General features: G+C 52.3%; 61 protein-coding genes. 33 read left to right on the plus strand and 28 right to left on the minus strand.

Going from position 1 to position 81950, the window contains the following annotated elements:
- Positions 1 to 432: 432 nt before the first annotated feature.
- A complete protein-coding gene (gene hmpA, locus B1748_RS27670; RefSeq protein ID WP_087571194.1) occupies positions 433 to 1683 on the plus strand; it encodes an NO-inducible flavohemoprotein in 1251 nt (416 codons plus the stop codon).
- On the opposite strand, the gene B1748_RS27675 is transcribed toward hmpA, so the two are convergent.
- Entirely contained in the window at positions 1657 to 2160 is a 504-nt protein-coding gene (locus B1748_RS27675) for a Crp/Fnr family transcriptional regulator (protein WP_087571195.1), read from the minus strand. The two genes, hmpA and B1748_RS27675, sit on opposite strands and share 27 nt — an antisense overlap.
- 174 nt (positions 2161 to 2334) lie before the next feature.
- Here B1748_RS27675 and B1748_RS27680 point away from each other — a divergent pair, with 174 nt between their 5' ends.
- The 12 genes from B1748_RS27680 to B1748_RS27730 all read left to right on the plus strand — a co-directional run bounded on the left by B1748_RS27680 (position 2335) and on the right by B1748_RS27730 (position 14116).
- Positions 2335 to 3207, plus strand: a complete 873-nt coding sequence (locus B1748_RS27680) for an SPFH domain-containing protein (protein WP_087571196.1) — start codon at positions 2335 to 2337, stop codon at positions 3205 to 3207.
- Between the two features lie 11 nt (positions 3208 to 3218).
- Positions 3219 to 3395: a type II toxin-antitoxin system antitoxin gene (locus B1748_RS36580; RefSeq protein ID WP_143810390.1), complete on the plus strand. Its 177-nt coding sequence runs from the start codon at positions 3219 to 3221 to the stop codon at positions 3393 to 3395.
- Between the two features lie 426 nt (positions 3396 to 3821).
- Entirely contained in the window at positions 3822 to 5030 is a 1209-nt protein-coding gene (urtA, locus tag B1748_RS27685) for an urea ABC transporter substrate-binding protein (protein WP_087571243.1), read from the plus strand.
- A 143-nt stretch (positions 5031 to 5173) separates the two neighbouring features.
- Positions 5174 to 6079 (plus strand): urea ABC transporter permease subunit UrtB, encoded by a 906-nt coding sequence (urtB, locus tag B1748_RS27690; protein WP_087571197.1) that lies wholly within the window; start codon positions 5174 to 5176, stop codon positions 6077 to 6079.
- A 104-nt stretch (positions 6080 to 6183) separates the two neighbouring features.
- Positions 6184 to 7302 (plus strand): urea ABC transporter permease subunit UrtC, encoded by a 1119-nt coding sequence (urtC, locus tag B1748_RS27695; protein WP_087571198.1) that lies wholly within the window; start codon positions 6184 to 6186, stop codon positions 7300 to 7302.
- 20 nt (positions 7303 to 7322) lie between these two features.
- Entirely contained in the window at positions 7323 to 8105 is a 783-nt protein-coding gene (gene urtD / locus B1748_RS27700) for an urea ABC transporter ATP-binding protein UrtD (protein ID WP_087571199.1), read from the plus strand.
- The gene (gene urtE, locus B1748_RS27705) at positions 8083 to 8778 is read left to right on the plus strand and encodes an urea ABC transporter ATP-binding subunit UrtE (protein WP_087571200.1); all 696 of its coding nucleotides are present in this window, start codon (positions 8083 to 8085) and stop codon (positions 8776 to 8778) included. Before urtD ends, urtE begins: the two co-directional genes overlap by 23 nt.
- 315 nt (positions 8779 to 9093) lie before the next feature.
- On the plus strand, positions 9094 to 9636 hold the full coding sequence (gene spoVT, locus B1748_RS27710; protein WP_087571201.1) for a stage V sporulation protein T: 543 nt from the start codon (positions 9094 to 9096) through the stop codon (positions 9634 to 9636).
- Positions 9637 to 9823: 187 nt separating this feature from the next.
- Complete coding sequence (locus B1748_RS27715; RefSeq protein ID WP_179215863.1) at positions 9824 to 11755, plus strand: oligosaccharide flippase family protein; 1932 nt, start codon at positions 9824 to 9826, stop codon at positions 11753 to 11755.
- A 21-nt stretch (positions 11756 to 11776) separates the two neighbouring features.
- The gene (gene yabN, locus B1748_RS27720) at positions 11777 to 13357 is read left to right on the plus strand and encodes a bifunctional methyltransferase/pyrophosphohydrolase YabN (RefSeq protein ID WP_087571203.1); all 1581 of its coding nucleotides are present in this window, start codon (positions 11777 to 11779) and stop codon (positions 13355 to 13357) included.
- 195 nt (positions 13358 to 13552) lie between these two features.
- Positions 13553 to 13825, plus strand: a complete 273-nt coding sequence (locus tag B1748_RS27725; protein WP_087571204.1) for an HU family DNA-binding protein — start codon at positions 13553 to 13555, stop codon at positions 13823 to 13825.
- A 3-nt stretch (positions 13826 to 13828) separates the two neighbouring features.
- Entirely contained in the window at positions 13829 to 14116 is a 288-nt protein-coding gene (locus B1748_RS27730; RefSeq protein ID WP_087571205.1) for an RNA-binding S4 domain-containing protein, read from the plus strand.
- A gap of 321 nt (positions 14117 to 14437) precedes the next feature.
- On the opposite strand, the gene B1748_RS36585 is transcribed toward B1748_RS27730, so the two are convergent.
- Positions 14438 to 14695 carry a hypothetical protein gene (locus B1748_RS36585; RefSeq protein ID WP_143810391.1) on the minus strand — a complete coding sequence of 86 codons (258 nt, stop codon included), beginning with the start codon at positions 14693 to 14695 and terminating at the stop codon, positions 14438 to 14440.
- A 165-nt stretch (positions 14696 to 14860) separates the two neighbouring features.
- Between B1748_RS36585 and yabP the strand changes: the two genes are divergently transcribed.
- From yabP to B1748_RS27750, 4 genes are all read left to right on the plus strand, one after another.
- On the plus strand, positions 14861 to 15145 hold the full coding sequence (gene yabP / locus B1748_RS27735; protein ID WP_087571206.1) for a sporulation protein YabP: 285 nt from the start codon (positions 14861 to 14863) through the stop codon (positions 15143 to 15145).
- On the plus strand, positions 15142 to 15759 hold the full coding sequence (gene yabQ / locus B1748_RS27740; protein ID WP_256975966.1) for a spore cortex biosynthesis protein YabQ: 618 nt from the start codon (positions 15142 to 15144) through the stop codon (positions 15757 to 15759). Before yabP ends, yabQ begins: the two co-directional genes overlap by 4 nt.
- Positions 15759 to 16073, plus strand: a complete 315-nt coding sequence (locus B1748_RS27745; RefSeq protein ID WP_179215864.1) for an FtsB family cell division protein — start codon at positions 15759 to 15761, stop codon at positions 16071 to 16073. The genes yabQ and B1748_RS27745 overlap by 1 nt, the downstream gene beginning before the upstream one ends.
- Before the next feature lie 145 nt (positions 16074 to 16218).
- A complete protein-coding gene (locus tag B1748_RS27750; protein WP_087571208.1) occupies positions 16219 to 16722 on the plus strand; it encodes a S1 domain-containing RNA-binding protein in 504 nt (167 codons plus the stop codon).
- A gap of 214 nt (positions 16723 to 16936) precedes the next feature.
- On the opposite strand, the gene B1748_RS27755 is transcribed toward B1748_RS27750, so the two are convergent.
- Both B1748_RS27755 and B1748_RS27760 read right to left on the minus strand, forming a co-directional pair.
- Positions 16937 to 18034 carry a sialate O-acetylesterase gene (locus B1748_RS27755; protein ID WP_087571209.1) on the minus strand — a complete coding sequence of 366 codons (1098 nt, stop codon included), beginning with the start codon at positions 18032 to 18034 and terminating at the stop codon, positions 16937 to 16939.
- A gap of 50 nt (positions 18035 to 18084) precedes the next feature.
- A complete protein-coding gene (locus B1748_RS27760; protein WP_087571210.1) occupies positions 18085 to 19578 on the minus strand; it encodes an FGGY-family carbohydrate kinase in 1494 nt (497 codons plus the stop codon).
- 157 nt (positions 19579 to 19735) lie between these two features.
- On the opposite strand from B1748_RS27760, the gene B1748_RS27765 reads away from it, so the two are divergent.
- Genes B1748_RS27765 through B1748_RS27775 form a run of 3 tightly spaced genes read left to right on the plus strand, consistent with a single transcriptional unit; the run spans position 19736 to position 22206 of the window.
- Positions 19736 to 20266 carry a D-lyxose/D-mannose family sugar isomerase gene (locus B1748_RS27765; protein WP_256975975.1) on the plus strand — a complete coding sequence of 177 codons (531 nt, stop codon included), beginning with the start codon at positions 19736 to 19738 and terminating at the stop codon, positions 20264 to 20266.
- A 35-nt stretch (positions 20267 to 20301) separates the two neighbouring features.
- Positions 20302 to 21162 carry a class II fructose-bisphosphate aldolase gene (locus tag B1748_RS27770; RefSeq protein ID WP_179215865.1) on the plus strand — a complete coding sequence of 287 codons (861 nt, stop codon included), beginning with the start codon at positions 20302 to 20304 and terminating at the stop codon, positions 21160 to 21162.
- 21 nt (positions 21163 to 21183) lie between these two features.
- Positions 21184 to 22206, plus strand: a complete 1023-nt coding sequence (locus tag B1748_RS27775; RefSeq protein ID WP_087571213.1) for a LacI family DNA-binding transcriptional regulator — start codon at positions 21184 to 21186, stop codon at positions 22204 to 22206.
- 88 nt (positions 22207 to 22294) lie between these two features.
- Here B1748_RS27775 and B1748_RS27780 read toward each other — a convergent pair whose 3' ends face one another.
- The 19 genes from B1748_RS27780 to B1748_RS27870 all read right to left on the minus strand — a co-directional run bounded on the left by B1748_RS27780 (position 22295) and on the right by B1748_RS27870 (position 51105).
- On the minus strand, positions 22295 to 24223 hold the full coding sequence (locus B1748_RS27780) for a DUF8034 domain-containing protein (protein ID WP_087571214.1): 1929 nt from the start codon (positions 24221 to 24223) through the stop codon (positions 22295 to 22297).
- A gap of 16 nt (positions 24224 to 24239) precedes the next feature.
- Positions 24240 to 25142 (minus strand): aldo/keto reductase, encoded by a 903-nt coding sequence (locus tag B1748_RS27785; protein WP_087571215.1) that lies wholly within the window; start codon positions 25140 to 25142, stop codon positions 24240 to 24242.
- Between the two features lie 81 nt (positions 25143 to 25223).
- The gene (locus tag B1748_RS27790; RefSeq protein ID WP_218781663.1) at positions 25224 to 26261 is read right to left on the minus strand and encodes a glycoside hydrolase family protein; all 1038 of its coding nucleotides are present in this window, start codon (positions 26259 to 26261) and stop codon (positions 25224 to 25226) included.
- A gap of 21 nt (positions 26262 to 26282) precedes the next feature.
- Positions 26283 to 26579, minus strand: a complete 297-nt coding sequence (locus B1748_RS27795; protein WP_087571216.1) for a cohesin domain-containing protein — start codon at positions 26577 to 26579, stop codon at positions 26283 to 26285.
- A 33-nt stretch (positions 26580 to 26612) separates the two neighbouring features.
- Positions 26613 to 31358: a right-handed parallel beta-helix repeat-containing protein gene (locus B1748_RS27800; RefSeq protein WP_087571217.1), complete on the minus strand. Its 4746-nt coding sequence runs from the start codon at positions 31356 to 31358 to the stop codon at positions 26613 to 26615.
- A gap of 72 nt (positions 31359 to 31430) precedes the next feature.
- Positions 31431 to 34871 carry a heparinase II/III domain-containing protein gene (locus B1748_RS27805; protein WP_087571218.1) on the minus strand — a complete coding sequence of 1147 codons (3441 nt, stop codon included), beginning with the start codon at positions 34869 to 34871 and terminating at the stop codon, positions 31431 to 31433.
- A 46-nt stretch (positions 34872 to 34917) separates the two neighbouring features.
- Positions 34918 to 35808 (minus strand): carbohydrate ABC transporter permease, encoded by an 891-nt coding sequence (locus tag B1748_RS27810; protein ID WP_087571219.1) that lies wholly within the window; start codon positions 35806 to 35808, stop codon positions 34918 to 34920.
- A gap of 15 nt (positions 35809 to 35823) precedes the next feature.
- Complete coding sequence (locus tag B1748_RS27815) at positions 35824 to 36732, minus strand: ABC transporter permease (RefSeq protein WP_087571220.1); 909 nt, start codon at positions 36730 to 36732, stop codon at positions 35824 to 35826.
- Positions 36733 to 36819: 87 nt separating this feature from the next.
- The gene (locus B1748_RS27820) at positions 36820 to 38310 is read right to left on the minus strand and encodes an ABC transporter substrate-binding protein (RefSeq protein WP_143810393.1); all 1491 of its coding nucleotides are present in this window, start codon (positions 38308 to 38310) and stop codon (positions 36820 to 36822) included.
- Positions 38311 to 38432: 122 nt separating this feature from the next.
- A complete protein-coding gene (locus tag B1748_RS27825; protein WP_179215866.1) occupies positions 38433 to 40583 on the minus strand; it encodes a helix-turn-helix transcriptional regulator in 2151 nt (716 codons plus the stop codon).
- 426 nt (positions 40584 to 41009) lie between these two features.
- Positions 41010 to 42062 (minus strand): FAD-dependent oxidoreductase, encoded by a 1053-nt coding sequence (locus tag B1748_RS27830; RefSeq protein WP_087571223.1) that lies wholly within the window; start codon positions 42060 to 42062, stop codon positions 41010 to 41012.
- Positions 42059 to 43978, minus strand: coding sequence for an FAD-dependent oxidoreductase (locus tag B1748_RS27835; RefSeq protein ID WP_179215867.1), 1920 nt, complete (start codon positions 43976 to 43978; stop codon positions 42059 to 42061). Before B1748_RS27835 ends, B1748_RS27830 begins: the two co-directional genes overlap by 4 nt.
- Before the next feature lie 241 nt (positions 43979 to 44219).
- A complete protein-coding gene (locus B1748_RS27840) occupies positions 44220 to 45272 on the minus strand; it encodes a LacI family DNA-binding transcriptional regulator (RefSeq protein WP_087571225.1) in 1053 nt (350 codons plus the stop codon).
- A gap of 126 nt (positions 45273 to 45398) precedes the next feature.
- Positions 45399 to 46388 carry a Gfo/Idh/MocA family protein gene (locus tag B1748_RS27845; protein WP_087571226.1) on the minus strand — a complete coding sequence of 330 codons (990 nt, stop codon included), beginning with the start codon at positions 46386 to 46388 and terminating at the stop codon, positions 45399 to 45401.
- Positions 46385 to 47395, minus strand: a complete 1011-nt coding sequence (locus B1748_RS27850; RefSeq protein ID WP_256975967.1) for a Gfo/Idh/MocA family protein — start codon at positions 47393 to 47395, stop codon at positions 46385 to 46387. The genes B1748_RS27845 and B1748_RS27850 overlap by 4 nt, the downstream gene beginning before the upstream one ends.
- Before the next feature lie 334 nt (positions 47396 to 47729).
- On the minus strand, positions 47730 to 48383 hold the full coding sequence (locus tag B1748_RS27855) for an SGNH/GDSL hydrolase family protein (protein ID WP_087571227.1): 654 nt from the start codon (positions 48381 to 48383) through the stop codon (positions 47730 to 47732).
- 88 nt (positions 48384 to 48471) lie between these two features.
- Positions 48472 to 49107, minus strand: a complete 636-nt coding sequence (locus B1748_RS27860; protein ID WP_143810394.1) for a hypothetical protein — start codon at positions 49105 to 49107, stop codon at positions 48472 to 48474.
- On the minus strand, positions 49100 to 49951 hold the full coding sequence (locus tag B1748_RS27865; RefSeq protein WP_179215868.1) for an amidohydrolase family protein: 852 nt from the start codon (positions 49949 to 49951) through the stop codon (positions 49100 to 49102). The genes B1748_RS27860 and B1748_RS27865 overlap by 8 nt, the downstream gene beginning before the upstream one ends.
- A 23-nt stretch (positions 49952 to 49974) precedes the next feature.
- On the minus strand, positions 49975 to 51105 hold the full coding sequence (locus B1748_RS27870; protein ID WP_256975968.1) for a glycoside hydrolase family 88 protein: 1131 nt from the start codon (positions 51103 to 51105) through the stop codon (positions 49975 to 49977).
- 120 nt (positions 51106 to 51225) lie between these two features.
- Here B1748_RS27870 and B1748_RS27875 point away from each other — a divergent pair, with 120 nt between their 5' ends.
- Both B1748_RS27875 and spoIIE read left to right on the plus strand, forming a co-directional pair.
- A complete protein-coding gene (locus B1748_RS27875) occupies positions 51226 to 52110 on the plus strand; it encodes an AraC family transcriptional regulator (RefSeq protein ID WP_087571230.1) in 885 nt (294 codons plus the stop codon).
- Positions 52111 to 52628: 518 nt separating this feature from the next.
- Positions 52629 to 55121 carry a stage II sporulation protein E gene (gene spoIIE, locus B1748_RS27880; protein ID WP_087571231.1) on the plus strand — a complete coding sequence of 831 codons (2493 nt, stop codon included), beginning with the start codon at positions 52629 to 52631 and terminating at the stop codon, positions 55119 to 55121.
- Positions 55122 to 55839: 718 nt separating this feature from the next.
- On the opposite strand, the gene B1748_RS27885 is transcribed toward spoIIE, so the two are convergent.
- A complete protein-coding gene (locus B1748_RS27885; protein WP_087571232.1) occupies positions 55840 to 57357 on the minus strand; it encodes a malate:quinone oxidoreductase in 1518 nt (505 codons plus the stop codon).
- A 361-nt stretch (positions 57358 to 57718) separates the two neighbouring features.
- On the opposite strand from B1748_RS27885, the gene B1748_RS27890 reads away from it, so the two are divergent.
- The 4 genes from B1748_RS27890 to B1748_RS27905 all read left to right on the plus strand — a co-directional run bounded on the left by B1748_RS27890 (position 57719) and on the right by B1748_RS27905 (position 61205).
- Positions 57719 to 58396: a GDSL-type esterase/lipase family protein gene (locus B1748_RS27890; protein ID WP_256975969.1), complete on the plus strand. Its 678-nt coding sequence runs from the start codon at positions 57719 to 57721 to the stop codon at positions 58394 to 58396.
- Positions 58397 to 58526: 130 nt separating this feature from the next.
- Positions 58527 to 59057, plus strand: coding sequence for an RNA polymerase sigma factor (locus B1748_RS27895; RefSeq protein ID WP_256975970.1), 531 nt, complete (start codon positions 58527 to 58529; stop codon positions 59055 to 59057).
- Positions 59041 to 59889, plus strand: a complete 849-nt coding sequence (locus B1748_RS27900) for a hypothetical protein (RefSeq protein WP_087571234.1) — start codon at positions 59041 to 59043, stop codon at positions 59887 to 59889. Before B1748_RS27895 ends, B1748_RS27900 begins: the two co-directional genes overlap by 17 nt.
- A 104-nt stretch (positions 59890 to 59993) precedes the next feature.
- On the plus strand, positions 59994 to 61205 hold the full coding sequence (locus B1748_RS27905; protein ID WP_087571235.1) for a glycoside hydrolase family 88 protein: 1212 nt from the start codon (positions 59994 to 59996) through the stop codon (positions 61203 to 61205).
- Positions 61206 to 61280: 75 nt separating this feature from the next.
- Here the strand turns inward: B1748_RS27905 and B1748_RS27910 are convergent, their stop codons facing one another.
- Together B1748_RS27910 and B1748_RS27915 are read right to left on the minus strand one after the other, a co-directional pair.
- Positions 61281 to 61961 carry a response regulator transcription factor gene (locus B1748_RS27910; RefSeq protein WP_087571236.1) on the minus strand — a complete coding sequence of 227 codons (681 nt, stop codon included), beginning with the start codon at positions 61959 to 61961 and terminating at the stop codon, positions 61281 to 61283.
- 27 nt (positions 61962 to 61988) lie between these two features.
- Positions 61989 to 63491 (minus strand): sensor histidine kinase, encoded by a 1503-nt coding sequence (locus tag B1748_RS27915; protein ID WP_087571237.1) that lies wholly within the window; start codon positions 63489 to 63491, stop codon positions 61989 to 61991.
- 114 nt (positions 63492 to 63605) lie between these two features.
- On the opposite strand from B1748_RS27915, the gene B1748_RS27920 reads away from it, so the two are divergent.
- The 5 genes from B1748_RS27920 to B1748_RS37660 all read left to right on the plus strand — a co-directional run bounded on the left by B1748_RS27920 (position 63606) and on the right by B1748_RS37660 (position 68441).
- On the plus strand, positions 63606 to 64964 hold the full coding sequence (locus B1748_RS27920) for an ABC transporter substrate-binding protein (RefSeq protein WP_087571238.1): 1359 nt from the start codon (positions 63606 to 63608) through the stop codon (positions 64962 to 64964).
- Between the two features lie 97 nt (positions 64965 to 65061).
- Complete coding sequence (locus B1748_RS27925) at positions 65062 to 65955, plus strand: carbohydrate ABC transporter permease (protein ID WP_256975971.1); 894 nt, start codon at positions 65062 to 65064, stop codon at positions 65953 to 65955.
- Positions 65955 to 66848, plus strand: coding sequence for a carbohydrate ABC transporter permease (locus tag B1748_RS27930; RefSeq protein WP_256975972.1), 894 nt, complete (start codon positions 65955 to 65957; stop codon positions 66846 to 66848). The genes B1748_RS27925 and B1748_RS27930 overlap by 1 nt, the downstream gene beginning before the upstream one ends.
- A gap of 17 nt (positions 66849 to 66865) precedes the next feature.
- Complete coding sequence (locus tag B1748_RS27935; protein ID WP_087571239.1) at positions 66866 to 68311, plus strand: sulfatase family protein; 1446 nt, start codon at positions 66866 to 66868, stop codon at positions 68309 to 68311.
- A gap of 7 nt (positions 68312 to 68318) precedes the next feature.
- On the plus strand, positions 68319 to 68441 hold the full coding sequence (locus B1748_RS37660) for a hypothetical protein (protein WP_256975973.1): 123 nt from the start codon (positions 68319 to 68321) through the stop codon (positions 68439 to 68441).
- Between the two features lie 840 nt (positions 68442 to 69281).
- Here B1748_RS37660 and B1748_RS27945 read toward each other — a convergent pair.
- Entirely contained in the window at positions 69282 to 71564 is a 2283-nt protein-coding gene (locus B1748_RS27945) for a helix-turn-helix domain-containing protein (RefSeq protein ID WP_087571241.1), read from the minus strand.
- A gap of 239 nt (positions 71565 to 71803) precedes the next feature.
- Between B1748_RS27945 and B1748_RS27950 the strand changes: the two genes are divergently transcribed.
- Together B1748_RS27950 and B1748_RS27955 are read left to right on the plus strand one after the other, a co-directional pair.
- The gene (locus tag B1748_RS27950) at positions 71804 to 73141 is read left to right on the plus strand and encodes a type 2 periplasmic-binding domain-containing protein (protein WP_256975974.1); all 1338 of its coding nucleotides are present in this window, start codon (positions 71804 to 71806) and stop codon (positions 73139 to 73141) included.
- Between the two features lie 30 nt (positions 73142 to 73171).
- The gene (locus B1748_RS27955) at positions 73172 to 79759 is read left to right on the plus strand and encodes an S-layer homology domain-containing protein (protein ID WP_256975976.1); all 6588 of its coding nucleotides are present in this window, start codon (positions 73172 to 73174) and stop codon (positions 79757 to 79759) included.
- A 131-nt stretch (positions 79760 to 79890) separates the two neighbouring features.
- Here B1748_RS27955 and B1748_RS27960 read toward each other — a convergent pair whose 3' ends face one another.
- The gene (locus B1748_RS27960) at positions 79891 to 80598 is read right to left on the minus strand and encodes a nucleotidyltransferase domain-containing protein (protein WP_306299346.1); all 708 of its coding nucleotides are present in this window, start codon (positions 80596 to 80598) and stop codon (positions 79891 to 79893) included.
- Positions 80599 to 81950 lie beyond the last annotated feature (1352 nt).

The raw sequence follows: 81950 nt of genomic DNA on the forward strand, positions 1-81950 counted from the left end.
AGACCTGCGACGTTATTCGTGAGAAATCCAGGCAAACCGCGGGCTTTTGCCCATCATAAGGGCTGTCAGTTCCATTAGATTTGCGAAGTGCTGCTTTTTGCCGAAATAACGCCTTCCATTTCCATTACAGTTGCTCCCGTTCATTTCTTGCCGGACACTTGCTTTGTTATCGTTTGAGGTAAGCGGCAGGTCGAGGCAGGCGTTGTCACAGATCGTTTCGATTCGCTGTGATTGTGATCACAGGTTGGGGGAGGCATGGCATCTATACTTGAAATACAGGAAACATCCTTGCGCTACGCATTCTCTGTATTTCCCGAAATGAAACGCGTCGCCAGTGTAGCGACAACCGTTTCACCTTGGAAAAGGCAATACGAACCGACCAGACCATACAGAATGAGATTCAATCCTATATCCATAATGGAGGAGATTATGATGCTGAATCAACAAACCATTGCGGTCATTCAATCGACGGTGCCCGTCCTGAAGGAATACGGAACGGCGATTACGGGGCGATTCTACGAGCGAATGTTCGAAGCACATCCCGAGCTGTTGAACCTGTTCAATCACGCTAATCAGAAGCAGGGACGTCAGCGGGAAGCGCTGGCCAATGCCGTATACGCGGCGGCGCTGCATATCGATAAGCTGGAACAGATCCTGCCTGCCGTTCGGCACATCGCGCAGAAGCATCGCAGTCTGGGTGTCAAACCGGAGCAATATCCCATTGTAGGCCGGCATCTGCTGGCAGCCATCAAGGAGGTATTGGGAGATGCGGCGACGGATGAAATTCTCGAGGCCTGGGCTGATGCTTATGGCGTCATAGCCGATGTCTTCATCAGCGTGGAGCAGTCGATGTACGAACAGGCTGAGAGCCAGCCGGGCGGCTGGGAAGGATTCCGGCCCTTCGTTGTCGACAAGAAGATCGTCGAAAGCGATGTAATCACTTCGTTCTACCTGCTGCCTCGGGATGGAGGCGACATCGCTTTATTCGAGCCGGGACAATACGTCAGCGTAAAGATCGACCTGGAGGGCGACGAACATACCCATCTGCGTCAGTACAGCTTGTCTGATGCTCCTGGCAAGCCGTATTACAGGATTTCCGTAAAGCGGGAAGGAAGCCTTGCGGGCAAGCCGTCGGGCAAGGTGTCGGGCAATCTGCATGATCGTGTTGCGGAGGGAGACGTATTGTGGTTGTCGGCGCCGGCGGGCGAGTTCAAGCTGGAGATCGAAGGAGAAACGCCCGTTATGCTGCTGAGCGGCGGCGTAGGGCTGACTCCGATGGTTAGCATGGCGAATACGCTGGCTGAGCGCCAGCCGAATCGCAGGGCGGCATTCGTGCATGCCGCGCTGAACGGCAACACGCATGCGATGCGGGATGCCATGCTTCAACTGCAGGAGAAAAGCCCGGGGCTGTCCGTGCATTACTGCTACGCGGAGCCGACGCCTGAGGATCGGGAGCTGGAGCGTTACGACAAAGAAGGAGTCATTGACGCCAGCTGGCTGAAGACGCTGTTGCCTGATCCCGATGCCGTCGTCTATCTGTGCGGTCCCGTGCCGTTTATGAAGGCTATGTTCGCGGCGTTGCAGTCGATCGGCGTAGCAGAGTCGCGGATCCACTACGAATTTTTTGGACCGGCGGGAAGTTTGGCGCAAGAAGAATTACTTGCTCCCGCCGGATCGAAGTAGCCGATTGACGGTCTCTCGGCGAAGTCCGATCAATTGCCCGATTTCGTCCTGCGTTAATAGCTCGGAGATCGGAATGGGGCCTGCGAAGCTCGCGAGCCACTCCTGCAGCTTGCGCAGCTTCTCAGCCGGCGAAGTTCTCGTCAACTGGTCGATGCGCTGCTGCATGAGGCGGAGCCGGCTCTGAAGCAGCAACGCAATCTCAAGCGCCTTCTCGGGATGCGCGGCCAGATCGTCGTACCACTCCCTGGATGGAATCGTCTCGAGCTCGCTCGTCATCAGTGCGATAGCCGTACCATGGTAGGGCTGCTCGGATACGAGCGAGTGATGAGGAATCACTTCTCCTGCCACAATTAAATTAACGACAATCATATGGCCGTCCTCGTGAACGCGGACGATCTTAAGCAGCCCGCTCTTGAGTCTAAAGAGCGGGCCGTTGTCGCCTTGTCGGAACACGGTCTCTCCCTTATGAACAATCATGCCCTCTCCCCCTTCTTCTGAATGTTTGCCTTCCCTGAGTTACCACATTCCAGTCTTAGCTTATTGTAGATGTCGACTCGGGACTAATCAACCACTAATTCCGATCAGCAGTGTTGACTGTATTTGTAAAAAGTGATATCATAAAAATATCAAAAAGATATAGAGGTGAAGGCGATGAGGGAGAAAAAGGGATTTTGCGTAAGCGGGTATTTGGCACTCTTGTTGGCTTTGGTCGCGGCAGCGGGCGGTGGGTGGCTATTTGTAACGGAGTTGATGAAGGACACATCATCGTACGGGCTTGTCGCAGTCGGAGCAATTCTGATTGTGCTTGCACTCGTGGGACTATCCTCGCTGGTCATCGTTCAGCCGAATGAGGCCAAAGTCATTACCTTCTTCGGCACCTATGTCGGAACTGTCGTGGAGAGCGGGCTGTGGATGGTGCTGCCGCTGTCGACGAAATCGACCATATCGTTGAAAGTACGGAATTTCAACAGCCAGAAGCTCAAGGTTAACGATGCGGAAGGCAATCCGGTCGAGATCGGCGCCGTCATTGTTTTCCGAGTAGTGGATACGGCCAAAGCGTCGTTCGATGTCGACCAATACGAAAGATTCGTGGAAATTCAGAGCGAGACGGCCATTAGACATATTGCTGCGCAATATCCTTACGATACGTTCGAGGATGCAAGTACGGTGTCGCTTCGCGGCAATGCGGACGAGGTGGCAGCCGAGCTTTTACGGGAGCTGCAAGAAAGACTGGATGTAGCAGGTGTACAGCTTCGCGAGACCCGCATCACTCATCTGGCCTACGCGCCGGAGATCGCCAGCGCGATGCTGCAGAGGCAGCAAGCCATCGCCATCGTGGCAGCGCGCCAGAAGATCGTCGAAGGCGCTGTCGGCATGGTCGACGCGGCTCTTCGGCAGCTTGAGGATAACGGCATCGTGCTGGATGACGAGCGGCGCGCGGCGATGATCAATAATTTGATGGTGTCCATCGTATCCGACCGGGCGGCCCAGCCGGTTATTAATACGGGATCGCTGTATAGCTGAGGATCGCAAGGATGGCTAAGGAGAAGAAGGCGTTTCCCCTGCGATTGGATCCGGAGATTCATCGCGCGCTGGAGCAATGGGCCGCGGACGAGTTTCGCAGCGTAAACGGGCATATTGAATTTCTGCTCAGGGAAGCGTTGGCTAAGGCGGGTAGGTTAAAGTTGCCGGGCCGTGATACGAATAAGTAGGAAGTTCGACACAGGCGGATAGGACGACTCGCAGCTCAAGCGGCTGCGAATCGATCTATCTGCTTTTTTGTGTGATGTTCGTGTTATATATTCTCTTGGGATCAGATGGGGCTTGGAAGACGATATCATCTTGAATCCTCCGAACGATTATCGAATTCAATTATGTGAGTTAATCTTACATAATATTGATCGACACGTGTCTATAATTAGCAATTTGAACGCAATTATAATATTTATGGAAAATTTAATGTAAACTATGTTGACACAACTTAAACCACCCCACTATAATTGAGCACAGGAGCGAACATTGGGAAGCTATTCCAGTCAATCGTTCGGAAAAGAGAGACAAATACTTAGGAAATGGGGAGTGGAGAGATGAGAAAAGGCTTGTTTTACCAATTTGCTTTCCTGATTGTGGCGGTTAGTATGGTGCTGGCGGGATGCGGGGCGAATAATGAACCAGCTTCATCGGGCACGAACGCACCTCAGGAGTCAAGCGCATCAGGGGGTTCTGACAACGGTGAAATCAAGGTAGGCATTCTTCATTCTCAGAGCGGCACTATGGCGATAAGCGAGACCTCGGTCATCGACGCTGAGATGATGGCCATCGAAGAAATTAATGCAGCAGGCGGGGTACTGGGCAAAAAAATCGTTCCGGTGCTTGAGGACGGCGCTTCCGATTGGCCGACCTTCGCAGAGAAGGCACGCAAGCTAATCTCCGAAGATAAAGTCGCGACGGTATTCGGCGGTTGGACATCCGCGAGCCGCAAAGCGATGCTTCCGGTATTCGAAGAGTTGAACGGCTTGCTCTGGTACCCTGTTCAGTATGAGGGACTGGAAGCTTCTCCGAACATCTTCTATACGGGAGCGACAACGAACCAGCAGATCGTTCCGTCGGTGACGTGGCTTCTGGAAAACCGGGGCAAGAAGGTGTACCTGCTGGGCTCCGACTACGTATTCCCGCGTACGGCGAACCTGATTATCAAGGAACAGCTCAAAGCAGAAGGCGGCGAGTTGGCGGGCGAAGAGTACACGCCGCTTGGCCATACAGACTACAGTACCATTATCAGCAAAATCAAGGCGGCCGATCCGGACATCGTATACAACACATTGAACGGGGACAGCAATGTAGCATTCTTCAAGCAGCTTAAGGACGCCGGCATTACCGCCGAGGATATGACGACATTGTCGGTATCGGTGGCGGAGGAAGAAATCCGCGGGATCGGGGTAGACGTGCTCGCAGGTCACTTGGCGGCATGGAACTACTACCAGACGACAGATACGCCGACCAACGCGAAGTTCGTGGAGAGCTACAAGGCGAAGTATGGCGCGGATCGCGTAACGGCGGACCCGATCGAAGCGGGTTACACGGCGGTATACCTCTGGGCCGCGGCGGTCGAGAAAGCGGGTTCGACGGATGTTGCAGCCGTTAAGGAAGCAGCCAAGGAGCTGGAGTGGGACGCTCCGAGCGGTAAAGTGAAGATCGACGGGGAGACGCAGCATATCTACAAAACGGTCCGAATCGGAGAGGTGCAAGCAGACGGGCAATTCAAGGAATTGTGGAATTCGGGAGAGGCCGTCAAGCCGGATCCATTTTTGAAGGGCTACGAATGGGCCGCAAGCATTCAGCAGTAAGGCGTTGCTGCAAGGGCCGAATAACATGACGCCGGGATAAAGAAGCGGCTTGGGGGGCAGGAGAGGAAGTGTTCGAGCGAAGCAATATCGAATGCTTCCTCTTCCTGCATCATGCCAGCTAAGGCCGCCGGGGGAGCGATGGGATGGAACTCTTCATATTGCAATTGTTCAACGGACTTAGCATAAGCTCGATTCTGCTGCTCGTGGCGCTTGGTCTCGCGATTACCTTCGGATTGATGAAGGTCATCAACATGGCGCACGGCGAGCTGATTATGATCGGGGCGTATGCCACGTATTTGACGCAAAATCTGTTTCTCGACTATATGCCGGCATCCATGTTCAATTGGTACTTCGTACTCGCGATTCCAGTAAGCTTTGCCATCGCATTCGCGATCGGGCTGGTGCTCGAGATGGGATTGATCAGGTTCCTGTACGGCCGTCCGCTCGACAGCTTGCTGGCGACATGGGGCGTGGGCCTCGTGCTGCAGCAGCTGGCGCGAACGATCTTCGGCGCTCCTAACGTCGCGGTCAAGAGCCCTGCTTGGCTGGACGGGGGGATGCAGATCCTTGGAGGAACGCTGCTGCCGTACAAACGGTTGTTCATCATCGCGCTTGTCATCGCTTGTCTCGTCGCGATGTATGTGTACATTTACCGCAGTCTTGAAGGCCGGCGCATGCGCGCCGTCATGCAGAACCGCGAGATGGCGGCTTGCCTTGGCGTGTCGACCAGAAGGGTGGACGCCATGACATTCGCGATCGGCTCCGGCATTGCGGGTATTGCGGGATGTGCCCTGACGCTTCTCGGACCTATCGGCCCGTCGCTCGGCACTTATTACATCGTGGACGCATTCATGGTTGTCGTACTGGGAGGCGTCGGCAAGCTGGTGGGTACGGTACTTGGGGCGACCGGCATCGGCATGTTTAACACCCTATTCGAATATTGGACGAATGCGTCGCTCGGCAAGGTGCTTGTATTCGTATGTATCGTCGCGTTCCTGCAATGGAAGCCGTCAGGGCTTGTGGCCATGCGGACTCGCTCGCTGGATTGATGACCGGTATACGAGCGTAACAAGGTGAACCGGCTTCGCCGTCCTTTGGCGGTGAAGTTTTCAAAAAGTTCGGGTTTCATGACCGGGAATAGGTGGAATGCGATATGCAGCTTACGCGTATAACGGGAAATCGATTATGGATATTGGGGGCTTACCTGGTTGCGGCCGCAGCTCTGTTTAGCGCTCCGCTCGTATTCAGCGACTTCAGGCTGAATCTGCTTGCGAAATTTTTGGCCTTCGCGATTGTTGCGCTGGGGCTTGATCTCATATGGGGTTATACCGGCATTCTCAGTTTAGGCCACGGCATCTTTTTCGGTCTCGGCGCCTATGCGATGGCTATGTACCTGAAGCTGGAGGCCAGCGGCGGCAAGCTGCCGGACTTCATGGGGTGGAGCGGGCTCAAGGAGCTGCCGCTTTTCTGGATGCCATTCGAGAATTTCGGCGCGGCGGTGGCGCTCGGCATTCTCGTACCCGCGCTTCTGGCGCTGGGACTCGGATACTTCACGTTCCGTAACCGGATTCGGGGCGTATACTTCACGATCCTGACGCAGGCGCTTGTCATTATTACGACGACGCTGCTCGTGGGTCAGCAGGCGTTCACTGGCGGAACGAACGGGGTGACGGGCTATTCGACGCTTCTCGGTTATTCGCTGGCGTCGCCGGAGACGAAACGGGTGCTCTACTGGGTAACGGTAGCAGTATTGATCGGCATTTTTATTTTATGCCGTTATTTGACGGGAAGCCGGTTCGGCAAGGTGCTTCGCGCCATCCGCGACGGCGAGAACCGAGTTCGGTTTATCGGATACAATCCGGCGGTGTATCAGATGGTTATTTTCACTGTATCGGCGGCTATCGCGGGGATCGCAGGCATGTTATTCGTGTTGCATGTCGGCATTATCTCCCCGTCCATGCTGGGCATTGTGCCCTCCATCGAGATGGTGCTGTGGGTCGCGATCGGCGGCAGAGGTACTTTGATCGGGGCGGCGCTCGGGGCCATTCTTATGAACTGGGCCAAGAGCGAATTCAGCACCGCATATCCCGAAGGCTGGTTGTTCTTTATGGGCGCCATGTTCGTTATCGCCGTTGTGTTTTTGCCGAAAGGCGTGGCGGGATTGTTCCAATGGAGGGGCAAGGATAGGAAGAAGTGGCTGCCGGCGCGGGCTCGCGGCTCCGGCGGGAAGCTGAGGACCGGAGAGAAGGAAGGCAGCGTGCCGCAAGGATAACAATCTGGGAGGGACCGGGAATGGCGAACAAGGGAGCGGCAATTCTGGAATGCGAGGGCGTGACGGTCGAATTCGACGGCTTCAAAGCCGTGCAAGGGATGAATTTACAGCTTCAGAAGGGCGAACTGAGGTTCCTTATCGGTCCGAATGGGGCGGGCAAAACGACGATGCTGGATGTCATCTGCGGCAAGGTAAGGCCGTCGGCAGGGAGCGTTACATTCGGCGGCAAGGTTGATATTACGCGAAAGCACGAGCATCAGATCGCGGAGCTTGGCATAGGCCGGAAGTTTCAGGCGCCATCCATCTTCAAAGACATGACGGTTATGGAAAATTTGGAGATTGCCATGAGGCAGAAGCGAAGCGTCATGGCGACGTTGTTCGCGCGAATGAACAGCGAGGATGAGGAGCGGCTGAATGGACAGCTGTCGATGATCGGACTCTCATCGAAGGGGTCATGGCGCGCGGGCGGTCTGTCGCACGGCGAGAAGCAATGGCTGGAGATCGGCATGATGCTGATGCAGGAGCCGGAGGTGCTGCTGCTCGACGAGCCGGTGGCCGGCATGACCGACAAGGAGACCGATAAGACGGGGGAGCTGCTGCACGAGATTGCGCGAGCGCGCTCCGTCGTCGTAGTCGAACACGATATGGAGTTTGTCCGCAATTTTGCCAGCAAGGTGACGGTCATGCACGAGGGCAAACTCCTGAAGGAAGGTTCCATGGAGGAAGTGCAAGGCGATGACCGCGTGGCGGAAGTATACCTGGGCAGGAGGCGCGAAGAGCATGCTAGCCGTTCAACAGCTTGAGTCGGGTTATGGAGAAAGCGTCATCCTGAGGAATGTCTCGCTGCGTGTCAAGCCAGGTCAGGTCGTCTGCCTGATGGGGCGCAACGGGGTCGGCAAGACAACGCTGATGAAGAGCATCATGGGATTGCTTAAGGCTCGCGGGGGCGGGGTCAGCTATAAAGGCGTAGACTTGACGAAGAAGGCGCCGGGCGTCCGGGCGAAGAGCGGGATTGGTTATGTGCCGCAGGGGCGGGAGATTTTTGGGCAGTTGTCGGTGTACGAGAATCTGCTGCTGGGACTGGAGGCTTCACGGTCGAAGGAAAAGGTTATTCCGCCCGAGGCAATCGAGAAGTTCCCGGTGCTGCCGACGATGTACGAGCGGCACGGCGGCGATCTGAGCGGCGGGCAGCAGCAACAGCTGGCGTTCGCGCGCGCCTTGGCTTCAAAGCCGGAGGTGCTGCTGCTCGATGAGCCATGCGAGGGCATACAGCCTTCCATCGTCGACGATATCCGAGACGTCATCCGTGCCATCAAGGAGGAGGGCCATACAGCCATACTGCTGGTGGAGCAGAGTCTGGACTTCGTAAAGAGCGTCGGCGATTATTTTTACGTGCTGGATAAAGGCGCAATCGCATGGGAAGGCGATCTGGCGGGGCTGGACGATGATGTGATTCGCCAATATTTGACGGTGTGAGTCAATTACCAGCCACTTTCTTGGGTAAATAGGATGAAGATATTGCAAGAGCCTGATCCTGTAAAGGGTCGGGCTCTTCGGGTATCTGCGGTATGGTGCCGTTGAATTGGATTGGCAGGGGGAGGCTGGAGACGTGCATAAGAATTTGGGAGCAGTTGAATACTATGGTCAGATTCAAAATATTACGATGAAGGGTACTCCCTTCTAAAAGGTAGCTGGATCGGTGGAGCGAACCCATCACGGCGCAATAATTTTCCAGCAAAGACTGGCATCCAGTGTATTCAAAATCTTCTAGTGAAAGCGGGGCAACAAGAAATGAAAGCAACTGGAATTGTACGACGCATCGATGATCTTGGTCGTGTGGTGATTCCGAAGGAAATCCGCCGTACGCTGCGTATCCGCGAAGGCGATCCGCTCGAAATCTTCGTGGATCGCGACGGAGAGGTCATCCTGAAAAAATATTCCCCGATCGGGGAGCTTGGCGACTTCGCCAAGGAATATGCGGAATCGCTGTACGAAAGCACGGGCCATGTCACGCTGATCTCCGACCGGGATACGATCATTACTGTAGCCGGCGCATCCAAGAAGGAGCTTCTGGACAAGCCGATCGGCTCCGCGCTCGAATCGTGCATGGACAATCGCAAGACGATGACGGAGGCGAACGGCGGCAATTACGAGATCGTAAAGGACGTGCAGGATACGTACACCTCCTTCGTCATTGCTCCGATTATCGCCGGGGGCGACCCGATCGGCTCGGTTGTACTCCTCAGCAAGGACGAGTCCGTAAAGATGGCGCAGATGGAGACGAAGATGGCGGAGACGGCCGCGGGCTTCCTTGCGAAGCAGATGGAGCAGTAGAGGGCTATTTAGGTCGTAGGACGGCACGCGAAATAGGCGTAGGACTGAAAAAAAGGTTTCCCGGGATTCGGGGCGCGTTAGTCGCCGGCGCGGGGAGCCTTTTTCCCGTTCCTGTTTCCCCCTGGACGGCTCGATGGGGTATAATCGAGTGCATATAGGGACAAGGCAAGGTGGGGCTAGTGATGAAGTGGAAAATCGTAACATGAGGGAGAGAGAGGGGAGCGGGAATTCGCCGCGACTATGGCGGCACGGAGTCGCGTTAATGGCGGGTGCGGCACTGTTGTCGAAGCTGATCGGCGCGCTGCAGAAAATTCCGCTTCAGAACATGGCGGGTGATCGCGTATTCGGCATGTACAACGCGGTGTACCCGTTCTATCAAATGATAGCCGTGCTGGCCACGGCGGGTTTGCCGACTGCGGTATCGATCGTCATCGCAAGCCGCTTAGCTGACGAAGGAAGCGGATCGGCTGTCGGCGCCTCCGGTACGCGCAGCGCGCTGATGGCCGCTTTGCTGCTGTTAGGGGCCACGGGGACGGTTACGGCTGTGCTCATGTGGACGACAGCGGGTCAGACGGCTGCGTGGCTTGGGGACGAAGCGGTGGCTCCGGCTATTCGGGCGCTTGCCCTGTCTCTGCTGGTAGCGCCGCTCGCCGCCGCCTTGCGCGGTTACATGCAGGGCATGCAGCGAATGGGGATATCCGCCGCGTCGCAACTGGCCGAGCAACTGGTACGGGTCGCCGTGATGTTGCTTGTTCTCGGCGCCGGCCTTGCGGCCGGTTGGAGAGACAGCACGATCGCTGCCGGCGTCATGTTCGGCGGTGCGGTGGGTGCGGCTGTTTCCTTGCTCCTGTTGGTGCTGGGCTCCCGGACGATGACGGGCAAGCGTGAAGCGGGAGCCGGCTCGGGCGTTATGAGCAAGCGCAAGCTGTTTGGCGAGATGAAGGAGCTTGTCGCGCTGGCGCTGCCAGCGGCGCTAGCCGCGCTTGTCGTGCCGGCGGTAGCGGCAGTGGATAGTTTCACGGTGCCGGCGCTGCTGCGAGCGGAAGGACGCGCGCCGGCTGAGGCGATGAGCCTGTTCGGCATCTACGGCCGAGGCCAACCGCTCGTGCAGCTGATTGTCATGGCCGCAGGTGCTGGAGCCGCGGCTATGGTGCCGGGCCTGGTACGAGCTCGCGCCGAGGTGCGGCGTCGGCGTGGTGGAAGCGGGCTTGGCAGGGATGAGGCGAAGCATAAATTCGAGAGCGGAAGAGCTTCGAGGAAGGCGCGGAGGACAAGCGGGGAAGCCGATGGCGGGTTTATCATCGATGGAGCGAAGTCTGCAGGATTGAGAAGGACGCAAGATCAAAACGCGAAAACAGGCGGAAATAAGCGTTCAGGCGGGGCCGTGATTGAGGCTGATAATAACGGGGACGATGGGGCGGCGGAGATGCTTGGTCTGCGATTGACGTTGCTGCTGCGGCTGGCCTGGCTCCTCGGAGGCGCGGCCACTATCGGGCTCGTACTGTTAGCCGAGCCTATTAACGTGATGCTGTACAAGGACGCCAGCGGCACAACCGCGCTGGCGCTCATCGGATTTACCGCGCTCGCCGGCTGCGTCAGCGCGGTCGTCGCTCCCGCGCTGCAAGCGCTCGGCGCAGCGCGAATCCCGGCGCTGCTGCTGCTCCTCGCAGCGCTGCTCAAGGGCGCGCTCAACGCCGCTCTCGTCCCCTCCCTCGGCATCGAGGGAGCGGCGCTCTCCGGCGTTGTCGCGCTAAGCGCCGCCGCCATGCTGGGCGCGGCGGCACTGCATCATGCGGCTGCGCGGCTGCGCCTGCCGCATGGCACCGCTCCGGCGGCTGGCGGCTGGCGCCCCGCCGCCGCAGGCGTCTTCGCGCTCGCGGTCATGGCCGCGGCGCTATGGCTGTGCGAGCGCGCCCTTGGCGGCGGCGCGCTCGAAGGGCTGCCGCCAAGGGCGGCGGCAGCCGTGCTGGCGCTGACGGGCGTTGCCGTCGGCGCAGCGGCGTTCGGCGCCGCCATGCTGCGCGGCGGCGCCATCGGCGCGCGCGAATGGCGCGCGCTGCCGGGCGGCGAGGAGCTGGCCGACCGATTGCGGCGGCGGGGGCTCATCCCGCCCAAGTAACCCTTGAAGGAGGAATAAACAATGTCTCAAGCCATCATAGAAATTATCGGTCTTGGCGCCGGGGATCCCGATGCGCTGACGCTTGGCGTATGGAAAAAGCTGCAATCGGCCAATCGCCTGTTCGTGCGAACGGAGCGTCATCCCGTTATGTCGCTGCTGAACGAGAATGGCATAACCTATACGACATTCGACTCCCTGTATGAGCAGTACGAATCGTTTCCCGAAGTGTACGAAGGGATTGCCGGGATATTGCTGGAAGAGGCCCGGAAATCGAAGCCGGCCGATGAAGCTAATGCGAGCAATCCGACATCGGAGCTGACTGCCGAAACGATCTCGGCTACAGCCGGAACGGGCTCCGCTGCCTCGCCGCCCGTCGTTCCTTCCATCGTCTACGCCGTTCCGGGTCACCCCATGGTTGCCGAACGAACGGTCCAGCTGCTTAGGGAGCGCTGCGCCGAAGCCGGCATCGAGCTTCGGATTACCGGGGGCGAGAGCTTCCTGGATGCCGCGTTCATCAGCCTTGGCATCGACCCTATCGAGGGCTTTGCCCTGCTCGATGCGGCGGAGCTTCAACCTTCTTTGCTTCAGCCGCAGCTTCATACGCTTATCGGGCAGGTCTATGACGAATTTACGGCATCTGACGTCAAGCTGGCGCTTATGGAACGTTATCCCGACGATCATGAAGTCATCATCGGCCATGCGCTTGGCGTGCAAGGCGAAGAGCGAATGATTCGCGTCCCTCTCTACGAGCTGGATCGCGACCAGGAATACGGCAATTTATCGCTTGTTTATGTACCGCGCTCCGACGACCCTTCGCTTCGGAACCGTACGTTCGAACGGCTGCACGAGATTGTTGCCATTCTTCGCAGCCCCGAAGGCTGTCCGTGGGATCGCGAGCAGACGCATCAGTCCATCCGCAAGAACTTCATCGAGGAGCTGTACGAAGCATTGGAGGCGATCGACAATGACGATCCCGACGGCATGCAGGAGGAATTCGGCGATATTATCCTGCAAGTGATGCTTCACAGCCAGATGGAGGAAGAGACAGGAATGTTCTCCGTCTATGACGTTATTCAGACGCTGAACGAGAAGCTGATCTTCCGCCATCCGCATGTCTTCGGCGATCAAAGCGCAGGAGATGCAGGCGAAGCGCTCGTCAATTGGGAGGCTATGAAGGCCGAGGAGAAGAAGCGCAAGGGCACGGAGCGCAAGTCGCAGCTGGACGGCATTCCGCCGGATTTGCCGGCTCTGATGAAGGCTTACAAGATTCAGAAGAAGGCTGCGAAGGTCGGCTTCGACTGGGACGAGCTGGAGCCGATGCTCGCGAAGATCGAAGAGGAGCTTAAGGAGCTTCGCGAGGCGATCGCGACGGGCGATCGGGAGGAGCAGGCTGCCGAGCTTGGAGATCTGTTGTTCGCCGTCGTGAACGCTTCTAGGTTCATCGAGGCAGACCCGGAAGAAGCGCTCTCTCGCACGAATCGAAAGTTTCGTAGTAGATTCGAATATATTGAAGAGCAGCTTCGTATAAACGGCAAAACTTTTGACCAGACTGATTTACTAGAGATGGATCGTTGGTGGGAGGAAGCAAAGCGGCAAAAATAACCCGCGTCTGGCAGACTTTCGCCACAATTCGCCCCTTTTCTGCACTATTCCCAAAAAAATTTGCTGTAAGCAGCAGGATTTCTGCTACTTGAGAAGAATATGTATTCTTCGTGAGAGCAGATTTTGCCAAAGGGCATCGCCGCCTATGTGCGGCATCGCCACAAAAATATGGATAACCTTTAGGAGGAAACTATGATGAACAAAACAGACCTGATCAACAACATTGCTGAGAAAAGCGGCCTGACTAAACGTGATGTAGAAGCGGTATTGAACGGCTTCCTGGGCGAAGTAACTGACGCTCTGGCTGGCGGCGACAAAGTGCAACTGATCGGCTTCGGTACTTTCGAAACTCGCAAACGTTCCGGCCGCGTAGGCCGCAACCCGCAAACGGGCAAAGAAATTACAATCCCGGAATCCAAAGTTCCTGCATTTAAAGCAGGCAACAAGCTGAAAGAAGCGATCAAGTAATTCATGCGTCTCGATAAATTTCTCAAGGTGTCCAGATTAATCAAGCGCCGCACCGTCGCGAAGGATGTATCCGAGCAAGGGCGCGTTTGGATTAACGGCCGCGAGGCGAAGGCTAGCAGCGCTGTAAAGGTTGGCGACGAACTTCAGATCCAGTATGGACAAAAGATCGTCACGGTGCGCGTCGAGCGCCTCATGGAGACAACTCGCAAGGAAGAAGCCGGCGAGATGTACACCCTGGTGAAAGAAGAGCAGCGACCCCGCGAGAGCGAGCTCGAGTGGGAGAAGCCTTAAGTACGAAGCAGTCCCGCCTCTCCGAGAGGCGGTCGCTTCATGCTCAGGCAACAAGAACCGCCTACGACCGGATGACCGGAGCTGGGCGGTTCTTGCTGTATAGACGGAAGTGGAGGTTGCCCGAGCTTAGCGCCTTAGCACTTTAGCCGCCGCGTAGCACCTTAGCATCTTATTGCCGTAGCACCCTGGCTCTTTAGTGCCTTAGTGATTAGATGGAAAACCTCCCTTTATTCTAGACTATGGATGTCCATGGGGGCTAATAAGAGGAAATCCTCCATCTAATCAACAGATTAAATGGAACAAAACCGGTATCTGACCCTATTAGAGGGCGATTATCCCACTATATTGTCGTCCAACAGGCGAATGCCGATAATTAGAGGGCGATTTTCCCTCTAAATTCCAAACCGGAGCCCGACCTCTTGCCGCTAGGAGCGTTACACGCCATCCAGCGTGCCCCGAACCTCTCGCCGCCAGCAGCGTTACACGCCAATCCAGCGTGCCCCGACCTCTCGCCGCCAGCAGCGTCACACGCCAATCCAGCATGCCCCGACCTCTTGCCGCCAGCAGTGTCGCCGCCAATCCATCGTGCCCCGACCTACGCCGCCAGCAGCGTCACACGCCAATCCATCGCCAGTGCGACGTTAAGCCATGCGGAGGTCACGACTCTCTCAGGCTTTTGTTCTAAACCTTGTCCGTCTCTCATAAAGTAATAGTGAATATGATTGCGAAGCGGGGGAGAGCGGTATGGTGGAGCAGGGGAAGGGACACAAGACGCAGGATGTAAAGCTGATCAGCCGGAAGGTGCTGGAGCTGACGGGCGTAAAGAACGTGGAGAGTTTCGACAGCGAAGAATTTCTGCTTGATACGGAGCTGGGATTTCTAACGGTGGCTGGTCAGAACTTGCATATGAAGCATCTCAGCCTGGAGCAAGGCCTGGTCGCCATTGAAGGGCATGTAAATTCGCTCGCCTATCTTGACGGTGCGACAGCCGCGAAGTCCAAAGGGTTGTTCGGGAAGCTGTTCAAGTGACGCTTAGCGTACAATGGATGACGATGGCGGTCATGCTGCTGTCGGGACTCGGCATGGGTGCGGTGTTCGATGGCTACCGCGTTGTGTCGAACGAGCTGAAATTCCCCAAGTGGTGGCTGCCGGCGCTCGACGTCCTGTATTGGATCGCATCCGCGGTCGTCGTGTTCCGAATGCTGTACGCCAGCAACAACGGCGAGGTGCGGGCGTACGTATTTCTTGGACTGGCTGTCGGCGTCATCCTCCATTATTGGCTGTTCAGTAAGGCAGTTATCGTCATTGTAAAGTGGATTATTGCGGCCATTCGAGCTTGTATTCGCTTTGTTCTGAAAATTTTTGAGATTTTTATCGTAAAACCGATTCAATTGCTCTACAAGGTGGTTATAGTTTTAATAGGATTTGGGTCTGCGCTCACTATTTTCACTCTAAAGATTGTGATACAATTGGTTCGTCCAATCGGGCTGCTGCTTGTTTGGATGACGAAACCGATCTGGCGTCCGCTGGGAAGATGGCTGAAGCCCTACTGGGACAAGCTGAAGCCCGGAGAGCGGATCGGGAAGCTGGCGGTACTCCTTCGGAGCCGCTGGACATCATGGTTCAAGAAGGGAGATCGCTAATGGCAACTGCAACTGCAACGGCGAAGAAGCCGGCCGGTACAGCCGCGGCTAAACGCAGATACAAGCTTTGGATGACGTTTATCCTTTTGTTTATGGGCTGGGCAGGCTATACTTTGTTCGGACAGCTGCAGCAGCAGAAGGCGACTCATGACAAGCTGACGTCGATCCAGACTCAGATCGAGGCGGCGAAGGCGAACAACGATGAACTGAAGCGTCAGGTGGAGCGCCTGAACGATCCTGAATATATATCTCAGCTTGCCACCAAGGAGCAAGGAATGGTGAAGCAGGGCGAGAAGCAAATTTTCCGTGATTAATCCGCCACATATTAGGCACCGTATGGGGTGAACGTCTGTTGACCTTACTTCTTCCATTCGGGTATAATCACGATAGAAGCCAATTCCTATCGGAAGCGATAGGACAGGGACTCACTAAACTTTTGAGAGAGGAACATTTTATTTTATGGCAATTGAAGTGGGCGCCAAGTTAGAAGGGAAAGTGACGGGCATCACGCATTTCGGGGCATTTGTCGACTTATCGGGAGGTGTCACAGGCCTTGTTCACATCTCGGAGATTGCCGATAACTACGTCAAGGACGTGAAGGATCATCTTAAGATCGACGATGTCGTCAAGGTCAAAGTGATCAACGTGGACAAAGACGGAAAGATCGGACTATCCATTAAGCAAGCCATTGATCGGCCGGAAGGTCAACCTGCTCCGCAGCGCGAGCGTTCGGGCGGCGGCCCTGGAGGAGACCGCTTTGGCGGCGGCGGTGGCGGTGGAGGTCGTGGCCCAGGCGGCGGCGGACGTCCCTTCAACAAACAATCTTCTGGCAGACCGTCCTACGGTAAACCGTCATTCGAAGATAAAATGTCCCGATTCTTAAAGGATAGCGAAGAACGTATCTCTTCCCTTAAGAAGAATACGGAAGGCAAACGCGGCGGACGCGGAGCCAAGCGCATCTAATTCCTATACACTCACATGCCTGTCGGCATACTCCAATAAAGCAGAACCCTAGGAGCCCCATTGGGCTGCTCAGACTATCGAGAAAGTCTCGATAGTCTTTCTTTTTGTTCGTTCGCAACAGGAAAGCCAGAAGGTATCATCTACCTGAATCACCACTTCTATAGGCAGTCATTTGGCGAAAGCCTTCCGTAAGGACTCTGAAGAACGTCTGAATTTATCTTCTTTGAAGCATATTCCAAATGGAGATACACCAAAGCAAGCCAGCCTGCTGTTGCCCCAATAGGGTAAAATGCTGGCTGTTGGCAGTAACGGCGCGATGAAGGCCGATACCCCCAAGTATATCCGTATCCGGACCCGGAGCAAACCCGGTTGTGTCCCACAGTTCGTGAATGGCTGCGCGAATCCATCCCTCTTCAAGAGGTTTCGAATAAACCTCCGGATGCAAGGTTGATTTGGCCGGCATCCAGAGGAAAGAATGACCCCATTGCCGTTCCAGTTCGGCTTTAATCGCAATCAATCTGCTTCTATAGACATCTGTTGGTGTAGCTTCAATAACATCCGATTCTCCCTGTTGCCAGAGCAACGCCCTGAAGTCGCCCACGGATTGCCCTGCATGGAGAAGTTGATGATATAATCGTTCGCCCGGCATCCACTGCCGGGATGATGTAGCGCTGACTGCGACATTCGCCATTCCGATTGGAACCCGGATCAAAGGAAGCAGATGATTCATCGCCGCCGGCCAAATCGTCCCCTTGAGTCTTGTATCGTTGATATCGCTAATTCTAACGCCAGGTTGCGGATCATGGGCTATTCTCCATTCCCCGGCGATGGAAGCATAACTGCTGACTCTCCCCTCGGGATCTTGGATCTGAAGGTATTCATCATTGCAATTCTCGGCATACGATTGGCCCGCAATGATAAAAACCTCGCCTACGCCTATATGATCAACAGAAGATTCAATCATGATATCGCCCGATTTGTCGGTGAGGCGAAGCTCCAATCTATACCAGCCCCCGGCAGGAACAACCAACGTTGCATGAAACGTCTCAGCTCGCCATTCCACCTCAAGGTTAATCCAGTCAACCGCTTCTCCATAAGCATCATGCATAAGTACCGTTCTTGCTTCCAACTGTCCAATTTCCAAACAACCGGGAATACTGCCAGAAATGATTATACTGCCATATCCCGACTGTGGACCTCCTGGATGATTGGCATAAGCTTTCATCGGATCATATCCATATCTTTGAATAACCTGATAGGGTTTGGGTTGTTCGAGTGTCAATGAATAATCGCCGCTCGTAGTAGTTGTCATGTTCCAACTCCCTTCAATTGAACGCTGCTGAATCTTTGAGACGCTTCTTCTTATTGTGATATGAGTTTGGAGGAGAATGTTTTATACTGCTCATACTTCTCCCGATAAATGGCTGTTTGCCGCGAATCGGGAAAGAATTCATCTTTTATTCTGATCAATTGAGAGGCTGCGGCTTCATAAGAACTGTAAATCCCTATGGCCGTACCTGCCAGGATAGCCGCGCCTAACGTTCCGGCTTCTCCGACATGAAGCGTCTCTACTTTTCTTCCAAAAATATTTGCTTTGATCTGCATCCATAAAGCAGATTTTGAGCCTCCCCCGACCGCTCTCAAAGTGTTAACCTGCACACCTGCATCATTCAGACATTCGAGGTTGACCATCATTTCGTAATTGACGCCTTCAAGAAGGGCGCGATAGATCTGATCGGGTCGCGTCTCTAGTGACAAACCGTATATGGCGCCTCTGGAAGCCGGATTCATATAGGGGGTACCGGCGCCAGAAAAATGCGGGATGACAAGCAAATCGGTCGGACTTGCCGCAGCTGCTTCATTGAGCACATCGTATGCGCTAATTCCTCTTCGTTCCGCTTCGCTTGTCGCGGCTTGGCCAAAGCTGTTTTTGTACCATTGCAGCAGCGAACCGCCAGTGAAATTGAATGCATAGGCAAGATACATGCCATGTACCACATGCGGAGCGCAATTAAAGTTATGCCGTAACATGCGTTCGTTGATGATAGGGCGAGAAAAGGCAGGCGTGATGCACTCGACCGTACCAATTCCGTCCATAGCGAATCCATCCGAAATTATACCGGCCCCCAAGGCAGCACAAGCTTGATCATGTCCGCCAGTAACGACCGTCGTTCGGGCATCCAGTCCAAGCGATGCTGCAATTGATCCAGTTACTGTTCCGACGACGGTTCCCGATGGAGCCAGATTGGAGAGCAGCGCTGGATCGATGCCGGCTGCCTCCAGAATTGTCGGCTCCCACCTTTTATCGATGACATTCATAGCCATGGTTCGAGACGCAAGCGAATTGTCGATGACAGGCAATCCGGTAAGCTGATAGATGACAAAATCGCCAAACAACATAAACTTCCATGTGCGGTGGTATAAATCCGGCTGATTCTCCCGCAGCCACATGAGCTTGTTGACGGTGTACATAGGATGAATAGGCAGGCCGGTAAGCGTCATTACAGTATCCGCCCCCAGTCGTTCTGCAAGATCGGCGGACTGCTCAATCCCCCTGGGGTCCATATACAGGATGCTCTTGCCGAGAATCTCACCGTTTGGACCAACCGGAACGGCAGCTTCGCCGAAGGAGGAGATGGCTATTGCTTGAACCCAATCTCCGCGACTGCCATGGGTCACCTGTTGTATCACTTCCTTAACGGCCTGCCACACAAGATGGGGATCTAACTCATAATACCCGGCTTGTAGATGGTTGATCGAATAATCCCGATAAGCCATAGCGAGTACATGGCCTTCTTCATCAAACAACGTGCATTTGCTGCCGGACGTTCCAATATCCAATCCCATTAACGACATACTTAACCCCCCTTTTTTATTAAAGCGGTTTAAAAATATTAATAAAACAATTCGAATAAATTGTATCACACTCTTGATTATACGTCTTTAATGAAATATGATTTACCTAAAGCGCTTTAAATTAAAGGAGGACTTGGCTTTGCTTACGAGAAAACAAGTGCAGGAATTTCAGGATTATAGTTTTGATCTTTTGGCGCAACAAGGAATTGTCATTTCTCGGCAGGAGAAAGGCCAGATCGAAGTAGCGGACTTTGGCTTGAATCAATTCGAAACGACAGGCCTTGGGCTGCTGGTGTACGTCAACACGCCGCGTGTTTGCGCCAAGGAGCTCATCATGCTTCCTATGCAGACCTGTCCGGAGCATCGTCATCCCCGAATCGACGCATCCAACCCGGGCAAGGAGGAAACCTTTCGCTGCAGATGGGGGAAGGTCTTCTTATATGTATCTGGCGAACGCACGGAGAGTCCTCAGGCTGCACCGCCCAAGGATAGGGAGCAGTATTACACCGTTTGGCATGAAATCGAGTTGAACCCAGGAGAGCAGTATACGATTATGCCCAATGTTAAGCACTGGTTTCAAGCGGGCCCGCAAGGAGCAATCGTGACGGAGTTTTCCACGACGAGCTTGGATCAGTACGATGTGTTTACGGATCCCGATATATCCCGATTTACGACGATCATAGACTAGAAACGAGAGGTAGAATAACGATGCCGAGGACGCCGATGAGTGACATGTTGCGGGACGCCGCGAGCAAGGGGTATGCCGTTCCTTGCTTCAACGCGATCAATTTGGATATGGTTCGTGGTATTATTCAGGCAGCTGAAGAAGAATGCTCGCCCGTCATTATATGTCATGCGGAAATCCATTTTAAATATACTCCACTAGAGAAGATTGCCCCGATACTTGTAGCGGAAATGAATGCGGCCCGTGTTCCGGTTGCCGTTCTCCTCGATCACGGGAAGAGCTTTGACGCCGTGTTGAAGGCGATGCAGTTGGGATTCAATGCCGTCATGTTTGATGGTTCGGAATATGGATACGAAGAAAATGTGAGTAAAACTGCGGAAATTGTGAAGATTGCCAAGACGTTTGATGTATCTGTCGAAGGTGAGCTCGGATATGTGACCAGACCGCGCGGAGGCGGCGCTGAAGGAGAGGACGAAGATTCTATCGTGAGCGACACCTCGCTATATACGGACCCGGAGCAGGCTTGCGATTTTGCGGAAAGAACGGGAGTAGACGCACTGGCAGTCGCATTCGGCACGGTACATGGCGTATACTTAAAAGAGCCAAAGCTTGAACTGGATCGTCTGAGCCGGATTCGGGCATTGACTGATGTTCCATTGGTTATGCATGGCGGCTCCGGTTTAAGCAGGGGCGACTTCGAACAGTCCATCCAGGGCGGGATCGCCAAGGTCAATTATTATACCAATATGGCGTTGAAGGTAGCGGAGCGGCTCCGTGTGCAATGGTCGGGAGAAGCGAGCCGAATTTTTTACCATGATTTGATGATGGCGTCAATCCATGAGTTTCGCGAGGATGCTAGGCAGGTCATGAAGATGCTGGGGAGCAGCAGAAGAGCATAGTTCAGGCGGGAGTAGAGACGGATGGTTACATTAAAAGACGTGGCTCTAAAGGCGGGAGTATCGGAAGCAACGGCTTCGCTGGCGATGAACAACAAGAAGACAGTGAATGCCGACACGAAGAAGAAAGTATTGGATACGGCACGGCAAATGGGTTATATCCCCAACAGCCTTGCGCGCGGACTGGCGCGCAGCAAAACCAATACAATCGGACTGGTTGTTACCGATGTTCAGAATCCGTATTTCGGCAGCATCGTCAACTATATCGATCAATATTTGCGCAAGTTTCACTACAATCTGATTCTCTCCGTCTCCAACGATGATATAGAGGCGGAGAATCAAATTATTGAAAACTTTATCCGCCAGCGTGTAGACGGAGTCATTGTCATTCCCGCTCCGGTAATGCGCGGCGACTTTTCTGTATTTGCGCATTTGGAATCCAATCAAATTCCTTATGTATTTTCGACGACGTATTACGAAGGGATGACGTGTGATTCCGTAATGACGGATCTCTCCGAGGGCTCCTTTCTGTTAGCCGAATACTTGATCGGGCTCGGACACCGGAGGATTATGTTTCTCGCGAGCGCTAATCAGAATGTGCTCTTATCCAAACTTCGCATCGAAGGCTGCAAGCGGGCCTATTCGGAAGCGGGGATGGATTTGAACGATCTGCATATTGTCGAATGCAGCAGAAACGACTTTAATTCCGGGTATAAAGCCGTATTGGATTATTTCAACGGGACCGACCGGCCGGATGCCGTCATGGCGATCAACGATATTATGGCCCTTGGAGCGATGAAGGCGATCAAAGAGCTCGGAATGCGGATTCCACAGGATATTTCTGTCGCAGGTTATGATGATTTGATATTTTCTTCGATATCTGATGTTTCGTTAACGACCGTTAGGCAGATTGTTCCGGAAATTTGTATGGAGTCCGTTCAAATATTGCTAGACAGAATCGAGGGGAAAACCGCGCCTCCACGGATAACAATGATTCAGCCCGAGCTTATCATTCGCCGCTCCACTAGCGTGAGGGCTCATCAATAAAGTCGAACGGCTGTATCCAGATCCATGCCATGAATCGCGGGAGTGAGCTGCGCAAGAGGGCCCTGGATGTCAGGGCCCTCTTGCAGCATCATGGCACGATCCGTCCTCTTATGACATGCTCGTTCCCTTCACAAGGCCACGGCATCTCGTACGAGGGGGCATTCACATACCTCTCCATCGATATCCGCAAGACGATGCCGGTTCCTGCGGGCAGAGATACGCGCAACCACTTCCCTTCGACAGGAACCGTTCCGGCCACTTGTCCGGAAGCATCAATAACCTCGCCGGCGATAAATCGATGTTCGCCGAATACGCCGGCTTGCACAATCAGCTTCCGGTCGTCAAACAAGCTGGTATTGACCAGATGCACGGTCGCCGAATCGGCCGTCAGCTTCTCTACCAGGGCCGATACCCCCTTAGGCAGGCCCGGCCGCTTCGCGTCTACATCGAAGTAACGAACGCGGCCATGCTGCAGGCCGCCATGCGAAATATGCATCGGCCCGCCGAGCGTTAGCTGCACGAGCCCTTCGAAATAAAGCGGACACATCTCCTGCCAGATATGAATCGCGGAGTAAATCCCCTCATGATAATGCTCGACCCAGTTATGCGGATCGCCTTCCGGAGCGCGCATCTTGGCCAACTGGTTGCCGATCATCTCGTAATTGGCGTTCAGAATCCGTTCCGGATAGTCCGGGTTCAGTCCTCTAATATATTGGTACCACGGTAGCGTATTACCGATATAGTGCTTTGTCTCGCGCCCCGTCCGCGGATCCCTTCCGGAGAATGCAGGCACGATCACCATGTTCCAGTCATGGTCCTTCGCAATCCGTTCGATCCGCTCCAAATCGTCATCCGCCATCGACGTCGTCCATAGATAGATCGGATATTTCGGCAACGCTTCGCGGTAATCCGTCCAGCCGCTGTCGAAGTGCTTGTATGGAACGACCCATTTGCCGTCCCGCTCCTCGCGCAGTTCCCAGTTGCGGTCGAGCTGCTCCCTCGCGAGTGACATCCCGTTCATGTCGCCGTTCAGCAACACCGTGTTCATGCAGGCATTCGTCAGCGGCTCGATGATGGTCATGAAGCCGTGCGGCCACCGCCAGCCGTAATATCCGCCCCACCATTTGCCATCATTGTATTCCCCGATCCGGCCGGACAGTCCGATATTGTCGGGAATAATGCCGCCGTTAAGCCGCGCGCGCTCTTGCCATGCCGCTACGTATTCAACGACCCACTGCTTTAATCGATCGTCTCCGGAATGGAGATAAGCATGCGTAACTAAGCCCGTAGCATTAAGATTCAACGGTACGTCGCCGCGATTCATCCGTTCGTTCATCTTGGCGATCAAGTGTTTGTACACTTCGTCATTCGACCAGGCACATTTGCCGCTTGCGAAATCGACGCCGGGAATATCTTCGTACGGCGCAACATAATCGTCCAGAATGCCCCGATGGGTGCTCCAATCCTCTTCGTTCACTGCGAATCTCGGGCCGCGGCTGCCGTTCAGCGGCGAGCGGATCAGCTTCAGCTCCCTGTCGTAGTTCGGCGCTTCGGGATCATCGCCCGTGTACATCGCTGCAAAATTTCTGGCGCGCTGGCGGTCCTTCATCGTAGCCGGACCCGCCAGCCCCAGGAAATACAAATACAAGTAACCTTCGCCATGGTGCATCCAGTCGTAATATGCGTCGAAATCCCGGTGAATTTGCCCGTATTCCGTCCACTGCCACGTGATGCCTTCCCATATTCGGCGAGCTGCTCCGTGCAATTCGCTGCTCCCGCCCAAGACATACAGAAGCGCCAGATTCATGAACCCTTCATACGGATCATCCGACCCGTCCATGCCCGGCCAATGCTCGAACCAGATAAGCGAGCCGTCCGGATGTGTGTACCGTGAGACGAATTCTAGCGCCGCTTTATTCAGGGTCTCGAACAGCAGTTGCTCCTGCAACGCCCACTGGGGAGGCACGACGCGTGTTGATGCACGGATTTCGGGGAGATCTTCATCGATTTGATTCATTTTCTTTCCCCCCATTCTAATTGAACAAAGGCCGTCCTTGGAACAAATCATATACCCGTTGCAGATCTGCCGGCTCCAGTCCCTTGCCGTCGCAGACAGCCAGGTTCTTGCGAAGCGAACCGACTTTTGACGTACCTGTGAGCGTGACGTGAATGTCCGGATTTGTCAGGCTGAACCGCATCGCCGGTTCGACCAACCCTTTCGGCTCGGCTCGCCGCAAAAACTTCAATTTCTCCACTCGCTCGGCCGCTTTCTCCACGATGTCCTTGTCAAGGAAATCGACGACCGTGTCGGCGAGCAGCCCCAGGCCCAGCACGCTTCCGTTAATGACGCCGAGCCCGGTCTCCCTGGCCAGAGGCAACACTTCGTCTTTCGCGGTATGGTCGATGAGCATGTATCGGGCGTAGAACTGAATCGCATCGAACTGGCCTGTTTTCATATAGGCCATGAGCAACGGCAATTCGCGGGTCGTCACGCCGGTGAAGCGAATTTTGCCATCCTCCTTCAGCTTGCGGAGCGCCGGAATCGTCTCGTTCATCACGAGGTGATACGGCTGATGTTCGATGTCGTGCAGTTGCAGAATGTCAATCCAATCCGTTCGCAATCTCCGCAGGCTCTCTTCTACGGAGCGAATCGTGCTTTCATAGTCATAGCGGGGATCGGACTTCGCGACTTTCGAAGCGATGATCACTTCGTTGCGTCTGCCTTCTGCCAGCGCTTTGCCGATCCGCCGTTCCGACTCGCCTTTACCGTACAACGGGGCAGTATCGATGAAGTTGATACCCGAATCGATCGCTTCGTGGATCAGACGCTGCACTTCTTCTTGATCCGTCTCGCCGAAATCTCCTGCCAGCGGCGCTCCGCCCAGACCAAGCCTGGACACTTTCAAACCTGTATTGCCGAAAAGGGTATATTCCATGATCCTCTCTCTTCTCCTCCATCAGTCATGCAATAGAAACGTTGCTCGACGCCGAAAACGGTTTGTTTTTGCAAATAATCATCATGTCGTTTGCAAAGGAATAACCATATTCCAAGTATTGGATGCATTTGTAAATTCGCCAGGGCCGTCAGCCGTCGCAAAAAACATATGGGTGGGTTTATTCTCCTCAAACAAAATAAAGGGCCTTTCCAAGCTTCCCATAACTTGTTCCGTTCCATCGTCCCACGTAATTGTGCGTGAATAGGATCGTTGCCCCTTAACCGCTTCCCATTTCACCCCATCTTCCGATCTTGCGAATATACCCCCATGTTGCTCACCGCATGTATGGCCCGTCATATCCTTTGCAATCATTTCATACCCGCCTGGCACACGATAAATAAACGGATCCTCCACATTACATGTCTCGGAAGGGAATATCGTCTCGTCGGTTACGGCCTCATAAGGTCCCATATAGCTGCTGGCCCGAGCCACTCCCAATAACATGGTATCTCCGTGCAAATAAGTGGAATATGGCCTTGATTTATAGGTTCTTGTTTTATACACGAGCAAGACTGATCCGTCTTCATGGATGCATGGCGCCGGATTGGAAGTAAAGAAGTTGTCGAACTTGCTTGGCCTTGGCTGCAAGATTGGATGATCCAATCGCTCCCATGGTCCAAATACACTGCTCGACACGGCGATTCCGATTCGCTTATTGGAACGGGCTACGATAATCCTTGGATCGATAAGCTCCAATTGCGTATCGGGCGTTGCATCCATAAAGGGATGCGTCGTTCCCATATAATATAAAATGTAAGTGTTCTGATGTTTGATTATTTGCGGATTATGAGTGCTTCTTCCATCCCAATATTCCGCTCCCCTGGATGGTAAAACAACCTCCTCGAATCGATATGGCCCTTCAGGAGAATCCGAAACCGCACGCACGACCTCGGACGCGACCAACCAGCCAGGGTGCATGGGCAGCTCCTTTGGCCATCGCGAGGCAAACATATGATATCGATCGTCGTCGCCTTTTATGACAGAACCACACCAAACCCAATAGCCTTCCATTTTAAATCCGCCATTTCTGGGCGCCGGTAACATGGTTCCAAATCGCATGACCGCAACTCCTTCTACTCGTTATTCACATGATGAAATCGTCAGCATATTATCGCTTTCGCTTATTCGGGGCATCCTTGCATGCTCCTCTTCTGACGGATAGAGGATGGCAGCACTGCCATCCTCTGTATACCTATTTGCCATTCTATTTGGGATGGTGATCTGGTCCGTCACCGCTGCCGCCGACACGAACTCCACCTTTGCCCGATCGTACTGGATCGTCAACCCCTGCGCGTAAACGGAGTTGGTCACACTCTGCAATCCGTAAGTCAACGTGAAGGAGGTGCCGGCATTGACTGTGTTATTACCCGACAACACCGCCGCTGGAGGCTCCTCATTGTCGTCCGGGTCTCAATACGGATTCAATGTCAATACGGCCGATCCAGTGGAAACAATGCCAATGTAGCCTTCATCCGTGATGTAGCCGTTCCTATCCAGATAGTCAAAGATGGTTGTTCCGTCAATCTTGACAATTAGACGAACGCCATCTTCAACATCCAGCGCTCCAAACTGAACGGAATGTTCCGTACCGGATGTTACCAAAGTGTTGGGGACTGTGAGGACTCCTTCCGGAAACGCTCCGGTTGGTCCGAAACGCTGCAATTCAAAAGCATTGTTCTTGGCAACGAATAAATAACTGGTCGTGGTCCAGGGAGCTGCCGATATACTTTGCGACCGGAGAGAAAAACCTTGCCACATGTTGTTTGTGAAATCGAATCCCGCCTGGAAGCCCCAGATCGCATAATTAGGCACTTTCAAATTATAGCCCGCATAACCATTGCCTGACGGAGAGAACGTCAATCCGCCTTCGGGCGTCGTGGAGAAGTAGTTGGGATCGTCGGCCACCCAGTTGGACCTGTTCGTCAATAATTGTTCCAGATCGACTAAGCCTTGAACCTGCTTTCTCTTAAAAGCCGCCACGCTCTGAACAAGCGTCGCGAGGGCGGAGTCGATTTCGCTCTGAGTAGCGTTAGCATCATTGATTACTGCGTTGGCACTGGCAATCGCCAGTTGAAACTCCGTTAATGCTTCTGCCGGGAACTGACCGGGATCGGTCCCTACAACCGCAGCGGCATGCAGGTTTTCTGCTTCTGCGGTTTTGTTCACAAGCTCGTAGTTGTCGGTCACTTCGTTCAGGGCCGTCGTGAAATGAGCCGTGCCTGCATCATTAACCTTGCTATCCGGATATAAGGCCGAGTCGCTGATCGCCTGAACCTTCCAGTAATAGTCCTGGGCGCCGTATTCCAGATTATCTAGCTTCAAGTAATTTTCTAGCGACTCTCCCTCATAAATGACGTCGGTAAGCAAGCTGTCAGTAGCCACAGTGACCTGATAACGGTTTGCGCCGATGGCAGGCTCCCACATGAGCGTTATTCCTTGGGCCGGAATCTCTACGTCATTGTTCTGCGGATAGATGAGCTTGAAACCCGCAATCTCGGGGTAAGACGTTCGGTAGGCGTTCAACTTGAGTCCGATCTCGTTATATATGGGCGCCGTAAATCCGTTTATGCCAAAATCGCCCAGCGGATTAAAGTTGTTATTCGCCGCATCTTCGAACAAGCTTGCATCGGTCACCGTCGTATTATTCGTGAATGTCCCCGTAGGCAGCGCCGAATCCGGCACGACAATGTCGTTTGTGTGAAACAGAACATTGCGGGTAAACGTATTGTATTTCGGTTTATAAGGCTCGTCAGAAAATAGATTAGTCAGTGTTGGGAACCGCGATACCCAGAGATCGCTAGTTACCGGCATGGCCATATATCTCGTATATAACGTGCCGCTCGGCGGTTGAACCAACGGATTGGCCTCTCCCCCGCTTAAGTTGAGCAGCTTGATGGAGGAGGCGGAATTAACCGAATTAGCCACGATGTTGCTGTCGACAACGTTATCCCTTCCGCCGTGGATAAAGACGGATGAAGTGTTATTAAAGAAAATATTGCTCGTCACGTGAATACCGCTCAATTGATCATCCAGATAAATGGCATGAGCGCCTCCGCCATGCAAGCCGGTAATATCATGCACCAGATTATTCCGGATCACATTGCCCTGGTTCGTATAGTCGCGTCCTCCGTAGATGGCGCCAGCGTCGGTGGACTGCTTGACAACCGAATAAATTTCATTGTTTTCAATGACATTATCGTTGCCGCTAATCCCTATGGCTTGGTGAGGCGCTTCATTCATCACATTGTTCTGAACGGTAATGCCAACCCCGCTAATCCCGACTGCCGGGGAACTTGTTTTGCTCACAGTGCTGAATCGTGTGAAAACATTGTTGCGAATTCGAATATTGGCCGGAGCCAGCGTCGGACGATATCCAACATTTGTCGCGGAGACGCCCCCCTTGCCGATATTGGTAAAGTCAGAATCAGCGACTTCCGCATTCAGCGAGCTTTCGATGACAACGGCCTTCCCGCCGATATTGCGGAACGTGCTGGCCGCGATTAAGATCGAATCGGTTCCTGTCATTTCGATAGCCCGATGATTCGTATCCGCGAAATCAAGGCCAATCAATTGGATATGACTGGCATTCGTCATCTTTACTAACGTCGTATTCAGACTGGACAACTGGATATCGCTCTGCGAAATGTCATGAGGCGCGTACACGTACAGGATGCCGTTCGTTCTGTCAAGAAACCATTCACCGGGCATATCGATTTCTTCGAGCAGGTTGAATACATAATAACGTTTGCCCTCCGCAACCCCGTACGGCGTTGTCTGCTCGACGGCTATCGTCTTAGCGGTGGTGTCCACATCGGTAACCCGCATCGAATCGATGTACCAGTCCCAGAACCAATAGCCTTCCACCCACAGCTGATCCGCTTGCCCCCATGAATTCGGCTGCTGTTCATTGTATTGCCACACGGCTCCGGATCCAGTCGCTCCGGGAACGGAGACAGGGCCCGTCGTGACGAATCCCTGGTTCGGCCATCTGGCAATCGTCTGCTTCGTACCGTCAATATATAGCGCCGTGCTGTCCGGGAGCGATTGAGTATTGGAATTTGTCCGTTGGATCGAACCGAGCTCGTTAGTGGTGAAGCCTAATGCATACAAGTCCGCCTGGATGACCTTGCCTGCATATCCGTCTTTCAATCTGCTTACGATGGCTGGATCCATAACCGCGGAGAAGGCGCTGGAAGGAATCGTCTTCGCTCCCGACAGCTTGGCGCTCTGCCCCGGATAGGATCTGTACGTGATTGGCGCCTTGGCCCTTCCCGAATCGGAGGCATCGAGCGTTAACGTGCTGCTGCGAGAATATTGTCCGCCCATAAGGTATACGGTGATGCCGCCGGCCGGAATGCCCGTGGCGCCCTTCCGCTGCCTTACAACATCTCTTGCTTTTTCAAGCGTTAGGAAAGGCGCGTGATAGGTTCCGTTATTCGTATCGCTCCCTTGCGGGGATACATATATGCCGAACGTCTGTTCAATGCCGGTCAGGAGGCTCACATCCCCGGCCGTGAACAGATTAGCGTCATCGCTGACGGCATACAACGTGCCATTGTTCCATACATATAGGTTTTTCTCGGCGGCTACCGCCTGTATGGAGACATAATCGCGTCCCTGGATCGTCTCGGCCGTCACGGATGTTGCGCCAAGCTTTGCCGTCACAAAGTCTTTCGGAAGCAGCACGTCGCCGTTCTGCACGACTGGCAGGATTGTATCGTCGTCGGCGTTCAGCTTCGTTCTGGTTCCGTCTGCATAGACGTCGGAAGAATACAATGACAGAAGTATGCCTTGAGGCAATCGGGTCTGCAGATCAGGCAGATGATCGACTTTGCTTTGCGCATTTTGCGTAAAAATCTGCTGGAGACGGGCAGCTGTCGTCGCATTGTATTCCTCGATGACAAGATCATCCAACACAATTTTCCCAGCGACATTGAAAGCAATGCCTTGAACCGAGTCTACCGGATTGGCAACGGTCTGATTCGTCATGATGACATTGTTGCCGTCGTCGTCTCCGATATAGATATCCTGTTGGCCCGAGATCGTATCGATGACCAGCCAGACCTCGTACTCGCGCCCGGCTTGCAGCTCGGTAACGATCGTTGCGGTACTGCCGTTCATCGCCTCCAACTCGCCGGAACCGGTTAATCTGAATTGAGGAACGATAGTCCCGGTGCCCGTTGAACCAATAATGCCGGGGAACAACTCGCTTGTGCCCGAAATCTCGTTGACATGCAGCTTATAAGTGATAATAACTTTGGTGGCGGAATAAGGAGCGGCAAGCGTCTTCTTGATATAAAATCCGCTTGAACCGCCGCTTGCCGATTCGATGTAGAGCTTCTGATTGTGCACTTCCGCTTTATAACCTGCTCCCAGTCCGCTAGCGTTCGTCGCCCAACCCTCGGCATCAGCTGGCACTTCCCACCCGTTCGTATAGACAAAATGCTCTTCGAACCGATTCAAATCAAGCTTGGGTACGGTAAACGTCCAGTCGGCCAACCCTCCGACAAATATGTTTCCTCCCAGATCCGCACCCGTGCTGTCCGATACTTTAAAGCCCCCAATGGCAAGCGTCAAAGTCGTTACTGTACTGGGTGGTGTATTGTAAAACCCGGCTACGCCAACCCCTACCTTTCCACTGGTAAACACAGAATCGGTTGCGGAAAGTAAAAGGGTATCATTTGCAAATACCTGGATAGCGCCGGACAAAACCGTAATTTTATAACGGTTTGATGTATTTAGGGCATGTTTCAAGCTGGGTGAACTGCTGTCCGCAAGCTTCGTGGCGGTGCCATTTTTCTTTTTGTATAAACCGATTGCGCCAGAGCCGCCATGGACGGTGATATAATAATAATTGTTGACATCTTGATAACCAAAATAAATCTCATGATGCGCCCAATTCGGAAAGATTGGATTCGTAACAGGTTTTACATCCATCTCAAGCACCATGTCCGCTAATGAAAAGATTGCAGGGGCTACTCCCATCGTGTTAGTAGTGCCGTTCGTCGTCAACATCAACCAATCGACATTACTAGTATCCGTCGTTTTATACCACGTGCTGCTATCTGCCGCATGGGCGGTTTTTGCGAACGGAAATAGGAATGAGGGGCATATCAAAGTCAGGGCCAGCAAGAAAATAAAGACTCTTCGTTTCACTGATCATTCGCCTCCTTAAGCAATTGGGTATTTTCATAGCATGTAAAGCCAAGCTGCCTTGAATTGGTTGATTTAATAGATCACCTCCTTCCAGTCTCCCCCGGCATGACTGCAATGAATGACTTTCGCAGGTTGACCGAGTTCGGGGATTGACACCATCACATCCGACTCCGAACGTAGCATAAGCTTCTTATGTTGACCATCCTCAACGATTCGGGCATGTAACGAGGTTGGCAAGGTAACTTGTATGGGACCTCGAAGCGTTCGATGCGGAAAAAAGGTTTCATGCGCCAATTGCTGCTTAGGATCGTAATCAAACCCAATGTGCCGGGCAATATACATCTTATAATGTTGATGTCCCAGTGCAATCAGCTTCTCGACCGGCAAATACCGGGTTGGTTGTCCGGCTTGAGAGAGAGCAACATGCTTCCCCTTATGAGGCTGCCTGTCGCGCTCATCGGGATAGCCCTCCAGACTGCCCTCCAACAGCAAATAATGGCCGCCCTCATCCGTTCCCGTCGCATGCAAGATCAGCTTGTCCCATGGCACAAGCTCCAATGTCAGCGTTTCCAGCTTCAACCTCGTGCCGTCGTACAAATCAATGCATCGTTCTCTTCCATCGATTCTCTTAATCTCCCTGCAAGTCAGCAATGCGGCATCCGTCTCGAAGTCGCGCGCGGAGATATGTCGTTCGCTGTCCGGGTTGCGGTACAGGACATGAACAGTCATTTGCTCGGATTCGATAACAACGCCAATCCCGTCCTTCTCGTTCATTTCCATCATTCTTTGGCAGCTCCGTATTACGGGTTTAATCCGAAACGGCTCCCACAGCGCCGCGAACGTACTCTCCAGCTCTTCGCCTTCTCTTCGAACGATTACTTTGGGCATCACATTCTCCGTCCAGTTGTCCATCGCTTCTTGCAAATGCGTCAGTTCCTTGTTGTATCGCTGCCTTGGTGCATCGCACAACAACACTTCCCCTTCGCCGGAAGCCAGCCAGTGGATACGCAAACCAGGTTTCTCTTCGCCCGACTTCGCTCTGGCGCCCGCACCCGGAAACTCCTCGCCGTTCGGGCACGCTGCCGTCATGGTCAACTGCCATGGCTTGTCATTCCGATACTTCTTCACATTTCGGAATGCTCCATAATAATGACTGCCGGCTTCTTCGCCGTCAGAAGGCAGCGGCTTTTCGAAATACGAACCGGCTACACTGCTTTTCTCCGAAACAAACGGCGTGCCGCGCTCGTCAAGATTGTCTAACCAGAAGCAGGGTTCGAGACTCATATGGGCGAGCTGCGAATAATCGGCGCAACCGTTGGCCATCCATTCGTGACGGCTTCCACCCTTGACCTCGAACAGATCCAGGAATACATGCCCGCTTCCGCCTATCGGTATGCCAATGATTGCACGCCTGTATGTTCCGGCTGCGCGATAAGCAATTCCCGGCGCTTCCGCCTGCATAAACATGGTGCTTTCATGCGGCGCATGCCACTGCAGCAGATTTCCGCCCCTGGAATCGCAGCTTTGATTGTTCCCGTCTATAACGACCAGATTATGAGATATTGCGGTCTTCTGATATCCCCCCAGATGGGAGTAGCCCAGATCGGATGCGAGCTCATCCCCATAGGCCCATAACGTGAAATTCAGCATATCTTCATGCGAGTGGTTATAGTGCCCCGAGTAGTGCAAATGCCCTTCCATACAATCGGGTCCCGATCCGCTTCCCAGGATGGCATGACCGAATTCCGGGAGGAGGAACGGCTCCGCGGTATCGCTTCGAAGAGGATTAGGCTCATTGACTTCATGATCTCGATGCCCTTCGATATGATACTGGCTATATTGACTCTCGGCCCAGGTATCATGAATCGTCATCGCGGAACCGTCTGGATAAAATAATCGCCGATTGCATAAAAACATAACGGCGCGATAGTTTGGTATTTCCTCTTCAGGGGCGAACGCGTATATCCTTTGGTTATCATAGGCTCCCGAATAACCTGCCGGATCCGAATAACCAATAATGTCCGTAAGCGCATCGCCGATTTGACCGGCTACGTCATGCAAATACGATACGCTTTCGGGAAACATGCCGTCAGCCATAAATAAATACGTGAAAGCCGACTGCGCTTTACGGATGACGTAATGGATGATCTCCGGACAACCGATAGACAACCCGGCGGTTACGAATCCTTTCAATTGCAGTCCCATGGTATTATGAAGAAATTTCCAGCTGTGCGTTCGATGATAAGCATCCATCTTCAAGGACATTCGCATAATATGCAATATCCCATCCGTAACGGCCTTTCTGCCCTCGCGCACTCCAATCGTATCGGCGACATGGCTCCACACGCGATCATCCTTGATATGCTCGAATACCGTTACCAGCTTCGCCAACTGGTTGCCCGCAGCAACGGTGTACCACCGGTATCCGTCGGCAATCCAGGCAAACCATCTCCCATAATCGTCCGGAGGGAAGAAACCTTCGATATTTCTATAATTCCAGTCCGGATATCCATAGAGGGGCCAGTCCCGAATATGCTGCATCTGCTTCAGCAGTATAATTGCGGCTCTTAAGCCCGCCTCCATATCCCCCATGGCGGTATAGTATTGCGCTAGTACCAGCGCCGCTTCGTCGAAACACTCCATCCGGGTGCTGACCATAAATTTGTCCAAATAAATTTTCTCGAACTCGGGATCGAAGTATCGGATCAAGTCCTGTTCGTCAGGTCCGGGATAGGCGGGGACAAACATATAAATGTCCTCGACAGCTCGCGGTCGATGCCGCAGATGATACGTATACATCCACGTCTTGCCGGACGGAGACCGCACCTCCTCCTCGCCCGACACGGGAAATTCCTTCCGATAATCGACCATCTCGCCGGTCGTCCGATTGCGAATCACATCGGGCTCCCGCGGGTCCCATGTATAATCTTTATGATATTTGCCAAGTCCTCTGCGCTCCGGAACAAGCTTATAGAGCGTATCCGGCGACAGTTCCATATACCCTTGAAGATGTTGTGGCCATTCATCCCTTGTTACCTTCAGCGCGCTTAAGGGGCGTTCGTATTCGGGATAGGCCTGCAGATTCTGAACCCAGTCCAGGTAAGGAGCGCCTGCCATCATCGGGTTGTCGGGAAAGCCGCCTTTCACCAATACAAGATTGCGGATCGATACGTCGCCTGTACCCAACAATTTGAGCGTATAGACAAGAGCTGCGGCATTCGATTTAACGAACGCTTCTACACGCATGGTTCGCCATTCCTCATCAGCCGTTAACCGATTCCAGTCCTTCTCGAATTGCATGTCATAATGCATATTTCTTACTTTTTCGGATTGCAAGCATTGGTTATCGGCCTGATATACGGCAAATCCCTCCGCATGAATGGTGACGGAAGGCGTACTTCTAACTTCGAAGGACACGCCATAGATGTCTTCGCCATACTCGTTAATCTTGAGCGGAGGCAAGTCATAGCTGGTCTCTCGATCTGCGACGATTTGAATAACTCCGGCAGTCATAGGAGCAACACCCCAAAACCTATTTTTTGTTCACACACATGGATGATTAGCCTTTAAGCGAACCTACAGTCAGACCTTTCACAAAATACTTTTGAAAGAATGGGAAAATAACGAGCATAGGCCCGCCGGCCAATACGGCGATCGCCATACGCGCAGAATCCGTCGGGAAATCCTGCATATTAATGCTGACTTGAGAAACGAACTCTGAGTTTGTGGTTAGAAATTCGATGGTATTCATAATTCTTACGAGAAGCAATTGCAATGGCACCAATGTGTTGCTGTCAATAAAGAGCATGGCGTTAAACCACTCATTCCAATAGCCAAAGGAGATAAACAACCCTAAAGTGGCAAGGGCAGGCGTTGACAGCTGGAGTACAATTGTAAAAAAGATCCGGAACTCCCGGGCCCCGTCCATTTTGGCGGATTCGATAATTTCCTTGGGTATTTCCGAAAGAAATCCCTTCATGACCATAATATTGAACGGGTTCAGCAGAAGCGGCAAAATCATGGCCCACATCGTATCTTTCAGATGCAAGTATTGCGTGATCAGAATATAGAATGGTACGAGCCCGCCGCCAAACAACATCGTAAAAAAGATATAAAAGGTCGTAATACGGTTATAGCGGTAATCCGAACGCGAGATCGAATACGCCGTCATCGCTGTAAGCAACAGACCGCAGACTGTCCCAATGACCGTGATTAAGATCGTAACTCCGTATGCTTGAAGGATTATATCCGGCGTTGTAAGAATATATTGATAAGCTTCGAAGCTCCATTCCGAAGGGAAGTAGGAGTAGCCTTGTTGCAATACGGATTCATTGCTCGACAACGACACAATGACCACAAGCGCAAATGGTAATATAATAACGATTGACAGGATAATGAAAGCTAAATTAATGACAATGTTGACTACCGATGGCCTATGAGATTCCGTCATTCCATTCGCCCTCCTTTACCAAAGCGCATTATCCTGATTATTTTTTTTGATAATCCAATTCGAAGTCAGTACCAGGACCAATCCTACCATTGATTGATAGAACCCGACCGCGGCAGACATGCTGACATCGCCCAGCTCTCTGAGCGCCCTGTACACATACGTATCAATGACATCCGTAGTCGAATAGATAAAGCCCGAATTATTGGGAATAAAATAATGCAAGCCGAAATCTCCGCGGAAGATACTGCCGATGGAAAGAATCAACAAGATCGATATGAGCGGCGTAAGCATGGGCAGCGTTATCTTCAAAGCCATCTGCCATCTTGTAGCGCCGTCTATTCGGGCAGCTTCATAATAATCGGGGCTAATCCCCATAATTCCCGCATAATAAACGAGCATGCTGAAGCCGACAGCTTTCCATAAGTGAAAGACGATTAATATATAGGGCCATACGCCCGCAGTCTGATACCAAGAAATCTCATCGAATCCTAAAGCCGCCAAAATTTTGTTCAGTAAACCATATTCATAATTAAAAAACGCATAAGCGATATACCCGACAAGCACCCAGGATAAGAAATGCGGCAAAAACATCGAGGTTTGATAGAATTTTAAGAATTTTCTGGATATTTCATTCAGCAGAATGGCGAAGGTTAAAGCGGCAACCATGGTAAGCAGAATGTAACCGCAATTATATAGGATCGTATTTCGCGTAATTCTGAACGCCACATCGGATTTGAAGAAAAACTCAAAGTTTTTCAGGCCGATCCATTCACTGCCGAATAACCCCAGGTCATACCTATACTGTTTGAAGGCAATAATCACTCCGACCATCGGCACGTAGGCAAAGATCAGCTTGTAAAGGATCCCTGGGAGCGACAGCAAAAATAGCTCGTGATTCTTTTTAAAATGCTTCCATTCATTCATGCATTCAATCTCCTTATCTTGGCTTTCCGTGGTTCATTATCCGAAGAAGCCCTGCAGGTGCAGGACCTCTTCGAAAGCATCTATAAGCTATTTCTTCATTCCGTTTGCCGTCAGCCACGCGTCAAATTGTTTTTTCACTTCATTGACCACAATGCTTTTCCCTGCTTTCTCGAGTCTAGACTTGTACTCGGGCAGTACTTTGTCAAGATCGAACGAGCCGGTGTATAACCCTTTGTCAAACTCATCCTGCACAGCCTTGATATTGGCAAGCTCGGTTTTTACAGGATCGCTGTTGAAGCGGAATGCGCCATAGGGATTTACCGTTGCATTTTCGTTTTCCTTTTTAATTAATTCGTTCATGTCAGCCGGTTGATCGTCCCTGACGTAACCGTTAAACGTATTGCCAAATACCCAGCCTATATTCGGGTTATAGCCGCTTTCCGCCTTCACCTTAATCTGATTGTCGTTCACCTTCTCATAGTGCTTGCCATCAATCCCGTAAGACAGCAGGTTATACAGTTCTTTATCGGAGTTGAGCAGTTCAAGGAACATCATCGCCCGCTCAGGATTTTTGGAATACCGTCCGATCGCGGTATCCGATGTGTTCGGCCAGCCGTTTGTAGACACCTCCGATATCGGAACAGCCACAACGTCTAAACCTCCGTTTAACGTCTTTGCATCCGATTCCACCCCTGGCTTTAAGGTATTTGTCGGGTTTACCGCAATTTTCCCTTTGGACAAATAGTCGTTTTGCTTCGCCAAAGCGGCATCCTTTAGAAAGTAGCCATTCAACTGCCATTTGCGATACAATTCCAGAACGGCATCCTTCTCGGGAAGATCCGCTACAATCGTATGCGAGGAATCGTCTCTTTTCACATAAGAGTAGGGACCCACGGACCAATAGTTATTAATATAAGGATAGTAATCCCCGCCAAATCCACCATAGGGTATCATGTCAGGTTCGTTTTGCTTAATGATCTCGAGTACGGGCTCAATATCCTCGAATGTCTTGATTTTGCTGACATCAATGTTATATTTATCAACCAGATCCTTTAGGATCAACAATCCATTCTGCGAGAAGTTTAATTGCATATTCGGAATAGCGTGAATCTCCCCGTCAATTCGGAGACCGTCCCACACATATTCCGGAACGTCCTTCATGAGATTAGGAGCATATTGAGCTAACAGATCATCAATCGGCAAGAAGGCGCCTTTGCGCGCATTCTGCTCATAATTGAACAGATAACCCGTCCAGATCAGATCGATATCCTCCCTCGCAGCCGCTACGGTATTCAGTTTTTGCCCGTAGTTTCCAATATCGATGGGCAGCAGCTTGACCGTTGCATTAATTTTTTCTTTCGTAATTTTGTTTACCTCGTCTTCAATTAATTGCTGGTCGCTCTGCTGTTGAACCAACGGATAATGCCATGTCAATTCAACTTCCTTCAGTTCAGTTGAAGCTTTTTCTGTAGAGTCGGGTTTTTCCGAGGAATCCGGTTCCGGGCTCCCGCAAGCACCTAGCAGCAATACAGTACTTAATAGTGCGGCTGTGATTTTAACCGTTTTCAATTTCACCACGCCAATGACCTCCCTGAGATTGTTTGACTTCAATATGAATTTTTACAGATTCGCCGCGCTCTGAACACTGTATTAATTAATGTTTTGCATACTCTGGACATGTATTATTTCAACATCATTCGTCATTTGTCCGCATGTCCGTTTGTCCATTGGTCCATCTGTCCTTTGAGACGATATTCTTTGGGGGTCACGCCATATTTTCTCTTGAATAATCGGAAGAAGTAGCTTTGATTCCCATAACCTGCGCGCTCCATAATTTCGGTTATATTAAAATCCGTTGATTTAAGCATGTGTAAAGCCTGCTCAAGCCGAACATCATTCAAATAATCAATCATGCTGGCTCCTTCTGAATTTTTGAATATTTTCCCGATATAGACGGAAGACATTTTAAGAGCGGATGCAATGCTTTGAACGTTGAGATTGGAATCCATGTAATTCTGTTGAACAAAATCCTTGATGGTATCGACAAGTATATCGTACTTTACGCTGTTCCCCGCATGAACGGCCGACATCCGATCAAGCGGTTGCAGAAGAACTCTCTTACAGTCTTCAAGCGTCTCTTGTTCCAGAAGTTGAAGGTTCAATGCATTCAAATCGAATTGGATCGGCTGGATTCGATTCATATTGATTTCTTTGATCGCTTGTCCGATCAAGACGACTAGACGAAGCATGGCATACATCATATTATCGTATCGAAAGCCGGCAATTCGCTCCAACAATTGCTCCAAATAATCCTCGATCAAATCCGGCTTTTCGGCTTTTATGCTTTCCGAGAATTTTTTTTCAAGGTCTAGAGGCAATACAAGCTCCTCCGAGTTGATATTGGTCTTGACCAGATCATACGTGAGAATGGAGCTGTTTCCATGTACGATTCTATAGTCCAGATATTGCTGGGCCTGATTATATTGGGTTGAAAGGTTGATGTAGTCTCCGGATGGCTCACTGATCGCTGCCGAGAAGGTAACCTTGTATAGTTCATTCACAACCTTTTGAGCCGATGAGATTAGCGAAATAATAAGCGAATAATCGCTTTCTTTGAAAATCCCGTCCTTCGTGCTCATTAGAATGACCAGGTGTTCGCTTCTCATCTCGACGGATTCGCATAATAAATCCTTGGACAATATTTCCTCAACAATATTCAGAACCGCAAATTGATAAAGCCTGCGTTGCGATAAGCTTAAATTAATCCCGAGCGTTCTATGGTTGTCCAGCTTTAACACGGCAAGTATGATATTTCCATTGGGACTGAGATTAAGCTGATGCTGCGAAATACATTCTGTATAATCCGCCAATCTGTAGGCGGGACTGTCCGAGATCAGCCTTCGCAATTGATACTGCTTTACGATATTGACCTGAGCTGCCCGCTCGTTTTGAATCAACTGCAAGTGATTCAGAGTTCCCTTATACGATGACATAATCCATCCGAATTCATCTTTGGATTCCTGATGCCGATCGCTCTCAGGGCTTTTAAATTGTTTGACCAGCGTATCTATGGGGCGATACAGCTTCTGAGCGATCAAGATCGAGGCAACAAAAGAAAGCAAAATAAACAGGCCGAGGATAACAATCGAACCGTATTTTAATTTGTTCAAGTGCCGCGAAATGTCGTCATATGGCTGAACATTGATAATGTCCCAATTCGAGTTGCTTGCGATCCGATAAGTAATAATTTGTTTTTTATTGTCATGATGGGCGACGAAATAATCTACATTTCTCCCGGTCTTCAGCCTGTGTTCAGATACCAAAGAATAGAGCTCTTGATAGAGAGGCTTCTCATTCGGGCTGAAGGATACGATTTCCCGCTCCCCTTTACCGAGATAAATGGCAGTATTGGAGTAGTCATCGTAGAGCCCACTGATATTTTCAAGAAACCAATTGGGGTTTATATTCAATACTAATGCGCTTTCCCCGGCCTTGTATTCGGAGCCTTCATACATAAAAAAGCTAATCGAGTCGACTTGCCCCCCGGACCCCGAGTCCTCTCCGAAGGCATAGGAAACCGGAATAAACTGCATCTTGGCAGGCTTCAAATCTCCATGCAGATATTGACCGATCTTGTCGAACAACACCTCGTTATCCACTGTGCTATTGCGCGCATTATCCGTGTAAAACTCTCCATTGGGACCGTTATAATAAACGATAGAGTTTAGAAAGGAGTACGTGCTGACGATTTTTACAAGCTTGGAAGACTTTCTCACCAGATCTTCCGTAGATGACCGATAGATAAAAGGAGCCAGATCATCATCGTAATAAACGGATAGAGCCAGGTTCATTACAATTTGATTCGCATAGTTAAAATTGTTGCTAATTTGAGAAATGATTTTCTTATTGGCATTATATTGGAGTTCAAGAGAGGTTCGTTCAGCCCAAAGATATAGGAAAACGGAGAAAACCGTGAGGAAGACGAGCAAAGATGTCATTACGAACAACAGAATTCGACGCAAATAAAGTCGTGAAAAGTATATTTTCAAAAAATTCATGCGCTCTCTCTCCTCGGGTCTGTCAATAGTGTTGTTAAAAACGGTGCTCGGATCCATTAGTAGAGTTGTGCAGCATGCGATTTGCCCACTCTGTTATATTATACGTGTGACTTCAACTCCCTGTACCGATAACCTATGATATCATTTCACAAGCGAAAAAAGAGAGACCCTTACGATATGCGGGGCCTCTCGGATTCCAAGATTGATTTATATTCGTACTTAGGAATGGGACAAAGCAAACGCGGCAACAGCTTCTCCAAGAAGAAAGCGGTTGAGCACAGCTCTTGATTCCGAATCAGAAGAAGCCGCCAAATAACAGGGTATCCAAGGACCAGCCAATAGCAATCCTCGGCTGCGGGAGCAAATCATATGTCCGGCAAGCAGTTCGACTGTCGACTGGACATCCCTTCCAGCGTCGCGTTCCGCCCTCTGTTCCTTTGCAAGCAACCGGCCAATGGGGGCATCACCCTCGAAAAAGCCCTCTTCCAATTGAAATTCAGGCAACCTCCATGCTTCCTCGGCCAAATAAATGACTTTGGCGTCTGCCGCGCCATCGACCTGTTCACGGATATGCCCAATTACCTGATCAATCATCGCGAAATAATCATGATTCGCATTTACCGTCGCGTCGGCCTTCAGTTCGATATCCGCCCGTGATTGATTGGACGATAACGGACGAAGGATCGCCCTGTTGCCGGCGGGCAGCAGCATCTCCTTCATCTCGTTCAACGCAACTCCTCCAAGCAGCAACGAGCGTACGACCGGCTGCGAGATTTGCCTGCGGATATAATCCGTATCGATGAGTCGGCCAGGTTCGTCGGTTTCAATTACTAAAGGAGCCTTCAATAACCGATAGCCTTCTCTCGTCCCAATGTACAGGCCGACCACTTGCCCGCTTTCCTCGGCGATCCGCGCGGCCCAACTGTGAAACAGGACATCCACCTTCGCTTCCATCGCCCAGCGATCGAATATCAGTTCGGCAAACGGCGCATGAAACCCTTTCTTCTGTCCTGGCCTGTCATCCATATGGTTCAGAAACTCCCGGACATAAGGAGAGGCCGCATGCTCCTGATCCCGCTCGACAAACATTCGGCGCGCGCGCCCGATCTCCCAGCCGAGCGCATTCCTTCTTTCGACCAGCGCAACGCGTTGTCCCGTGCGAGCCATTGCCGTTGCGCACACAAGCCCAATCAGTCCGCCGCCCGATACAATAACATCATACTCACCGTAAACCGCTTCGTCTGCTATGGATGAATTTTCTGCCTGCTTCAATGTTGAACCTCCGTCCTCTCGTCTTGGGGCACGACCCTCTGCCGCAGGCGCGCCTTCAACCGATGGGCCATATTCCGCGCATAGGCGCGCTCGTCCGTCATATAGCCGTCCAGTATGACATAACCATTATCTTCTCCGAGCAGCGCAAGCAAGTAAGCTGCCGTCATCTCGATATTCCAGCGGATTGAAGTGTCCAGCTCCATATTGACTTGCCAATCTTCCCCCAGCTCGGGCTCGGCAAGCAATTGATTCACGGCCTGCTTCACCTTTGCCAGTGTATCCGTGGGGATCTGCTCGCTTACCGCGATCAGATAGTGCAGCACGTGCAGAATTTGTGAAAAGGCCGCCAAGCGCGCCGTCGGATTTCTCCGCTGCAATCGATCAAGCATCACCTCAAGGCAGGACGCCTCCCGCAGCTCCTTAAGCAAAATGAGACAGGCAATCCAACGTGGGGGAATAAAGCGCTCAAACCCGGGAGGAGCATCCATAGCCTCCTCCTCAACCGCCCGAACCAAACAAGACGATCCGGCGCGGTCTCCCAGCAGAGCAAGCGCCATCGCTGCGCCTCTCTGCTGCTTGCCTTCCGACTTGGCCAACGTCTCCTTGAGCAGCGGAATGACGTTTTCTCCCGATTTCCACAGCCACCATATAGCTGGTCCTTCCTGCTCGGTTCCCAGTGCCTCGATCAGTCGCCGCTGCACTTCCGGCCGCCTCACCGTTTCCAGCGTCCAGTTGCGCTGCGCTCGCTTGTCGTCGTCCAGCGTTAGCCAAGGGGCGCTCTGCCTGACAAGATCATCCTTCTTCAACACGCCGCGGTTAATCAGGCGCCGCTGCAGGGCGGGCACCTCAAGATCGCGCGGGAGACGACCGCTTTGCACGCAGAGGGCCGCCGCCGTTCCGGCCACTTCGCCGACGCAGTGCATATCCGGCTGCATACGGAAGGACGTTGCGGTGTCATGGTCCATCGACAATGCCCGGCAAGCGATCAGCAGTCCGTCCGTTTCGACAGGAACAAAGCTGCGGTAAGGCACATCGCATCCGATGCGATCCTTCCAAGCGCCGATCACGCCTTCCCATATTTGCGCAAACCGGCTTTCATTGGCGAGGTCCAATGCATGATTATCATAGTGGGTGTAACATCTCATGACGACATCCTCGAATCGACGGTCCAATGCAAGGTCCTCCAGCGTCAGGACATACTGCCCGACAATGCGCCTGCCTTCGCGAACGCCAAGCTGCGAGCCGACGGCAATCAAACGATCATCGCCCAGCTCCGGCAAATCCCAGAGCACCTTCCGAGCCTCCAGCAAAGCACGGGAAACATCCCTGGCGCTTGACGAGTCCACCCACCCCACGTCAAAGTTCAGAAAATCCGCGATCTCCGCTTCTTCCTTTAAATAACGAGGGGGCAGCGAGTACGCATGCATTACGCCATCCCATTCTCGTCCGCTTGCAAAAGGGGCGCCGGCCAGCGCGCAAATATCGCCGTTACCCGTACAGTCGAGAACGACCTTCGCCTCGACGCGGAGAACCTCATACGGCGACTCAAACACCACGCCAGTCACTCGTTTGCCTTCCAGGATCACTTGTACCGCGACATGATCGTACAGAATGGTCACGCCGTTTTGCGCAAGCCGTTCTTCCAGGCGAATTTTTTTTGCCTCGGGATGGAAGCCTTTCACTTTCCCACCCAAATTCCCGGCAATCTCCTGTACCTCCCTGTCCAGCTTCCTCTGCATATCGGTATGGGTGCCCAAGTAGTAGACATGAACACCGGTATGGGTGCCCACGCCTCCGACACCGCTGCCGAATTCTGCGAGGCATACCGTCACTCCCGCTTCGGCAGCGGCAAGAGCTGCCGATACGCCTGCTGTGCCTCCGCCGACAACGAGTACCTCAACGTTTAGTTCCTTCATGCTGTGCATGACCTCCTGTCTGGCTCAAACCATTGTTCACCTATTGTTAACTATTGCAACAAAATGTTTAACTCATGTTTACCAAAATTATAATAGAACATCGTCAAAAACTCAATAAGAATCAGTAAACAGTTTAATTTATTGGACGCGTTAACCTTGGGCGCATAAAAAAGGGAGGCCTGTTCTCAAACAGAACAGGCCTCCCTTCGATTTTCCCTAATGGCTGATGAGTCAACTTCTTTTAACGTTTCGCCTTGTAAGACGTATGCAGCGGTCGGCACGAGGCCCTCTCGATTAGTCGCCCCGATATCGCCACTCGTCTAGGCAGCGGAGACAACTGATCTGTTATATCCAGCAGCATCTTGACCGCGTATGTGCCAAGCGATTCCAAATCCTGCTTCATTACGGTAATGGGAGGACTCTCAATCTGGAAAGACTCCGAATCGTCAAAAACGATCAAGGATAGATCATCGGGAATCTGTTTGCCAATAACTCGCAAATGCTGCAAAACCATTAGACCGGCCAAGGACGTAGTGGCAAAGATCGCGGTAAAGTCCTGCTCTTCCAGCATTCGCAATCGTCCGTCATTCTTCTCATAGGGCGGCGACACGATCATCGTATGCTCGTCGCTGACGCTATGCCCGGCAGTCCGCATGGCCGAAAAATACCCATTCGTTCGCTCCGTGCTTGTCGGACTTGTGACCAGCGCGATTCGGGAATGACCCAAGCCAAGCAAGTATTCGGTCGCCTCCTTGCCGCCATCATGATTATTCGTCATGACCGTGTGCAACTTGACGTCGCGGTCCGCAATCGTATGATCGCCGATAAACACTATCGGAAACTGTTGGTCAATCAGCGTATTGAACCCGTGCAATTCCTTGCGGAAGCAGATAACGACAACGCCGTCAACGCCGGAGTTGTATACCTTCTCACACAATTCGTCCTCCGTGATATGCCCGTTAACGGACTTTACCTCGATTATAACGACATTGCTGTTGCTTCGTGAGGCTTCCTGAGTAATGCTCATCAAGGTTTCGCGGAAAAAACCCTGCCCGATGCTCTTATGTGAGTCCTCCGCGATATAAAGCACGCCGATCGATCTTCTGCTCGCGGTCTGCTTGCTTGCAACAACATCATCATTGTCCGGTTCGGTCTGCAAATACCCCAGTTCGATCGCGACTTTGCGAATCCTGGATTTCGTGCTTTCCGATATACGTGGATGATTGGACAAGGCCAGCGAAACCGTTGCCTTGGAGCATTGGGCAATATTGGCGATATCCTGCAATGTAGGCATCCATTTCGACTCCTTGCGTGTCCAGATACCTTCATTTTATGCGATATCAGGTTAACATTCAAACATTGGTGTTGCATTTCCGTTAAAGCAGCAGCGGCTTAATGGACCTGTACAGTGTTCAATTCTTTAACCGGTTATAACGACCGGCTTTTTCTGTTTCGCCGCCTCATACGCGGCAAGTGCCACAACGGTTGCTTTGAGGCCGTCCTCACCGTTAATCGGCACATCCTCGTGTGCCGCCAAGGCTCGAACAAAGTCTTGAATCATCAGATCATCCGAGGAATCTCCCCAATAGCTCCACTGCGCCTTCATTTTGTCATCGCCGTAGACATGATTGATCTGGCCAAAACCGTCAACCGTGAGAACACCCGACGAACCTGTAATTTCCATAACGACATCCCAACCTACGGGAGCAGATTTCGTCCGTGACCAACTCGTATCAATAACGCCAATAACGCCATTTGCAAACTTGACATGAACAAGTCCGGCATCTTCTACCTGAATGTCGTGGAACAGCGTTCCAGCCTCGCCGTACACTTCTGTCACATCACTGTTTACGAACCAGTTCATCAAGTCCATAACATGAACGGTGTGGTCCATAATAGCTCCGCCTCCGGACAGGGCCGGATCGATAAACCAGCCTCCCGGCATTGTGCCCCGGTTCATGCCCTTAATGGCAAGGATCTCCCCGATGGCTCCTGATTCAATTGCCTTCTTGGCTTCGACGATAGGGGGCAAGTACCGGCAAGGAAATGCCGTCATCAGTTGTACTCCCTGCTCTCGACAAACCTGAATCATCTGCTCCATTTCCGCTTTGTTCACCCCGAGCGGCTTTTCGCACAGAACATGCTTGCCGGAACGGGCTGCTTCGATCGTGAGCGCGGCGTGGCGGGAATTTTCCGCACAGATAACAACGGCGTCGATGTCCGTCCCGAGCAACTCGCGGTAATCGTCGTAATACGTAATGCCATCTTGCTGCACGATCCGATCGATTCGACTTCTCTCCTCATCATACAGACCGGTAACTGCAACCTGCGGGATCGTCTGCAGAGCGTTCAAATAACTATAGGCATGGCCATGGGCAAATCCAACCATCCCGACCCGAAGTTTACTCAAGTTCCGCTCCCCCTCTCTTCCAGTTGTACAGGCATTCCGGAGCGAATCGATTCCATAGCGGCCATAGCGATCTCCATCGCTTTCAAGCCATCCTCGGCAGTAACGATCGCTTCCTTGCCCTGCTGGATGCACTCGATAAAATGCAGCAGTTCGTCATAATAAGGATCATGTACGGCCGGACTCTCGTGGACGGAAACATTTTGGTAACCCGCGGTGGGCGGATTCGTATTTTTCCAGATCTTAAGAGGGGTTACCTCTCCCGTATGATAACGAACCATCCCTTTCCTTCCGGTTACTTCGATCGCCGTCGTGAAGGGGCCCGGATATCCCCAATGGGCCTCAAGGTTAGCGATTACCCCATTGTTGAACCGCAAGGTTACCAGCGCATATTCTTTGTTCTCCGTCCTCCGGCTCATGGCGAATACGGTGGAGACATCGCCAGCCAGACTGCGAACATAATCGATATCATGGATCATCAGATCCATGATAACCCCGCCGCTCTTGGCCGGGTCCACATACCAACCGCCGGGATATACGCCGAAACGTTTGGTGTGGATCAAGCCTAGACTTCCGATAACGCCGGCATCTACATTCCTTTTGATATCCCGATAGCTGGGAAAGAAACGTACGACATGGGCAATGAAGAGCCGGACACCATGCGCTCGACACGTCTCGATCATCTCCTGCGCCTCCGCCAGGCTTGAAGCGGCCGGCTTCTCGCATATAACATGGATGCCCAGGCTGGCTGCCTTTACAACAAAGGTTTTATGCAAGTGTGTCGGTAGGCACAGACTGACCACATCCGGCATTACTTCTGCAACCATCTCTTCAAACGAGGTAAAAGCTGTTGTTTTTCCAATATCCGCAACCGGATTCGCCAGCTCGGGCTGAACATCGCACACGCCAACCAATTTCACGTGGGGCATTTGGGTATAGTTGCGAACATAGAGTCTCCCCATTCCCCCGCATCCGACAACAGCCATTCTCACTGTATGGGTCTCGCCCATTTTTTCCACTCCTCGTACACCAGTTGCTTAACCGGCTTGGTTATATCGGTATTCATGATTTCTTACGCAACGCGCAATGCCGTATTGACATTTTGAAAGCCTCATCATAATAACGCAATCAGAACAGCCTCTTTTGTTGCATCCCCCTTACGTTAAACAATTTTAACCTAAATCAAACATAAAAGTTAAAATGTTTAATTTAAGTTAACGCGATTATATCCTGATCAATTCTTTGAGTCAAGATTTATATAGCTGTTCTTACAGCTTTCTGTTAATGGTTAACTGAATAAACAACGTTAAACAGGTACTAACCGGTTCCGATCTAGATTCCCGCTTATTGGTTCGGTACAATCGTCTGCATAACGTCGCCGATACACGCCGCCAATAAAGCTTGGCCTGCAGCCGTCGGATGGACGCCGTCATCTGTGCCGCTGTTCTCCACCGTGCGAAGCAGGTCGCCTAGCGCCCCGCCTTGCTGAATATAGGTTTGCCAACACCTTGCAACATCGGCCAAAGCGACACCTAGAGATGCCGCTTGCTCGATAATCGCTTCGTTGTACACATCTATCCACCCTTGCGCGCTGTCAGGGTTGCGATACCATCCCATCGGATGCCGACGGTAATAGTAGCTGTCCGCATCGCCTTCGATGATTGGGTTGATCGTGCACAGCACCGGTACAGCTTCGGCGGCACGCAGCTTGTCGATGATCGTCGCCAAGTTGCTGCGGAATTCGGCCAACGGCGTCTTGGCAACGCCATCCTCCTCCATCACATGGTCGTTCATGCCGAAGGCTACGATACATATGTCCGGACGTTTGGCCAGCACATCGTTATCGAATCGGGCCAAACCTTGACCGGTCGTGTTGCCTGGGACACCCGCGTTGATCGCCTCGCATTGAAACCGCTTGGCAAGCTTATATATATACGTATCGCTCTCAGCTATATATTGTCCTGCGGTAATGCTGTCTCCGAATGCGGCAAGTTTCATCGCTAGTTCCACCCTTTCTGTTCTTAAATAAACTCATCGCCGATGCTACAAATCGCTTGGTTCAGCCCGGCTAACCAATGTTCCTCTGTCATAACGCAAAGTATAACTCCATTTCGGTCCATACAGATTGTCCCGCAACCGCTCCAGCCGCGAAATGTTCCGCCATTACCTCATGCCAATTCAAAGGCGTATGATCGGTCGCCAACTTGCCGATACGGCTTGACTCCTTCAAGGCGGGAAGCTCGCAATATGAAAACAAAAGCTCCCCGAGAAGACCGATAGAGTAGGATAAATTAAAGCTCCCCGGATGTTCTTCCTGCTTCTGATAATGGTAAAATACGTAGCTGCTCACCATTTCCGGCTTCAGTACGGCAAACGCGCCTTTGCGCTCCTTCTTGTCCCGCTGCTGCCGGCAGCTTTGAACCTCTTCTAACGTCCCGTCGTAAAATACATTTGGCATTAGCGCTTGATAGGCGTCCTTCTCGCCCCCGCACGGCCATGGCACCAGCCACTGGAGAATTTCCGCGGGCCAACTCCAATCCTTGCTATCAAAAGAAGCTTCTACATATATAAATATCGCATGTTCGTATGCAAAAATACTGCAGGTTCCCGCACCTTGCCTCAAGAGAGCTTCCTTCCAGCCTTCACCTTCGCTTCGTAAGGCTTCCTGCAGCTGCTGCAGTTTCCCCGGTTTCACTTGTGCCCGGTACATCCACCTATTCACTCGCTGCAGCCTCCTCCGATTCGATGCCATAAAACCGGTAACCATTCCTGCAGCGTACTGCTTGACGCTCGGTCTCATCCCATTCTGCCGGCAACAACGCTTCGAACAGACGAATCGCTTCGTCGTATGTCCCGCCTTGCAGCGCAACAGGCCAATCGCTTCCGAACAGCAATCTGGAGGATCGGAATGTCCGCGCTAAATACTGCACATACGGTCGCAACATCGTGGGCCGATACCCTCCTGATTGCGTCAGCATGCCCGACAGCTTGACCATCGTGTGCGGAAGAGCTTCTATGGAGCGCATATCGTTCATCCATGCTGTCATTGCCAGTTCCTTCACAAGGGGGACGCCAAGATGATTAATCACCGCCTTTAACCGAGGTACAGCGTTAAGGCAGGATAACACGGCAGGCAACTGGTGGGCTCTAGCCAACAGATCGATGGGGAACTGATCCCTTTGAAGCAGTGCAAGCCGATCAAGCAGCAGCCTGCGGGCCTGCTCGCTTTTTTGCTCGAATTTGACGCCGTTTACGCGTATGCCGACAAATTTTCTCTTCGTACGGAACCTGCTGTAATGCTCCTCGAAGGACTCCTGCGTCAAATCAAGCCCGCCCACGACCCCTTTGATCCAGCGATACTGTTCAGCCAGATCCAGCATATACTCGATCTCCTCAACCGTTGAGGCCGCTTCTACAAGTATGACGCCTCCCACACCTTGCGCTTCCAGAACAGGCTCCAATTGAGAAGGGAGACGATCCTGGAATAAAATGTGGTTATGGGGAGCAATCCAGGAATACTCCCCTCGCTGCAGCTTCCAAAAATGGACATGGCTATCCAGGTACACAGACTGCTCTCTCGCTCCCTTCTTCACCAAAAACTCAATTCGTTGCCGCGCAACTTGCTAATCGCTTCTGCGAAGTAGTAATCGCCATAAATAATTGGAACCTCAATAAAATGTTTTTTGGGATAATTCGCCGTCGCCCTTCTGATCAAGCCTTCCTCGTCGGAGTCCTCCCATGTCGCGTAATGCTGATCCAGCATTTGTACGATTTCCGCTGCCTTCTGCGTATAGAATAAGGATTCCTTCTCCGGCACATGCCTCGCAAGCTCCAACAAACCGCTCGCTGTACAGGCCGCAGCGCTGGAATCCTGAATGGATCGCGATTCTGTCGGTGCTCTGAAATCCCAGGACGGCGCTTGATCGGGCCGCAACTGCGACAGGAAGAATGCAGCAGTCCGTTTGGCTGCCGTTAAATAACGAACATCTCTTGTATATCGATAACTAAGCGCAAACCCGTAAATTGCCCAGCTCGTGCCTCTTGCCCAGGCGGAATCCTCCGAATAGCCTTGCCCGCCAATCGCGCCGGCACGCTCTCCTGTCTCCGGATCGAATTGCACGATATGGCGTGCCGATCCATCCAGGCGTATAAACTCGCGCAAGGTCGTATTTGCATGTGCGACCGCAATATGGCGGAATCTTGGATCTCCCGTCGTCTCGGTAGCCCAGTAGAGAAGAGGCAGATTCATCATACAATCGATAATCGCCCAGCCGACGCGATCCTCCTGATTCCAGGCGCGGATAAATCCTCCCTTTGCATTGTATCTTCCTGCCAAATGACTGGCTGCGGTTAACGCTCTTCGCCTGGAAGCTTCATGTCCCAATAATTTATACTGGGCAATGGCAGTCGGCGTCCACATGAAGCCCACATCATGATGCAGCCCGGTAAAAGTGTGCAATGGCTCGTCCAGTTTCTCCTCGCAGGCTGCGGCGATAGATCTGAGCCGCTCATCGCCATTATGTTGATAAATCAGCCATAACAATCCCGGCCAAAAACCATTTGTCCACCAATCCGCAGCCTCATCGGTATAAATGCCATTAATAGAAACATACGGAAAACCGGCGCCTATTCTCCGACTCGTCCCGCTGATCTTATGGACAATTTTGTCCCAAATCTCGTCCGCCCATCGATTCGTTCGATCTCCTTGCAGCTTTATCACTTCCTTTTAACTTATGGTCTACTAAACGGAATCACTATCAGGATAATAAAAGTCTCCGTATCCGTGTATATCTGAGATGTGCTAAAATGCGGTTATATTGATCTAAGGTTGGGATGCCCTATGAAACTCATTCATGAAATGGATTTAACGAAAATACCTTTTCATCTTAAGTTTCATTATGCATCCTACTCCGATTCCCCGAATTTCTATCACTCCCATCAGGGTCTGGAATTGATCTATGTCCATGCAGGACAAGGTGATATTCTCATCAATCGTAACGTATATGAAATCCGGCCGAACAGTCTGTATATTTTTCAACCCTATCAATTGCATCGGATTCGTCTTCACGTCACTCCGGAAACGCCGTATATCCGCTCGAAGTTTTTAATGGAACCCGCTATCTTATACGACCGCCTTCAGCATCTGCCGTTGCTGCAGTTCTTTTTCTTGCAAATATGGAAGCATGAAATTGTTCAGCCCGTTATATTCGATATGGACAATAACCCCTATGTACTCGAGCTCATGAGAGAATATCAGTCCCGAATCAAGAAACCGTCACTCGATCCGGAAGCCCAAGAGGAGAGTTTTCTGTTTCTGACACAGCTATTCCAGCTGTTGAAAAACAACTGGCATACCCATCTGTTCGGGGAAGCGCCTGTTCTTGTACAGAAGAGGTCACACCATATGGCCGAACAGGTTATTCAGTTGCTGGAGAAGTATATACATGAACCTTTGGAGCTTGATCGCATTGCGGCTGAGATTCATGTCACCAAACATCACCTTTCGCGCCTGTTCAAAAAAGCAACCGGCAGCACCATCAGCGAATATATGACTGTTCTCCGAATTCAACGGGCTCGAATACTGCTAGAGACGACCGGACAGTCTGTAGAACAGATTTCACAGGACATCGGTCTCGGCAACGTATCCTACTTTTGTGAAATATTCAAAAGGGAAGTAGGGATGACGCCGCTGCAATATCGTTTATTTCTGCTCAAGCATCCTTGAAGTGAACGATTGTACTCGACAAAGGGTGATTGATTCCCGCAGCCTATCCCTGTCCCAGGAAGCGCCGGTCGTTTCCCTTTTCCGACTTGATAATCGAATTGCCTGCCCTGACTACCGTCGAATGCTTTCGTTCCGGGTGGCTAACACCGATAATTTGCCATTATAGGGTCTTCGTATGTCGAAGCCGGCGCCTGTTGACCGGCATTTCTGAAATATTCCTCGCCGAGCTCAATAGTTTTCCCCCATACTCTTCCAATACCGACAGGTTCCTGCCATCGTCGCCATTGAATTGAAAGCGTTCTCTATAAAATTTGTTGAGGGAGATTTGTCGGATGACGAGTCGGCCATCAGCGCAAAGCCGCGCTGGGCCTGCATTTGTATGCCACATGACAAGGCGCGCGGCGCTCTGCCGCTTTGTCGGAAAAAACTTTGGTGCGACTTACGATAACTGACAAACTTTATAAGGATGAGCCCCTATAATGGGGAACACATTACATTCGGATAAGGTGGTGTCTTTCATGAAGAAGGAGAATGCGCTTGGCAGATCCGGGATGAGGCAGGGGAGCTTCGTCCACAACCTGAAGGAAAAGGCTGCGGAGTGGAAGGCTGCAAAAGGATTTATGAATATGCTGATGGCAAAAAAATGGACGTTCCTGCTTGTTGCCGTTGCTTTTTTGCTGGGACGAGCCGTCATTCTGGAGTCGCTGATGCCGTTTGCCGTCGCTTATTTCGCAGTCATCTACTTTATGCGAAGGGACATCTACCCGTGGATTGCGGCGTCGCTCGTAGCCGGCAGCTGGCTGGCAGCCGAACCTGCGCCGTTATGGATCGCGATGGAGATCGCCGTCATGTTCTTATTGTTAAAGGCGCTCGAGACATACGAAAAAGCGGAACTATCAACCGCTCCGATTCTGGTCTTTATATCAACGCTGCTTGTCCAGCTGTTTAGCGTGTTTATCGGCGACAGCTTAAGCTGGTACAGCTTTATGCTCGTCGTTGTCGAGGCTTCGCTGGCCTTCGTGCTGACGTTAGTCTTTATCCATGCGATCCCCGTATTGACGATGACGAAGAAGTCGGCAACGCTCAAGCATGAGGAGATCATCTGCGTCATGATTCTGTTAGCCTCTGTCATGACGGGGGCCGTCGGCTGGATCCTCTATGGCATGTCGGCAGAGCATGTCATGTCCCGTTACCTGCTGCTTCTGTTCGCGATGGCAGGCGGCGCGCCGCTTGGCGCATCCGTTGGCGTCGTGGCTGGCCTCATCCTGAGTCTGGCGGATTTCAGCGCCATTGTGCAGATGAGCATGCTCGCATTTGCCGGTCTGCTCGCCGGTCTGCTGCGGGATGGCGGGAAGATGGCTGCCGCGTTCGGCCTGCTGCTCGGCACGTCGATCTTGACGATCTACATTGGCACCCAGTCCGATGTCATGAACTCCACATGGGAGTCGGTCGCCGCAGCCACCTTATTGCTTCTTACCCCGCGCGGCGTCATTCGAACCATTGCCCGTTATGTGCCGGGCACCAATGAACATGCGAAGTCGCAGCATGAATATGCAAAACGCGTACGGGAGGTGACGGCTGAGCGCGTCATAAAGTTTTCCGATGTATTCCGCCAGCTGTCGCGTACCTTCGGGCAACTGAATCAGAAGGCGACCGAGGTTAAGCGCGACGATGAGATCGCCAGCTTTATGAACGCCGTCGCGGAACGAAGCTGCTTCTCCTGTCATCGGCGCAATGCTTGCTGGGAGGACAAGTACTTCCACACGTACAATATGATGACGGATATGATGGCCGCCGTAGAGGAGAAGCGCGTGCCCGCGGCCAAGGATCATCCTCGTTCATGGACATCCCATTGCGGGAAGACGTCCCAGGTGCTCGGCGTAATGCAACATCAATATGAGCTGTATCAGAACAACATGCATTGGAAAAAACAAATTCTCGAGTCCCGTCAGCTAGTAGCGGACCAGTTGTACGGCGTATCCCAGGTTATGGAGGACCTGTCCAAGGAAATTCGACGCGAAGGTCAGACGCTTCATCTGCAGGAGGAGCAGATCCGGGAAGCAGTGGAGGGACTCGGTTTATCGATACAAGGCGTAGATATCGTCAATCTGGAGGAGGGAAATGTAGAGATCGAAGTGTACCACTCATTCGAGAGGGGCTTCGACGAATGCCGAAAAATCATCGCGCCGCTGCTTAGCGATATTTTGGGGGAGCATATCGCGGTCAAGTCGGAGCGCGAACCGGCGAAGCAAGGAGAGCCGTCGTTGGCGATATTCGCCTCGGCGAAGCAATTCGAGGTGGAGACGGGCGTAGCGGGCGCCGCCAAGGGCGGAGATCTGCTGTCGGGGGACAGCTTTACCTTGATGGAGCTTGGCGGCGGCAAGTTCGCGGTCGCGATCAGCGACGGCATGGGCAACGGGGAGCGCGCGCGCCAGGAGAGCAGCGCGGCGTTATCCATCCTGCAGCAGCTGCTGCAGTCGGGCATGGACGAGAAGCTGGCGGTGAAATCGGTAAACTCCGTATTGCTGCTTCGTTCCGCCGAAGAAATGTACGCGACGGTAGACCTGGCTATCGTCGATCTCTATACAGCTCACACGACATTTATGAAGATCGGCTCGACGCCCAGCTTCATCAAACGAGGGAAGGAGGTTATTCCGATCACGGCTAACAACCTGCCAATCGGAATCATACAGGATATCGACGTCGACTTTGTGTCGATGCAGCTTCAGCCCGGCGATACGCTCATTATGATGAGCGACGGCATCTACGATGCTCCGGGATATGCGGTGAACAAGGAGATGTGGATGAAACGGATTATAGGGGAGATGAGTACGGAGAATCCGCAGGAGATGGCGGACGCGTTGCTCGAGACGGTGGTTCGTTATCACGAGGGCGACATCGTGGACGATATGACGGTACTGGTCGCGCGTATCGACAAACATTTGCCGGAGTGGGCAACCTTCCGCTGGCCGGGCGTAAGCCGCATGGAACGGCCAAGGACGGTGAGCTAAGGGGGAGGATGACAAAGGAATGACAAAGGGAGAGCTGAAAAAGTAAATAGGGGGCTTGCGCCCTTCTTTGAAATTCAGTTCTCTACTCTGCTCTGCAAGGGGGCAAGTTTCCACTAGAATAAAGTGCGTCCTCAGCCTGTGAGAGCAATTTGACACTTTAGGGAAGGACAAGTAGGTGAGATGAAGCGGTTTATGGGGATATTGCGGTTAATGTGGATAGTGCGGTTAATGGGTGATATTGCACTTCATGTAGCTAGTGTAAGGCAATTGCGGGCGGTTAATGTGATAATGCGATTCACGTGGACATTGAGATTAATGGGAAAAGTGCCTTCTAAATTCGCTTCTAAACCGGAATTTGCGACAATAATGGGAAATTTGCCCTCTAATCACGAATGAAATCGCGACAGTAGGCCTGTCCGCTTGAATTAGTGGGAACATTTCCCTCTACTTCATCACTAAAAGGAATTGGCAATAAAGTAAAGGGACGTTTTACCCTTAAATTTGAGCGTTGTCTAGGCCAGGCTTAAAAAACTCAGAAGGGACATGCGAGAGTATACCGTTCTTCAAAAGCTGGCACAGTCGTTCGGCATTGAGCTAAAAAAGTTTGTGCCATCGTCGCATCCTCAAGTGACTTGGATTCTCTAACATTGCGCACAATATAAGGAATGCAAGACAACAAAAAAACCGCCTCGCAAAGAGGCGGTTCATTCACGATTCTTTAGGATACGGTGCGTTGAGCCGTCTTGGATGCTGTTGCATCGTTCAAGCCCAGCGCTTGCGCAGTTGTTGCATGTATCTCCTGGATCAGATCCGGATGATCCAGCAGCGTCTTGCCATAGGAAGGAATCATTTCCTTAAGCTTCGGCTCCCACGACTTGACATGCTGAGGGAAACACTTGGCGATCACTTCGAGCATAACGGATACGGCGGTCGAAGCGCCTGGCGAAGCACCTAGCAGAGCGGCGATGGAGCCGTCAGCGGCGCTGATGACCTCCGTGCCGAATTGCAGCGTGCCCTTGCCGGCAGCCGTGTCCTTGATAATTTGTACACGTTGCCCTGCCACGACAAGCTCCCAGTCCTCGCTCTTCGCGTTAGGAACGAACTGACGAAGTTCTTCCATCCGTTGTTCCTTGGACAACATAAGCTGCTTGATCAGATAGTTGGTCAGCGGCATGTTCTTTACTCCCGCGGCCATCATCGTCACGAGATTATGCGGCTTGATGGACGTAAACAAGTCCAGGTTGGAGCCGTACTTCAAGAACTTCGGCGTAAAGCCGGCAAACGGTCCGAAGAACAGCGACTCCTTGCCCTCGATGACGCGCGTATCCAGATGCGGCACGGACATTGGCGGAGCGCCGACCGACGCTTTGCCGTATACTTTTGCGCGGTGCTGCGACACGAGCTCCGGCTTGCGGCACACCATGAACAGACCGCTGACCGGGAAGCCGCCGATGCTCTTGCCTTCGGGAATGCCCGACTTCTGCAAGAGGTGCAGGCTGCCGCCGCCGCTGCCGATGAATACGAACTTGGCTTGATGACGCTCCACCGCATTGGTGGCTTCGTTGCGCACCTTGAGCTGCCAGGAGCCGTCGGCTGCGCGTTTTATATCGTCTACTCGATGATTATAGTTAATGTTTACATTCTGCGTAGCCAGCTGCTTGAACAAAATGCGGGTCAGGGCGCCAAAGTTGACGTCCGTGCCGGATTCGATCCGCGTAGCGGCAATCGGACCGCTCTCCGTCCGATATTTCATCATGAGCGGGATCCACTTCGCCAGTTGTTCGGGATCTTCGGAGTATTCCATTCCCTCGAACAGCGGATTCGCGGACATCGCCTGGAATCTCTTCTTCAGGAAGTTAACGTCCTTCTCCCCTTGCACGAAGCTCATGTGGGGAACGGGACTGATAAAGTCCTTCGGATTGCGAATGAGCTTGCGATCTACCAGATAGGACCAGAATTGTCTGGATACCTGAAACTCTTCGTTTACCTTGACAGCCTTGCTAATATCCATGGAGCCGTCAGCTTTCTCGGTTGTGTAGTTCAACTCGCACAAGGAAGCGTGACCCGTCCCCGCGTTATTCCACTCATTGGAGCTTTCCTCTCCCGCAGCGCTGCGGCGCTCGAATACTGTAATGTTCCAGTCCGGAGCGAGTTCCTTTAGCAGCGAGCCCAGAGTCGCGCTCATTATGCCGGCGCCAATCAGGATGACGTCTGTTTTCTTAGGTTGGTTGCTCATATATACCGTCCTTAATCCTTCATTTTTGCAGAAAGGATGTAGGCTTGTCTTCGTAGGCGCCTCGGGCGATGCGACGGGGCGCAGGCTAGTCGTACATCTTTTCCGGATCATTCATGACCTTATCTCTTAGTGTAACACTATTAGTAGTAGATTAAAATCATTGCGTCTACTTTTTTGTGAACTTGACTTGACAGATTGGTTAGGCTTCCACTTCTAGGATAGAATCGATCTTTTTCATAAGTGCGAGTATCATCATTCCCTGGAATGCGGTGATTCATTGAAGTTATTGTCGAAGATGATAAAATAGAACTAATGATTGTATAAGAGGTTGTTCAAAAAGTGAGCGAGGAGCAATATGGATATGAATACAGCGATAATTCCCGTCTCGAAATTGGAGGATGATTGCTACGATTGGTGGGCGCGCCATTCGCAAGTACTGGCAGAGCAAGGAGCCATTGATCCAGAGATTGTGCTGATCGGCGACTCGATTACGCATTTCTGGGGTGGTCAGCCGGAATCGGAGACGGTGCATGGCGAGCAGAAAGCATGGCAATCCGTATTCGCTGGAAAGCGCGTCCTGAATCTCGGATTCGGATGGGATCGAACCCAGAACGTGTTGTGGCGGCTGGAGCATGGCCAGTTGGTCGGGTTGTCTCCTTCGTGGGTCGTGATTAACATCGGGACGAATAATACCAGCGAAACAGCGAATGCCCGGGCAAACACGGCTGCGGAAATCCGCGACGCCGTACGTGCCATTTGCGATCGGGTTCAGGCGGAAGCGCCTGCAGCGCGAATTGTGCTGATGGGCGTATTCCCGCGCGAGGAACATCCGGAGCATCCGACAAGAAAGTTAATTTCGGATATTAATGTCCTCTATAAGCAATTTGCAGAAGAACGCAATTATGTATTCCTGGATATAGGCTCGCTTATGTTGGATAAGGACGGGATTCTGTCGCGAGAAATCGCGTTCGATACCTGTCATCTGACGGAGAAAGGATATAACATCTGGGCCGACGCGCTTCGTCGCGTGCTGAGCTAGGTTCCAAGAACCTCATCCCCGCTTTAATGGTGATGAGGTTTTTTTGTTGAACTTATTTATCCTTGCAGCAAACTTTCCGTCAACATGCTGGGTAATACTTATAAGAACAGCACGAAAGAGGTGATGAGAGTTGGATGGTGAGATCATTAGCCGGGTCATCCAAGGCGACCGGGATGCGTTCCGATCGTTATACGACGAATACTTCGACTATGCGATGCGGACGGCGATGCTCGTGACGAAACATAGCGAACGTGCCAAGGACGCGGTGCAAGAGACGTTCCTCCGTGTGTATCGCAACATCTGGCAATACGATTCTTCGAAGCCGTTCAAGCCGTGGCTGTACTGTATTCTGCTAAGAGAGTGTTACCGGGTGATGGAACGGGAAAAGAAAGTGGTGCCGCTGGCCGGCGAGCTGGAGCTGGAGCGGGTCGGAGTAGAGCCGGAATTACCGGATACAAGCCTCGACGTGTACGATGCCTTGCAATCGCTGCCCGATATGTATCGAATCCCGCTTATATTAAAATATTTGCACGATTATTCGGAGAAAGAGATAGCCGACACTTTGGAGCTTAACGTCAACACGTTAAAATCGCGCCTGCTCAAGGGCCGCGAGAAGATGAGAGACAGACTGGGAGGGGAGCCGCATGGATCAAAAGCATAAAGAGCAATTGCTCAAGAAGTCGGAATATCCGGACACATGGAAGGACGATATTTGGGGCCAGCTTGAAGCCCGCCTCGATGCCGAGGAGGGAGCGCAAAAGAGCTCTTCTGCAGGAGATAACGGGGAACAGGCCGGCGGCGGCACGGTGCATCATGATTCTATCACCGGACGGAGTCCGAGCCTGGGACGCGCGAATAACAGAAGCAACAAGACCAAACATAAGGGGATGAGAGTCATGAAAATCGGATTGGGAGTTGCGGCTGCGGCCGTTGCCTTGACAGTGTTCCTGTCGCTGCCTGCGGGTACGGCTATGATGGATAGCGTGAAGAACTGGTTTGAGCCGGAGAAAAAAATCGAAATCGACGTCGAAGGCCAGAAGGAAGAGACGAACGGCCAGGTTCACGTCGACAAGACAAGCGACTACGCCATCTACTACGACAAGGATCGGTATAAGCTGGTGGAAGGCGAGGACAAGGATGTCATTACGACGATCGATCCGCTGCCGGAGAAATATCCGGAGGTATCGCTTACGATCGAGCAAAAGGCTGAGGTGCTGCCGGAGCAGCTGGCGAAGGAGCTTGCGGAGCAATTGCAGGGCGAATACGATCGGGTCGATGCCATCGAACGCGTGACGGCGCCGGTGGACGGTTACCTCGTTCATGCGATCGACGGTTCCGACTGGGACAGCATGGTGACGAACGTCTATATCGTAAGCAACGGGAAACAAGGCAGCTTTATCCTGTCCTCGAAGTACTTCCTTGAGGCGGCAGAAGGACATGGCGCGCGCTTTACCCAGACGCTGGAACAGTTCCAGGTGTTGGACGGGGAGTAACGGGCAACGACAGAGGGGTATAAGATTTGGGCCTTATGAAGGGCGCGACAAGTCATTATAGTTAATGGAAAAGGTAGTGACTTTAGCGAGGAGGATAAGCAACAATGGCTGTCAATCCAACTGCATGCGAAGCGGTCCGTGCCACGCACAGGTTTAACCATGGTTTGTCGAAAGACACATTTCGGGCGGCGCTGGATTTCGTCATGAACCGAATCGACCATCATCTGGAAGCGTTCACGGATCGTTTCCCTTCCGCCCACAGCGTCGATCAGGTTTACCAGCCTGTCGACAACGCAAGCCTGGACTATTACTCTGACTGGACTTCGTCGTTCTGGACGGGGATGGTGTGGCTCGCCTATGAGCTGACAGAGGAACCGAAATACCGGGACGTCGCAGAAAGACATGTAGCCAGCTTTAAGACTCGACTGGAAAAGCGGGATATACTGAATCATCATGATATCGGTTTCTTGTATTCCCTGTCCTGCGTAGCCGGTTATCGGTTGACCGGAAGCGAGGAGGCCAAACGCATTGCGCTGGATGCAGCCAAGCTGCTTTCCATGCGATTTCAGGAAAAATCGGGCATCATTCAGGTAAGAGGTTATCTGGAGGATCGCGGGCACAAGGAGCGGGGCGTATTTATCATCGATTGTTCGATGAATGTCCCTCTTCTCTATTGGGCGTCCACAATGACGGGCGATCGCACCTATTACGATAAAGCATACCGTCATATGAGCCAAGTCATGGAGCATATGGTGCGCGACGACGGATCCTCTTACCAGGTTTATCATATCGATGCCGATACCGGCGAGCCGACGCGAGGCTGGACGAGCCAAGGGCATGCCGACGAGGACTGCTGGTCGAGAGGGCAAGCCTGGGTCATGTACGGATTGCCGCTCAGTTACCGCTATACGGGAGACAAGAAGTTTATCGACGCTGCCAAACATACCTGCAATTACTTTCTAAATCATTTGCCCGAGGATCTGGTATGCAATTGGGATCTGGTCTTTACCGATCAGGATGGACAGCGCGATACGTCGGCAGCAGCCATCGCCGCGTGCGGATTGCTGGAATTGGCTCGTCACTTGCCTGTGTTGGATGAGGATCGAACGTTATACGAGAATGCGGCTTTAGCGATTCTGGGCTCGCTTGCGGCGAATTACACGACGGCGGACGACCCGGGATCCAACGGCGTGTTGGGCCATGGCGTATACTCCCTCCCGAAAAATCTAGGCGTCGACGAGTGCAATATTTGGGGCGACTATTTTTATATGGAAGCGTTGGTTCGAGTACTGCGCGATTGGAAACCTTATTGGTAAGACGCATGAACTCCGCTCTCTTTTTTCAAGAGAGCGGAGTTTTTTTGCAACGATTATGCATGGGATAATCTGGGGCTATAAGCTTTTAATAACTTCGAATATGTTTAATTCATTCATTAGTTTGACAACTTCTTTTGTTCTTTGTACGCCAAACTTCCTTAGTATACCATTAATTTGTTTTTTTATCGTTTCGACTTCTACGGATCTCATGTCTGCAATCTGTTGGCGGTTGTTCGATTGGCAGAGAAGCTTGAGAATTTCCAGTTCGCTGGGCGTCAAGGTCGATATGGTATTTAGCGCAGACATTAGGCGTGCCTCGGACTTTTTAATGCGAACCAGTTCATTCCGCAATTTTTTGGCAATGATGGGTCGGATCGGCGAGTCGTCATGGTACGCGGAACGGATGGCCTCAATAATCTCCTCGGGCGTTGCCGACTTGATTACATAATCTACAATGCCTGTTTGGAACGCCGCAAATACAATATTATCGTCTTCGTGCACCGTAAGCACAATGATTTTCGTATCGGGCAACGTCTCATGAATCACTTTCGCCGCTTCGATGCCAGCCAGAGGAGTCTCCATTTCGATATCCATCAGAATAATGTCGGGCTTGTAGCTCCGTGCGAATTCAACCGTGCTTTCGCCGGTGCTAAAGGAACCTCCAATGTCAAAGTCATCCTGGGTCTGAAGAATTCTCATCAGCCGTCTGCGATGAGCCTCCATATCGTCCGCGATCAACATTTTTATACGGTCCATTGTCCAAAACCTCCATAAATATGATGTCTAGACCAAGGGGAGAAAAAAGGTAAATGTCGTTCCCTTCTTGTCATTGCTCTCCACTTCGATCTTGCCGTTATGGGCGGTCACGATCTTGTGGCAATAGGACAAGCCGACTCCCCAGTTGCTGGAGGAGGCTTTCGTTGAGAAGAAGGGAGAGAACACGTCGTTGATATGCTCGGGCGGGATGCCGGGGCCGTTGTCCTGGATGGAGATAGCCCCCCATTGGTCCCGATCCTCTATCGTAATTACGATTTCTCCGTCCGACTGGCCTTTCAAGGATTCCAGCGCATTGGTAATAATATTGCAGCACACCTCGCTCATATGGGCAATATCCATGTAAGCCTTGCTTCCCAGCGACTCGCGTATCACCTGGATCGAAACCCGGCTGTCGGAACTGGCTAACGTGGCCAGCGCTTTCTCTACGGGAACGTGCAGCTTTGCAAGCTCCATAGTTAACGAGATGCTGTTAAGTTTGCTTGATGCGCTGCTCAGCGTGTCATAGGACATGAGACAGGAGTTCATGATCAAATCCAGGCTGTACAAGGCCTCGCGGTCATCGGCCAGCTTCTCCTTTAAATATTCGGCTTCGGATTTAATGGCTAGCAGATGATTTTTAATGGAATGGGTAAACGCTTTTACGCCAAGCGAAGCGGTTTTGATCCGCTTGTTAATATCCGCATTGATATTCCGGTAATGAACCTCCATAGAGTGGTAACGCGAAAACGTGAAGATCATCGTTCCCAGAGCGACAATAGATACGATCGGGAAAATATTGATATCGTAAATAATATTGCTGGTTTGGGGCTTCAAATAGTTGTGAAATTCGCGAATGAATGTCGCCTTCACCAGCACCTTCGGGGCCCAATAAAACATGATCGTATGGATAACTGCCACCGGAATGAGACAAAGCAGATGGTAGAGCATATACCTTCTCAAAAATTTGACATGCACGTTTTTAAAGAAGTGGATAAATAAAAGCAGGAACGCAACGATAACGACGCCGTGCTTCAGGTATAAGGAGACGGCGTTAATGGCATCGCGAATCTCGTTAAAAGCAAGCGTCTGGGGATATCCGGCGTCGTAGTAACGGTTTTGCAGCGACAGGTTGATGGCGGGGTCAAAATAAAGCAACTGAAGCAACGCCAGGATGCCGATCGGGATATAAATCGCCAGATTTTTTAATTTCCTTCTGCTCATCGTATAGGAGACCGAGAAGAGCAAAAAGGAATAGCTGAACAGAATGACGCCCGCATTCATCAGCCGAATTTGCACGCTGGGGTTGAAGTTTTCCAACACAAGCCTGTTCCAGGACCCCGGGCTGAAATCATAAAATTTGCTCACGACCTCAAAATATACATTAAAACTACTAATATAGAAAATATATGAAAAAAATGATAATAACCAGCCGATAATAATCCCGTACAAAAAATAAGTCGATAAACTGTTAAGCCTTTTGTAAGTAAAAGCAATGGTTAGAAGCAGCAAAACGATGGATAGATAAATCAAAGGATTCGTCGCCTCCTGCAAAGGGGGTATAAAAGATTCAACTTATTTTCCACAATGGTATGCGCTTACAATGTGAATGAGAGGAAGTATAACACCTTGAGAGGGGATTGTAAAATGAAAAAGAGATGGTCAAATGTTCTAGTTCTTGCACTAATTACCGGATTATTGGCGGCCTGTTCGTCTAATGGGGGATCAAACGGCTCTTCCGCCGGCTCCACCCAATCGCCGCCATCGAACACTGGCAAGGAACAATCGGCTGGCGAAGGGAAGTCGGAGGTTGTAAACTTCACAATTCCGGTCCTGCCGGATGACCTGGAGGCATTCCAAACCGTATATAAAGAGTTCGAGAAGGAATACCCGAACATCAAAATCGAATTCATCACATTCCCTGCAGGACAGTTCTATTACGAGAAGCTCAGAATTCAATTGTCGGGCGGCGTTGAATACGATCTGTTCGGCGGCGTATTGGACTCTCTGGTCGATACGGGTATCATTGAACCGCTTGATGATCTGATCAAGGCCAACAACATGGATGTGTCGGGATTCGGAGAGATGTTCGAAGGGATGAAAATCAACGGCAAATCTTACGGGCTTCCTTACCGGAAATCCAACTGGATGTTGTATTACAACAAGGATCTGTTCGATCAGGCCAATGTTCCGTATCCGGACGAGGACATGACCTGGGAAGAATTCCGCGCCACAGCCAAGCAATTGACGAGCGGATCGGGTCAAGACAAGATCTACGGCGCTTACCTGCATCAATGGGCTCAAACCTGGTACATGCCGGCGGTCCAGGGCGGAACAACCATCATCGACAAGGATTTGGAGCCGTTCCGGGATGCGCTGCAGTTCCGATTGGATCTGGAGAAAGACGGGTCGATCATGAAGTGGTCGGAGCAAATTACGACCGGAGCGCATTATAACGCCGCCTTCCAGAAGGGAAATGTGGCCATGAATCTGATGGGCGATTGGCATGTTGCGCAATTGAGGCAAGCGGAGGCGGAAGGAAAGATCAGCTTCGATTGGGATATCGCGCCGCTGCCTCATCCGGAAGGGGTGGAAAGCAACACGACGCTGGAGCTCCCGGTTGCGCTCATGATCAATAAAAATTCCAAACACAAAGAAGAGGCATTCAAGGTTGTCGAATTTATGACCGGCAGCAAAGGCGCGGAAATTTTTGCCAAGCAAGGTTATTTGACGGGATTTACGAACGATGCGGTAAGAGAGGCGTACTCCGGAGACGGGACGCTTAAGCCGGAGCATATCAACTACTTCAATGATGCCAAGGCGGTTCCGGAATATCCTATGCTGCCGGGCGTGAAGAACATTATCGTAAACGGAATCTTTAAGCAAGAGGGAGAGCTTGTCTTCGTCGGCGAGCAAACGCCGGAAGAAGCGGTAGCCAAAATCGCGGAACGCGTAGCGAAGGAATGGGGCGGCATCTATGCCGACCAGTTCTCGATTGACAAATAAAGCGGCATATCCAGGACGGAATATGTAAAAACGGATATCAATGGGCAAGCACGGTTATTGGATCAGGCTTGCCCGTTGATCAAGGAGTGGGTTCAACTTGAAAATCAAAAAACAAAGAACGATGACGCAGCGCAACAGGCTGACGGGATATATGTTTTTGCTTCCGAACATTATCGGGTTTGCGCTTTTCGTATTCGTACCCGTTATAGCTTCCTTCTTGATGAGCTTTACCGAGTGGAACGGCTTTGGACCGTTTAAATTTGTGGGTCTCGACAATTACCTGAAACTGTTCGATGATGACAACTTCAAAATTTCGTTCATGAACAGCATGATCTTTACGATTCTATCCGTACCGCTCACGCTGTTCCTGGCATTGATCATATCGGTATGGATGAACGCCGGCATCAAATTCGTCAAGCTGTTTCGTACGGCGGTGTTCTTGCCCTATGTCACGGCAACAATCGCCGTAGCGGTCGTGTGGCAGCTCATTCTCAATCCGTCTATGGGGCCGGTCAACCAGATGCTGCAGGCGCTTGGCGTCACGGAGCCTCCGGGATGGTTCTCTTCGTCCGCATGGGCGTTAATATCGGTTGCCATCGTCTATATCTGGCATTCCATCGGCTACTACATGGTGTTGTATTTAGCAGGACTTCAAGGCATTCCTGATCATTTATATGAAGCGGCGGAGCTGGACGGCGCGGGGCCGATTGCGAAGTTTTTCCGCGTAACGCTGCCTATGCTCTCTCCCATTATCTTTTTTACCGTCATTATCGGCGTCATTAATTCGTTCAAGGTATTCGACTTTATCTATGTGCTTACCCAGGGTGGGCCGGGTCGATCCACGCAGGTGCTTGTGTACACGATCTATAATGTGGCGTTCAAGCAATTCAGCTTCGGCTATGCGTCCGCTATGGCCTATGTATTGTTCCTGGTCATTCTTGTGTTCACCTATGTACAGTTCAGAGGCCAGAAGAAGTGGGTGAACTATTAATGAGAGAAATGGAGAGAGACAGAATGCCGCTTCCGCTCGCAGCTAACAAAATAAGTCGTTCATCGATGAAGCGTGCCCGGAAAATCAAGCAGCTTTCGCTTTATTTGGTTTTGGCGCTCACGTCCGTGTTTATGATCTTGCCCTTTATTTGGATGATCTCGGCGTCGCTCAAGGCAGAACATGAAATATTCGGTTTTCCGATCAAGTGGATCCCGGAAAAGTTTTATTGGAGCAATTACGCCGATGTTTGGACCACGATTCCGTTTCATCTTTATTACTTAAATACACTCAAAATCGTAGTTATTACCATTGTTATTTTGCTTTTCACTTGTTCCATGGCGGGGTATGCCTTCTCCAAAATCAAATTTCCGGAAAGAGACGGCTTGTTTTTTGTTTATTTGGCCACGCTCATGATTCCTTACCAGGTCATGATGATTCCGCAGTTCGTCTTAATGAAACAATTCGGCTTGATCGATTCGCATTGGGCGTTGATCGTGCTGGGTGCCGTGAGCCCGTTCGGCGTATTTTTGTTTCGTCAATTTTTCTCCTCCATTCCGGATGAGCTGCTGGAAGCGGCCAGAATTGACGGGCTTAGCGAATTCGGCGTTTACTTGCGCATTATATTGCCGCTTACGAAGCCGGCTATTGCGACACTCGTTATTTTCTCGTTTATGCATACCTGGAACGACTTTCTCGGGCCGCTCATTTATTTGACCTCCGATCATCTGTACACGCTTCAACTGGGCATGCAGCATTTCATAGGCGAATATACGACGCAGTACGCTTTGTTGATGGCGGCAGCGGTGTCCTCCATTATCCCGACCATTATTGTATTCGTGGCGGCGCAGGATTATTTCGTAAAAGGCATCGTAGGCTCAAGTGTGAAAGGATAACGGAAGGAGGCGCGCGAATGACAAGGCAACGGCCGAATATCATCTATATTTTTGCCGATCAGTGGCGCAGGCAAGCCGTCGGATTTATGAATGAAGACCCGGTATTCACGCCGCATATGGACCGATTTTCGAAGGAAGGGCTCGTATTCACGCAAGCTGTAAGCTGCACGCCCTTATGCTCGCCGCACAGGGCTTCGCTCATGACGGGCAAATACGCGCTATCCACCGGCGTGTTTACCAATTGCAAAACGGGTCTGAACATGATGCTTTCCCCGGATGAAATCGGGATCGGCGACGTATTGAAGCGGGAAGGGTATCGGACCGGCTATATTGGGAAATGGCATCTGGATGAGCCTGAACGGAACAAGGCGGAGCAGCCCTTGTCCGGAGCGGACGATTGGGACGCTTACACGCCGCCGGGGCCGAAGCGGCACGGCTTCGATTATTGGTATTCTTACGGGGCTTCCGACGAGCATCTGACTCCGCATTATTGGATGGATTCTCCCGAGAAGATTAAGATCAGCGAGTGGTCTGTCGAACATGAGACGGACAAGGCGCTGTCTTTTATAGAAGAGAATTGCGGAGGGGAGACTCCCTTCTCGTTATTCCTGTCCTGGAATCCGCCTCATAGCCCGTTTCATCTGGTACCGGAACGTTACAAGCAGCTGTATGAGGGTACTGTGCCGGAGCGACGGGACAATGTCGTCATCCGGGAACCGTTCCTCGTGCATACGGGGGAGACCATTCCGGGCGGAGAAAAGAAATGGGAGGAGTACGCCAACCATTATTTCGCGGCCGTCTCCGGCATCGACGATCAATTCGGCAGGCTCATGGAACGGCTTGCGCAACTGGACATCGCGGAGAACACGATCGTGGTGCTTACCTCCGATCACGGCGAGCTTCTCGGCTCGCACGGCATGATGGCCAAGCATTCGTGGCATGAAGAGTCGATAGGCGTCCCGTTTATCATCAGATGGCCGGGGCGGATTGCAGCCGGCGCGACAACCGAAATTTTGAACACGGTGGATATCATGCCTACGTTGCTCGAACTGATGGACATTCCGGTACCCCGTACCGTAGAAGGGCATTCATTGGCCGCGCATATGAAGGAGCATGACGAGCTTGGCGGCAGGGTTACTGATGAAGCCGCAGGGAAAGACCGCAGGGCGCTGATCAGCGCCTATCCCGGACGGCTCGCCGCGATTACGGCGTTCCGGGAAGCCGGGCTCAATCATCTGGCATATGGCTGGCGGGGCATTAGAACCAAACGATATACCTACGTGGTGGATAAGGGTTACGCTCCGGATGAAGGCGAAGCGCGCTGGTTGTACGACTTGCAGGAGGATCCCGCGCAGCAACATCCGATTGCGTTGAAGCACGCGGCGGAGCATCCCGTCGCCTCGGAGCTGGAGAAAGAACTGAAGGAGCGGCTGGCCGGGATTAAGGATCCTTTCGAGATATGACAAAAGAATGATGCGCAATCGCGTTCACCGGCTAGAGCAGCCTGTTGCTGCGGAGCAAGTCCGCGTCGTCGTGGAAGCGACGGCCGGCTCGAAACATGCGCAAATTGTGGAGATTCGGGCATACGAATAAGAAGAGCGGAGCCGTGCCTTGAGGTGCGGCTCCTTCTTGTAATTATATGTATAAAATTTCGGGGTGGAGCGCGAGTTCAGTCGCTGTCGCTACGGCGTGCGTACGTGTGCGATAGCGACAACGGAACACAGAGCCCTTATTTCGGCGAATGTAGGGGGAACGGCAGGGCTGACGGAACTCAGAGACTTTATTGGTTGATGATAAAGGGGATGGAGCGCGATTGGGGTGGAATAAGAACGCTCAGTTCCGTAAAGGTACTCGAAACCGTTGATTTGGCGAAAATAACGTCGCTCAGTTCCGCACACCTGATTAGTTTGCTCAATAAGCCCGCTTTGTTCAAGTTTTACCGCCATAGGGCTTGCCTTGCAAAGCTGAAGGTCGCTCATCTCCAAGAGGCCCATCGTATATCGTATCGGACAATAGAGGGAAAAGCTCCTTTTAATCCGAGAAAATCGGCATATCGGCTCCGCTTAGAGGGAAAACCTCCCTGTATTCGGGGTGATTCGACCCAAAAACAGCGATTCGGGCAGAATTAGAGGTAGGATTTCCCTCAAAAGAGCAAGCAAGTTCGGAGACGAGGGTATTAGAGGGAGGTTTTCCTCTTGTTCGAGAGAACGAACAGACAGGAGTGACGCCGTTGCTTTTTTCTGGCACTAGCACAAAAAGGGGGGCTGTCCCAAAAGCCAATTTGTGATTTTTCGAGCCCCACGTCAAGTCGGATTTGACCGCCTACTTTGACTTTGACGGGGAGGGCTGACGGGGGCCGGTCTGTTGCCATGTGTCCAGGATCGCGCCCTAGGACATATTCGGCGGAAGACGCGCGAGCAGGGCATCCTTCCTCTAGCCCGTTTTGCCCTCCGCGTCGACTTGACGCAATCGGCGATATTCGGTCGGCGAGATGCCGGTCGTTTTTTTAAACAGACGGTTAAACGAGGTCACGTTAAGGTAGCCGACTTCCCGGGCGATGTCGCTCACTTGCCGGGCTGTCTCCGACAGCAATTCCTTCGCCTTCGCCATCCGCAGGCCGTTCAAGTGGTCGATGAAGTTGGTTCCTGTTTTCTCCTTGATGTAGGTGGACAGATAGGCTGCCGACATGTTCAGATCGTCCGCCACTTGCTCCAGGGAAATATCCGATCCGAATCCCGTCTCCAGGGAGTGCATGACCCGCGAGATGACGGGATCTTCGCCCGAGACTGTTCGCATGGACAGCGCGACGGCCACCGTCTCGGCCAATCGGGCCAGCTGCGAGCGATACTCCCCGACGGTATGGCAGACAGCCAAGTCCCGCCGGATGGAGCGGACCGTCCAGCCCACCTGGGGCTCCGCTTCGTTGCCCAGATGGCGAAGCTCGTCGGTCAGCATAGTCGCCAGTCCCTCCGCCACTTCATGGTATTGACGCACCGCGGCCCTGGATTGCCGCATGCGCTCCAGCAATTCATCGATCACGCCGACGGCCGCTTCGGCTTGCCCCGCTTGCAGGGACGAAGCCAGCTTGTCCGCTTCCTTCTCCGATAAACGAGGCGTCTCCGGCAATTCCCGCGGCGCCGTAATCAATTGCGTCTCTTCCTTCGGCAGCGCTTGTCCGGCCCAGCTTCTTACCTGCTCGTAAGCATGGCCGAATTGCGAAGCATGCTCGAAGCGGGAGCTGACGGCGATCGTCACCGCGCAATAGGCGGAGCTTTGGTCCAGCAGCTCTTTGACCTCGGCCAGCATAGCCGAGATGGGCTCCGAACGGCCGTCCCGGACGACCGTGAGAATCTGATGATGCTCTAGCTGGAAGGTATGCGAGCCCGGGCAATAACGCTCGACGGCCGTCCGGATATGCTCGCGAACGGCCAGCGAGGCGTGCTCGGGCCGGATGTTAAGCCGGGCCATCGCGTCTCCGCGGAATTTCAGCTCGTATAGAATCAGATCGTAGCTGCCGTCGGTCTCCGTCGTCATGAACTCCTTCCACTCCCCCAAATCCTCGTTGATGTTCTTGATCCGGCTCATGTAGCCATAGCTGGTCAATATGGAACGGTGCCGCTTCATCCTGCCATGTACTTCTTCTCTCTCCTTCATTAAATGAAGAATGCGGCTTTCGATCGCCTCGTATTCGCGAATGCCGCTGCCTGCCGCCGGATGCAGGCGCGAGGATTTCCCCGCCGCGGCGGCAAGCAGCCGGTCAACCGGTTTCTTGATTCGCCTGCTGAAGTAATGGGAAACGGCGGTCGCCAGGAGAAGCGTGCAGACGAACACGGCCGCCGACCACCAGAACCATTGGCGCAGCTCGGCTGATGCCGTCGCGTAAGGAATCGTCGCATAATACGACAGACCGTCGGCCGTCGTTGTTCGGAACCAATAGAATTGGTCGTGGAGCAGATGGTAGGACCCGTTATTGAAGACAGGGATATCTCCCTCCGGCAATCCGTTCTGGTACAACATTTGACCGTCGTTATCCGCAATAGCGATCGATTGGTCCGCCGCCTTGCCTGCGAAAGCGGACATGGCCTTGTCCACGTTGAGCAAAGCGATAACCTGATATTCCTCGCCCGGCAGCTTGAGGCTGATGGGCATAATAACGGGTTCGTTCGCCACGTCGGACGAGGGGAGAAAGCGCCGCGCCGGGAATAGGGTCAAGAATGACGGACTGCTCAGCTGATCGCGCCAGAAGGAATGGGAGTATGCCGGACTTGCATAAGCTCTCCCGAACATATCCGAGGCGGAGCTGCTGCCGTCCTGATCCACGGCGAAGTCGCCGATGCCGTAATGGACAATGATGCCTTCCAAATAAAACAACGGATTATAGGCGTCCGCGCGCAGCATATTGGAGATGCGATAGGCGGATAAGTAATTGGCTTCGTCCGCGCCGTAAGAGCGCAATTGCCGATTGAACTCGCGCACCGTGGTATCGTTATAAATCATATTCAGCAGAGCTTTCAACTGGGCGATATGCGTTTCATAGCGTTCCGAGACGTCGATTAACGCGCGATGATTGTTGGCGACGACGTCCTTCTGCAGCCGGGATTGAAAGAACGAGAACAACAAACCGTTAAACAGCGAAAACAAAACAATGATACATATAAAAGAGACAAGCAGCTGTCCGTACAGCGTGCGAGGTTTCGAAAAACGAATCTTCATCATAGAGGCATCTCCTTTCCCTGCGGAGCAAGAGGGAGTATCACGCAAGTTCTTCTATCGTATACGAAAGCGGCCCAAAAGGCTGTGACAGGCATGTTGAGTGTTTGTAAAAAAGGAATCGAAAAAAAGGATAAGCATCAAAAAAAACGTCGATTTCGCGGCAAATAGCCGCGTTATATCATAAATTTGCGCCTCATGCGGCCAAGCGGAGGCGGCGAGACGAGAAGGGATGATTTTAAGCGGTGAACGATAAGCGACACGGAAAGCGGAATTCGGCCATCCATGCCATTCTTCTTATTATGGCCGCCGTCCTGGTCTTGCTGTCAGGCTGCAGCGTTCGGGAGAGGCAAGCCGAAGGACAGCGGGGCGAGGGGCGGCAAGCCGATGAGGCAAGGGAGACGACGGAAGGAATGCCGATTGTCCGCGATCGAATCGCGCTGACGTTTTTCACCGGCCAGTCGCCGAATAATATCGGTCCGTACGAGGATAAGCAGGTATGGAAAAAGATGGCGGAGCGGTCCAATATGGACATCGACTTTCGGCTGATTCCCTTCGAGGTATTGGCTAACCAGCGGGCGCTGGCGCTCGCGGGGGAAGAATTGCCGGATGCGTTCTATTCGGCGAGATTGTCGTCCGCCGAGCTCTACATGTACGGCAGGAAGGGCGTGCTTATCCCGCTTGACGATTATTTGGCCGATCATGCGCCGAACTTTTATGCCTTGCTGGAGCAATATCCCGAGCTCAGGCAAGGATTGACCATGCCGGACGGCCACATCTATTCCTTCCCGTCCTTCTACGACCCCGAATTTCTGACCATGCTGGTCGGCATGCCGTTTTGGGTAAACGGAAAATGGCTGGAGCGGCTTGGCATGAAAGAGCCCGTCACGACGGACGAGCTGCTGGCCTATTTGCGGGCAGTGAGGGACACCGACATGAACGGCAATGGCGTGCAGGACGAGATCCCTGTAGCCAGCGTTGGCATTACGCCCCTGCTGGATCAGCTTAAGGGAGCATTCGCCCTTGGCAATCGCGGCATTGCGCATCGGTTCGTCGACGTGGATGAGGAGACGATCCGCTGGATGGATTATTTCTTCGGGGAAGAGGGAGCGACCTTGTTTTTTATGGGCGAGGAAGGGATTACCTATGACAAAAAGCCGGATGGCTCGCTTGTGTTCAAGGAGAGCATTGCGCAGGCGGAAGGCGGCTTGACGCTGGATCAGGCGCTGATCCCTTACGTCACCTGGATGGGAGGCAGCTATCCCGGCTTCGTATGGGAAGCGTACTTTCAAGGATCGGAGACGAGACCGGAAGCGATGGCGTCGGCGGAAAAGGCGAGACCGTACATCCCAACCGAGGTATGGGGCCGATTCAACTTCACCGAAGAGGAGTCGCTCTGGATGTCTACGGCGGGACAGGACATTGAGCGGTATGCGAACGAGGCGGAACGCGAATTCGTAAACGGCACCCTGCCATTGAGCGAGTGGGAGACCTACGTGTCGAGGCTGGAAGCGATGGGGCTGGATCAATACATGAATATTTATGAACAAGCCTACGAGAGATATGAAGCTACATTACGATAACGATTGGGAGCGTGTAAGATCGTGAAAGCAATGAACGCGAGACATTGGAAAAAATGGCTGTCGGGAGCGACGGCGGCGACGCTGCTGCTCGGTGCCGTTCCGGCTCCTGCGCCGGCAAGCGCGGCTCCGGATGCCCCCAAGCTGATGATTACGGAACTCGTGCCGGATACGACGAATCTGCCCGGAGTCTCTACGGACGGCTACGAATTTATCGAAGTTTATAATAACAGCGATTCCCCGGTCGACTTCCGGGATTACTCGCTAATCTATCATTACATCGACGACAAAGGGGAAAAAACGACACCATGGCCGCTTACCTTGCCGGACACGGCGACGAGCATCCCGGCGTACGGCACGATCGTGCTCTGGGTCATGAACGCGGCCAACACCAAGGAGCCTGTGGCAAACTTCAACGGCGAATACGGCGTACAATTGACGGAAGGCGTATCGCTGTTCCGCGTGAGCGGCGGAGGCGGCATGAGCAACAGCGATCCGCGCGACTTGATCATCAAGGACGGAGAAGGCAATGTCGTATCGTCGGCATCCTATCAGGACGATAATCAGACAAAGCCGAACAAGGGCATTTTTTATACGTATCCCAAAGATGGAAGCACGGCTATGGTCATGATGGATGGCCCGGGAACGTTGGCTGCAACGCCGGGCTCCGTAACGAAGGATCAGGTGCCGGACAACGGCCAGGCCCCCAACCTGCCGCCGGTTATCGGCCATGCGCCGGTTACGGAAGCGACGCACGAGTCCGATCTGCTCATTACGGCGACCGTCGAAGATCCCGAATCGGCGGCGGTCACGGCAAGCGTCTACTACCGGAACGGCTCGGACGGCGTCTTCGCCAAGCTGGATATGGTGCCGGATAACGGCGTCTTCGCGGCTTCGATTCCGAAGTCCGCGCTGACTTCGCCGCTGCTCCAATATTATATCCAAGCTTCCGACGGCGTTACGGCGGCGACGACCCGCACTTACGACGTGGCCGTGGAGACGGACGATTTTGACTATAGCAAAGTGCCGCCCGTCTTGATTACGGAGCTGGTGCCGGACAGCGAGAACGTAAGCTCGACGGTGAGCAGCGACGCTTATGAATTCGTAGAAGTATACAACAATACGGATAGAGAGCTCGACTTCGCCAACTACGGTCTCTTCTACCGCTATCCCGACAAGGGGCCGGCCGGAGACGTGGCATGGCCGCTGGCGGAGAAGGGCAAAGTCGTGATCCCGCAAGGGGAATCCATCGTGCTCTGGATTACGAATCCCGCCAACGAGTCGACCAAGACGGCCGCGGATTTCAACGCCAACTACGGCACGGCGCTGGAAGTGGGCGTGAATCTGTTCCGGACGGAAGCCGTGGACGGCATGGCCAACGGCTCGGCCCGCGACCTGATCGTCAAGAACCTGCTGGGACAAGATATCGTGGTCGCTTCTTATCAGAATGACGATCAAACCAAGAAAAACATGGGCATCTTCTACTCGTACCCGTTTGACGGTACAGCGAGCATGCGCATGCTGCCGAACCCCGGCACGGTTGCCGCGACGCCGGGAACGGTAGCGGCCGAGCAGACGCCGGCGGTGCCGGTTCACCTGCCGGACGGCTCGGAGAACGAGACGCCGGTTATCGCGAATATTTCGCATGCATTCGTAGCCGGCGGCCTGGAAATCACGGCCGACGTTACGGATCCCGACGGTTCCGAGGCGCCTCAGGCCAAAGTATTCTACCGGACGAAGTCGCAATCCGCCTACGCCAGCGTACCCATGAATCCTTCGGGCGGCGAGTACAAGGGACTTATTCCGTCTTCGGTACTCGTCGAGGACGCGGTCTATTATTACATCGAAGCGGCGGACGGCCTTGGCCGGACGACGTCCGAAGAGACCGAGGTTAAGGTGGAGCTCGGCGACTTCGATCCGCAATCGGCGCCGGAACTGCTGATTACGGAATTGGTGCCGGACTCCGAGAACGTGGGCAGCGGCGACGGCTACGAATTCGTGGAAGTATACAACAACACGGACGGTCCCGTGAACCTTAAGGATTACCGCATGAATTACCGGTATACGGATTCCGGTCCATCCGCCGACGTTATTTGGCCGACGGACAAGGAAGACGTCGTGATTCCGGCGGGCGAGACGGTCGTCTTCTGGGTCATCAACGCCTACAACGGCTCTTCGACGGCAGCCGATTTCAACGCCAACTACGGCAACGCCGGATTGACGGAAGGCGTCAATCTCTTCCGGATGTACAGCGACGGCATGGCCAACGGCGGCAAGCGCGGCATCGTGATCGCGACGAACAGCGGCATCGAAATTTCGTCCGCGTATTATGACAATGACGAAGAGACGAAGGCGAACATGGGTATTTTCTACAAATACCCGCTGGACGGCACGACCACGATGATCAAATACAGCGCGGGTCTCGAATCCGCTACGCCGGGCAAAGTGGCGTCGGAGCAGATTTCGTCGATTCCGGTGCAGGTGCCTGCGGACAACGTTAATCCAACGGCTGCGGATTTGACGACAGTCGCTACGATCGACCAGTCGAGAAACATCGACCTCGTCGCGGACGCGAAGGACGATCGCATCGTCAAGACGGTGGCGCTGTATTACAAGGACAATCGCAAGGAAGATTATACAAAGCGTTATCTAAAGCGGAGCTACAACGATTCGTTGTATCGCCAGACTTTGTTCAGCCCCGAGCTGATCGGCCGCGATTACATTGACTATTACTTCGAGGTATCCGACGGCACGAATACCGTCAAGACGGCCACGAAGCGGGTCGACGTAACGGGAGGTCCCGAGCTGTCCGATCTGCGTCTTAACCTGAAGGAGAACGAGGTCGTCTCCGGGGATCTCATCCTGCGGGGAACGGGCAAGGACGTGCCGTGGAACGAGTTGACAATGTCCGTCGACGGCAACGAGTTGTCCGGCGGCACGTATGCCGCTCTGGAGAGCGGAGCGTTCTTCGCTTTCGAGACGCAGGGCGTCAATTATTATTTCAAAAACGCGGTCGTGGCGGACGGGGAAATTATTCATACGTTCCTTGATCCCATCGACAGCTGGTCGACGCTGACCGTGCCGATCTCGGCGGACTCCCTGAAGGAAGGGGACAACGTGCTCTCGATCTACGCCGGCTCCAAGTCGGGACCGTTCGACGATCGTCCGGAAGAGAACAAGGACGACTTCGAGATCCGGAATATTCGTCTCGTGCTGGCGGACGGAACGGAGCTGTACGATCCGAAGTTCAGCAATCCGCAGCAATCGCTTAAGATGGGGGACAGCGCGGGCAAGCACGAATTCCTTGACTTCACGTTCACGCTTGAGGCCGAGAAGCTGGCTTCCAAGGCATACGTTTGGCAGACGGCGGGCATCGAGGACGGCGATCACGTACTGACGCTGAGCCATCCCGATTACGCAACGTTGACGCGCAACGTGAAGGTGGATAATACGGCTCCTTCCATTGTGCCATCCGTAGAGGAAGGCAAGACGTATCGCGGCGAATTCGATCTGGATGCCTTGGTGACGGATGCTATCGCGGGCCTGGAAGCAACAACGGCTACGCTGGACGGAACGTCCGTCGCGCTTCCTTACGCCACCTCCTCGGCGGCGTTGACTCCAGGCGCCCATACTTTTGTCGTGAAGGCTGTCGACAAAGCAGGCAACGAGACTTCGTCTTCCGTAAGCTTCGAAGTGCCGGACGAGAATCCTATCGCGCCTGAGGTTGTCGCGCCGCTCCACAATGCGGGCAATATCGGAAATGCGGCGACGCTGACCGTCAAGGCGAAGGATCCGCTGGGCGATCTCATGCGCGTCATGTTCTTCCGCGGCTTCAACTATGACGCCAATGCGTCGGCCGGCTTCCAAGGGTACCGCGGCGCGTCAGATACGGAGCCGCCGAAGCGGGAAGTGCCGGGCGGCGAGAAGGCGTTCACGGCGGATGATTACGAGGCGATCGAAAGCGAGGACGGCAAGTATCTCATCGACGACGCGACGGAGCAATTCCCGTACCAGCGATTCGAGATAACGCTGGACGCCTCGGTGAAGGACAGCGATCTTGTGGACATTCGCTGGAAGGGCAAATCGCTGGAAGGACGCAAGGTTAGCTTGTACGCATGGAGTTCGGCAGATGCGAAGTGGATGATGCTGGATTCCGTCATCGCGGGCAATGAAGACTTCGAGCTGGGCGCGGAGGTAGCGGCGGGCGTTTATCGTCAGCGGGCTGTCGAGGGTTCCGTCGATCCGGACCGTATCGCGCTCATGGTACAGGACGAGCTGCCGGTATCGAACGATCCGTACGACTTCTCGTTCGTCTGGATGTCCGATACGCAGTATTATTCCGAGACGTATCACAAGTACTATCGCGACAACGTAAAGTGGATCGTCGACAATCTGGACGAGCAGAAGATTCGCTATGTTATTCACACAGGGGATATCGTCGACGAAGCCGATCAGGAATATCAATGGATTGAAGCCGACACGAACATGAAGGTGCTTGACGATGCGGGCGTGCCGTACGGCGTACTGGCGGGCAATCATGACGTCGACCACCAGAAGGGCACGTACGACGAGTACTGGAAGTGGTTCGGCGAAGACCGCTTCGTGAACCAGCCGACCTTTGGAGGTTCTTACAAAAATAACATGGGCCACTACGATCTTATCTCCGCCGGCGGCAACGATTTTATTATCGTCTACATGGGCTGGGGCCTCGCCGACGAAGAGATCGAATGGATGAACCAGGTCGTGAAGGCTCATCCCAATCACAAAGCGATTCTTGCAATGCACGAATACCTGCTCGTATCTGGCAACCGCGCTCCGATCGCGGACAAAGTGTACGAGGAGGTCGCGCTGCCGAACCCTAACGTGTTCGCCACGTTGTCCGGCCACTATCACGATGCCGAGCTCAAGACGGACGAAGTGGATGATGACGGTGACGGCAAGGCCGATCGCAAAGTGTATCAAATGCTCGCCGATTATCAAGGCGGGCCGGATGGCGGCCAGGGCTACATGAGGCTGATGCAGTTCGACATGGCGAACGACAAGCTGCATATCAAGACATATTCGCCGACGTTGAACGATTACAACTTCTACGATCCCGCAGAGTACCCGAGCAAAGACGAGTTCTCGCTTGATCTGAATCTGGACGCGGAGACAAAACGCGTCGCGACGGATTACTTCGGCGTTCGCGTGTACACGGAGCAGAAGATTGGCGATACGCAAGCAACGGAGAGCGGCAAAAATGCGTCGGTGGCATGGGACAGCTTGGCCCATGACGCAAGCTACGAATGGTATGCCGTAGCGGAAGACGATTACGAGGGTCGTACTCGCTCCGACATCTGGCGCTTCTACACGGGCAAAGCTCCGGAGCAGCCGGGAACGGATCCGGGCACGAATCCGGGGACGGGTACGCCTCCGACAAGCGGCGGCAATGAAGGCGGCGCGGACGTGAAGGACGGCGTCATTACCGTCAAGCCGGGCAAGGCTTCGGACGGAAGCCCTGTCTTTAAGGTGAACAAAACGCAAGTGAACGAAGCGATTAAGAGCGCGGCAGAGAAATATGTCGATATCCAGCTGCAGGCGGATACTTCTTCGGAGGAACAGCTTGTATTGGAGCTGTCTGCCGAAGCGATCGAGGCCTTGCAAGAAAGCGGCAAGACGATTCGCGTCGTTACGCCTCGCGTAACGGTCGAATATCCGGTCGGCGCGATTCCTCAGCAGGCGGGAGAAGGCTATGGTTTTGTACGACTGCGCGTCGATATCGGGGAGACAAAGCTGACGGAAGATGCCGTCGCCGACGCCATTAAGGATGACAAGGCGCTGCGCGGAACGGGCATCGTGTACGATCTGACCATGGTTTACGTTGGATCAGACGGCAAGGAAACGCCGATTTCATCGTTCGGCGAAGAGGTCATCGTGACGCGTACGCTGACGGCCGAGGAGACGAAGGCTATGGATCCGGAATACGCAGGCGTCTATTATCTGGACGGCTCGGGCGGAGCCGACTATATGGGCGGTTCGTTCAAGGGGAACACCGTAACCTTCCGGACGAAACACTTCTCGAGCTACGCTGTGATGGAATATCGCAAGACGTTCGCCGACATGAACGGCCATTGGGCGAAGGATTACGTCGGCAAGCTGGCCGCGAAGCATGCCATTACGGGCATTGACGGCACGAGATACGCTCCCGACCGTGACGTGACGCGCGCGGACTTCGCGGTTATCGCGGTGAAGGCGCTCGGATTCCTGGGCCTTGAGGCCGGACAATCCGAATTCCAGGATGTTGCATCAGGCAAATATTATGCGGCATACGTGGACAAAGCGCAGGAGCTGGGACTGGTAATGGGCTACGGCGGCCGATTCCGCCCGGAGGAGACGATTACCCGGGAGGAAGCCGCGGTCGTGCTCATGAGACTGTTCGCTTATTTGAACGAGGATGAAGCGGCAGCCGGCGACGAAGCTGCGTTCGCGGACATCGCGGAGGCGTCCCCGTGGGCGCGCGAAGCGATCGAAGCCGCGCAAGCGCTGGGTATCGTAGGCGGCAAGGGCGATGGACGTTTCGATCCGCATGCGGACGTGACGCGCGCCGAGATCGCCAAGATGATTACGCTGGCGATTCAATAACAAAAAGGGATGGTTCCCATGGCCGAGCGGTTGGCGGCGGCGGGGACCATCCCTTTTTTGGAGGAAATGAATAAGTTTTTCGCTTTCGTACCCGTTTAGATAAGAGCAACCACAAGCATTAAATTATTAATTCACAAAAATTTGAGCCAGGTATGACCTTCTGGAAATTGCCGGTTTAAAGAAGATTTCAGCCATGCTTTTTCTTGTGATAGAAGCGATGGAAGCATTGTTTGGAAATCATTATAATCCTTTTCACGTACTTGCGAACCACCGGCTTTATGAAGAAGTTGGATTTCGGGTCTCAAATAAGGTATGCCTTCATCGGTTCTCAAAAAAATTTCATCAACTGGCCTTCTAACTGATTTATTTCTCTTATAAATCCAAGAATTTTCGTAGGTATCAATTATCATAATCTGAAAAGCCCAAGGCGTTTCCTCGCTCTTGCTGACCCATATGTCATTTGTCGAATTCAAGTACTCTCCATCTTCCCAAAGTTCAAGCTTACCATTCTCCGCCTTGTATAACACCCAATCACGTTTTAAATACTGATAAGCGATTGATTGCTCATCACGTGTAATAATAATGTCTATATCACTATGTTCCCTTGTTTGCTTACGTAGATGCAAATCTAAAGCCCAACCTCCAGCGATAATCCACCGAAGCGGAATGCCAGAAAACATTTTATTTATTTCCGACACAGATAGTGGCATCCAATTACTTATATCCGTCCTCAAATCCAACCCACCCATATATTTTTCTAGTTTTAAATTCTTAATTCTGCACTTCCTGCGCGTTACTTCAAAGAAAAACGGCAGCCAATTATGTCTGGATACCGTCATGACAGGGGCGAACTATCGTTTTCCGTTAGGGTAATTTATTGATTAACAACTCATCGTCATTGGCTAGTCAATACGCTGCCAGCGTACAAAATGCTGTGCTTAATGGCAGCCCTATGCTTCGCTTTATTTATGAAGAAGGTGAAGTGATCCGTTTTATCAATTTAATTCTCTGTGTCCTTCGTGATAAAAAGAGCCCCACAAAATTGAAGATAGCGGAAAAATAAAGCGCCACAGTAGATGGGTTGTCTTTTTCATTTCCTTCTCCTTTCCAGGTGCTTAGCAAAGACACTAATAATACTATATACTCATTTCACCAAAATGAGACAGATGGAACTATCCTGCCCGTTACGTTCTCTATATGTTTCCCCAAAACGAAACGATAGTGTCTGTAGGATGAAGCTGCAGTCATTGCATGATGAGAATAAAGGGAAAATCTCCCTCTAATCTCGCTTCTATACCGGATTTTGTGGCTTTAAAGGGAAATCCTCCCTCTATTCTCCATCCAATTGGGGTCTGCCCTCTAGTCCACTTGATTTAGAGGGAGCTTTTCCCTCTAACACTTCGAAAAAACGAAAGAGCAGTCAATTAAAGAGCGCTTTTCCCCTTATAACCCCATAAAATGTATAAGTTTTCCGAGCTTGTCGGAGGTATGAAGTTTTTATTGGCGATTAAACCTACCTCATGCTTCCGAAGCGGCTTTGCTTTGCAAAGCCGGAGGTCGCTCATCTTCGAGAGTCCGAGGGTAGAGGTTTTCTCATTATTATAGAGTTTAAAAGTATCCCTCCTCTAGAAAGCGACGATTGGATGTCAAAAACGCCCGGTGAGCTGCAAAACGGGCAGGTGTGTCGGCAGGTGGGGCGGAAATGTAACGGACATTCTAGAACCTTAGCCGTCTGTTTTTCGTTAGCCACGATTGTAACGGACAAACGCGACTCTTAGAAACTCAAATGGGGTGGGATGCCTCTGATTTGAAGCTGTAAGAGTCGCTGATGTCCATTAGAATTTCAATTTGTTCGATTTCTCGCTCTAAGGGTCGCTGGTGTCCTTTACAATTTCGGTAGCCGGGCGTGGATTTCGTACGAGGCAAACAAGATCGCCGACAGGCGTTTTGCGCATGCTTGGGCAAGGATGCGCCTGACCTGTCTCTCTAACAGACATCAGTGACACTAATTGCGCCATTTTTGGTGAACACGAATTGTAACGGACAAGTTGGACGTTATTGGGCTGAATGAAGCAAAATAGGGCCCGAATGTTGCGAATAAGGTCGCCTGTGTCCGTTACAATTTAGAAACCTTGCAAAACGGATGGATAACGTCGTTCATGAGGCTGTCTATTCACTGTAGATAAGAACG

The sequence above is a fragment of the Paenibacillus sp. MY03 genome (assembly GCF_002165585.1).
GTDB classification, from domain to species: domain Bacteria; phylum Bacillota; class Bacilli; order Paenibacillales; family Paenibacillaceae; genus Pristimantibacillus; species Pristimantibacillus agaridevorans.

Excerpts from the sequence above, each read along its gene's own strand:
- B1748_RS27805 (WP_087571218.1), bottom strand. The coding sequence starts at position 34,871 with ATGACTGCCGGAGTTATTCAAATCGTCGCAGATCGAGAGACCAGCTAT.
- urtD (WP_087571199.1), top strand. The coding sequence starts at position 7,323 with ATGGCGAACAAGGGAGCGGCAATTCTGGAATGCGAGGGCGTGACGGTC.
- urtA (WP_087571243.1), top strand. The coding sequence starts at position 3,822 with ATGGTGCTGGCGGGATGCGGGGCGAATAATGAACCAGCTTCATCGGGC.
- B1748_RS27815 (WP_087571220.1), bottom strand. The coding sequence starts at position 36,732 with ATGAATGAATGGAAGCATTTTAAAAAGAATCACGAGCTATTTTTGCTG.
- B1748_RS27945 (WP_087571241.1), bottom strand. The coding sequence starts at position 71,564 with ATGATGAAGATTCGTTTTTCGAAACCTCGCACGCTGTACGGACAGCTG.
- urtB (WP_087571197.1), top strand. The coding sequence starts at position 5,174 with ATGGAACTCTTCATATTGCAATTGTTCAACGGACTTAGCATAAGCTCG.
- B1748_RS27825 (WP_179215866.1), bottom strand. The coding sequence starts at position 40,583 with ATGAACCTGGCTCTATCCGTTTATTACGATGATGATCTGGCTCCTTTT.
- hmpA (WP_087571194.1), top strand. The coding sequence starts at position 433 with ATGCTGAATCAACAAACCATTGCGGTCATTCAATCGACGGTGCCCGTC.
- B1748_RS27960 (WP_306299346.1), bottom strand. The coding sequence starts at position 80,598 with ATGACGGTATCCAGACATAATTGGCTGCCGTTTTTCTTTGAAGTAACG.
- B1748_RS27875 (WP_087571230.1), top strand. The coding sequence starts at position 51,226 with ATGAAACTCATTCATGAAATGGATTTAACGAAAATACCTTTTCATCTT.
- B1748_RS37660 (WP_256975973.1), top strand. The coding sequence starts at position 68,319 with ATGATGCGCAATCGCGTTCACCGGCTAGAGCAGCCTGTTGCTGCGGAG.
- B1748_RS27890 (WP_256975969.1), top strand. The coding sequence starts at position 57,719 with ATGAATACAGCGATAATTCCCGTCTCGAAATTGGAGGATGATTGCTAC.
- B1748_RS27755 (WP_087571209.1), bottom strand. The coding sequence starts at position 18,034 with ATGACAACTACTACGAGCGGCGATTATTCATTGACACTCGAACAACCC.
- spoVT (WP_087571201.1), top strand. The coding sequence starts at position 9,094 with ATGAAAGCAACTGGAATTGTACGACGCATCGATGATCTTGGTCGTGTG.
- B1748_RS27675 (WP_087571195.1), bottom strand. The coding sequence starts at position 2,160 with ATGATTGTTCATAAGGGAGAGACCGTGTTCCGACAAGGCGACAACGGC.
- urtC (WP_087571198.1), top strand. The coding sequence starts at position 6,184 with ATGCAGCTTACGCGTATAACGGGAAATCGATTATGGATATTGGGGGCT.
- urtE (WP_087571200.1), top strand. The coding sequence starts at position 8,083 with ATGCTAGCCGTTCAACAGCTTGAGTCGGGTTATGGAGAAAGCGTCATC.
- B1748_RS27745 (WP_179215864.1), top strand. The coding sequence starts at position 15,759 with ATGGCAACTGCAACTGCAACGGCGAAGAAGCCGGCCGGTACAGCCGCG.
- B1748_RS27900 (WP_087571234.1), top strand. The coding sequence starts at position 59,041 with ATGGATCAAAAGCATAAAGAGCAATTGCTCAAGAAGTCGGAATATCCG.
- B1748_RS27920 (WP_087571238.1), top strand. The coding sequence starts at position 63,606 with ATGAAAAAGAGATGGTCAAATGTTCTAGTTCTTGCACTAATTACCGGA.
- spoIIE (WP_087571231.1), top strand. The coding sequence starts at position 52,629 with ATGAAGAAGGAGAATGCGCTTGGCAGATCCGGGATGAGGCAGGGGAGC.
- B1748_RS27680 (WP_087571196.1), top strand. The coding sequence starts at position 2,335 with ATGAGGGAGAAAAAGGGATTTTGCGTAAGCGGGTATTTGGCACTCTTG.
- B1748_RS27840 (WP_087571225.1), bottom strand. The coding sequence starts at position 45,272 with ATGCCTACATTGCAGGATATCGCCAATATTGCCCAATGCTCCAAGGCA.
- yabP (WP_087571206.1), top strand. The coding sequence starts at position 14,861 with ATGGTGGAGCAGGGGAAGGGACACAAGACGCAGGATGTAAAGCTGATC.
- B1748_RS27790 (WP_218781663.1), bottom strand. The coding sequence starts at position 26,261 with ATGCGATTTGGAACCATGTTACCGGCGCCCAGAAATGGCGGATTTAAA.
- B1748_RS27855 (WP_087571227.1), bottom strand. The coding sequence starts at position 48,383 with ATGAAACTTGCCGCATTCGGAGACAGCATTACCGCAGGACAATATATA.
- B1748_RS27725 (WP_087571204.1), top strand. The coding sequence starts at position 13,553 with ATGAACAAAACAGACCTGATCAACAACATTGCTGAGAAAAGCGGCCTG.
- yabN (WP_087571203.1), top strand. The coding sequence starts at position 11,777 with ATGTCTCAAGCCATCATAGAAATTATCGGTCTTGGCGCCGGGGATCCC.
- B1748_RS27750 (WP_087571208.1), top strand. The coding sequence starts at position 16,219 with ATGGCAATTGAAGTGGGCGCCAAGTTAGAAGGGAAAGTGACGGGCATC.
- B1748_RS36580 (WP_143810390.1), top strand. The coding sequence starts at position 3,219 with ATGGCTAAGGAGAAGAAGGCGTTTCCCCTGCGATTGGATCCGGAGATT.
- B1748_RS27770 (WP_179215865.1), top strand. The coding sequence starts at position 20,302 with ATGAGTGACATGTTGCGGGACGCCGCGAGCAAGGGGTATGCCGTTCCT.
- B1748_RS27835 (WP_179215867.1), bottom strand. The coding sequence starts at position 43,978 with ATGAAGGAACTAAACGTTGAGGTACTCGTTGTCGGCGGAGGCACAGCA.
- B1748_RS27850 (WP_256975967.1), bottom strand. The coding sequence starts at position 47,395 with ATGGGCGAGACCCATACAGTGAGAATGGCTGTTGTCGGATGCGGGGGA.
- B1748_RS27930 (WP_256975972.1), top strand. The coding sequence starts at position 65,955 with ATGAGAGAAATGGAGAGAGACAGAATGCCGCTTCCGCTCGCAGCTAAC.
- B1748_RS27785 (WP_087571215.1), bottom strand. The coding sequence starts at position 25,142 with ATGGAATATACCCTTTTCGGCAATACAGGTTTGAAAGTGTCCAGGCTT.
- B1748_RS27810 (WP_087571219.1), bottom strand. The coding sequence starts at position 35,808 with ATGACGGAATCTCATAGGCCATCGGTAGTCAACATTGTCATTAATTTA.
- B1748_RS27935 (WP_087571239.1), top strand. The coding sequence starts at position 66,866 with ATGACAAGGCAACGGCCGAATATCATCTATATTTTTGCCGATCAGTGG.
- B1748_RS27730 (WP_087571205.1), top strand. The coding sequence starts at position 13,829 with ATGCGTCTCGATAAATTTCTCAAGGTGTCCAGATTAATCAAGCGCCGC.
- B1748_RS27910 (WP_087571236.1), bottom strand. The coding sequence starts at position 61,961 with ATGGACCGTATAAAAATGTTGATCGCGGACGATATGGAGGCTCATCGC.
- B1748_RS27780 (WP_087571214.1), bottom strand. The coding sequence starts at position 24,223 with ATGAATCAAATCGATGAAGATCTCCCCGAAATCCGTGCATCAACACGC.
- B1748_RS27775 (WP_087571213.1), top strand. The coding sequence starts at position 21,184 with ATGGTTACATTAAAAGACGTGGCTCTAAAGGCGGGAGTATCGGAAGCA.
- B1748_RS27885 (WP_087571232.1), bottom strand. The coding sequence starts at position 57,357 with ATGAGCAACCAACCTAAGAAAACAGACGTCATCCTGATTGGCGCCGGC.
- B1748_RS27760 (WP_087571210.1), bottom strand. The coding sequence starts at position 19,578 with ATGTCGTTAATGGGATTGGATATTGGAACGTCCGGCAGCAAATGCACG.
- B1748_RS27905 (WP_087571235.1), top strand. The coding sequence starts at position 59,994 with ATGGCTGTCAATCCAACTGCATGCGAAGCGGTCCGTGCCACGCACAGG.
- B1748_RS27955 (WP_256975976.1), top strand. The coding sequence starts at position 73,172 with ATGAACGCGAGACATTGGAAAAAATGGCTGTCGGGAGCGACGGCGGCG.